The organism is Fibrobacter succinogenes (assembly GCF_902779965.1).
In the GTDB taxonomy this organism is placed as follows: domain Bacteria; phylum Fibrobacterota; class Fibrobacteria; order Fibrobacterales; family Fibrobacteraceae; genus Fibrobacter; species Fibrobacter succinogenes_F.
Genome location: NZ_CACZDK010000004.1, coordinates 57,672 through 173,014, shown reverse-complemented (window position 1 = coordinate 173,014; position 115,343 = coordinate 57,672). Strand labels below are relative to the sequence as shown.

Sequence of the window (115,343 nt, the reverse complement as noted above, 5' to 3'; positions counted from 1 at the left end):
TGCTAATTTAGTCAACATATTCTCATAATCTCCGCTAATAATTCTAAAGTTTTCGAAAGTTTGTTTTTGGGCTAAAGGAACAGAAGTTGATTTCATAATCGATGTAATCTGTTCTTTAATATTTTTTAAAGAGTCTTCGTTTAATTTAGGGGAGATTTTCTTTATTTGCATAAAGAAATAGTCTAAATATGCGGATGTCATTTTTTCAACATCAAAACGATTTACTAGAAAGAATACTTCTAATAAGTAGTGGATAGATTCATTCAATATCTTCCTTTCATCATTTTTCTTGTTTTTAAAATGAAGCCAAAGAGTTGTAATGGAGCCAATTGCTGCTCCTAAAAAGCCGGATAGAGCTGTTATTAAAATTGCATCGTATGACATTTTTATCCTTATCGAATTTTTTTCATCCACTAAAATACATCTTTTTCTTGATTTAAACATAATGCATTCGCAAAAGTCTAAAAATAACCTTTGCCTTTACCCCCGTCCCCCGCAAAAATCTATATTGCGCAAAGATACACAGGAACGATTATGACCGACGTTGAACTTAAGAACTTGAAAGACCGTCTTTGGCATTCTGCCGACATGCTCCGCGCGGGTGCGCACCTTGCCGCAAACAAGTACGGGCAGCCGATTCTTGGCCTCATCTTTTTGCGCTATGCCGATATTTTGTACAAACAGCACAAAGACGAAATCAACGCCGAGTTCGAAAAGCTCAAGGGCACGCGCCGCGCCCGCACCCTGAAAGACATTTCCATCGAAAAGTGCGGTTTCTACCTGCCGGAATGCGCCTACTTTGACGCAATCAACGACGCGCCGGACGATGCCAAGAAGGCGACCCTTGTAAAGGGTGCGATGAAGGCCATCGAAGAAGAAAACGAGAAGATGGACGGCGTTCTCCCCAAGGATGTCTATGCGCAGCTCGTTCCCGAAGAAGAACCGGAATTGCTCTCGAAAATCGTGCGCGTGTTCAAGGACATTCCCGAAGACATTAGCATTGACCTGTTCGGCGAAATCTACGAATACTTCCTGGGCAACTTTGCACTCGCCGAAGGCAAGGACGGCGGAACATTCTATACGCCCGCAACGGTCGTGCGCTACATGGTGAACGTGTTGCAGCCTCACGGCATCAACAAGAAGTTCCTGGACCCCGCTTGCGGTTCGGGCGGCATGTTCGTGCAGGCAGCCCGCTACATGCACCGCCACAATGCAAGTGCCGAAAACGACACGGCGATGAACTTCCGCTGCTACGGTGTAGAAAAAGAACCCGACACCGTAAAGCTCGCGAAGATGAACCTGCTTTTGAACAATGTGCGCGGCGAAATCACCGAGGCGAATTCCTTCTACAGCGACCCCTACAATGCGGTAGGGCAGTTCGATTACGTGATGGCGAATCCGCCGTTCAACGTCGATGAAGTCGTCGTCGAAAAAGTCCAGAAGGACGAACGTTTCTGCACTTACGGCGTGCCGCGCAACGCGACAAAGTCCGCAAAGAAGGGCTCCGACAAAAAGGAAACCGTGCCCAATGCGAACTACCTTTGGATTGGCTACTTTGCGACCGCGCTGAATGAAAACGGCAAGGCGGCACTCGTCATGGCGAATTCCGCAAGCGATGCAGGCAAGAGCGAATACGAAATCCGCAAGAAAATGGTCGAAGAAGGAATCATCAGCCAGATGGTGACGCTACCCTCGAACATGTTCAACTCGGTGACGCTCCCGGCAACGCTCTGGTTCTTCGACAAGCAAAAGGCGAACAGCAAAAAGAAAGACGAAATCCTCTTCATTGACGCACGCAACGTATTTACGCAGGTGGACAGGGCACACCGCAAGTTTAGCGACGAACAGATAAAGAACCTCGCCGTCATCAGCCGACTCTACGAAGGCGATACGCAATCGTTCAAGGACTTGCTCAAGGAATACAAGGAAAATCTCAAGAACGCGCCCGCAAGCAGCGACGACAAGGATGTCAAAACCAAAGATTATTGGCAAGCGCAACTGAATTGGCTCGCCGAACGTTTCCCCAACGGCAAATACCAGGACGTAATCGGACTCTGCAAGGTCGCAAAAATTGACGGCGAAGACGGAATCAAGGACCAGGATTATTCGCTGAACGCCGGCCGCTATGTGGGCGTGGTGATTGAAGATGACGGCATGACCGAAGATGAATTCAAGGAAACGATGCTCGGACTGAACGACGATTTCGCCAAGCTGAGCGCCGAAGCGAAGAAGCTAGAAAAACAGATTGCGGAAAACATGAATGCGTTATTTTAGGGACAAAGGGGAAAGCATTCCCCTCGCTACAGCCACTTGTCATTCCCGCAACCTTCGCTGTCATTCCCGCGAAGGCGGGAATCTCCAAGCGTCTTATGCTTCCCCTTCTGCGGGGACACCCCGCAACACCCCGAAAATGTCATTGCGAGCGTTGCGAAGAAATCTTAAGGAGTGATGTTAACAGCATGTCATCTTGAGCGAAGCGTTAGCGGAGCCGAAGGATCCAGGGAATCATATTATGGAATATACAACGTATAAATTGAGTGACATCTTGAAAATTGGGAATGGGAAAGACCATTCTTCCTTGGATGATGGCGAATATCCTGTTTTAGGCAGTGGCGGAGTAATGCGCTACGCAAATCAGTATTTGTATGATGGTGAAAGTGTTCTTTTGCCACGAAAAGGCACGCTTAATAACATTCAGTATATTAAGGGCAAATTTTGGACTGTTGACACGTGTTATTATACGATAATTAATCAAGAAAAAGTCGTTCCGTATTATTTATATAGAATGTTAAGATATCTTGATTTGAGTGGTTTAGATTCTGGTGCTAGTATTCCAAGTATGACATCAAAATGTTATTATGGAATAAAAATAAAGCTACCATCAATTTCGACTCAACGCCGCATCGCCTCCATTCTCTCCGCTTACGACAACCTGATAGAAAACAACAACAAGCGAATTAAGATTTTGCAACAGATGGCGGAGAACCTTTACAAGGAATGGTTCGTTCGCTTCCGCTTCCCCGGCCACGAAACCACCCCCATCGAAAACGGAATCCCTAAGGGATGGAGTATAAATCGTTTTGATACAGCAGCTATGTTGATTAATGGAAGAGCATATTTGATGCCTGAATTATTGTCAGAGGGAAAATATCGCATCGTTCGTGTAGGAAATTTTTCCGGAAAAGACGAATGGTTCTATTCGGATATGGAATTAGAAAGTGATAAATATTGCGAACAAGGGGATTTGTTGTATAAATGGGCTTGCAATTTTGGTCCCGAAATATGGAATGAAGAAAAAGTCATTTACCATTATCACATTTGGAAAGTCGTCCCTAAGAACAATGTCAACAAAGCATATCTGTATTTCTACTTAAAAACATCTACTCCATTATGGATGGGTGGAACTAACGGAACAGCAATGGTTCATATAACAAAGGAATCTATGGAAAAGAAAAAAATGGTTGTTCCGCCTAAATCTATTCTTGATCAATTTGACAATATCGTTGGTCCAATGATACGGAATAGACTTTCTTTACTAAAGCATAACGAAAACCTCATCAAACAGCGCGACCTGCTCTTGCCCCGCCTCATGAGCGGAAAACTTGCTGTATAGTAAAAGAGGCTCTTATGGCAAAGATGGTTTTAGATTTACAGCAAGCATGTTTAGATGATAAGATTTCTTGCTACTATCTGCTTCTGAAAGCGTACGCCATAGCCTCTAAACTGTCCATCACAGATATGGCGGATTTCTGTACTAGAGAAATAAATGGTTATGCAGGAGTTAAAAGATCGCTTATTCCCTCATATCGACGTATTCCTGTAAATACAGAAGCCTATAAAGAATCTTCTAAACGGTGGGAACCTGTATCGTTTCCTGCGGGAAATCCTTGGTCTATGCACTCTGTTGTTGGATCTATTGCTGAAATTGAAAAAATTGACGAGTCCAAAGAAAAAATGTTGCATATTCGGCTCAATTACGATGAACAAGTGGCTATTTACGAGATTATTGATATGCCAAAACCTCTGCCTATTCGCCAAATTTTTATGGCTGGACAAGTTACATCAATTCTTCATTTAGTCCGTAAACTTGTATTAGATTGGGCGCTAAAATTGGAAAAAGAAGGCATTTTAGGCGAAAACCTTACCTTTTCCAGCGAAGAACAAAATCGAGTAAAAAACATCCCTTCTATTCAAATCATCATTAACGGAAATGTTTCTAATTCAAATATAGCCGGTGAACTCAAAGACTCTATTTCAAATATCCAAACACAGGGATAGTTTATGGCTAAACTGGTTATAGAATTACAGAAGGAATGTTTAAATCCAGCTTTGTCCTATGCGAATCTTTTTCAGAAAGCATATTTCATTGCTCAAAAACTTGAGCAAAAAGAGATGGTTGATTTTCTGAAGAATGAAATAAATGGCTATAAAAACATTGATGAACTTCCCGATATTCGTTATGTTGATTTGACATATAAAGCCTTTAATCCTATGCGAGGTTGGATTCCTTTTCAAATTCCTTCGACAGGAATATATTCCAAATTGCTGAAGGGACCAATATTTTTATCTGTTGGGGAAATGCAGAAATTTCTTGATGCAGAAGACTCTGTATTAAATACCGTGGTCCCATTTGAATTACAACGAGAACTTATAAAAAATTCAAATATGTTTTTTGATACTGAGATCAAGGCTTTTTTCTCAAAAACTCAATTGGTAAGGATTCTTGACACTGTAAAAAATCAGATTTTGGATTGGTCTATTGATTTAGAGCGAAAGGGTATTCTTGGAGAAGATTGCATTTTTTCAGAAAAAGAAAAGGAAATTGCTAAAACTATGACTCTTATTGTCAACGGAAATGTTAATGGTGCTAATATAGTCGGAAGTATGACGAACTCGTCCGCTACAGTTAATAACAATGGCAAATTAGATTTCGAATCTTTAAGACTGCTTGTCGAACAAATCAAGAAAGAAATGGAAAAGACGCAAACAGCTGATTCTGAGGAAGTCGTTGTTTTGAAAGAAAAAATAGAGCAATTGGAACAATCTATAGATAATCGAGACGAAAGTTCTGTTGTTGAAACGTTAAAAGCCATTGCAGCAGGAGCGATATCCTCTGGCATTTGGTCTATTGGCTCAACGGTGTCAAGCTATATTTCATCGATAACGGGTTAGGCAGAATGAAACTAATCGAAGACTTTATCGCCGATAGTGCAAAATCGCAAACACCGCTCCCAGATTTATTGGAAGAGGCTCGTTCTGTCGCGAACGTGATTGGCGAATTTGAATTTGCTTCTTTTTGCGAAAAGGAACTAAACGGCTATGACGAAGACGATTTGCCCGATTATCGCTATGTTGAAAAGAAGGTGCAAGGTTGGTATGATAGTCCACTTGAACCCAATGCCAAACGTTACATGACGACAATGTCTAAATCGTATGAGATTAGAGATCCGATGAAAGTTGTTTGCGACATATCGAAAGAACAGAAAGACTATGAACGTTTTTTTGAAATACCAAACGACCCTTGGAAAGGTTTATATAAAAATAAAGAGATAATAAGACTCATTTCTTTCCAAAGAATTGAATTTTTTGTTAGGCAGAAAATCAATGACTGGAAAAATCAGATGCTTAAAAATGGGAAGTTGGCTTTAGACGGAAGCAATCCTAAAATGGAGATAAACAACATCAATATCAATGGCTCTGTAAATGGTTCCAATATTGTTGGAAATATGGATAATTCGTCTGCCTCAGTAAATAAATCGTAAGTTTTAAAAAATAGGTGTTTTTTTTTGTTGTCTTTGTCAAATTTAACAAATTTTTGACAAAAATTATTTTCATAATAGTGTTTTATATTTTTGCCACTTTTTAATTGAAAATGACTATATATTTGCAAAAATAAGCAATTTTAAATGTATAAAAATATGTTTAAAATGTCAAATTACTTGATTTTTTGACAAATACGAGCTATATTTATATCGATTATGAATGTTGACTTGGACATTAAGGATTTTGCGCTGAAAAACAATAGGAAATTCCGTTTAGAGGAACTTCTTGTTTCTTTGTTCAATTCAAAAGTTGAGTATTCGCTGATGTCGGTGCATAACGCCATCCAAAAAATGGTTGCTAAAAAGCAATTGGTAAAGGTGGGGGATGATGTGTACGAAATTGCCGAATCACAAAAAAATGGTTTCCGAACAGAAGACTCTCTTGCGGAAAAAAAACTGTATTCGTTTTTAAAGCAGAGTTTTCCTTTCGCTCAATTGTGTGCTTGGAATGTAAAGGAACTTGCGTATTTTACGCAGCATGTTCCGATGGTGAATTTCGTAATTATTGAAGCCGAAAAGGATGTGGTCGATGCTGTTGCAGATCGGCTTAATGAACCTGACAAAAGGATTGTCCTAAAGAATCCATCGCTAGAGACGATGGAATATTTTTCCTCGTCAAAAAAAATTATTGTCGTTAAAAATTTAGTCAGTCAGGGACCTTTAGATAAAACTGATGAACTCAATGCTCCGAGGCTCGAAAAAATTCTCGTTGATATTCTCTGCGATAATGAATTCTACTTTCTTCGCGGTATGGAAACTGTTTATGTGTATCAGAAAGCTTTTGATTTATACGATATAAATGTGAAGGCTCTAAAACGTTACGCTAGCAGAAGGAATAAGCTGAAAGAGGTTGAGTCTTTGCTTGCGAATATCGCTTAATCCCCTTTTGTGGCGAAAAGTTGCACCTATTGCGCGGGGAGAGATCATTATGTATATATCATATGGTTGTAAAAAGAGGTGCGTAAATGATTTCTCCAGAAAGTAGGACGAGGGAATGGATAACGTTTGTTTCAAAGAAGTATCGGGTTTCTGATGTAGCGTTACTTGAAAAGACTATCCGTGCGTTTTCTTTACTTGAGGCGTTAGCTCGTAGCGGTTGTCCGTTTGTTTTTAAGGGCGGTTCGTGTTTGATGCTGCATTTCAATACTGAAAAACGTCTATCGGTTGACATTGATATTATTTGTGCTCCTGGGACGGACGTTGAAAGGTATATAGGTATGTATGCCAATGATTATGGGTTTGAAAAGCCTGAGCTTGTGAATAGAAAATCGAGATTCAATGTTCCTAAGATGCACGCAAAGTATAATTACCAAGTCGCTTATAACGGGAGTCGGAGCGATTATGTATTGCTAGATGTTCTTTTGGAAGATTCTCCTTATAAACAAGTTGAGAATAAGGCTGTACAGAGTCCTTTTTTAAAGATCGAAGGCGAAAATGTTTGGGTCAATGTTCCCTCAAAATCCGATATTCTTGGCGATAAACTTGCTGCGTTTGCTCCAAATACAACCGGGATTCCCTATTTTAAAAAGGACAAGGCCGGAAACGATAGGGACTGTTCTTTGGAAATTATGAAGCAATTGTTTGATGTGGCTTGCTTGTTTGATTCTCTAGATAATTTTGAAAATGTTTTTGAAGTCTATAAGAAAAATGCTTCTGTAGAGTTGGATTATCGCAACTTAAAAATTGGTGTTGAGGATGTTCTGATGGATTCAATAAATACGGCTTTGTGCATAGGAACAAATGGATATTCTGATAAAGAACGTTTTTCGTTATTGAATCATGGGATTCCTAAGTTGCAGAGCTTTGTTTATGGGAATCGTTATGGATTAAGTAATGCGGTTGTTGATTCGTCTAAGATTGCGTATCTGTCGGCGTGCTTATTGAAAGGAATGTTTATTCCTGAAAAATACACCTCTGCCAATGCGAAAAATCTTGCAGAGGTGAAAATCGAGGCTTCTGTTGGTTCAGATTTGGCGGTATGGACTAAGCTAAATAAGCTAAAAAAGTCAAATCCCGAGGCTTTTTATTACTGGTTTCGTGTTTTTGAATTGCTAAAGAGTTAATTTTATGGCATGAAGTCCTTTATTTCCGAAGATGATATCGAACAAGCGATTCTCCAGATGCTGGAATCACCGGAGTTCGGTTACGAGGTGGTCCATTGCGACCCTTCTCCGGAAAAGATGGAAGTGCTGCCCGATGGCACGGGGCGTTCCAGCAAAAAGCAGTGCGTGTTGCCTGTTGTTTTGCGCGAGTCGCTCACGAGGCTCAATCCCGAAGTTCCCGCAAACAAGCTGGACGAGATTGCGCAGGATTTGGTTCGCGACTATTCCGGCACCGACATGACGGCGACCAACTACGCGCTCTATAAGAAAATTCGTGACGGTGTGCGCGTCACATTCCTCAAGGACGGCAAGCCGGATTTTGGCGATGTGTCGCTTATTGATTTCGCCAACCCCGAAAACAACACGTTTACTGCCGTTTCGCAAATGTGGATTCAGGGACACTATCATTTTCGCCGCCCCGATGTTCTGGTGTTTGTCAACGGGTTGCCGCTAGTTTTTATCGAACTCAAGAACAGCACCGTCAAGATTGAAGAAGCCTACAACAAGAACCTCCAGGATTACCGGAAAGAAATCCCGAATCTGTTCGCCCTGAACCAGGTGTGCGTTCTTTCGAACGGTTTTGAAACCAAGCTGGGCGCGTTCAACGCGAGCTACGATTACTTCTTCGAATGGCTCAAGAAAAGCGAAAGCGACAAGATTGACCGCAAGTATATTCGAGGCGAAGGCGTAAGTGCGCAGTACATGGTCAAAAGTTTGCTCGACAAGGCAACCCTTATTGACTACATCGAAAATTTTATTCTGTTCCAGAACGGTTCTATAAAGATTATCGCCAAGAACCACCAGTTTATGGGTGTCAACAACTTGTGCCGCGCCGTAGAGAACCGTAAGGAACTGGACGGCAAGTTGGGCGTATTCTGGCATACGCAAGGGAGCGGCAAGAGTTACTCGATGGCGATGTTTGCCCGTAAGGTCAAGCGTAAGTTCAGTGGCAACTTCATGTTCCTTATTATCACCGACCGCGAAGACCTTGATACGCAGATATACAAGAACTTCTTGCGGACAGAAATCATCGGCCCGCAAGATGAATGCCAGCCCAAGAATGGCGAACAGCTTCGCGAATACTTGCAAGGGAACAAGCCTTTTATATTCACGCTGATTCATAAGTTCGGTTACGACAAGGGTAAAAAATACCCTGTCCTTTCTACCCGCGATGATATTTTCGTGTTGGTGGATGAGGCACACCGCACGCAATACAAGACTCTTGCCGAAAATATGCGCACGGCGTTGCCGAATGCGAACTTCGTTGCCTTTACTGGCACTCCGTTATTGGGAAGCAAACGTCTGACGAACCAGTGGTTCGGCGACTATGTTTCGGAATACAACTTCGCGCAGTCTGTGGAAGATGGCTCGACGGTGCCGCTGTTCTATAGCCGTCGCGTTCCTGAAGTGGGTTTGCAAAACAACTTCCTTGATGACGATGTCGTGACGATTATCGAAGATGAAAATCTGAACGACGCCGAAGCCACTTTGCTTGAAAATTCTAGTTCTCGCATTCTAGAAGTCATCAAGCGCGAAGACCGCTTGGATAAAATTGCTCGGGATATTGCACACCATTTTCCGCGTCGCGGGTTCCTCGGCAAGGGAATGGTCGTTTCGGTAGATAAGTTCACCGCTGTAAAGATGTACGACAAGGTTCAGCACTACTGGAAAGAAGAAAAGAAAGCGCTGACCATTGAACGGAATAATGTCGCAACACAAGAAGAACGTGGTCGCCTGACCGCCATCTTGAACTACATGGATAAAGTCGAAATGGCGGTTATCGTTTCGGAAGAAGTGGACGAAAATGAAAAGTTCAAGGCACAGGGTCTTGATATTACAGCTCATCGCAAGAAAATGAACGAAATTACGCCCGAAGGCAAGGACATCGAGGATCGCTATAAGGACCCTGAAGACAAACTGCAGCTTGTGTTTGTGTGTGCCATGTGGCTTACGGGTTTCGACGTTCCGAACCTCTCTACGCTCTATCTTGACAAGCCGATGAAGAACCACACGCTTATGCAGGCAATCGCCAGAGCAAACCGCGTGTATCCGGGAAAACCATGCGGTATCATTGTTGATTATGTGAACGTGTTCAAGTTCATGAAACAGGCTTTGGCTGCATATGCCATTGGCGATGACGGTGCGGAATTCCCGGCTAAGAACATTGATGAATTGATTGGCTATATCGACGCTTGTATTGACGAAGCGGACAAGTTTTTGCTGGAACGGAATATCAATATTGAAAAGATTCTCGATGGAGTCTCCACGTTCGACAAACTGGACGAGTTCCGCAATGCTTATGACACCATTATTTCTGTTGATGAAGATGTCAACAAGTTCAAGGTGATTTTGAATACCTTGATGAATCTTTATGAATCTTCTAAGCCGGAAATTTTTGAACGCAACTGGAGTAATCCGAAATTCAGTCCGCTTATTTATTTGCACGGGCTTTTCTTCAGGCTTATTGACGATGAAAAAATCAACAAGGCCCGTAAGCGCATGGGCGATTTGCTGGATAGCAGTGTTTCATCGGAAAGAGTGAAGGCTGATGGAGCAACAGAACTCCGTGATGTATCGGGCGTTGGGTCGTATATGCGCGGATCCAAGCTGATTGACCTTTCTAAAATCGATGCCGACGGACTGCGCAAGGAAATCAAACAGGCAAAATACAAGGCCGTCGAAATTAATGATTTGAAAGAGTTTATCGAAAAGGCCTTACGGCAAATGATAAACCGCAACGTTACGCGTATCAAGTTCTCGGAACGGTTCCGCAATATTATCAACCGCTACAATGCGGGTGGCACCGAAAATGAGGATTACTACGAGCAGCTGGTAAAGCTCGTCGAAGAATTGAAAAAGGAAGATTCACGCTCGGCAACAATGGGTCTGAGCGACGAAGAACTTGAAATATTCGACCTTCTCGTGATGGGAAAAAAGCTGACGAAGGCGCAGGAACAGGAAGTCTTGCTGACATCTAAGGCTTTGTTCCACAAGTTGCATGACAATCGTCAAAAAATTCTTGTGGTGGATTGGTTCAAGGACGAACAGACCCGCGCGAAAGTCAAGAGTACGATCGAAGAAGTTCTCGATGCGCAGGATCCTCCGCATCTGCCCGATTGCTACGACATTGATTTATTCAACGTCAAAAGCAACCTGCTCCTGAGCCACTTCATTGATATGGCCGTGCAAGGCTATGGCTGGGCAAGAGGCGGAATATAATTGCCAGATTTTGATAGAGTCAATAGAGAACAATGTTAATTCTCTAACAGCACACCCTCTTGACTGCAACATTCCTGCGAATGTAGTTTATGGATAAAACTACAAAAAGGAGCTTTCAGTGGCGAAAGAATTAATTCATGATGTTTGCCTTTTCGTTGACGGAGTTGCAAGTGTTTGTGATGACCCGAATATAATTGCAGAAAAGGCTTTGGCTCGTTTCGGGAAAAAACAAAAGCGAGTGGTGCAGTACGTTTTATTAATGAAGACAAAGACTTTATCCGCAAAACAGTTTGCTGAGGTTCTAAGCCTTCGCGATTTCTCAGACGGCTTGTATGATGTCGAGGCGGAATGTGCGAAAAGGAACGGTTTGGTAATCGTTTATGGTTATTCTGATGATGTGATTCAAGTGGATGGTGCTGTTCGTACATTTGGTGATTGTTTTCAAGGTGGTAAATTTCACTTGGTAAAGAATAAGGGCTGTTGAAAATTGACGGATGGTGTCGGCAAATGCAATAATATTTCGGCTTTGTGGTATAGTTGCGATGCCGTGAATGATTGCGGCGAATGCATTCCGTGGTCGTACAAGACAGATATTCCGTGTGAACAATTTTATGTTACTAGAGAAGGCGATCCATTTTGCGAGGGATTTGTCTTTAATATAAATGATTTAGTTGACTGATTCAAAAGTCAACTTTTATCGCCGACGAATTCAGAAATCGGCGATAAATATGAAAAACGGCGATAAAAGTGGCGATAATTGCTTAAATCGACGATAAAATGGCGACAAATACCAAAAGTGGCGACAAAAAAACGGCGATAAATTTGAAAAATGGCGATAAAAAGACAGCTAAATAAGTTGAAAAAAATCCACGGATTTGACTCTGTGGATTTTTAAATGGAATTCTTAACGTTGTGCTCTACGTTTTTGGATTTCGTTTAGCGGAACGCCAGAAATGCTAGAGATGTCTTCATCCGTAAATTTGGGATTGGCAAACATAGCCTCAATCCAATCGCGATCACGTTGAGCCAGTTTTTCCGCCATTTCTTCTTCTTCGACTTCGGCGATGGACTTGTATCCATAAACTTCGCTGCATTAATAAGCGTGCAAGGCGAGCGTTGCAAAAATATGCTTGCATATTTTTATTACCGAGCCGCCGCCGCGGACGCCGTAGGCGTCAAATATATAAAAGTTTGGGTAAGAAAGTCTTCAGCCTCTTCGCGAGGGAGAGACTTGAGTCCTGCCATGGCTGGCTTCAAGTGTTTCTTTAGTTTTTCTCCGTTAAAAACGTACTTCAACGCAACTAATGCAAGCGCAATTTTAGGCGATATCTGCGGAATTTCAAAGTCTTCGAAGATTTCACTCACGTCAACGACTTCCAACAAGAACGGCAATCCAATCTTGTGGTAGTATTCAGGATAATTCGGATACATTACCTCTTTTTCTATGCGGAATGGATCTTTTCCATTGTACAAAACGATTGCAACAGTCATTTTGTCAACTATAGGTGTGGCGCGCCCTTTCCCCAAATCCGTAATCCCCACTACTCTCATTTAAAAAATTTTGGTATTTTACAAAGACTTCTAAGCCCAAACCCCAAAAATTAAGGATTAATTCTATGCTTCAAAAATTATGGAATACCTGCAAAAAATGCGGCTGCGATAAAGCCGCGGATTCCGAAAAACTTTGCGAATCGTGCAAAGAAAAACGTCGCGAATTTTGGAGCGATATCAAGAAAATTGTGGGTGTAGGCGGTGCCGCTTTTTTAGTGCTTATCGCGGGCGGCAAATTAACGAAAAAGTCCTAATTCGTTTCCCATGTCAGCACGTATCCGCGGATGGTTCTCAGTCGTTTTGTTTTGGAATCGATGGTTACGCCCCAGAATCCGGTGGATAGTTGCAAGGGAATATCGCGGTCAAGATATTTCCACTTTATCGTGATGTCGCTTTTGCCGATTGTAAAATCCTTATATTCGAGCGGCTCGACCCAGTCGGTGCGGTGTTGCCGAGAGGCTATGGAATCGGCCTCCATACGGGCTTTAAATGTCTTTTTCTGTTCTTCGGGCCATGATTCGAATACTTCGGCAATAAAGTCTTTATACATTTTGTATTCTCCCGTCTTGTCGATGTAGGGGAAAAATTTGGTTATCCAACCATTGATTTTAGGCTGCGTTCCGCTTCCTTTGCCACGAGGTACATCTTTGTAGATGCGTCTCCAAAATTTCATGTTGTATTTTTTGTCAAAAGTGTTGACAAACTCTTTGAGAATCGGATCGATTTGTTCAGCCCACCAAGGCATATCGAGAATGTTTGCCAAGTTGTCGAATGTACTTTTCAATTTTTCCCAGTCTTCTTTTGTGCCTTTGATAAAAATTTTCGGGATGCCGCACATTGTTACCGAAGTGTAGGTATAGAATTCTGAACTGATGGCCATGAGCATTGTTTTTGAAACGAATTTGTCTATAGCGGTCGAAGTGGAAAAATCGACATCAAATGCGGTCCTTGTCGTTTCAGGCAGCTTTTGATAGAGCGTGTCATAAATCTCGGTGATGTGCCTTTTCCACGCTGCTGGCGGGGCTTGCAAAGTTAAGGAATTGTCGATAATAACGATGTTTGTATCGGAACCGTCTTGAACAAATTTTTCTTTGAGTGCGTCGCGGTTGTTCTTGACATGCAAGCGAATCCCGTCCATCAGCAAAAGCCAAATGTCGTCAGGGTAAATTTCAATAGAGTGGTGGTTGGCAAATGCCATTCCGACCATGGCGACGAACGGGTGTGGAAATTTGAGGTACGCTCCGCTTATTAATTTTTGAATGTATGTTTTTTCTGTGCGTTCGTCCAGTAAAACTTTACTTCCACCAAAATTCATGATGTCGGTCTTGGCGTATTGGGGCGTTTTTTCTTTGATGTTCTTGTCCCTGACAATTGCATCCGCAAAAGCAGTTCCGAGTCCGACCGCAAAAAGTAGAGTGAAAATAAATTTATTCATGAGCTGAATATACAAAATGCGAGTCGATAAAAGCTAAGGGATTCTCGCACCATTCAACTTGTAATAGCGGATATCTTTATCGTGCGGATGGATGTGGTTTTGTGTGTTGCCTGTTGTGCGCTGTTTCGTGCCGCGACGATTCCCGTCTTGGCGAATTCTGCGAATCTCAAAAATCGATTCTGTCATCTGCGAACGATCTCGCGGAAACCAATTCTCAAGCGAGTCCAAACCCGAATTCCCGAGAACGGCCAAATCATATGCGATAACTTTTGATGCACCAGCCGCTCGTGCCGAATCCAATTGCGCGGAAAGTCTAGCGCTATCGGCAAGTGCGTGCGAATCATCGGTGCGGAACAGTTCTTGATCGACCCAAAATTCAATCCCGTATTGCGAACAAGCTTTGGCGACCGCCCGTTCGTAATTCCCGACGGTTGCAGTGCTGGCATGCGGCTTGCCTGTATCGCTAGCCCCAACGCCATCTTGCACCGCGATGACATCTGGCTTGAATCCAGCTGCAAAAAGTGATTCGAAAAACGTTTGCAATTTTTCGGGTGTTTCCAAGTTTTGGTTGTAAAACGGTGCCGCCATGACTTTCCAGCCTTTCGCTTGAGCGGACCGCGTAACAGGAATCAAAAAATGTGTTGCAAGCGCAGTTGTCGTTGCATCGACTCTGAGCCCATCCCAATAATAGCGCGCTATTTCCTGCGGTATATAAACCCCTTCAATTACGGTTTCGTTCCCGTAAAGCGCATACAGCTCGTCAAGTACCTGTAAATTTTGTGTTGCCAGTGTATCAAGTTGCGTAGCTGTTGGCGGTGTGTACCAATTTTCACCATCGTAATAAAGTCCAAGCCAAAGCTTGTTCCCGGCAGCCTTTGCCGCGTCGATGCTCTTTGGGAAAAGCTGCTTGTTTTTGTACTGCGTGTTTTGCAAAAAATCCAGCTGAGAAGGATAATACAAATGCGTCTTTTCTACCGCTGCATATTGCAACACGACTTGCTCCATGCCGAGAGCTTTCAGCCGTTTATGCATGTGGTTGATTGAATCCGCTGATTGGTAAGCCGTTGTCCAACCCGCGTCAAAAACTCCGTCAAAATTCGCTGCCGCGCACATCCCAAAACCGCCCAAAGCGAGCGCAAACCAAACATAGTAGGGGAGTTGTCGAATGGAGGACATAATAGAAATATAATCTGTTTTCTGTCTATTAAAAAAGTCCGCCAAGCTCGAAAAACGTCTATGATGGCCAGTTTGCTCGACTTCGGTAATGGTAAAAATGGCGATTGAACCCCAAAATGGTCAAAAAAGTGAAAAAGTATGTTAATAAACTGCTTGACTTTCAACGTTGTTGAAATTAAATTATAGCCTAACAAACATGGAGGAAAGGATGAAAAAGAAAATCCTATTTACGCTTTGTGCAACAGCAACTCTGGCTTCTGCAGCCGCAAACATTGATGACTTTGAAGATGGTAACGGCTTGGCAAGTACCGGTGGCAAGAATGATGCTTGGTACGCTTACAACGACAAAAATGACAAGGGTGCTTCGTCTTACACGAATACGGAAGATGAATACGGTCTTGTTGTCGTGATTCCTGAAGCTGCTGCGGGTGGCTCTGAATATGGTGCTGGTTTGACTGGAATTCAATTGGTTCAGGGTGATAATCCGTATGATCCGTATGTCGTTCTTGGTTTGAATGTCGCTGGTGGTCTTTCTGGCTGTACCACGATTTCTTACAAGTACAAGGGCGCAGGCCATAATCTTAAGGCCGTCATGGATGGTGACGAAACGGGCGGCTTGACTGAATATAACAGACATTACAAAGCTGTTGCCGGCAGCTCAAGCTGGTCCACGGCTAGTGTTAGCGTCTCGGCACTTAAACAAGATGCTGGCTGGGGTACTACGGTTGCTTTGAAGATGGCGAATGTGGTACAACTTGCATGGGAAGTCAAGGGCGAAGCTTCTGCCGATTATCTCTACATTGACGATGTGAACTGCGCCGGCTATGCTGGTGGTAGTAGCAATCCTGGTGGCGGTTCTACGAATCCGCCGAAAACGGGCACGACCACAGTTATTGACGACTTTGAAGATGGCAACACCACTGCTGAAAGTCTCGGCAAGGCTGCTTACTGGTACCTGTACGAAGCAGGTGGATCTTTCACCAATACGCAAGATGCAAACAAGTCTTGGGATATTGTTGTTAAGGAAGCTTCTAACAACTATGTCGAAATGAAGGGCATTTCTGGCATTACTCCGGGTGACACAACCTATCCGTCTGTAGGTATGGAAGTCGCTTTTGATGCCGGTACGCTTTCTGGTTGCACCGCTGTCCAGTACGATTACAAGGGCTCTGGTCACCACTTGCGTGGCTCTGTGACTGGTGTTAAGGCCGATGCAGGCTACGAACACGTTGCTGGCGATCAGAATGCCTCTACAGGCTGGAAGACCGTAACGGTTTCTACCATGGAACAGCCCGATTGGGTTGCCGAAGTTTCCCCGAGCAACATCGTCGCCTTCTCTTGGGCCAAGGTGTCCAAGCTGACTTGGGTCGTTGACGAAAAAGTTACTGCCTCGAACCTCGGAACATCTTTGGCTGTTGATAATGTGAAGTGCGTTGGAACATTGCCTACTAAGAGTGCTATTCAGGTTGGCGCAGCTCGTGCTAGCTTCAAGGCTTCTCTCCAAGGTCGCACGTTGCATGTGTCTGTTGCCAAGGCTGGCGTTGTGAAGGTAGAAGTGTTTGACATGATGGGCAATGCTGTTGAATCTCACAGCGAAAAGGTTGCTTCTGGCAGCTTCGCTCATACCTTCGGAATGCTCTCTAGCGGCTCTTACGTTGTCCGTGTGCAGCAAGGCTCTTCTGCCAAGACCTTGAAAATGCAAGTGCGCTAATGTAGTGCCGTAAGCATTAATATAATGTTGCTTTTTAAGTCACCCTCCGCGCTGGGGGTGACTTTTTTTGTGGGAGGGAGCAATAAAAAACACCGCCAATGAAAATTGGCAGTGCGCAGTCTCAATTGAGTTTTGCGATGTTATTAATAGTGGCGCTAAGGCGCCTTACTTTTCGCCTCGGTCATAGAAACAAGCGAGCTTGTTTTTGCGGCGTTCGGCTCTTAGTAATGGCGCTGAAGCGCCTTACTTTTCGCCTCGGTCATAGAAAAATGCAAGCATTTTTCTGCGACACTCGGCTCTTAGTAATTTTCTTCATGTACTTCGAAGTAGGCTTGCGGGTGGGCGCAGACGGGGCAGATTTCCGGGGCCTTCGTGCCCACGACGATGTGTCCGCAGTTGCGGCATTCCCAGACCTTGACTTCGCATTTTTCGAACACCTGGGCGGTTTCCACGTTCTTGAGGAGGGCGCGGTAGCGTTCTTCGTGCATCTTTTCGATGGCGGCGACGCGGCGGAATTTCTGGGCGAGTTCATTGAAACCTTCTGCTTCGGCGGTCTTAGCGAAGCTTTCGTACATGTCCGTCCATTCGTAGTTTTCACCGTCGGCCGCTGCCTTCAGATTCTGGGCGGTGTCGCCAATGCCTTCGAGTTCCTTGAACCAAAGCTTAGCGTGTTCTTTTTCGTTGTCGGCCGTCTTCTGGAACATAGCTGCGATCTGTTCGAATCCGTCCTTTTTGGCGCGGCTGGCGAAGTAGGTGTACTTGTTGCGAGCCTGCGATTCGCCGGCGAATGCGGCTTCAAGGTTCTTTTCGGTTTGTGTGCCTGCGTATTTATTTGCCATAAATCCCTCGTGTAATAGGTTGTTGTCATTAATATAATTTTTTTTGGAATAGTCTTCAAAAAGTTTTTCCGCTAAATGATACGATGTGTATCTTTTAGATTTTTAAATTGGAAATATATTTGAAAAATTGCGTAAATTTTGTAAAAATCTTTAATTTTGTATCATTTTTGTGTTGATTTTTATTTCGCGAATCTTTATATTTATTCATGCGAAACCCCTAAAACCCTAATATCTATAACCTATTTATCAATGCGTTCGATAACTGAATACAAAGATTATCGCCTTTACATGCAGGACTTTTACGATGAACGTAAAAGGACCGGTGCGTTTTCATGGCGAGAATTTTCAAAGCGGGCGGGTTTCAAGTCGCCGGTTTACTTGAAGCTTGTGTGTGAAAATAAGAGCAGTCTTAGTTTGGTCAAAATGGAACAGGTGGCGCATGCGATGGGTCTTGTGGGCTACGAGTTTGCGTATTTCCAAGAGATGGTTCGTTTTGGCAATGCCACAAAAGATGATGCGAAAAAAAAAGCTCTCCTGGAAATGCAAAAAATTGCTCGCGAGCACAAGGTGCGTGTCGTCGATGCAGAAGCGTTCCGCTTTTACGATTCGTGGAAAAACCCGACGATTCGTGAACTCGCTCCGATGATGCCGGGGGCAAAGCCGCTCGAAATGGCGAAAGCGTGCCTCCAAAATATTTCGGCCGAAGAGGTTCGCGATTCGCTTGCGTTCCTTGTAAAGACCGGTTTTCTCAAGCGTGAAGATGAGCATTTGTATGTACAGACTGAAAAAACAGTAATCGGTTCTAAGGAATCTGTGCCTATTGCGATTCGTGCGATGCATAAAGAAATGGCCTCGCTTGCAAAAATTGCTGTAGACAAGTTCCCTTCGGAAGAACGCCATATCACGGGGGTGACGCTAGGGCTTTGCGAAGAAGCTTACGCTCGCATCTCGCAGGAAATGGATGTGTTTATCCGCAAGGCGGTGAGTATTGCTGCGGAATACGAAAACATCAATCAAGTTTATCGACTGAATCTTCAGTTGTTCCCTTTGACGAAAAAAATGGAGGAGAAACGATGAATAAAGTAATAAAATTGGCTGTGGTGGTAGTTCTCGCTTTTATGGGCTGTTCCGATGATAAGTCTGCGGGGGCTGCGATTGAACCGAGTACGGTGGCGCAGAACAGCAGTTCGTCCGTTGCTGTAGATATCAGCAGTTCTACGGATGTGGTCAATAGCAGTTCGGATGCAATGCCATCCATAGAGTTCAAGACGGAACCGACGAAGGTGTTATCTGTTTCACGGGGCGAAGTCTCTGTCTATGCCGCAGAGCATGGTGCCGAAGCGTCGTGTTCTGTAGGCCAAAAGGTTTATACGTTGAGATTCATTATAAATGAAAATCGTTCGGTGCAAAAAATGCTGTACTTGGATAATTTCGGCAGTGATTGCGATAGTATTTTCAATTTGTTCAAACGTTCTTGCGCGCGTGGCATCTGGAATTTTGCCTCAGGAGCGGATTGTAGTGGAAATGGTCGATTGAAAGCTTCCTGCTATATAAACGAAATTGATTCTTTGAGGATGTGTATTACGCCGGGGTGCTCTGCGCTAAACTCGGATCCCGTGATGGACTTCGATGCGATAGTCAGTGATTTTGTACAAGAATCGGACGGCCTTTGCGGTGATATTCCTGTAGGCTCGGGAGCAGCGGATTCTGTGGATTATCGTCCCGAGTTGCCTTCGGGTTCTGTTGATGGTGTCGATACCATTGCAAAACGTTTATTTATTATAAAACCGAATGTTGATTCAATGGCGATGGTCATTTCAGAAAGCGAACAAGCTTTTATGGATAGTCTTGCGTGGTCATACCGCTCTAAAAATGTAAAAGATGAATATTCTGGCGTATCGCACATGGTGCATGACTATGCACAATATGAATGGACGACATCAAAAGAGAATTATTTTGTTGAAGGTACGTCGTCTCTTAATCGTTGCAATGTGGATTTGTATAGTGAAGAACGTGGTTTGGTGCGCTATTTTGATGTTTTCACGACGCTCATGTTTGATGGCGAAGCGAATCTTGAATCGACGATTCTTTATAGGGACTCCTTAATCGTGTACTTGGCTTATGGCAAAATTGGCTCTTCTGCACCTATGGTAAAGGATTTATTTCAAGCGGAGTGTGAATCATCGGCGGGGATGTATGTCGATAATTTTGTGTTCCTGTCTGAAATTCCAATAAGGGTGGCTTTAACGTGTGTTGTCAAAAACTTTTCTGGCATATCGTTCGAATCGATTGTTGGCCAACAGCGCAACCTGTGCAAAAATGAATATCAATTGTTTGCGGAGCCAAAATAAAATAAAAAATACTAGATTGTTCTCCGTATAGTACGGAGAACTTTTTTATGGCTATTTATAACAACATTCTCGAAACGATTGGCAATACGCCGCTGGTGCGCATCAACAAGCTCAACAAGGGCGAGGCTGAAGTCTATGTAAAGCTCGAAATGTTCAACCCGCTCGGTAGCGCAAAGGACCGCGTGGCGCTGAACATGATTAATCGTGCTGAACAAGAAGGCAAGCTCAAGCCGGGCGCGCTCATCATTGAGCCGACGAGCGGTAACACGGGTGTGGGCCTTGCTTATGTGGGGGCCGTCAAGGGCTACAAGGTCGTGCTCACGATGCCGGATTCCATGAGCATGGAACGCCGCATGCTTTTGAAATCGCTTGGCGCCGAAGTGGTGTTGACAGAAGGTGCAAAGGGCATGGCGGGCTGCATCGCAAAGGCGAACGAAATCGCTGCCGCTAATCCGGGGAGTTTTATTCCGCAGCAGTTCGACAATCCCGCAAATCCTGAAGCGCATTACCGCACGACCGGTCCTGAAATCTGGCGTGATACGGAAGGCAAGGTGGATGTGTTTATCGCTACCGCAGGCACGGGCGGAACCGTAAGCGGAACGGCAAAGTTCCTTAAGGAAAAGAATCCGAACATCTACGTGATTGCTATTGAACCGGACGATTCTCCGATGATTTCTAAGGGTGTTGCGGGCCCGCATAAAATCCAGGGCATCGGCGCAAACTTTGTTCCAAAGAACTACGACCCGAAGGTGGTTGACGAAGTTTATTTGACGAGCACGCAAAAAGCGGGAGATGCCGCTCGTGCTGCCGCTGCCGAAGAAGGAATCTTTGTCGGGATTTCGTCGGGGGCCGCTCTTGAATGCGCCCTCACCGTCGCCAAGCGCCCGGAATTCAAGGGCAAGCGCATTGTGGCGCTCTTGCCGGATACTGGCGAGCGTTACCTCAGCACCTGGCTCTGGAACACGTAATTATCATTACGGACGCAATGTCACCCCGGATTAAGGTTGGTGAGCCTGCCGAACCATTCCGGGATCACCTTACACACTCGTCATCCTGGAGCGTAGCGACGGGATCCATTATTTCTTGAAAGGAAAATGCCGACTCTCGGTGAGCCGGCATTTTTATTAAGTGAGGAACTCGTTCAGAAGCTTATTTAGAAAGCATCTTGCCGTTAAGCGTTGCAATCCAATGCTTGTCTCTAGCCTTGGCTGGAACTTCCAAAGTGGTCTTTCCCTTTTCGATTCGGGTCTTGTACAAGACGGCGCCGTTCAAATCGATAATGGCAAATGTTCCACCGATATCTGTATTGACTTCGAGGTAATTGCCAATGACGACAAAGAAGTTCGTCGGAGACAGTCTGCTCAAGTCATCAAAGCGGATACCCAACGGAATGGAATCTTTATTCTTTTCGTCTTGTTCCTTTTGCCAATCGGGTTCGTGAATAATGGGTTCGGTAACGATGGCTTGTGCCGGTTCCTTGAAACCAAGCTGTTCGTCCATCCACTGCATTCTTTCTTTCATCTTTTTGCGGAGATGTTCGACTTCGCCGTCCCAAGTTGTTGCATTGTAGCCACCCATGGCCATGCCAAAGCCACCACCACTGCTGTTGCAGAATTTCATCGGCTGTGGATCAGGATCGTTTTGACCGCTAGCCTTGCCCAAGTTCGGCCAACGCTTGAAGTTTCTGTCGGCAGCGCTCTTCAGGTACGTCTTCATGGAATCCAAGTAGAGGTCTAAAGTTTTGGTGTGCCAAACGCCACTGCGGAGTTCTGCCCAACGAGCCTTCAGTTCTTTCTGGTAATCGGCGTCTTTCCACATTTTCAAGAGCCAGTTCGGAGCCTTCAAGGAACTTCCCATCATGCCACCACCGCTCTTCATGCTGTTTTCAATTTGCCAGCCATTGCCTGAGCTGCTAAAGCCACCCATGCCGCCGCCAAAGCCGCCACCGAAGCCACCGCCCCAGCCGCCGCCACCCCACATGCCGCCGCCACCGCCGCCTTGGCCGCCACCATTTTCGGGCTGGCTGCCATTGCTCATAGCGAGGTTGAAGTCCCATGGAGGGCCAAGTGTAACTTTGCCTTCTTTGAGTTCTTTGCCATTCTTGCCACCCTTATCTTTGGGTTTGTACAAGAAGAAGCTGCACCAATAGGAGTCAGCGTTGTTGGTGACTTCCTGGTGCAAAACGTAGTCAACAGCAGAGCCAACATCGACATACTTGTCGTAGCCCTTTCCGCTACCACCATTCTTGAACAAGCCTTCAAGATTGTTCAAATATTGTTTCAGGTAGTTTTCCTGCTGTTTTTGAATGTTTTCTTTCTTGGGGTAGTGCAAAATGACGTTCAAGCCGTCAGAAGTGCTAAATCCTTCCTTTTCAATTGGGCCACTGCCTGCGCCACCGGTGTTGGTTCCGGTCTTGTCGAATGCCCAAATGTAACCGCCGGTAAGGCTATCGCCTGCAATGTCGGTTTCTTTTAGCTTGCTTACGTCAACGCGGTACTTGCCACGTTTGATTTTTTCGATGAGCACGTACACGCCGCGGTAAACGCCGTTGATGTACAAGTCAAAATGCTTGGTGCGCGGGCTGTAACGGCCTGCCTGTCTAAAAAGCCAATGAGCAAGAGCATTTCGGAGCATACTCTTGTCAACATAAGGACCGTGGAAAACCCAGTCGTCTGCAGGCGGAAGGTTGAACAAACTTACGTCCATGCCTTCACCCGTTGAATCGCGGACTTCTACGCCGTAACCCGGTTTGGGGAACATGGCGGAGGACTGGCCTCTGACCTTGATTCCAATGTTGTAGAACGTGCCTTTAGCACTGTCTGCCACATTGTTTGTTTTCCCGTCCAGTACTCGCATGGTTGCGGGAATTTTTTCGGTGACTTTATTATCGAGGCATTTACCCTTGGTGTCCACGAAGACTATGGGCAAATCGTAAGTTTGCGCTAGAGACATTCCTGCTGCAAAACAACATGGTAATATGATTTTTTTTAACATAAAGCTATCCACACTCCTTATCCATCCCACCTAAATATAAACGCACCTCTGTAAAAGAGGTGTGTTTAATTCTGTTTACGCGTTGTTTGTGTTTACAATCTTACAACGGCGATTTTGTCTCAAAAAAAGGACTTTTATGCCTTTATGCGCAAGCGGGCGTATTCGTAAAGGCCAAGGGATAGTGCTACGGAAGCATTGTAGGAATGAGCTTCGGGTTTCATCGGGATGCGGAGTACGGCATCGCACTGCTTTTTGATGAACGGGGGGAGGCCTACGTCTTCGCCGCCGACAGCAAGAACAACGTGGTCGGCAAAGTCAAAGCCGGCGAGGTTTGTTTCGGTGTCGGCATCGAGTCCCAAAATCTGGTAACCGGCCATCTTGAGTTCGCCAATGGCGCCTTCGAGATTGTCCGGACGGCAGATGCGGAGCTTTTCGAGGGCTCCTGCAGAGGTTCGGGCGACGCTCGGTGTGATGCCGCACATTCCTTTCGCGGGGAGGAGCAGAATATCGACACCCAGGGCAAGCGAGCTACGGATGCAGGCGCCAAGGTTACGCGGGTCTTCGATGTTGGTTGCAACGGCGATAAGTTTCTTTTCGCCAGTGTCGCGGGCCTTGAAAAATTCTTCGCGGACGTCCATCCAGTTGAGCAGTTCCTTCTCGTTCATGAGAGCCACAACGCCGTGGTTCGGGCGGGCATAGCTATCGAGAATCTTGGAATCGACCTGCTGAACGTGCACGTGGGCGCGTTTGGCAAGCTTCTGGAGTTCATAGAGCTTCGGGTTGCCGGACTTGTGCATGAAGAGCACGCGGTGGACCTGCAACGGGCTTTTGTTCAGAAGTTCTTCGACTTCCTTGATGCCACCGACGGCGACTTGCGGTGCTGCATCGGCATCGCCAACTGCGGGCACGAAGTTTTCTTGATTGGCGCGACTTTTGTCAAATTCGCGGCGCTCGCTGTTGAAATTGCGACGGTCGTCAAATGTGGGGCGGTCGCTTAAGCTATGATGTTCTGCGCGTTCTTCGAAACGGCTCGGACGGCTGGCGAAATTCTCGCGGTCGCGACGGAGATGAGCCTGGCTTCCGATGCCACCACGGCGTTCTGTAGCGCGTTCGCCAAAACTGCGGCGTTCTGGACGTTCTCCAAAGCCGCGATTTTCACGGTCACTGTGCGGTGCGGTGGCTTCGTCCGGGTGTTCGCGGTTGAACCTGTTTTCGTCAAAATTCGGGCGCGGGGAGCGGCCAAAATTGCGCTTGCGATCGTTGCCAAAACCGCGACGGCTGTCGTCATTGTTGAAACTCATTTTCGGAATCTCCGTGAAAAAATTTTAGTAACTAGTTAATAGAATTTAGTTACTAGTTAATAGTTAGTAGTTACTAGAGATTGCAATATAAACATTTCTAGTAACTAGTAACTTAAAACTCGCAACTGCTGCGAAGCGGTCTCAGTAACTAGTAACTCGGAACTTCAAACTCAACTTAAAATTTAGCATTCGCATGCTGTTCAAAATTTACATTCGTAGAATTTGCTCGTCTTGTTGCGTGCTAGTATCTTTCTCTACAAGCAATTACCGTGTGCATCTTCACGTCGGTTTCTTTTTGCTCAAGCGGTTCTTTGGAAAGCTGTGCCGGAGTCATGATGCCTGCTTTGAACGAATTTGGGTATTTGGCGAGGAACCTGTCGTAGTAACCCTTGCCGTGCCCTTGTCTGCTACCGTCCCAGTTGAACTTGACCCCGGGGACCAGGAACACAGGAATGGCGCCTTCGAACTTCTCGATACCTTCGCGGGGCTCCATGATCCCATAGTGCCCCTTGACCAAGTCCTTCTTGAGGTTGCTTATTTTGTAAAAATTCATGATGCCGTTGCCCTCGCATTTGGGGAGCAACAGGCGACCTTCGATTGCTAGTTCTTCAAGAATCGGCATGATGTTTGGCTCGCCCTTGAGAGGATAGAACGCGGCGATGTTCCTCGCATCGTGGTAGCCCGGAATGTCGTGGATTTCTTGCCACGGTTCTTTGATAATGTCGTCGCCTTTTTTCATGCGGCGCATTTTCAAAATCATCTCGACAATAGGACTGCTGCCGAAGATCAGCAGCACGAGGATTACGATTACTATGGACGCTGCCATTTAAAACCTTTATTCTTCTTCGCCAATGCGCTTTGCAGTGGGCAATTTGTCACGCAGAATTTCGTTCCAAATATTTTGTTGCCAGTGCATCAGGTGCGCATCTTCGTAGCGGGTCTGCCAAGGAATGTTGCCCGGAGCGGCAAGCCAAATCAATTGCGATTTGTTTGCAAGGAGCGCTGCATCGATTTTCAGCTCCTCGGCTTTCTCATCACGCCAAACTTTGAGTGCGCTGAGCAAATCCGAGTGCGGAATGACCGGCGGTGGTGGAGCCTTGGGGAGTCGCATGGGCCAATCACATTCAGGTTCGGCAACTGCTTCGCGGAGCATGTTGAGGAACGATTCCAAACGGTCTCCCTTAAAGTTGCGGGGGAGTTTTGGCAAGAATTTTTCGTTAACTTCCGGGAAATGCGAATTTTGTGCGTTAACAATCGCGAGCATAAGCTCTGCTTGCATTACCTTGTAAGGCGGGCGGTCGAGTTCCTCGGCCTGCTTTTCGCGCCATTCCCACAAGTGCTTGAGAATGTTCAATGCACACGGCCCGTAAATACTGGAGCCCGTAATGCGCCATGGATCTTTTTTGGGAACATTCGGTGCCTTCGCATGCTCGATGAGTGCGTTGCATTGTTCCGTAAGCCAGCACATGCGTCCGGCTTGTTGCAATTTTTCAGCTAATATCGCACAAAGTTCGTGTAGATAAAATGTGTCGTGGATGGCGTATTCGCACATGTCCAGCGAAAGCGGTCGAATCGTCCAGTCGGCTCTCTGGTTTTCCTTTTTGAGTTCGTCTCCAAAATATTCTTTGACCAAATCGGCAAGCCCGAGGTGCTGTTCTCCCAAAATCTTTGCGGCAAGCATCGTGTCGAAAATGCTCTTCGGTGAAAAACCGTACGTCTGCCACAAAAGTCTGAGGTCGTAATCTGCACCATGGAAAATCAGCGTCTGCATTGCACGTGCCTTGAACAGCGGTGCAAGGTCCAGCCCACAAAGCGGGTCCACAATATAATGGTGTTCGCCAATGGTAATCTGGATGAGGCAGAGACGAGCCGTGTAATGGTACATGGAATCCGCTTCGGTATCGACTGCGGCCATGTCGTATTGCTCCAAATCTGCAAGCAAATTTGCCAGCGATTCTTCGCTATCTACCAATATGTATTTCTCGTCTTTCATCATTTGGAAAAGAAATGTAATTAAAAGAAACGAAAAGTGTATCATACCGTTGCTGAATTGCCTAAAACATGACATATTTCAGCGGCAAAGGATGTTTTTCGTTAAAAAATTTGAGCTTTGAAATGTTATTCAATGTTTTTGGGCGATTTTTACGTAAAAAGAGTGTGGTTTCGTGGATTTATTACGTAAAATTTGTGATAAATTAATCGAATTTGCGCCAAAAATAGGGGATCCGTTGGTTTTGACGTGCGAAAATGGTAGGTCTTCGTCCTAAAAGTACTTTTGGGGGCTGATTTGGAGGCGTTTTTCGTAAAATTTTGAATTTTGTTACTAACAAACTAAGAATTTTACGTAAGATTTGGGATCTTGATGCGTTTTTTACGTAAAAAAACGGCGTTTTTTCAAATTCGGCTTTTTTTTGAATTGTTAATTTGTATATTAAAGTGGTTCCTATATCAGTTCTTATATCCCTTTTTAAATCGTTTCGTTTATGAAATTGCCGTTATAGTACGGCGAGGGTATTTAAATGAACATGATGAAAATAGATGGGTGCGCACTCTCTGTTGATTGTATTTTGTCTCAAGCTCAAAAAAGAATTGATGAACTTCAGCAGGTTATTGATTTTTTGCAGATGCAATTGGAAAAGGCTCCAGAGGGGACTCTTTACAGCACGAGCAGTCATTCTCAGGCGCAATGGCAACGTATTGTGGGGTCGAAGCGCTCTTATTTGTCTAAGGGCAAAACGAAATTGATTCGAGCTCTTGCTCAAAAGAAATACAATACTTTGCTTCTTGATGATTTTAAACGGCAAAGGAGCGTTTTGGACCAATTGGTGAATTCCTATGTTCCGCAAAATGGTGAAAAAATTTTTATGTCCATGGGGGATAGGTTGCGAGAACAAATTGTGCCGCTAAATATTCCTGATTCGGATTTTGCGGATCTATGGCAGAGCTTGCGCTATAAGGGGAAAACTATTGAAAATACTGGGCTTTTGACTGCAAAGGGGGAGTGCGTTCGCTCAAAATCAGAGATTATAATTGCTGATGTTTTAGCAAGCTTAGGCATTCCTTATCGCTATGAGTTTCCGCATGAGTTGAAATGCGTGGAATCATCGCGTTGCGTTAAAGTCTATTCTGATTTTACTTGTTTGAATGTTCGTACTCGAAAAGAGTTCGTGTGGGAACATTTTGGAATGATGGATGATGCTGAATATGCTCAAAATGCCGTTGTGAAAATTGAAATGTATCAGAATAGCGGGTATTTCCTTGGGGACAATTTCATATTTACGATGGAATCTCGTGATAAACCATTAAATTCCCAAATGGTGCAAAAGCTTGCAAAAAAGTACTTGGTGTAAATAAAGTAATTTTTGGCCTTGCAGAGCTGATTCTCATTTTTTGACGTTTTTTACGTAAAAAGTGTGCGATATCGTGCTTTTTTTACGTAAAATTTATAATAAGTTAAGTGAATTGAGCGTCACGAATAGGGTTTTCGTGGGTTTCGGCATGCGAAAATGGTAGGTCTTCGTCCTAAAAGTACTTTTGGGGGGCTGATTTGGAGGCGCTTTTCGTGAAATTTTGAATTTTGTTACTAACAAACTAAAAATTTTACGTAAGATTTGGGCTTCTGGGGCGATTTTTTACGTAAAAAACAGCGTTTTTTCAATTTCGGCTTTTTTTTGTGCTGTGAAAATGCGTTTTGAACCTGCTTTGTCGCAGATTTGCGGAGCTTTGCAATTGTATTACGATTGCGACTTTCTAAAATTTCCTAAATTGCACCCCATGAAAAAGATTTCTCTTACCGGTATCAAGCCGACGGGTACTCCCCATCTCGGCAATTATGTGGGCGCTATCCGCCCGGCTCTTGAACTTACAAAGACTTATGACACGGTCTATTTCATTGCGGACTATCACGCTTTGACGACAGTGCAGAACGGCGCCGAAATGCGCGCGAACATTTACAAGGTTGCAGCTACTTGGCTCGCTCTCGGCCTCAACCCGGAAGAATCCCTGTTCTACAAGCAGAGCGATATTCCTGAAATCTTTGAACTTAGCTGGGCTCTCAGCTGCTTCACGCCGAAGGGCTTCATGAACCGCGCCCACGCTTACAAGGCAAAGGTCGAAGCCAACACCGCTGCTGGCGTTGATGTGGATTCCAACGTGAACATGGGTCTTTACTGCTACCCGTGCCTCATGGATGCCGACATCCTCATGTTCAGCGCCGACATCGTGCCGGTGGGCAAGGACCAGAAACAGCACGTCGAATTTGCTCGCGATATCGCTATCAAGTTCAATAAGCACTTTGGCGAAGAAGTGTTCACCGTTCCGGAACCGGTTTTCCAGGAATCCACTGGCGTTATCCCGGGTCTTGACGGCCGCAAGATGAGCAAGTCCTACGACAACTATATTGACATCTTCCTCGAACCGAAGGCTCTCAAGAAGCGTCTCGGCAAGATCGTGACGAATTCCCAGGGCATCGAAGAACCGAAGGATCCGGATACTTGCAACGTGTTTAAGTTGTACAAGCTCTTTGCAACACCGGAACAGACCGAAGCTCTTGCAGCCCGCTATCGTGCAGGCGGCATGGGCTGGGGCCACGCCAAGCAGGAACTCCAGAATGTCCTCGAAGAACATCTCGGTGCCGCTCGCGAAAAGTACTTCTACTTGCTCGACCACACCGACGAAATCGAAAAGATTCTCGCTTACGGTAAGGAACGCGCTCGCGCCAAGGCAAAGGTCATGATGGACCGCGTGCGTCATTTGTTAGGAACTTACTAATAAGACCGCTCGCGCCTAGAATCATATAGAAATATGTGATTGGCGCTCGCTCTCGCCGACACACCTCGTTAAATAAACCTAAACCGAATACAGCAGAATAAAGCTTGCTTGATTCTATTGTTGAGGTGCCGGTCACGGACGACCGCTCGGTGCTTGTCATGCCCGGCGGAGCCTGTCCTGAGCGAAGTCGAAGGAACCGGGCTTCTCCCTTCTGAAAAATCATTTTACAAGGCTCTCGGCTTTTCCGCCGAGGGCTTTTGTGTATATTGAACTTTATGATAAATTTCTTTTGGCAAATGCATACGCTTGGTTTTTATGGTAGTCCTCAATTGTCGGAAATACTATTCTTCGTATTCTTGGTTGCTTTGCCGCATTTGCTGAGTTTCTTGCTTGCCTTATTTTATAAGGAGTTTCGCTTTAAAAAACTTTGGCTCGGGCTTTGGATTGTAATCTTTTGCGCTTTCGTTTGCTGCTATTTTTGGGCGGTTAATAAATTTAATGACATTGACGTTGATGACTTGTTTTCGCCAGCATTGCCCTTTGTGGCGATGTGGTCCTATATCTTCTCTTTTATGGCTTGTGGATTTTTTGGCCGGGCTTTCGATGCGAATAAAATCTGGCATCGGTTGTGCGTCCCCCTTGTTGTGATTGTCCCACTCTTTATTTTTATGCTCTTTGGTTGGAGCTGGTTAGCTCATCCTTACGGCGGAATTTCCGATGAACCTTTGGAACAAGACGACTTGGCGGCCTCCCAAGATGCGGATTATGAAATGTTTCTGTCTGAATCTGTTGCGTGGGGTGATGATTTCAAAACCGTCTCCTTCCGCGAAAAGAACGATTCCGTATTTTTTAAGTTTACCTATAATATGTGTGACGATACCGATTATGATTATGCTAAATGGAAATTAAAAAGTCAGCGCGGAGTTTCTTCAGATGGCAAGTGGATTTTGCTGGATTCGAAAAAATCAGCGGTCGTCCGCAAATTGAAAAAATCTGTTGAAAATTACAGCCAGGAACTTTCCACAGATGATGTTTTGGATGGCAATGCGTCTTCGGTCGTTCTCAAAGACTACAAACGCAAAACTCGTCGTTGGCTGTATTTCCCGAATGCAAAACGTTCTCGAGTATATGATGCTGTGACGATTGAAAAGACGTTCGAAAATTTTATGCCCCCTCGTGAAACTTATACCACGCTTTCTTACTTGGAAGTCGTAAAAAGGTGCAATGGACCTCGTGACGTTTTTGTCGATAGCACCGTTCGTAGTCAACAAAATAACACGGTTGCCGAACAAGTTAAAACTCCAAATCAAAAGGATTCCTTTGAATTAAATAAATCGGAGGAAAAATGAGTGAAATTCTCAAATACTTAACGACTTTTGCAACGGAGATTCTTCCCGTAATCCTCCCGGGAATTATTTTCTTTGCACTTCGCAAACGGACGTCTTGGAAAAAGCTTTGGCTAGTTCTTGGCTTGCTTCTTCCGGCATTTATCGTGTTCCGGAGTGTCCAATGGCTAGCTTGTAAGAATGATTTAGAAATGGCAATTGAGGGCTTGCTCTTTCTCGTGTTGTATGTCTCGGGAGCTCTTATCGGGAATTTCTTTAAGACGAAGAAAGTTTTGTTTGTAATAGCAGTTTCCGTCATTGCTCTGCTTCTGTTCTTGTTTTTTAAATGGATGGTTTATCATGATTCAGAAATGTTTCCGTTTGCAGAAATTGTCGATGAACCCTTGCAGAGTGTTGAATTGAAAGTGGCGCGGAATGCTGATTACGAAATAGAAATGATCCTGGAAGATGCTTGGGAAAATGATTCCCGCATCATGGCAATCAGGGAACGGAACGACTCTGTTTTTTATCGTGCCGCCTATCGTATGTGTAGCGCTGAAAATATTGACAATGAGGGCTATAAAAAATGGGTAAAGCCGAATATCGATTCTAGCCAGTGGGCGCTACTGAGTCCCGAAAAATCTTTAATTGCCAAATCGCTGAAAAATTCTATAGAAAAATACGAACAGGAATACCACTCGGATCTTGTTAATGATGGCTATTCCGTTAGAGTCTCGTTGAAGGACTATAAACGCAAAACCTACCGCCGATTGGGCTTGAACAATGCATCCATACTTGGAATGCAGGGCGCAATGGCAATTGAAAAAATGATGTTTGATCTAATGCCCTCTCGCGAAACTTTTATTACGCTTTCTTATGATGAAGTCTCTAAAAAATGTGGTGAAAAAGAAAATGCACTGATTCAACAGGTGGAGTCGGACAGTGATAGCGCAAACGAATGATTTTTATTAAATTACAATCGTGCGAATTCTTTTTTTAGTCCTTTTGCTGATTTTGAATGTCTATGCCGAAGCCAAGGGCACCGGTTCTGCTCGTTCTAGCTCCAAGGCGAAAAAAGCGAAGTCCGAGGTAGTCGCCAAAAAATCTACACCAAAGCCCGTGGATAAATCAAAGACGACAGCTAAGAACTCAGAGGTTTCGAGTTCATCAACTTCGGAACAAGTTCCTTCTAATTCTTCGACTTCTGTTTCGACATCGCCGATTTCCACAACATCGGTTGCGACGATTTCCGAAGTTGCAGAGGACGCAGAAAATGTAACTGTCGTTCGTGATACCATCGTCGATACCGTCTACGTGATCATGCCCGAATCGGCGCACTCGCAAGAAAAGCCCAAGGTCTACAATGTACCATTGCCGCATCAGTCAGCTTTTTTAGGTGAGGGCCTTTCCGCTGGTGTTGGTGCCGGGCTTTTCAATGCTTCCAAGGATTGCGATTGCCTGGGGGTGTGGCAAGGTCAGTTGGAATATCATTACAAAGATTATATCACGGGTGGTTTTGACGTTCGTTTCTTTGGCGGAACGCTGGACAGTGATGTTATGCTCATGTACCAGCGCTATCGTTTGAATGTTCGTTTCCATCGAGGCTTTACGGGCGCTGACTTTTATATTTCTCCTTTGTTCGGATTGGAAACGACTGATTTATCGGAATTTAGAAAAGAGCTGCACGATGGTGTTCAGACTGATGTCTCGGCTGGAGGCGCATCTGATGGGGCTTCTGATGATGACGATTCTGATTCTCTTAAAATTGAAAAAAATTGCGAAAAAATGTTTGCGCTAGATGGTTTTACGTTTGGAGTTGAAGCGGGCATGGGGCTTGTTGTGTTCCGTTATCTAGGACTTACTGCTAGTGCTTCTTATGAGTTTAATTTGTCTTGGGCACAATTGGTGTCGTTTAGTCCTGGTGTAGCTTTCAACTTGCGCGAGGTTTGGCCTTGGTCGAAAAAAAATCTTCGCTCGACGTGGGTCTCTTTTGAAATGGTTTTCCAGCGTTATTTTAACCGCCATGTGAAAGAATGGGCAGTGGCTGGTTTTCTCGGTTTGCAGTTTGGCATTTAAACCATCCAACTAAGCTTTCTGAATGGATGCTGAGCTATGGGGGCGCTCGTAAACTCGCTTTGAACATCGCCCATACCTGGCATTTACTTCCTACTCCCTCCCGACTGCCTCCTGAGGATTGACGTAAAAAACGTATTTTTCTATATTATCGCCACCGAATTATTCGGAACCCTCCCAGGGCCAATGGTGGTACCTGGGCGATAGACCAAAGGGACTCATTATGAGACAATACGAAACGATGGTGATCATCGACGCTATGATCTCTGACGACGCTATCAAGGCTGAAGTCGAGACCATCGGCAAGAACATCACTAGCGGTAACGGCGAAATTCTCCGCCGTGACGACTGGGGCAAGCGCAAGCTCGCTTACACAATCAACAAGCGCCAGCACGGCTACTATGTCATCTTCTACTACAAGGCAGAAGCTGCAACAGTCGCTGCTATGGAAGCCGCTCTCAAGCTTAACGAAAACGTTCTCCGTTGGATGACCCTCGCTGATTATCCGATGAGCGAAATCGTTTACGACCAGACTCAGGCACAGACAACCGAAGAAATCATTCCGGTTGACGCAGAAGAAGGGGAGGCTGAATAATGGCTTTTGAAGATAAGAAGCAGGCTACTCGTATTCGCCGCAAGAAGACTTGCTGGTTCACCGAGAACAACGTCAAGTTCATTGACTACAAGGACGAAAAGACTCTTCGTCGCTTTATCTCTGAACGTGGCAAGATCATCCCGCGCCGCATTTCTGGCACTTCCGCTAAGTATCAGCGTATGCTGAACGAAGCTATCAAGCGTGCCCGTCAGATGGCTATTCTCCCGTTCGTTTCGGACAGCATGCGCTAATAGGAGGAACTAGACTATGGAAATTATTCTTAAGGCTAACGTCCCCCACTTGGGCAAGATGCTCGACGTCGTGAAGGTTAAGGACGGTTACGCACGTAACTACCTCTTCCCGCGTAAGCTCGCTGTTCGTGCAACTAAGGAAGCCAAGCTCGAAATCGAAAACAACCGCGCTGCTGTTGAAGCTCAGTTCCAGAAGGAACTCGCTGCTGCTGGTGACGTGGCTGCAAAGCTTTCTCAGGTTTCTGTCAACCTCGAACGCCGCGTTGTTGAAGGCGAACGTCTCTACGGTTCTGTGACCGCAGGTGACATCGCTGAAGCAATCACCAAGGCTGGTGTCAAGGTTTCTCGTGCTCAGATCGACCTTGCTGAACCGATCAAGCAGCTCGGTGTTTACACCGTGACTGTCAAGGTCTTCAGCGACGTTGAAGCACAGGTCAAGGTTTGGGTGGTCGCTGAGAAGTAACAAACCGAGAGTCGCAAGGTCAAACTAGTTTGACCTTATGACCGAGGTGCAGTTACGGACGGGTGCGTAGCACCCAAAAGTAATTCTCAAACCACTTTAATTTTGAGGACCGTCCCTTTCGAGGGGCGGTTTTTTGTATAAATAAGCCCTTTTTTACAACGTTTTGTCTAAGCTCTAGTTGAAAAAGTAAGTAAAAAATTATATTTTTCTTAGGGTTTGATTAAAAGAGAGTGGTTTATGATTAAAAAAATTGCAATGCTAGCTCTTGCCGCTTCTGCGGCGTTTTCAAGTGTTTTTGCCGCCGATGAATGTTCTGTCACATTGACTGGCGACTTTATTTTTACGGGTAATCAGATAAAGCCCGCCGTAAAAAAGGTGGATTGCGGCGACGAAGAATATACCGATTTTGCGAAAATTGATTATGGAAAAAACATAAACGCTGGTACTGATGCCGGTTCTGTTACAATAACTTTGACTAACGGCGATGTAATTGAAAAAAAATTCGATATTAAACGAAAAGGTGTTCGTTTAATTGCGGATGATTGTGAAAAAGAACTAGGTGGCGAAGTTCCTAAATGCGGTGAGAACGAAAGCCCAACTCTTACGTGGACTATTGATAAAGTTAGCGATTTGTCGTCTCTCCAAGCGGATACCATGAGCAATTTTGTAAGCGAGTTGGAGCAAAAGGTGAAGTTGTCTGTTGCTGATGGTGTAGAAGAAGTCGGTGTCACTTTTGAAGTTGCTGTTGATCCTTCCGTTAACTTGACCACTCTTTTCCCGAACTACAATATTATTGTGAAAAGTGGTAAAATGAAAATCACCAAAACCATAATCACAATTGTTGTAAGGAGCACTGCAAAATTCTATGGCGAAGATGATCCGACATTCGAATACGATATTCGTGGAAATATCGTTGCCGCCGATTATGAGAAGCTTGGTAAAATTACATTGGCTAGAGCTGCTGGTGAAGATGCAACCTTCTATCCCATTGGGGTAAGCATTGATGGTAAAGAATATAAGGATAGACCTGCTAAGGTTGATGAATGTGAACTGCCTTACTGTAAAGAAACGTCTGATTACTACATATATGTAGTTTCTGGAACGTTTGTTATTCAACCAGCTACTGCTACGGTGATTGTAGATGACGTTTCGAAAACCTATGGCGATGCGACTCCAGAATTTACATACAAGGTTTCGGGCCTTTTGGGTGAGGACGTGCTGAAGGATGTTACGCTTGCTTGTGCTAAGTGCTCTGCGACGGGTCTTGAAAATGTTGACGAGTATGTTATTTCTGCAAGTGTGAACGTCTCGTCTAACCCCAACTACAAAGTGACGACTACGAACGGTACGCTTACGGTTAAACCGAAGGATGCTACTGTAACTCTTGCTAATGCTGAAAAGATTTATGGCGACCAGGACCCAGAGTTTAAGTACACTGTGGATGGCATTGTTGGAAATCAAAGTCTTAAAGGTGCTAAAATCACTCGTGACGAAGGTGAAGATGTTAATACATACAAAGTTAATATTGATTTCGCAGAAGGCTCTAATCCCAACTACACCTTGACTACGGTGCCGAGCTCTCTTACGATTACGCCCAAAGCTGTTACTTTGAACGTAACGGATATTACGAAAAAGTATGGCGAAAAAGATCCAGAACTGGCTTATACTGTCGATGGTATTGTTAAGTTTGGCAATGAAGAAGATGTATTGAAGGGCGTTTCCTTGATGCGTGAAGCTGGCGAAGATGCCGGTGAATATGCGATTACGGCAACAGTTGATGCTGAATCAAACCCGAATTACATTGTAAAAACCACTGATGGCAAGTTGACAATTACCGCTAATAACGACAAGATTGTGGTAACGATTAAGGGCCATACCGAGTCGCTTCAGTACGATGGTAATGAACATACAGTGCAGGGTTTCGATATTTCTACCAATAACGAAGCTTATTCTCTCAAGTTTGTCGAATATACCGGTGATTCCGTTGTTTCGGGCAAGGATGCTGGCAAGTACGCTATGGGACTTTCTGCAAGTCATTTCAAGAATACTTCTTTGAACTATCCCAATGTGACATTCAATATTACGGATGGTGTCTTGCAAATTGATCCGAAAAAGTTGGTGGTTACTGCTAATCCTGATACTATCACTTATGGTGATGAAATTCCGACTGACTTTACGTGGTCTGCTGATAGCCTTTTGGACGGTGATGAACTTGGTAACATTCATGTTACTCTTAATAAGACTGGCCGCCTTGATGCTGGTGATTATGCACTCACATTCGATCAGAGAAATCCGACCAATAAGAATTATACCGTAACCAAGTATGTTGCTAACATCCTTACTGTGCGTGAAAAGGTCGTGACGGTGACGGTTGCCGATACTTCTAAGGTCTATAGCGAAGCTGATCCAGAAAAGTACGAATATAAAGTTGAAGGTCTTCTTGATGGCGATGTACTTCCTGAACTTGTTCTGAAACGTCAGGCTGGTGAAGACGTGCTCCCGGATGATGAAACTTATGCCATTTCCGCTACTTTTGCTAAGGAAAAACCGAGCTCGAATTATTCTGTTAAAATCAATCAAGGTAACTTTACGATTAAGCCTTGCTCTCAAAAAATTACCGTTGCGATTTATGGGGAAACTGTTACCGCAAAGTATCAAGAAGGCGAAGAAATTACAATCCAGAAGAGCTTTGATGTAAGCCCGATGCGTATTCCTGGTGAACCTTGGTTGCCTGAAGAATTTGCATACAGAAAGGAATTTGTTACCTACAAGGGTGAAATGTCCATGACTGAAAAGGACCTTGGCGAATATTCTATGGGTCTTGTAGCTACGGACTTTGTCAATACTTCACTCAACTTTGACAATGTCAACTTCGTCGTTATTCTTGAGGGAACGTTTAAGATTACCGATAAGGAAACTTCTATTGCTCGCGTCAAGGATGTTAAGGCGTTTGGACTTTCTTCTATGAATCGTCAGATTCAGGTCAGCGGTGCTACGGCTGGAAAGCGTTTTGCCGTTATCGATATGAAGGGCAAGGTTGTTCGCCAGGGCGTTGTTGATTCCCCGAACTTTGAAATTCCGGTTTCGAATGCTGGCATTTACATGGTTCGTGTTGGCTCATCTACGCAACGTATCCGTATTAAATAGCTTTTTTATAGAATTTTGTTGTAGAAAGTCTCGGATTTGAGTCCGGGGCTTTTTGTTTTGATAACATTTTTTGCTATTTTAGAAGCATGCGCAAGTTTGTTCTTTTACCCTTGTTTTTTGGTTTATCTCTCGCTCAGGTCTCCTTTGCTCAAGTGCGAGACCTTTTCGATGAATTTGAAAAAGAAGCCGGTGTTCCTACGGCTCCAGCTGTGGAAACTCCAGCACCGGCAGCTCCCGCAAGTTCCGCTGCTGTTCAGACTCCAGCTCCGGTAACTCCGGCGAGCTCTGCTGCGATTGCTTTGAGCTCTTCCTCTGTGATAGTGAGTGTTCCGAGTTCATCGTCTGTGGCTGCGGTTGTCCCTGTGAGTTCCTCATCGCTTGCTCCGGTTGCGTCTAGCTCTTCTGTTGTGCCTTCTGCTGTAGAAGTTACTCCTGCTGTAGCAACGGCCGATACGGCGATTCTTGATTCTGCAACACGGGATTCCTTGATGCGCGAAGCCGCTATTGCCGAAGCCGAAAGTGTCCGTGCGCTTGCCGATTCTACCCGTAAGGCCGATTCTTTAGCCCAAGCACAGGCGGCAGGCCTTACGAACATGAGTAGCAGCTCTACTGCAGCTTCGTCTAACAGCATGAGCCGTCGTGAATTGCTTGGACCGGTAAAGGTTTCTAAGGTTAATGGTATTGACGAAATGAAGGGACGCTATAAGAATCCGCGTAAGGCTTTGTTCCTTTCGCTCTTGGTGCCGGGTGCTGGTCAAATGTATGTGGGCGGTAATACCTCGACTTATGTCCGTGGTGGTGTCTATATTGCTTTGGAAGTATTCTTGTGGAGTGCCTGGGCCTACAACTCTATTTACAAGTATAATCAGCAAGTTGACAAGTACAAAAAGTTTGCGAAGGAACACTACTCGATTGGTCGATATGAACGCGCTATGCGTGATCTTTACAATGCCGGTGGTTCGCTTTATCCTTCGACCTTCCGTAGCCGCTATATGGGCTCTCGCAAGTCGTTCTGCGAATCTATCTATGGCGATGCTACCTCGGCCAAGTGCTATCAAGAAAATGAATTGTTTGCTGGCGATGAACAGCACTACAACAAGTTTAATGACAAAAACAAAAAGCTTGCTGACGAAATGAAGGATTTCAAGAAATCCTTTGCCAACGAATCTGAATTGTTCCAGCTGATTTCAGAAGGTGTTTATGTGCGCGGTTGGGATGACGTTAAGGATGGTGGAACTGTAATCGATAATCTTAATCTCGAAGATGAAAATTCCGAAGTGGTTTCGCTGGGTGAATCCAAAAATTTGAACAAGTATCGTGACATGCGCAGTGACGCTAACGATTACGCTGACAGGCAGGTATTGTTCATTGGTGGACTCATCTTGAACCATATCGTTTCCGCTATTGATGCAGCCCTTACGGCTAACGCCCATAACAAGGTCCTTTACGAAGAAGACGTTTCTTGGTATGAACGCTTGCATTTCGATAGCGGCATGTCGTTCAAGGATTCCTTCGGTTGGTCGGTTCGTGCAAACTGGGGATTCTAATGCGCATCATTCTTGCCATACTGCTTGCGTCAGTCGCCGCTTTCTCGCAGATTGTGGTGAGCGTTGACCAAAACGTTTACAAGAACAGTGATAAAAACGTGTTCTTGGCCGTTGGTGCTTCGGCTCTTTTGCCGGGCATGGGCGAGCTTTATTTGGGCGAACAGAAGTTTGTGCGTCCGTTCGTGTGGACCGATCTAGCTCTGTGGGTTGCAGCTATTGGTTCTTATGTGGTGGGCGACCGCTATGTGACGTCTGCCCATAATTACGCCGTTCGCCATGCGGGATTTACTGGCGGCAAGGATGTCTCGCTTTTGAATACAGTGGGCTCTTACCGTAGTCGCTCTGGCGTGTTCGGTCAGAATTCTTCGCCGGATATGGACGAGGATTACAATCAGGCGATGATTCGTTCGGGCAAGAACATTGACGAGGAATTTTCGAAGGATATCTTGTGGGATTGGGGGAGCTCCGACAATCCGGAATCGACGGAGCATATCGAAGAATTCAAAAGTCGTATGCGCCATTTCCGTGTGAGCCGTATCGTGTTCCAGATTTCTGTTGGTGCGTTGATTTTGAACCGCGTGATTTCTATGCTCGATGCAGTGCGCATTTACCGCGCCACTTCGTCCAAGTCTTTCTCTAGTAGGGTGCAGTTTGAGCCGGAATTTTATCAGGACGGCGGCGCGCTCTTCATGAACGTGAAGTTTTAAGGTATGGGGTCGCTCCCGATGGTCGCTTTGGGGTATGAGGTTCTGAGCTAGTCATTCCTGCCGGCGAGCGGGAATCTCCTTTTTTATGCAACTCTTTTACAGCGCTAATCATCTAAATAACGAATTCTAAGTTCTGCCAACTAAGTTCTACTAACTGCGGCGCAGCCGCTAATTGATTATGAAACACCTTCTTCTAATAGCCTTATCTTCTCTCCTTCTTGTTGCTTGTGGTAGTAAAGACGATTCCGCCAAGGGTGCTCCTGGCGGCAAAGGTAATGGCGGTAAAAAAGCTGGCGCCCAGCGAATGCTCAATGTCGAAGGTTATGTGGCAGAGCTTTCTTCGCAAGGCAAAAATTTTCAGACAATGGCAACTCTCGTGCCGAGGAACAGCGTATCGCTCTCGGCGGCGATGTCTGGTCGCTTGGTTAGCCTTACTGCAAAGGATGGTGCTGTAGTCAAGAAGGGCGTGCTCCTTGCAAAGATTGATGATTCAGAACTCCGTGCGCAGCTCAAGCAAGCTGAATCGAACAGGATGCTTGCAGAGCAAAAAGAACAACGTGTTCGCGGTCTTTTTGAAAAGAATGGTGCCACAAAGCAGGACTTGGAATCTGCCGAGGCTTCGCTCAAATCGGCGCAGGCAAGTGTGGAACTGATTCGTGCTCAACTCGCAAAGACCGAAGTGCGTGCTCCGTTTAGCGGCAAACTTGGATTTGTCGATGTGTCCGTGGGCGCTTGGCTCAATTCCGGAACGCCGATTGCTGAACTCAGTGAAGTCGATCGCCTCAAGGCTAAGTTTGCTCTCCCGCAGCGTTACGCTTCTGTGATTAAGGTGGGCGACAAGATTTCGCTTAAGGATGCCGAGCGTAATGTCGAAAAGCAAGGCGTTGTGTCTGCGCTTGATGCCGTGATTTCCGAGAGCAGCCGCACTCGCCGCGTGATGGTCGATGTCGATAATGCGAAGGGCGAACTCATTGCAGGTAGCTTTGTGAGCGTGAATGTCGCGATGGAAGCTAGCAACGTGCAAAGCTTTACCATTCCGTCCGAAGCGATGATTCTCGACAGGGAAGGTGCTTACGTGTTCGTGAGCCAAGGCGGCAAAGCTAAAATCAAGCACATCACGACGGGGCTCCGCACGCCGATGTCTGTGCAGGTGCTTTCGGGTCTTGATGTTGGTGATACGGTTATCGTCTCTGGTATTGTGAGCCTTCGTCCGGGAGCCGATGTTAAGATTAAGGGACTCCGTCACTCGATTAATTACGAGGTGGAGTAATGAGCGTTAGCCAACTCTCTGTTCGCCGCCCAGTGCTTATGACAGTGATGGCGCTAGTCATCCTGTTGCTTGGCTTTTTTGGTTTGACTTCGCTTGGTATTCGTGAATACCCGAACGTCGACTATCCGTTGATTCAGGTGCGTACTTCTTACCCCGGTGCAAACGCTGCTGTCGTGGAAGCCGAAGTGACCGAAATTTTGGAAGCCTCCATCAACAGTGCGTCTGGTATCAAGGCGCTGACTTCGACGAGCCGCGATGGTTTCTCTTACATCAGTATTGAATTTGAAACGGGCATGGACCTGGAAGCGGCTGCGAACGAAATCCGTGACCGTGTGAGCCGCGTGCGCCGCCGCTTGCCCGATGACGTTGATGAACCGACTGTTTATAAGTCCGATAGCGATAACGATCCGATTTTGATGGTGAGCTTGGTGAGCGACAAGCTTGATCCGATGGACGTTTCTGAAATTGCGAATAACCATGTGAAGGAACGTTTGCAGACGATTAACGGTGTTTCTGAAGTGGCTATTTGGGGTGAAAAGCGTCCGGTGGTGCGTCTTTGGATAGACCCGATTCGCATGCAGGCCCTTGGTGTTTCGGGTGCGCAAATGGCAGCTGCTTTGAAACAAGGTAACTTGGAACTTCCGTCTGGTTCTATCGAAGGTAGCGAAACAACTCTTTCGATTAGAACGCTTGGCCGAATTCTCGATCCGAAGTCTTTTGGCAATATTGCTGTTAAGACAGCTGCCGATGGAAATGTTATCCGCATTTCGGATGTGGCGGACATCCATTACGAACCGAAAGATACGCGTACAGGTTTTAGACGTAACGGCAAGAATTCTATTACGCTTGCGCTTATGGCGCAGCCGGGCAGTAACCATGTGGAAATTGCAAACGAGTTTTACAAGCGTGTCGAAGATATCCGTCGTGAAATCCCGGAAGGCGTAGAATTGCTTTACGGTCGCGATACATCGATTAACATCCGCGCTTCTATCAAGGAAGTGGTGGAGACCATCTTTATTGCGTTTGTGCTCGTGATTGCAATTATCTTTGCATTCCTCCGCGAAGGCCGTACAACGTTTATCCCGATGGTTGTGGTGCCTGTATCTGTGATTGGTAGTTTCTTTGTGCTTTATCTCTGTGGGTTCAGTATCAATGTGCTTACGCTTTTGGCGATGGTACTTGCTATTGGGCTTGTGGTGGACGATGCTATTGTGATTGTGGAAAACATTTACCACAAGATTGAAAACGGCATGACGCCAAAACAGGCTGCTGTGGCTGGAACTAATGAGATCTTCTTTGCTGTGATTGCGACTTCGATTGTGCTTATGACCGTGTTTGTGCCTGTACTTGCGTTGGGGGGCACGACGGGGCTTTTGTTCCGCGAATTCGTGGCGGTGATGATTGGAACGGTGTTCCTTTCGACTTTGTGCGCTCTTACGCTTTCGCCGATGCTTTGTTCGAAATTTTTGAAACGCCAGAAACAGGGATGGTTTTTCCGCATTACAGAACCGTTCTTTGAAGGCTTCAACGGACTTTATTCCCGCTTGCTGGGTGGATTCCTTCGGTTGCGTTTTCTGTTGTTCCCGATTGTGGCGGCTCTGTTTGTGGCAGCGTATTTCTGCTTCAATAACATGAGTAGCGAAATGGCGCCGACTGAAGACTCTAACGCTGTGATGGTGAACATGAGCATGCCCGAAGGCGTGAACCTCTCGCGTACAAAGCGCATGGCTGACGAGTTTGTCGATGAAGTGACTTCGATTCTCGATTCCAATGAATATACGGAATTTCAGGCAGGTGCTTGGAATGCAGGCAACTCGAGAATGCGTTTGTTCCTGAATGACGATAAGAAAGCTCGTCGTCCGCAAAGTGAAATCGCAAGAGCGATCCAGGTGCTTGGTAATGAATATCCGGATTTGCGCGTGATGGTGTTTGAACCGCAGAGTATCAGTACGCAACGTGGTGGCCTTCCGGTGCAGTTTGTGTTGCAGGCTCCGAATATCGAAGTGTTGCGCGATCTTGTTCCGAAATTCGAAGAAGCGGCAAGCAAGAGCCCTGTGTTTAGCGTGGTGAACAGCAATTTGCGTTTCACGAAGCCGGAACTCCACATCGAGATTTTGCGTGACAAGGCGAACGAAGAAGGCGTTTCGGTGAATGATATTGCACAGGCGGTTCAGCTTGCGATAAGCGATCAGACGTATGGCGATTACTACAAGGACGGCCGCCAGTATGATATCATTGGCGCTGTCGGTTACCAGTACCGCGATACGCCTGAAAACTTCTCAATGCTTACGGTCAAGAACGGTAAGGGCGAGTTGGTGAGCTTGGATAACTTCATCACGTATAAGGAACAGTCGGCATCGCCGTCGCTCCCGCGTTACAACCGCTTTAGTGCGGCGACAATCCAGGCTGGGCTTGTACCCGGCAAGACGATTGGCGATGGTGTGGAAGAAATGCGCGCTATCGCAAAGAAGTTGTTGAAGGATTACCCGAGCGTGAGTACGACCTTGAGCGGTTCGTCCAAGGAATTTGAAGAAAGCTCTTCGGGCTTGTATGTGGTGTTCTTGCTTGCTTTGGCGCTAGTGTTCTTGGTGCTTGCCGGGCAGTTCGAAAGTTTCCGTGCGCCGTTCGTGATTTTCTTTACGGTGCCGCTTGCTCTCTCGGGGGCGTTGGTGAGCTTGTTTGTTACAGGCCAGACGCTTAATATCTTTAGCGAAATTGCTTTGATTTTGTTGATTGCTCTTGTGACGAAGAACGGCATTTTGATTGTGGAATTTGCTAACCAGATTGCCGAAAATACCGGATGCAGCAAGCTTGAGGCGGCTCGGATGGCGGCGGAACGCCGCTTCCGCCCAATTCTCATGACGAGCCTTTCGACGGTATTGGGCGCGGTGCCGCTCATCATGACCGGCACCCCGAGCCGCATTGCAATGGGTGTTGCTATTGTAGGCGGTCTTACGTTTGCAACGTTTATGACGCTCTTTATTGTGCCTGCCGCCTATAGCTTCTTTGCCGGAAAAGTCGAATCCGTCCGCAGTGACGCAAGTAAAATGGCTTAGTTTTAGACGAAAGAACGCCCGCTGTGGCGGGCTACAGACTAGAGACGAAAGATTTATAATGGCGCTTCGCGCTTTTATATTGGAGCGGCTTCGCTGCGATTATCCTTCTTTCGTCTTTCGTCTCTCGTCTTTCGTCTATTTCACCAGCTGAAATACTTTTTCGTTTTCGCGGCTCATGCCGTAGCGGGTGCGCAGAATTTCTTCTTTGTAGAGGGAGTCGGTCTTTAGCTTTTGGATGAGCTCGTCGCGTTCTTCGATAACTTTGCCGAGCGAGTCAATCTGCATCTGGTAGAGCTTGATTTCCCTCGCTATTCGACGTTGCTCCGGGATGCTGTTCTTGCCGAACAGCAAATGGAACACCAGGAACGCGAACGTAATCGAGGTGGCAATTCCAATAATAAGCCGAATGTGCAACTAATTATGCTCCGTTAAAATAGAATTGGAAGTTGTCCTTTGATGTGACCAGACCAGATATTTCTAGCTCCGTCAATATAGCTAAAAGTTCCGGTGCCTTAAAGCCAAAATCTTCTTGAAGTTCTGAAAATGTTTTGCGGAACCCGTTAAATCGGTCGAAAACCTTCTGCGCCCCGCTTGAAAGCTGGACTCCGCATGTTGTTAGCTGCTCGATTTTAGCTCCTTCGATGAGAGAAATGCCTGCTGCCGACCGCAAATTTTCGGGAATGAAGACGGGCTTTGCGTGCCCGCTGTCGAGGAGTGCGTTTGTGCCGCTATAGAGGTCGCAGTCGAAGTTCCCGGGGATGGCGAGGAGCAATTTGCCTTCGTCAATGCAATATTGTGCGGTGATGAGGGCGCCCCCTTTTTTGCGACTTTGTACTACGAGCGTTGCCTGGCTGAGTCCACTGATAATGCGGTTGCGGGCTACAAAGCAACCTTTGTAGGCGGGAGCGTCCCCTTCGTATTCGCTTAGGAGCGCGCCTCCGGCTTGCAAAATGCGTTCTGCAATAGTTGCGCGTTCTCCATCGATTTTGGCGTCTAGCCCTTGCGCGAGAACGGCTATCGTCGGAATTCCGGCGTCTAATGAGGCTTTGTGGCAAAAGCTATCGATGCCTTGGGCAAGCCCAGAAACCACAACCGCGTTCGTGCCTTTTAGCGATGCGACAAGCCGCCTGCAAAGCTCTTCGGCAGAGGCTGTCGGGCGGCGGGTGCCGACCATGGCGATTCCGATTTTATCCGCGGAGGGGAGGGCGCCTTTGCAAAAAAGACGCTTGGGACGGTATTTGGATTGCCCTAATAGCAGGGGATATGTTTCGGGGGCGAGTTCGCGGTACGGTTCGTTTAAAAGATTCGTTTCCATAAGTTCTTAATAAAGATTCCCGACGCACAAGTGGGGTGGGGTTGAATAAACGTAACGATAAAAGGAAACGATAAAATTAACGATATGTAATTTACTGATTTTGTTGAATAAAAACAAGGGCCACGTTATACTTTCTATCTTTTAAGGCATGAAATACTCGTTTAACGATTTGGTTGATATTATGGCGCGTCTCCGCTCGGAGAACGGTTGCCCGTGGGACCGCAAGCAAGATACGCATTCGCTGTTGCCTTATCTGGTCGAAGAAAGTTGTGAGTTTATCGATGCCGCACAAGAGGGCGACAAGGAGCACATGTGCGAGGAACTTGGCGATGTGCTTTTCCAAGTGATTTTTCATTCGCAAGTGTGCAAGGAACAAGGCGATTTTTCCATTGACGATGTGATTCAAGGACTTTGCGAAAAGATGGTGCGCAGGCATCCACATGTTTTTGGTGATGCTCAAGTTGATAATGCTAACGAAGTCAGCCGCCGTTGGGAACGCATCAAGGCACAAGAAAAGAACAACTTAAAGCATGCCGGTGAATCTATTATGGATAAAGTTAGCAAAAGCATGCCAACGCTTGCCCGTAGCCAAGATATTATCCGTCGTGTGGCCAAAGTCGGTTTTGACTGGGGCGAACCGGGGCCCGTATTCGACAAGGCTCAAGAGGAATTTGCGGAATTTCGCGCCGAGATGGAAAATGTTTCTCCTGAAAAAGATAATGTAGATCGCCTGGAAGATGAATTTGGCGATATCATGTTTAGCCTTGTGAATGTGGCGCGCCATTGCGGTTTTAATGCGAATATTGCCTTGCAACGTGCAAACAACAAATTCGAAAAGCGCTTCCGCGAAGTGGAGCGCCGTGTTAAGGAACAAGGTCAAGAAATCAAGGATGTTGGGCTAGAAGGCCTGCAAAAGCTCTGGAAAGAAGCTAAGGCAAAAAGCGTTTAATGCTATTCCTTGATTGTGATACTTTTTCTATTAAGGGATTCTATTTTCAAGATGCCCTTTGATTTCGAAAAATAGAGGTATGCTGGTTCCCCTAATTCGGAAGAGTCTTCGTTGTAGCTGCGGGCGTTGACGTGGCGTGAATCCAAGATGACAAATACACTGTCGTAGGAAACATCGTTGAATGTCACCGTATTTAGCATTGTGATGTGTCCTTCGATGCCTGATTCTACGGGCACTCCAGAAGAGTCTAGGTCTACATAAAAACTAGTATTTTCGAAGTTGATGTAAAACGGTGTGATGAAACTGGCTTGATTGTTTTCGTTAACGAATTCAATCCGTCCGTTGAATTGAACGTCTAAGCTTATGGCTTGTTCGTTTGATTTAAGTTGTATATCACGATTTTCGATGCTTATTTCAGAGCAAAAATCAGTCTTGTTTTCGGTGTAGATTGTGTCCTTGGTTACGGACAAATCGAATTCAAATCCATCAGAATGAACATAATGCACTTTGTTCCCAATCTTGAATAGATCGGCTGTTTTTGCATAATTTGTGAGAGGTTTTTGAAAATGGTTGATTTCGCTGCAAGAATCCTCGCAGTCTTCGCAAGCGCATGCCGCAAAACTCGCTGCAATTCCAATTGCGAATAGAGTAAGCAATTTAGCTGAAGTATTTTTTGCGAAAAATTGAAGAATCTTGTTTGTCATACAGCACCTTTTCTTTACCTCGATGAATTAAAGTAGCAAATAGCACAGATTGAGAAAAGTGAATTTTTTGAATAATTTGGGCAACTTTGTAAATTTTTCATTCCATTTTGGAGTATGCTTTGTGCGAAAAATTTTTCCATGCCAATATTTCGTGTGGTATATTATTCTTGTGGCACAAGTAAATTCTGGTTCTGAGACGGGAAGCCGAATCGAATCGCGGAGTAGAACTTACTAGTGTTACGTTATAAAGAGAGTCCCGTGAGCCCGCCTTGTGGGACTCTTCCTTTATAAGGGAAGTTTTATACGAGTTAAAAATGAGGATATGTGGCTCAGCTAGGGTGTTTGGGTCAATAAAAAAGGCCTGCAACCAAAGTTGCAGGCCTTTTTTGTAAGCTTTTCAAGAAGGCTTGGCTTTTAGAATTCGTGAGCAAAAAGAAACCCTCGGTATTATAACCGAGGGCTTTAAAGTATTTAGACTTTAGTCAATATTAAGCGCGAGCCTTGACCTTGTCGCCGTACTTCTTGATGAGTTCTTCCTGGATGTTCTTCGGAACCGGGAGGTACTTGCAGAATTCCATGGTGAATTCTGCCTTACCCTGGGTCATGGAACGGAGGTCCGTAGCATAACCGAACATTTCGGAAAGCGGAACTTCAGCATCGATTGTGGTCATGCCCTGTTCTTCGCTAGTGCCAGTGATAGCACCACGACGCTGGGACACGTTACCCACAACGCCGCCCTGGAATTCGGTCGGAGTCTGGATTTCGACCTTCATGATCGGTTCGAGGATCTGAGCACCAGCCTTGGCGAAAGCTTCGCGGAAGGCCATACGGGCTGCAACCTGGAACGCCATATCAGAGGAGTCGACCGGGTGGAATGCACCATCCTGAACTTCCATTTCGATACCCACAACCGGGAAGCCGATCAAAGAACCTGCTTCCATGCAGCTCTGGAAACCCTTGTCGCAAGACGGGATGTATTCCTTCGGAATACGGCCACCGACGACGGAGTTGACGAAGTTGTAGACCTTTTCCTGGTCGCCTTCGACAGCCATCGGACGCATTTCACCGACGACCTTAGCGTACTGACCGGAACCACCAGTCTGCTTCTTGTGGGTGTAGTCGAACTTGGCCGGGCGGGTGATGGTTTCGCGGTAAGCCACCTGCGGAGCACCAGTCGTCACGTCGCACTTGTATTCACGGCGCATACGTTCGATATAAACGTCAAGGTGAAGTTCGCCCATACCCTTGATGATGGTCTGACCAGATTCCTTGTCAACTTCGACCTGGAACGTCGGGTCTTCCTTCGTGAAGCGGTTGAGGGCCTTGGACATGTTGTCGAGGTCGTCACGGTTCTTGGCTTCAATAACAAGTTCGATAACCGGGTTAGGAACGTGCATAGAAGTCATGTTGTAGTGGTTCTTGCCATCCGTGAATGTCGTACCGGATGCGCAGTCGATACCGAACAGAGCAACGATGTCGCCTGCACCAGCTTCGGTGATGTCCACCATTTCGTCAGCGTGCATACGAACGAGACGGCCAACGGAAACCTTCTTGCCGGTTGCCATGTTGGTGATCATGTCGCCCTTCTTAAGGGTACCCTGGTAAACGCGGACGTAGGTGAGCTGGCCATAGCGATCGTTCACGAGCTTGAATGCGTAGCAAACGAGCGGTGCGTTGTCTTCGGACTTGAGGATAACTTCTGCTTCGTTGTTGTCGAGGTCGAGAGCCTTGTTTTCAACGTCGGTCGGGCACGGGAGGTAGTCGATGACACCGTCGAGGAGCTTCTGGACACCAACGTTCTTGTGAGCGGAGCCCATGAACACCGGAGTGATGTCGAGACGGATGGTAGCTTCGCGGATAACCTTCTTGAGGAGGGCCTTGTCGATCTGGTCAACGCCATACTGGCCTTCCATAGCCTTTTCCATGACTTCGTCGCTGTAGTCAGCGCAGCAGTCAACGAGCTTTTCACGGTATTCATTAGCCTGATCGACGAGTTCTTCCGGGATATCCTTTTCGATCATGTCGTCGCCGTTTTCGCCTTCGAAGTAGTAGGCCTTCATTTCGATAAGGTCAACCACGCCCTTAAGATTGGATTCCAAACCTATAGGAATCTGCATCACGCACGGCTTGTGGTTGAGCTTTTCCTTGAGCATGACAGCCACGCGGAGCGGGTTTGCACCAGAGCGGTCGCACTTGTTCACGAACACGACGCGCGGTACATGGTAGCGCTTCATCTGACGGTCAACAGTAATAGACTGGGACTGAACGCCTTCAACGCCAGTGAGGACGAGGATAGCACCGTCCAACACGCGGAGAGAACGTTCCACTTCGATCGTGAAGTCCACGTGCCCCGGGGTATCGATGATGTTGATGGAGTCGCGTTCACCGGAAGTTCCATGGAGTCCATCGTGGCACCGACGCCGTCTTTACCACGAACTTCGTGGATAGCGTGGATACGCTTTGTGAAGTAGAGGATACGTTCGGTAAGAGTTGTCTTACCGGAGTCGATGTGAGCAGAAATACCAATATTTCTGTGCAGCTGAATGTCTTTCATATTTTTATTCCACTAATGGAGTTGATGTTATTGAATGTTGCGCCCAAAAATAGAAAATTTTGGGGGGAACTCAAGGGCGGTTTTTCATTTGATAGTATAAAAGGGGGCGAAAATAGCTAAATCTTGCGTTTTTTGATGATTTGGCACACTAAAATTGCGGTGAAAACAGAAATCGCTGCCCATACAATATAAGTGTGGAATGACATCCACGGGCCAAAACTCATAAAATAACGTTGTGCGACCGTATAAAAGTTGTTGCTTTCGATAGCTTCGGCGAGCCCATCCGCGTTTATCGGGAGGTAAAAGTGGCTGAGGACAAGTTGCAGAACGATCAAGGCTGAGACGGATTTTACGTTCAAGTTCATTTTGTCGAGGAGGCTTGCGAGCGGGACGAGGGCCAATGGAATTTGCGGGAGTATGTGCCTGGCTTCGCTGTCCGTTGCAAAAAAGAGAAAAGCGACAAATGCAATGGTGTAGCCGACAGTGCGGTGGAATACGTCTTTTAAAAGATGGCGGAAGAGGATTAATACAAGCATCGGAAGAATCCCAAAGTAGGATATATGGCCGATAAGTGTGATAAGCGGATACTTGAGCGGTCGAAGAAGTATTTGAAGGGCGAATGCGGCTTCATTGAAGAAAAATTCGTTATTCGCGTACATGCGGAAGAAAATGTTTATTGCGAGGAACGGAATAGCGATACTTGTTATTTTTTTCCAGGGAATGCTAAGATTTTTTTTGTGCGGGCAGTAAATGTTGTAGTTGCAGTGGCGAAAAAGAATGTACAGGAAAACGCTCCAGGCACATGCATTTGTGATGAGGAACGGCAAGTATGCTTGCATACAGAGCATGCTTTCGAGAATAGCTTGCTTGTGCAACACGTAAAGCGTTACGACTGCTCCGATGGAAAGTAGGGGGAATACAATCGAAACTAATTTCCCGGTGATAAAATTTAGGCGAAGCCCGTCTTGCGGAAAGGGTTTATTAAAGATGTACAATAGCCATATTGTGTATGAGACTGTGGGCCAGGTGATAAGTCCCAAGAACGAAATGGATAATGCGAGAAAGATGTTTTTTTGCTGGAGATAATAGAATGAAACGAGAAAGATTGTGGTGGCGAAAGCATCGGTCTGGAATATCTCGTAACCGAAATTTTTAAGGGTGAAATAGTTGAAAAAGAAACATGCAAAGATGATAGACGTGGTTGTCTTTTTCCAGTTGTTTAGGCGTGCTAGCTTGAAAAAGAATGTTAGCTGGATCGCGAGATTCAAGTAATGGAGAACATACATCGAGTACATTAGGTTTGCATGACTTGGCTCGATGCTGAAAATGGAAAAAAACAAATTAATTAGGAAAAATGGGAAAATGCGGAAGATGCGGAAGCGGTCGTAGGCATTTTCAAAAAAGTCCGTCGAAAAATTCTGGGCGACGCTATAATAAAAGGTTCCGTCATAGCCCGCGCCATCGTTGAGTGGAATCTTTTCGCCAAAGAAGGAAAATGAAAAAAGAAATACAAGAACTAAAACAAGGAGTACAAAGACTCCTTGCTGATTGAGAATATTCTTGATGGTTTGTGAAATGGACACGGAAAGCTAAATGGATTTGTCCGTCTTGTTTTCGTCAGTGCTTTCGGTGTTTTCTGTTGATTCTGCATCGGATTCGCTGGAATCAGGATCTTTGTCGATGCTATTTTCGACGAGTTCCGGCTTTTCAACGCCTTCGAGTGCTTTGAAATATGCTGTGGCGGTCTTTCCGACTTCGGTGGTGTCAAAGTAAGTGTAAGCACCATTTCCGATAGCGCCAATAGCGGGGATGGCGCGGAGTGCGATGCGACCGAGGAAGTTTGCAGAAATCTTCACGCCGATTTTTTGGAGCAACTTCTGGAGTGCTGTGAGCGAGAGTTTCTGAACAACGATGCGGCTTCCGGTGCGGACTGCAACATCACGAAGGAGCGAGGCTGCACTGTGGCGGAAAAGACACCAGACCATGGCTTCGCGGCTGAGCATGGCGAACTTGCCATAGGTGCAGGCGATATCAGAAACGAGCTGTGCCTGGATGCGCCAAACCGCGGCAATATCCGGGATGGAGGTCAAGACACCTGTAAAACCGGCCGGGATGGAGAGCGATGTACTCACCGTGGCTGCCTTCAATGCGGCCTGCTTGATAAGTACTTCGGCGCGCTTGTCGGGATCGCTGTTGGGGCAAAGGAGCGAGTCTGGAATGTCCGTAATCAGATTGAAGACGATAGAGTTGAACAGTTCCTGAATGGATTCGCTTTTTTTGTCTTTGTATTCTTTAAAATTCAACATGGGCTTGCTCCTTTTAGATCTCCTGTTTCAAGAACATTTTAACAATTCTTGAGAGTTTTTGGGGAATCCTATATTGAAAATTACTTTTTTCTAGCCACAAGTGAACAATTTCATCGACCCAAATTCGATCTGAGGCTATTTTTTCGACGATTATTTCGGTTTCTTCGCCATTTTCTACGAGTTTGTAGTTCAAATGGAACGAAATGGGTGTGGTTTCGCCATGCGGGAGGACCGTGAGGTCCATCGTCTGTTTCTCGGCGTTGACACTAAAAGAAATGTTGTTGAAGACTTTTTGAAGTTGTTCGTCCATGATAAAATTCCTTCGGTGCCAGTTAGAACAAAATTTTGGCGAATAAGCCGGTGCCTTTTGGGAGCGCTTTCTTGATGGAATGGTCCTTGAACCACCACGCGGCGATTTCGTTGATCATCACTCTCGGACTATCGACTTTGTTTATGACAATCAAAGTTCCTTCATCTGTATCTTCAAAGCAATAGTGGGCGCAAAGAAGAGTCGGCTCGGTCTCGCCATGCAGAAGGATGGTGATGTTCGCTTGGTTTTCTTGTGAATCTATATCAACGTTTTGGATTTCTCCAAATTGCTTGAAGAAATCGTTACGCTGAAAAAAGAATTCAATCGCTTTGTCGCGGGCGTTACTGAGGAAGGACATGGCTATCTTGGCAACGTGAGAATGTCGATGCCATCCTTGGTCTTCACGACGGTGTGTTCCCACTGGGCACTGAGCGAGCCGTCGCGGGTCACTGCGGTCCAGCCGTCGGCGAGAGTCTTGGTGCCCGGGCGACCGACGTTGAGCATCGGTTCTACGGTGAACACGTTACCGACTTCGATGAACGGGCAACGTTCGTAGTTGCGGAAGTGGTAGACGGTCGGTTCTTCGTGGAAGCCGCGACCGATGCCGTGACCGCAGTAGTCTTCGACAACGCTAAAGCCATGTTCGTCGGCGATGTCCTGGATGGCGCAGCCGATGTCGTTCCAGTGGGCGCCTCTTTCGCCAGCAGCGCGGATGCCTTCTTCCATGCAGAACTTGGCGGTGTCCACGAGTTCACGGGCGATGTCGGAGACCTTACCAACGCAGAACATGGCGGAGGTATCGCCGTGATAGCCGGAGAGGATTGTCGTGATGTCGATGTTCACGATGTCGCCATCCTTGAGGATGGTGTTCGCGTTCGGGATGCCGTGGCAGACAACTTCGTTGATGCTGATGCAGGCGTAGCGCGGGTAGCCGTGGTAGCCCATGCAGGCGGAGATGCCCTTGTGCTGGCGAGTGTAGTCGCCGATGAATTCATCGATTTCGAGGGTGGAGACGCCGGGCTTGCACATTTCTCCCGCGCGGATCAGCGTTTCGGCGGCGAGAGCGCCGGCATCGCGAATCAGTTCGATTTCTTTTGCGGATTTTACTTTGATCTTAGCCATAATTAGTTAGAAGTAGGAAGTTATGCCATAATAAGCGTGAGCATCGAGTCTAATGATCTATAGCAAATGTAGGATATCGGAGTTTCTTTATAATTGACTTTATTGACAAGCAATACTGTCTACTTCCTACTTCCTACTGTCTACTATATCACTTCCTCCATGCAAATTTATCTAACAGATACGCAAGTAGCATCTGGTCGTCGGTGGTGCCGTTCGCGAGATCCTTAACGAGCGGGAGCATGCGGCTGATGCGTTCAGTTGCTTTTTGACCGCCGAAGTGCTTGCGGACTTCTTCGAGGCGGACTTTGGTACGTTCGCTCACCTTCTTCGCGATTTCTTCGTTTGTAAGCGGATCCATCTTGATGAAGTTGATGCCGAAGTCGACTGCCGTTTGGCGCAGGTCGATTTCTTCGACCGGCGTGATGAGCGAGATGCAAAGACCGCTACGGCCTGCTCTTGCGGTACGCCCGCTGCGGTGCACGTACACTTCGTGGTCGGCGGGGTGGTCGTAAACAATCACGTGCGTCACGTGGTCCACGTCGATACCGCGGGCTGCCACATCGGTGCAGATGAGGATCTTGAGTTTCTTGTCGCGGAAGGCGTTGAGCGTCTTTTCGCGGAGGCTCTGGGCCACATCGCCGCTGAGGGCGCCAACTTCAAAGCCGTAACCGGAAAGCACTTGTTCCAAGTAGCTCACGTCGCGCTTGTAGTTGCAGAAAATCATGCAGCTTTCAGGATTGTAGTATTCCAGAACCTTGATGGTCATGGAATCCTTTTCCATCACGTCGCAAGTGTAGTAGCGGTGTTCGAGGTTGTTCGCGATGACCTTGTCATAGCTGAGCGAAAGGAAATCGGCACCCGGGCGCTGGAATTCGCGGGCAAGGCTTTTGACCGTCTGCGGAATCGTAGCGCTGTACATCGTGCAAGAGATTGCCTTCGGCAAGTACTTGCGGATTTTCTGCATGTCGGGGTAGAAACCCATCGAGAGCATTTCATCGGCTTCGTCAAGCACGAGATCACGGATAGAAAGCAAATCAACATTGCCGCGCTGGATGTGGTCCATGAGTCGGCCCGGAGTAGCGACAATGACATGTACGCCGGAACGGAGCGCCTTGATTTGCGGTTCGTAGTTCACGCCGCCAAAAATAGCGACGGACTTGATGCCTGTACCCTTCGAGAGCTTTTCGAATTCTTCTTGCACCTGGATGCAGAGTTCTCGCGTTGGCACAAGGATAAGTGCCTGCGGATACGGATGGTCACGGACAATGACCTGCAAAAGCGGGAGGGCGTACGCGCCCGTCTTGCCCGAACCCGTCTTCGATTGCACGAGCATATCGCGGGCGGCGAGCATGTAAGGGATGGACTTGCGCTGGACGGGCATGAGTTCGGTCCAACCGTGTTCCCGGAGAATAGCCTTCTGTTCTTCGGGGAGCATGTCAAATGTATAATCGGGGAGCTTGTTCTTGGGCTCGATAATTTTAACAGGCGTTAAAAACGGATTTACTCTTTCTTTCGTTTCTTCTTTAATGTCTTCACTCATAGTGGTGGCAAAGATAGAAAAATTGCAAGTAGGAGGTCTTAGTTGAGAGTTCCAAGTTACTAGTTACTAGAGAATTCCATATTAAGAATTCTAGTAATTAAATTCTAGTAACTAGCCCATAGGGCGAAGTAACTATTAACTAGTAACTAATTACAGCGTCCAATGGTATTCAAACCCGAGGCTTATAAAGCAATCGATGGTGGATTTGCCGATTGTTGTGGGGGCGGCGCCTGCATCGGGGGAGGGGGCTTCATAGAGGTCGCGACCGCGGCTAGAAATGCCTGCGCGGAGGTCTACGCCATAATGCTTTTTGAATACGAACTGTCCGCCAATGCCTACGAGTGCGCCTTTATAAAGGTCCTCGAATTTAATGCGGTACTTGTAAGCTTTTGATGGGGTTTTGACTCCCTTCTTGAGCTCGATATCTTCGACGTAGAAGGTGTATTGGAAACCGAGGAAAAATAGCGGTGTAATGTTAAGCCATGGCGTGATGGGGTATGTCATGGATAAAAGCGCGTTGAGCCCGATATCGTGCTGTCCGAAATCCCAATGATCGAGTTCCTTGTAGACTGTATCGGAATGGTCGATTTTCATATCGCGATTGGAATAGCGGTACATGAATTCGATGCCGATAAAGCCATGCCACGTGAGGCCTGCGTAAAAGCTGAGGAACGGGTCTGCATCGTCGATAAAATTCCAAAGGCTTACGGAATCCTTTGTGGCGCGGTAGTTGCGCACTCGGCTTTTGGTATGGCTGCTCGTCCAGTTATCGGGAGTGAGCGGAAAATGGGCTTGTGAAAAACCAACACCTACGCCAGCCCAAATTTTTAAATTCGGAACTTCCTTGTAAAGGTCATCGGGTTCTGTTTGCATTTTGAGACGTTCTTCTTTGGTGAGGCGGCGCTTGGTGCGCTTGTCAAAGAATGTGGCAGCAATGTCATCACCGAGGGCTATTTTATCGCTGTTTGCTTTGACGATGCCTGCTGCTTTTGGCTCTTGTGCGGTCTCGTCAAAAATTGCTACTTGAATAAACTTTCCTTGAGGTGCGAGGAAAAGAACGATATTGTCTTCGAGAACTTGAATCTTTGCAGCCATGCCGGGGTGCCTTGCGCGCAAGTAACTTGATGGCAAACCTTTTTCTAAGTTGTTCGAAAGCCAGGAGCCATAGCGCATGGCGATGGTGTCGCGTTCCCATTCCCCAAATTCGCGGCATTTGGGTTCTCCGATTCCGGTATTGTTACGGCGGAGTGATAGGCAAAATTCGTTAGTGCTAATGGGCGAATTGCCGTCGAGTGACCAAATCAAGATGGTTGCGTCTTTCCACAACGTGAAACGCGAATCGAAGAAAACTTCGGAGGCATTTGCAAAAGCCGCAAGGAATAAAAGTATGGCGAGGAGTTTTTTCATTTGACCACTCCTTCGTAGATATTCTTGCGGATTTTTTGGACGGCAATCTGGATGAGGTTCGTCAAGTTTGCAAGCTTGTAGGTCGTGATGGGCTGCTGGATTTCGTCAACAGCGCTGAAAAGCGGGCGCTGCTTTAAATTGTCCCAAAGTGTGTACGAGAAAACGGCGCTCACGTTATCGGGCTTGCGGATATTGCCGCTTTCGTTGTGGATGAGCGCATAGTCAAAGAAATTTTCGCGCTTCAAGTCCGTACCGATAATGAATTCGTGCAGAATCAAGACAACTGGCGGAACATTGCCGGCGGTGTCCTTAATGGCGATACCTTGTTCTGGAATGTGTCCCTTGATAAAGATGCGTTCGTCAAGTTTTAGGCTTTCTTCGGGAAACTTGGTGTTTGCTGAATCCGGAATAACAATGAGGTTCCCGTATGCCTTGCGCAATTCTGTTTCAAATGTGTTGCGGCAGTGGGTTGTTCCTTTAATTTGAATGCTATCCGTGCCGATTTCGAGGCGCTTGGCAAACCAGTTTGAACGAGTAATGACAAATGCGTTCTCGATGCCTGTAACAGCAATGCCGCCATAAGGTGCCTTATGGTACGCGGGGTGGCTTGTTGTCCAATGATAAGAATCTGCACACCCGGTGAGCATGCAGATTGCAAATCCAATGGATAAAATTGACTTCTTAAACGTCATTTGCTCTCGTGGATTTCGCGGGAAGAACTTGCAGTTTTAAACTGCTCCCCACTTTTCGCGGTAGGCATAGACGCGGTCAAGGATTCCTTCGGGGGCGTTGATTGCCTTGCGGTTTTCTTCGTTTTCGAGGAATGCAATGATGTCATTGATGTTCACGATGGAATGGGCTTCGATGCCGTATTCATCTTGAACGGTCTGGAGTGCAGACTTGCCGTTATCGAGCTTTTCCTTGCGATCCACAGAAATCAAAAGACCGATGACATTTGCGTTTTCAATTTGAGAAAGCGCCTGCATTGTTTCGTTGACGGAAGTGCCTGCGGTAATCACGTCTTCGATGATGACGACGTTTGTCTTTTCGGCGTATTTGTAACCGACAAGAGAACCGCCTTCGCCATGGTCCTTGACTTCTTTTCTGTTATACGTAAAGGTAAGGTTTTGGGAATAAAGGTCAGAAAGCTTCATTGCCGTTGCGGCGCAGAGCGGGATGCCCTTGTAGGCCGGACCGTAGAGGTTCTGGGCCTTGCCGTCAAAATGAACCATGAATGCCGAAGCGTAGAATTCAGCGAGTTTCGAAAGAGAAGCTCCGGTGCGGAACTCTCCGGTGTTGATAAAGTAAGGTGTTTCGCGACCGCTCTTGGTCACGAAGTTGCCAAATTTAAGAGCGCCAGATTCTACGAGAAAGTGAACAAAATTATCTGTATTATTCATTTAAAATTCCTAGCCTTTAGCTCCGATGAGGAGCGCAACAACTTCTGAAATCACGTTGTAATCCGTAATAAACTGGATGGCAAACATTGCCACCAAGCATACTACGCAAAGTACTAAATAGCGATGGAAGGATTTTTCGAATCCCTTGATTTTTAGCTTGAAAATGAGCCAAACTCCGAAGCTCAGAATGGTGCTGAATACCCATGCCGCAGATGTGTTCAAGTCGACGAGACGGCTTACTGCGAATGTAATGGTAATGCCCGGCAAAAAGAAGAATGCAAAACTCAAGACAACGAGCAATGCAAAACCGACATAGTAGGCGAGTCCGCGGTCTTTTTTGATAATGACCTGGGGGCCACCAATTGTGGTCTGCTCTTCTTCGCCCGTCATCGGGTTTACAAACGTTTCCGGTTTGAACTGCTTGTACGGCGAGTTCGAAGATTCTTTCTGCTTTGCGGGACGAATCACTTCGCCTGTTAAAGGATTGACAATTTCTTTATCATCATCTACAGGTTCGACGCTAGTCTGTGTGACTTCGGCTGTAGCTTCAGTCTTGACTTCGCTGTCTGCGGAAACAGTCGGTTCCTGAGCGGGGACTTCATTCTGGTTTTCTTCGGACATTGGTGACTCCTAGAGAATAAACGTTCTGCCGGCGTGAACGAACACGCGGTGTTCAAGCCAGAGCTTGAGCGCTTGAGAAAGCGTACGCTTTTCGATATCCTTGCCGAGTTCAACAAGTTCGTCGATGCTTGCGGTTTCTGGAACGCGCTGGATGTCTTGGCAAATAATCGGACCTTGGTCGAGGTCTTCGGTGGCAAAGTGCGCCGTTGCACCGATAATCTTCACACCCTTGTGCCATGCCTGGTGGTAGGGCTTTGCCCCCTTGAATGCCGGGAGGAATCCGTGGTGGATGTTGATGATGCGGTACTTGAATTCTTCGGTAAAGTTCTCGCTCAAGATCTGCATGTAGCGGGCAAGGACAATCGTATCTGTTTTTGTTTCTTCGATGATTTCGCGGAAACGATTTTCGGGAATGGTCTTGTCCGGGTTAGACGGCACATAGTAGAACGGAACACCAAAGGAACCGCCTACAGGGCCCAAGTCCGGGTGGTTTCCGACGATGCAACTGAATTCGCAGGGGAGGTCGCCATCGCGATGCTTGAGGAGAAGGTCATAAAGGCAGTGGTCGGTCTTCGAAACAAAAATGGCAACGCGTTCAGTCTTAGATGTGTCAAAGAGTTTCCAGTTCAACTGCAAGTGCGGAGCGATGGTTTCGAGGTGTCTTTTGACTTCGGGAATGTCGTCCGATTCAATGTCGAATACGGCACGCAAGAAAAACGTTTCGATATCCTTGGCGGTGTGTTGCTGGAGGTCGATAATATTAGCTCCGGCTTTGGCGAGAACTTGCGTTGTGCCGGCGATAAGTCCCTTTTGGTCAGGGCAAAGAATTTGAAGAATATAACGAGTCATAGACATACTATAATATTAAAAAATTTAGGGCATTTTACCAAACAATTTACATTCAAGTAGATAAAAAATAACTAACATTGCAATAAGTAAATAGAATGGATTAAAAAATGGAGAGAATTAAATTGTTCAAACTAGGAATTTGCTCAGTGCTCATGCTGTCCGTTGCCCAGGTTTTTGCGGCTCCGCCGAAAACGTGGGATGCTATTTTTAATGCCGAAGGACAGGGCGATTATGCTGCTGCCAAAATTGACGGGGATATCCGTTTTGGTGAATACACGCATTACAAGAATGTCCAACCGGTTTCATTCCGCATTTTGGATGACAAGTTTGATTTTTCTGTTGCGGGTAACATGACAATTCCGGCAAAGTTGGTCGAAGATCCGAATTTCTACGACAACTGCCGCAACACCATGGAAGCGTGGGTTTCTTACTTTGACAAGCCGCGTCGCTTTGGTAATCAAGAACAAATTATCAATATTGCCGGTGTCGATTTTGCTTGCGGTAACGACTTGTTCAATATTTATGATTTGCGTATAAAGTTTACAAATCCGCAGGCCCAGAAGGCTTGGGTGGCTGAACTCGAAGGTCGTCAGAAATACAAGCGTGAACAGCTTTCGGCGTTCCGTAAGGCCGAGCAGGAACATCGCGCTATGATTCGTGACAAGTCTACGTCTTTTACGGACCCGCGCGATGGACAAGTTTATCGCATTATCAAGGTGGAAGGTCGTGAATGGTTTGCTCAGAACGTGAACTACAATGTCGAAGGTCATTCCTGGTGCTATGAAGACAAGGATTCTTACTGCGCTCGTAGTGGTCGCTTGTACGACTTGGAAGGCGCTCGCAAGGCTTGCCCTGAAGGCTGGCACTTGCCGCGTGACCGCGAATGGTCTGATATGCTCAAGGGCCTCACGGGTTGCTATGATGGCGTTGATAAGTGCGGTAACTTTGCTTCCAAGATGAAGGCTACGACTGGCTGGCAGGGCGGTGGCGGTACCGACGAATATGGCTTTACTGTTTTCTCTTCGGGCTATCGCAAGCTCCTTGGCAGGTCTACGGTACGTTACGAAGATATGGGCGAATATGCTGGTTTCTGGAGTGCTCAGAATGGCCGCAACGAAACGATTTGGCTTTGGGCTATGGGCCGCATGAGTGATCAGATGGTTCGCCAGCTTGTCCCTGCAACTGCAAGGAATAATGGTTATTCTGTGAGATGCATTAACGGTAATTAGTAGACAGTAGGAAGTAGTCGGTAGGAAGTTTTCCAAATGCAAAAAACGAGAGCTTAAAAAGCTCTCGTTTTTTTTTTACTGTCTACTAGTACTTTCGCTTTGCTCAAGTACCAAATGCTGGTCTCGGTCATGCCAAAACAAGTTTTGTCGCGACACTCGACCTACGCATTTGTCTAACTGTCTACTTCTTACTTCCTACTTCCTACTGCGCGAAGCGCGCTGCTACATCTGGCGGATGGGGAAGAGGCCGAGGAGGTCGAGCACGTTTTCGAGCACAATCTGCGTCGATTGTACAAGGAACAAGCGGGACTTTTCTTCGGCAGATCCGAGCACGCGGTCTTCGTGGATGAACTTGTGTGCGGCTTCGGCAATTTCCAGGGCGTATTGCGCGAGCACGCTCGGTTCATCGTCCTTGACGGCGGCGAGAATCTTTTCACCCTTCTTCGCGAGAATGTTGATGAGGCTGTAGGCGGCGTCATCGGTGAGCTGCGAGTAATCGACATCGGCAACGTTCACCGTGTAGCCGGCTTTGCGCATGATGCTGCAAAGGCGCACGTGGGCGTTCTGCACATACGGACCCGTATCACCTTCGAAGCTCATCACGGCATCCCAGTCAAAGCGAACATCCTTCAAGCGGCTGTTCTTGAGGTCGTTGAATGTGAGTGCGCTAATACCGATCTGGCGTGCGATGAGTTCCTTGTTTTCGAGAGTCGGATTCTTTTCGTCGATGAATTCGAGAATCTTCTTCTGGGCAGCTTCGATTACATCGCGGAGGAGACTTGCCGTTCCGGTACGCGTCTTTCCTTTTTCCCACTTGCCATCGACCATCTGGAGGATCACGCCGAACGGAATGTGGTACATGTCCTTGTACCATTCGCGGCCCATCTTCTTCAAAACGTGGAATACCTGCTTGAAGTGGAGCGCTTGTCCAAGGTCCACCACGTAAAGGCACTTGTCAAAGTTGTATTCCTTTTTGCGGTAAATGGCTGCGGCGAGGTCGCGGGTTGCGTACAACGTGGAACCGTCGCTTTTGCGGATAAGGCACGGGTTCAAGTCGAATTCGTCGAGCATCACCACATCGCGTTCCTGGCTGTTCACCAACAGGTTCTTTTCGCGGAGTTCGTCGAGAACGGCCGGAATCTTGTCTTCAAAGAAGGATTCGCCAGTGTAATGGTCAAAGCCAACGCCCATCATGTCGTAAATGCGCATGAGTTCCTTGAGCGTGGCGGCGCGGAATGCGGTCCACAGCTTGCGGTAGAAGGCGTCGCCCTGTTCGAGCTTTGTGAATGCGGCGCGTGCTTCGTCTTCGAGACCGGGCTCTTCCTTGGATGCTTTGGAGAAACTGGCGTAAAGGATGTTGAGTTCCTTCACGGTGAGGGCATCCAGCGTGGCATCGTCAGTCGGGAGCTTTTCGCGGAGGTACATCACGATGAGCTTACCGAAGGCTGTACCCCAGTCGCCCAAGTGGTTGATGCGTTCGACCTTGTAACCGGCAGCCTTGTAGATGCGGGCGAGCGAGTTACCGATCATTGTAGAACGTAGGTGGTGGAACGCGAGTTCCTTACCGATGTTCGGGGAACTGTAGTCGATGCAGACGACTTTGCCATTCGGAGCGGCATGGCCGTATTCCAAGCCCTTGGCGGCGATTTCGCCCAATGTTTCCTTGGCGAGGAAATTGCGGTCAATGAAAAAGTTCAAATAACCGTTAACGGCTTCGACTTTCGAAAGGCCTGCAGGGAGTTTCACTTGTGCAGCGAGGTCTTCGGCAATGAGCTTCGGAGCCTTGCGGAGTGTCTTTGCAAGAGAAAAACACGGGATAGTGAAGTTTCCGTGGCTTGTATCAGGCGGTACGGAAATAAGTTTCAATGCGGCATCTTCAGCAAATGCTCCAGTAGCGGCAAGAGCCTTTGCGATTTCTGCATTAAATGAGTTCATTGTCGTCTCCAGACTTCTTAGCGTCTTCGCGGATGAAGTCATGCTCATCAAGGTTTATAAGTTTGCCGTCTGCGTACAGGCGGTCGAAAGAAATTTCATTTCTCTTTTCTTCTTCGAACAGGTGGACCATCAGGTCAAGACCCGCATCAAAGATGGCCCAACGGACACCTTCCTTGTATTCAACGCCGATATAGTGGAGTTTGCGAGCCTTGAATTCCTTGGTGAGTTCGTTCAAGATGGCCTGCATCTGGGCTTCGCTTTCGCAAGTCGCGATGAGGAAGTAATCCGCTTCGTTCTTGACTCCACGGAGGTCGATGAGCTGCACGTTTTGGGCGCGAAGTTCAAAAAGGATACCTGCACCAAGCTTAACGGTTTCAGAAAAATCTTGGTTATTTGTTGCTGTCATGTTTATCTCCCTGATCGGGTTCTACTATTTGTTGAAAATCTCTTCCGGTGTGCACTACGGCATCGACCGTGGCATTCTTGTTCAACAGCACCAAGACGTTTTTAGTCTTGAGCGTGGCGGCAAGCGCCTGTGCGCCTTCCCATTCTGGGTTACGGAGTACGATGATGGTCTCGTCGTAGTTCTGGAGTCGTTCGTTATCGATATGGACGACATCAAATCCGTTGTTGCGTAAGAAAGAGCGCATTTTTACGGCGGCGCCTTTCATGCTGCAACTGTTCAGCACTTCCACTTCGCCTTTGATGCGGCGGACTTCGCGAACAACTGGGGCTTGCTTTTCTTCTTCGCAACCTGTAAAGAGGAATGCGGCAAAAACAGCCGAAGAAACCCCTACGGCAAAGTTTAGATGGAGTGCTTTAGAATAGTTTTGGAGCATTCTTTGCTGTAAAATTTAGAAAAAATAAAAAGACCCCGCGGCGTGCGCGAGGTGACAATGTAGAATAGATGTGTGATGAGACTGTATAGATTTCTTATGTGGTTATGCTTGCGAAAAAATTACTGGCAGAGTACGGTGCATCTTGAAGAACTGCGGTCATGAAAGAAGCTGCGTGGGCCGTAAGCCTTGACCGCGTCTCGTTCGTTGACGTATGCCACTTTCAACAAAACGTTTTCGCTAGGTCTGTATTCCAATGCAATATCTGGAATTATCACACTGACATTGCCTTGGCGCATGTCTTCTCTTGCAATGCGGGAGCCGTTGCTGAGGTTGGTGTAAAGCGGCATCCAAAGACCAACGTTTGCGTACAAGTGAAGGTCTGGTGTAAATTCGTAGGCGAAATGCCCCATAAAGCTTTGATTTGCAAATGACCCGAAACTTCCTGCTACGAAATTGAGCGAATAGGAATATGCCACTTTTAAGGCCGGATCGAATGTTTGGTGACGGACCATGCGGTCGGAATCAAATTCGCGGTTCCAAGGAATGCCGCCGTTTTGAATTTCGTAATTGGTGCCGACTTCAGTGTTTTGGGGGGCTGTAGCTTCGGCAATGACTTGAGATGCCATTCCGGTTGATTTAAGATTTGCGGGTGCATCCGCAAAGGCTAGCATTGTTATGCTAAGGGCAGATAAAATAATGTATTTCATATTCATGTCAATGAATATACAAAAGTGCGCAAGGCGAGAGTAGCAAAATCGTGCTTGCGCGAATTTATTACCGAGCCGCTGCCACGGACGCTGAAAGCGTCAAAAGTGCGCAAGGCGAGAGTAGCGAGAAAGCTAGCTTTCTCATTACCGAGCCGAAGCTACGGATGTCGAAGACATCAAAAAGTGCGCAAGGCGAGAGTAGTAGAATTTATCTGCAATAAAGAGGGCTGCTCCACGGACAATCGTCGTAGAAGTAACGGTGTGGGCCGTAAGCCCTGAATGCATCGCGTTCGTTGACGTACATGACTCTAAATGTCACTTTGTCGCTGGGCTTGTATTCTAGCGCGATGTCTGGAACTAGAACGCTTATGTTCCCTTGCCTTACATCTTCTCTAGCAATCGGAGCTCCAAAGCGAATGTTAGAATATAGCGGCATCCAGAGACCGACGTTTGCGTACAAGTGAAGATTAGGCGTGAATTCGTAAGCGAAATGCGCCATAAAACTTTGTTGTGCAAAAGAACCGAGCGAACCGCCGATAAAGCTCACGGAGTAAGTGTAAGCAACTTTCAATGCGGGGTCGAAAGTGTCGTGTCGCACCAAACGTTCTGGGTCAAAATGCTCGCGATTCCAAGGAATGCCGCTTGATTGAATGACGTAAATTGTGTCGACAATAGTATCTGTCGGTGCGGTTGTGGAAATTGTTGTTATATCGCGGGATTGGACCACAGACGAATCGGTCTTTGCAGGGGAGGCTGCAAAGGCTATCGTTGCAAGCAAAATGGTCAACAACAATACACGCATGATTTGAATATAAAAAAAGAAGAGATTACAGGCTATTCTGTAATCTCCTATTGTGTGAATTTTTAGAATTTATTACGAGTTTTCTTTCTTGGAATCGTCATTTTTCGTGACTCCGGCGAGTTTTGCACCGAACATGGATCCAAGAACCGTGCGGAGATCAATGCCGAGCGAGTCGGTAAGGCCGTTCGTGACCTGCGTGAGTGTTTTGGTGATGTCGCCCGTGAGCTTTGCCGTATTGCCTTCGCCGTACATGGTGATGTTGCCAATCTTTTCCATCGGCTTTGCGATAGCAGCTGCAATTTGTGGCATTTGCTCGAAGTATTTTTCAATCGTCTTGAGCTGCATTTCTTGACGAGCAGCATCGCCGTAAAGCTTCATGGCTTCGGCCTTCTTGTTGAGCGCTTCGGCTTCGGCAAGACCTTGAGCCTTGATCGCTTCAGCTTCGGCGAGACCCTTAGCCTTTGTCGCTTCTGCTTCTGCTAATGCTTTTGCCTTTGTGGCTTCAGCTTCGGCGAATGCCTTTTCCTTTTCGGCTTCTGCAATTTGCTTGATTGCCTTGGCGCGCTGTTCTTCTTTATAGCGGATGGCTTCGGCGTCTTTCTGTTGCTGGAAGAGTTCGGCTTCGGAACGCTGGATTTGTGCTTGGCGGTCGGCTTCGGCTTTCTTTTCGATTTGGGCCTTAAGTTCCTTTTCTGTCACCATGACCATGCGTTCGCGAATTTCAATTTCCTTTTCTTGCTTCGCGACTTCAGCCTCGGCCTGAGCCACGTTAATTTCTTTTTGCTGAGTCTGCTTCTGGATTTCGTAAGCGGCATCTGCAATTGCTTTTTCCGTGTCAGAAATCTTTTGCAGGTTCGCTTTCTTCACGGCAAGATCGTTTTGCTTCTGCGCAATTTCGAGTTCTGCGGCAACGGCGGCATCGTTAGCTTCTTTCTTGGCCTGCGATTGAGCAACGCTGATGTCTCTTTCGGCATTTGCCTTGGAAATCGCGGCGGCTTTGCGGATGGCAGAAGTCTTATCGACACCAAGATTTTCAATCACGCCGTTTGCATCTTCAAAATTCTGGATGTTGAACGTCTGCACCACGATACCGAGCTTTTCAAGGTCCGGAATGGCGTTCTCGAGCACGAGTTCAGAGACTTGCTTGCGGTCGCCCACGAGATCTACGAGCTGCATGCGGCCTACGATTTCACGCATGTTACCTTCGAGAATATCAACAATCATGGCGCGAATGTCTTCTGGCTTTTTGTTCAAGAAGTTCTGTGCAGAAGATTTGAGGCGGTCCGGATTGTCCGAAATCTTGGCGGTCACGACGGCGTCGACAGAAACGTTGATATAGTCCTTAGTCGGGACGGGGCTTCCTGTTTTCACATCGATCTGAATCAATTGCAATGAAAGATGGTCGGCGCGTTCGAAGAACGGAATTCTGAAACCGGCACGGCCGATGATAACCTTAGGTTCTTTGCGGATACCGGAAACAATGATGGCTTCGTCTGGAGCAGCTTTGATGTAAGACATCGTGAAGATGCAGATGAAAAAAAGTGCTGCGATGCCTACAGCGACATACATTAAGTCTATTTGCATTGAATAACCTCAATTTGTAGTTTGCTTTTAATATACAACATTTACATTGTTACAAAAAGCTAAATCGAATATTTTTTTGAAATTTATTGGGGGAGCGAATAGAGTTTTGATGCAGAAAAAAAGCCCGCGCACTAAGTTAGGTGGCGGGCAAAATACAGTGCTCAGCAGAGCTTAAATCTTTTCGATGATTTCGTTCTTTGCGTTGACGCGGATAACGGTTGGTTTCCAAGTCTTGGCTTCTTCCGGAGACATCGTTGCATAAGCTACGATAATCACAAGGTCGCCTGGCTGTACCAAACGTGCTGCTGCACCGTTCAAGCAGATTACGCCAGAACCGGCTTTACCTTCGATAACGTATGTATCGAGGCGAGAGCCATTGTTAACATCAAGTACGCCTACTTTTTCAAAGGGGAGAATGCCTGCTGCATCCATCAAATCGCGGGCGATGGTGATGGAACCTTCATAATTGAGGTTTGCATCGGTAACTGTAGCGCGATGTATTTTGCTTTTAAGTAATTCTAGCTGCATTGCTGCTTAGAACTTTACATTGAAGAAACTTGCTACGCCCTGGTCCGGTGTCGGAAGAACGCCAAAGCTGAAGCGGTTTGCGTCTGGATTGCTATCCCACTGGGTGCTGATGAATGCATCTGCGAATGACCAGAGGTGTGCTGCCAAAATTCCGCCGAAACCCCACCACCAGTTGCCCTTGTCTTGAACCTTAAGGACAACAGTCACTGCGATACTGCCAATTTCAAGAACATCCATAAAGGTTGCCTTGGCAGTTTGCTTTGTTTTCCACTGGTAGTAAGAAGGAATCAAAAGAGAAATGTAGGCGCTTTTCTGATCACCACTGCGATAGCGGTAAGAACGGTCGATGTCTGCATCTTCCATGCCTTCGGCACGCTGGCTGAGCCAATCTTCTTCGCTCACACCGAGTCTGTTCCAAGGTTTCTGGAGATATTCTGTCGGGCGGATGCCGAGCTCGACGAGCTTTGTCAATTTTTCACGAGATACGCCTTGTTCTTTTGCCTGCTGATATTCCCATTGGGTAAGACCCATATCTTCGTACTTAAAGCCTTCCCACTGGCCACCGGCAGCTTGAGCTGTACCAATGTTTGCCTGAGAAGCCTCAGCGTTAGCTTGTGCGATGGAATCTGCAGTTGCAGCGTCTTGGAAATCATCAGAAAAGAGGTCGTCAGACTGAGCAAACGCTAATGAGCCCGCGAATAATACAGCAGAAAGCATTTTGAACATGTTACTCATTTGGATCTCTTTCTTAAACGTTTAATGCCGGGGGAGGGAATCGAACCCTCACACTCTCGCGAGTACTGGATTTTGAGTCCAGCGCGTCTACCAATTTCACCACCCCGGCGGGGGAGCAACACAAATATAGCACTATTTTTGCTTTTTTTGTAGGTATAATGCGAAAAAACGCAAGTTTTCTGCGTTAAAAACTGTAAAAAATTTTTTCGAGTATAATTTTATTTGCTTAAAGAGCTTGTTTTACGAGTAACGGCCTGAATTCCACGTGGATTGGAGTGAGTTTTTTTGCTCCGTAGTCCACTGCGCTTTCCTTTGTATCAAAAGGACCGGTGCGCACGATATAGAGGACTTTACCGCTTTCAAGCGTGTTTTGGCTGATTGTGCAGGCGATGTTGCGTTTTTTCAAGTTGTCAACGAGCAAATCGGCATTGGATTTGACGCTGAATGCGCCCAGTTGCAGTTGCCATGTAGATTTTTCTTCGGCGTTTTTTGCTGCAGGGACTTTAGTCGTGTTTGGTTGCGTCGGTGGAACAGGTTGCGCAGATGCTGTTTGTGTTGCGTTTTGCGCGGGAGGTTGCTTAGCTGCTGCGGTTTGCATTGGCGCTGTTTTGGTGGACGCTTCGGTTTTTGCCTTGCGCGCTTCTGGGTTCCCTAGATTTTGGCAAGCTTCGTTCAGGTCTTCGTTGCGGGTGCGGCTTTGCACTGCAGAACAGACTTTTTGCAACACTGTAACTTGGTGCGGCTGTGAAGTTTCAATTGCATGGATGAGGGATTGTGCGGCTTTGTTGTAACGGCCAAGGTACAGCTGAAACTGAGCCTTAGTCATCATGAGGTCTGTATAAATAGTTTTTTGCGGATTGGTCTTGTCGATGAGGGAGTCTAGGCGCTTACCGGCTTTGGTGAAATCTGCGGTTACGCCTGTTTGAGAGAGGGCGAGGATATTCCACAAAAAACATTCAGTACGGCTGGAATCGGGTTGTGTGGGGCAAACGACTTCGTAAGCGGAGGCTGCTTCTTTCCAGTTGCCGTTGACATACGCTTTTTGTGCAGAAGCCAGTGTTGGTGCGGTTTCTGCGAAGGATGCTGTTGTGGAAAATGCGCTCAGGGCGCCAGAAATAACCAAATTACGAATAAAATATTTAGCCATATTGCCCTCTATTCCAAAAATATAAATTTTTGAGGGATTTTACAAATGTGAAAACGTGTAACTCGTTGAATATCTTTGAGTTACGTAAATGAACCGCAAGGCGGGGTCTGCGATATATACGAGCGTGTTTTATACGAGCGTGCCGCGGAGCGTCCAACCGCGGATGTCGTCGATTTTAACCTGCACGTAATCGCCCGGCTTGATGATGTGTCCTTCTTCGGGCTTGAAGATGACCTTCTTGAAATTGTCTGTTTTACCAACAAATTCAGTCTTGTCGCGAGTGGAGCTTGCTTCAACGAGGATTTCTTCGGTGCGGCCGATCATCATCTGGTTGCGCTTGAGCGTAATGGCGTTCTGGAGTTCCACGAGGCGCGTGTGGCGTGCGGACTTTTCTTCGGGCGTGAGAATTTCAGGCTCGTTGAACGATTCCGTTCCCTTGCGCGGGCTGTAAATGAACATGTAGGCGGTATCGAACTGGCATGCTTCAAATGCTTTGATAGTCTGTTCGAAATCTTCATCGGTTTCGCCCACGAATCCGCAAATGACATCTGTCGAAATGGCGTAATACGGGTCATGGCTACGCAGCTGCTCGATGACGGTCATGTATTGTTCCATGTTGTGCTGGCGGCGCATCTTCTTGAGAATGGCGTCGGAGCCGCTCTGGAGCGGAATGTGCGCGTAATGGCAAACTTTCGGGTTGTTCAAAAGAACGTCGATGAGTTCGTTCGTATAATGGCGCGGGTGCGGGCTTGTAAAGCGGATGCGCTTGATGCCGCCGATTTCGGAGACCTTTGTCAAAAGCGTGGCGAAGTCTTCGGTGGCGGTCTTGTAGGCGTTTACGGTTTGCCCGAGCAGCATGACTTCGGTAATGCCCTTGTCGGCGGCTCTGCGGACTTCGGCGAGGATGTCATCTGCTTCGCGATATTTCTCGGGACCGCGGAGGTATGGCACGATGCAGTAGCTGCAGCGCTTATTGCAACCGCGCTGGATGGCAACGAACGTGCTGAAGTTATTGCTCAACTTGGCGTAGTCGCCGAGGTAGTTTTCGTTGCGGTCCTCGTCGATGAACATCTTGTGGTGCGTCTTGTGCAGCGGGCTTTGGGCGTCGCCGAACAGAAGCTCCGGAATTTTGCGGTATTGGTCCGGGCCCACGATGTAGTTCACGTTCTTGAGGCGCTTCAACAGTTCCGGGCCGCGGTTCTTGGCCATGCAGCCGCAAACGACGACTTTCACGTCGGGATTCTTTTTGCGCAAGTACTTGAGCTTGCTGATGTTCGCAATGGCGGTTTCCTCGGCCTTTTCGCGTACGCTGCAGGTGTTCACGATGATGATGTCGGCGTCTTCCTGGTTGTTCGTCTCGACGCAGCCGCACATGTCTAGCTCTTGAGCTATCATCGCGGAGTCGTATTCATTCATCTGGCAGCCGTATGTGGCCAAGTGGTATTTCGTCATGCGGCCAAATTTAGTAAAAGTGCGCAAGGCGAGGAATGCGCGAAAGCTTGCTTTCGCATATTTGAGCTGCCGCTACGGACGCCGAAGGCGTCAAAAGCGAGCGACGCGCGAGTCAAGCTTGCTTGAACGAGCATGTCCGAGCCGTACTAAATGCACGCAAATCGAGTGCCGCAGACGATGTTTTTACATCGTCTATGGTCGAGATGCAGCTGCATGACATTGCAAATGTCAAATGCACGCGAAGCGTGCCAATTTAGTAAAAGCGTGCAAGGCGAGCGACGCGCGAGAAGTGCGAAAAACGCAAAAATCTCATCATCTCAATGGAAAGTTCTGAAAAGCCTTTGTGCCAAAATGATGTGAAAAAAAATTGTAAAAGAAATTTTTTTGCATTGATTGTTTATTTTGAATTTTGTTATTTATGGCCATGGCAAATTTCTTTAGCAAATATTTTAGTGAAATTGCATTGTTGGCTACAGCGGTGCTGTGGGCTGGTTGCGGTAATGTCGATGATGATTCGAAAAATGAAAAGTCGGTAAGCAACTCTTCGAACAGTTTCGGTGTGACTGAAATATCCAATTCCGTTGAATCGACTGAATCTGCAGCGTTACAGAATGTAACGGAAAAAGACGATTCTCTTGCGAACGAGATTTCTAAAGATTCTCTTGATGCGAACGCCCAAACGGTCGTATTGTTGGATTCTGCAAAACAGCTTGAAGTGCAACGGACTAGAGATAGCTTGATGAAAGTTTTTTTCCCTATTGAAAGATCCGGTAAAGATTGTCAACGTTTTGATACTCGTGGTATTTTGAAGTGTCTAGTGCAGATGCAGTTAAAAGAAATGAGGCGTGTTAGGAAAAATTTTGGAGAAAATGTTTTTCTTTATGGAGTTGTTACATCGCGAGATGATGTAATAAGATATCTAAACTCTGCTGCTAAAGGTCGTGTGCAAGAAATAAATGAATCGGATATTATTGTTGTCAATGATAGTGTCTCGGCTGTTTTAAATGTGGTTCGCCAACGATCATCTACTGTGCGTCTTATTTACAACATGTTTTTGAAAAAGAATCCAGAATTTAATGGAACTGTTGTTTTGAAAATTAAGATAAATTTGAACGGTTTCGTTGAAAATGTTGAAATTGATTCTTCGACAACGGGCTATGATGAATTTGACGAAGAACTTAAGAAAACTGTGAAATATTGGAATTTTGGCGAAAAAAATGTTCAGGGAACATTTAAGATCCCGTTTACGTTCTATAAGGATTGAATGCTTAGAACAGACTCTTAATTTTTTTTGATAACTTCCTGCAGTATTCTTCTAACTCCCTATTAAATTATGGCAAATTTCTTTAGCAAATATTTTAGTGAAATTGCATTGTTGGCTACAGCGGTGCTGTGGGCTGGTTGCAATGTCGATAATGATTCTAAAAATGAAAAGCCGGTAAGCAACGCTTCGAATAGTTTCGGTGTAACTGAAATATCCAATTCCGTTGAATCGTCTGATTCTGCGGCGTTGCCGCATGTATCGGGAAAAGACGATTCTCTTGCGATTGAGAATCCTAAAGATTCTCTTGATGCAAATTCCCAAACAGTCGTATTGCTGGATTCCGCGAAACTGCTTGAAAAACAGCGGACTAGAGATAGCTTGATGAAGGCTTTTTTCCCGATTGAATGGAATGATGTAGAAAAAAAGAAAGACGGATATCAATATGCTCTTATGCGGAGGTTTATTTTTGCAAAAAATCGTGATTCGATTTTGAAAGCTAGATCAGATTTAGGCTCTGTTATGTGTTATTATGGTGTTATTGCGGATAGGAATAGACTACGTCGTCTTGGCTTTAATGATGGTTCTGAAGGTCGATTTAATAATGGTCCTGGAAACGCTTCTGTAGATGATGGGTTATCGTTATTGGATTATTCGAATACGATTTCATCTAGATGGTTTGTGAAAGTTCTTTATCAAAATATTGAATTCGCAGACAAACAAACTATTAATCAAGATATGGTTTCTAGAGTTGAGCGTGTTCTTCGACAAAGAAGTCCGGGTTTAAGGCTTATATACAGAAAATTCATCAAGAAAAATTCTGCTAATACATTTCAGGGAAAAATCGTTTTAAAGTTGACGATTGCTGCTGATGGAACCGTAAAAAAATCTTCAATAAAGAAATCGACGACGGGTGTTAAAAGTTTTGATGAAGAGATAAGAAACGCAGCAAGTCGATGGACTTTCTCTAAGGTTGAATCTGAGACGACTGTTTATGTGCCTATTCGTTTTTATGAAGAAGACAAAACTTCGTCGCAGCCTAAATAATCGAAAAAATTTATTTTCCTGCTGATTTTTCTGATTTGAATTTTGTTATTTATAAAACATGGCAAAAAACTTTAGCAAATTTCTTGGCAAAGTGGCACTCATGACCGCGGCGGTATTGTGGGCTGGTTGCGGTGATGCTGAAAAAAAAGCTGAGGCTCCTAAAACAGATAATCCTAAAGCGGAGGATGTTAATAAACAGCAGTCTGATAGCCTCAAGGAAAAGTCGATTTTTTATCCGATAAAGTTGAAAAAGGTTGAAATCTCTAAAATTTATCGTGATAGTTTTCCTGTAAAAGCTGAAAAACCTAACTTGGATGGACTATTGCAAACAGTGGCTCTTTATGGCGTTCTTTCGGATGTTGTTTGTGATGGTTGTGCTCGTGAGTATGTTCGCCAGTGTCGTATAAAGCCATTGTCTGAAAAAAATGTTGTCATCAAAGGGCTTGATATTGATGTTCAAGCTTTTTTAAAGGTATATCGCCAACGAATTCTTGGCTTACGTTATGTCTGCTCCAAGAATATAAGGAATCGTTCGGATTCTGCAAATGAATTTGAAGGGAAAATTGTTTTGACGTTGAAAATTGCTTCAAGCGGCAAGGTTGAAAAAGTTGAGATTACATCGACTACAATCGCTGAAAATAGCCCCTTTAGCGCCATGAATGAAGAAATAAAAGAATCTGTCAGTCGTTGGGTGTTCCCGAAAACGCAGAAAGGCGCAACTTTTACATTTCCTGTTAATCTGTACGAAGTATCTCTTCGGCGTCCTCAAGTGCTTTAGAACAGCCTTTGTCGCCGACCAAATAATTTTGTATAATCATAGTTATGTCTAGGTTCTTTAGAGAAAATTTTCATAAAATTACGCTGTTGCTCACGGCCGTATTTTGGGCTAATTGCGGTGCTGCGGAAGAAAAACAAGATATCCCTCAAAAGGAGCTGTTAAGGATTCCATAAAAACGGCGGCAAAAAAAATAGAGATAGTGGAGTTTTATTATGGGGTTCCTGCGCCTTTTAATTATCAAACAAACTATATATCTATAGAAGTACGTCCATATGACATTGATGACGCTATTAGTGAAACGTCAAAACAATATTCAAGGGATTTATTAGTAAATCCGTCGATGAAAAAGTAAAGAAAATATGCAGAGCTTTTAAAAATGAGATTGGGTTTATTTCTATTGCTTGTTTTATCTACGGCCAGTCAAATATGGGCTCGAATAGTTGAGGTTATGCCTAAAAAAGAAGAGGTTCCGTTATTTCGGGATTCAAGTGCTAAAGAAGAGATATGCCGTTTACCTTTGAATGAAGAAGCTTTTCTTCTAAAAGATCGTGGTGAATTTGTGGTGTTGAAAACGCACTCGTGCATTGGATGGGCTAAGAAAGATTTGCTTGTGAAAGTAAGAGAAATTCCAGATGATGGATGTGACGATTGCGTTTTGGGAATGCCTCGAGAAAATTTTGAAGAGTTTATTCAAAATTTTAATCAAAATTCAGAAGAGAATAATTAGTTTAGAATTATCTTTGTCGCGATGATGGAATCATCTAATCAATAAACTTCGCGAAATCCTTGATATGGCCGGTGGTGTATCGTGGCGACAAGGGGAGTAGATTCTCTGCTTTGCCGAAGCCTTCGAAGAGCGTGATGCAGTCGATGCCTGCGTTCTTTGCGGCTAGAACATCAGGCGTGTCGTCTCCAATCATAATTGCTTTTTCGGGGACGATCCCTGTTTGGCGTAGGATCTCGAAAATCCCAGCGGGGCTTGGCTTGCGTTCGGGCGTAGTGTCGCCGCAGAGGTAAGTGGCGAACGATTTTTCGAGTCCGAATTTTTCGAGAATCTTTTGTGCGGGAGCGACCGGCTTGTTCGTGAGCATCGCCGCGCATTTAGTCCCGGCGCAGTACCCATTACCATTAGTGCAGTTCTCGTCACGATTGATGTTTGCGATTCGTTGAACGAGTTTTATAACCCCTTCGTACGGTTCCGTGTTTTCGGTGCAATGTTCCCAATAGTATTCAGAATAAACTTTATGAATTTCCTTGATGTTTTCTTCGCTGTAGCCATTGCTGCTTAGCACGGCGGCGACTTTATCGATATCACGGATGTTTTCCATGCCTACATAATTAGCGGCTACCGCTCGACGGATGAGGTTCATGGATCCGTTACCGATGAAAATTTTTACGTCTTCGTTGGGATGTGTTTTAAGCCCGAATTGCTTCATTGCATAATTCACTGCGGGCGCCAAATCGCCAAGAGTATTGAATAGCGTTCCGTCTAAATCGAAAATGAACAGTTCTTTTTTCGAAAGCAATGCTTTGAGTTCGTCGTGTGGAGTCATGGCGCCAAATGTAGAATTTTGTATATTCATTTTATGCCGAAGTCTTTGATTATTTCCATTCTGCTAAGCCCAATCTTTTGGGCATGCGCATGTGCATCTACTGATAGTTGTGCTGAAGAATGGTACGGACCGACGGATCGCGAAACAGTGGATCGAAAAAATGCGAAATGTCTGGATCAAGAAAAATACGATTCTTGCCTCAGCAGGCATTTTAATTCGCAGAACTCCGATGTTGTTGCGCAATGCCGCGAAGAGGCTATGTATTTGTGCAAGGATAGAAAGATGCGTTAGTTTTTGACATGTTTCGGATGAAGTTTTACTGGATTCTTCACTTCACTTCGTTAAGTTCAGAATGACGTGCTCTTAACCACTTCTTACTAAGTTCTACCAACTGCTATTTACTATATTCATATCATGATGTCTAGAATTTTCAAATCTCTTTTTGTGGTCGCTCTCGCATTTTCGGCGACAGCCATGGCTGACGATATTATCCGTTTTGTGCCGGATCCGTATCCAATTGGTTATGCGGACCAGGGCGATGTCAAGCATATTGTTATTAAAGGCGCTAACATTACAAATAAAGAAATTGTTCTTGAAACCGTGATGGGCCAAGGTATTGGCATGTCGAATTTCAAGTATCCGACTAAGATTGCTCCGAATGCTCCGGTGACAATTGAATTCGATATGGATTTTGCAGGCATGGATGGCCAAATCAACCCGGTCGTGGTGATGATTGACAATCAGGGTAAGTCATATGCGGCGCAGCTTGACGGCTATGTGAAAAATCCGATTTTCTTTGGCGAAAAGCTATTTGATACGGGTTACTATGCCCCGAATGAAAAGCGCGAATGGACATTCTACGTGTGGGGAACCGACAAGAAAACTCGTCCGGACCTGGCGCTTGACGAAAACGCCCAAAAGGAATTTAAGCTCAAGACAAAGAATGTGATGCTGAATGTCGATGACATCGGCAAAATTAAGGAAGGGGGCAAGGTTCCCGGACTTAAGCTGACGCTTTCGACGAGTGGGCTTTCCCGCACGGGCTGGGAACTCAAGCAAAAGAGCATCCGCAAAATTGTTGGCTTCAAGAGCAAAAAATTCCCGAAGGCAACTCCCGAAGTGCTTATCGTTGGTTATTGGAAGGACTAGCGCTGCCGGAATGGGCTAATTAATGCTTTTTTCAAGAGTTTGCCTTGAAAAAATACCGTGGTTTAACTAACTTTGGCATACTCTTGTAAGAGACCTCGGGATGTAGCTCAGCCTGGTAGAGCGCTTGAATGGGGTTCAAGAGGTCGCTGATTCGAATTCAGTCATCCCGACTAAAAAGACTCGTCATTGACGAGTCTTTTTTGCGTTAAAGTCTGTGGGCTTTTTATGCGGCCTTGAATTGCTTCGACGCATCTCGTTGGCCTTGACGCGTCTCGTAGATTAAAGTCCGTGTTCGAGCGAGTAATCCGAAATTTTGATGAGTGTGTCGAGCATAGCATGCATTTTTGCTGTGCGTTCGGCTTCTGTTTTGGCGAGGTCGTGCTCTTGACGTATATCGCTATCGGCAAAAAGGTAAATTTCGTCGTTGCTAGCGGTCTTTGAAACAACGCGGTAGTTGTCGAGTCCAAGTGCAGAGTAACCGGAATACGCACCCAGCGAAAGGCCTGCGCGTTCCTTTTGAACGATCGTGCTGTCTGCATTTTGAATGGTTTCTGTTTCTCGCAACAAGTTGTGCCCCATGAAAATGTTCGGGACTGCGAATCCGGCAAGTTCAAGAATTGTGGGCGCGATGTCGATTTGAGCGGCTGTTGTCGTGTCGTGAGTTGGTTCAAGCCCTTTGCCGTGGATTATAAACGGAATCCAACTGATGTTTGAGAATCCTCCGCCGTTCATGGTCGAAACGCCGTTTTCGCCCAGCGGGAATCCGTGATCTGCCATGATGATGACGTACGTGTTCTTGTACCATTCTTCGTTTTGAATGGAGCGGATGAAGTGGGCGAGCTGCCTGTCGGCGTAGTTCATAGTGACGTTGATGCGCTCTTGCAGGGGGCGTGCTTTTTGCTCGTCGGTCATGCCAGCGGCAAAGTTGAACGGGTAATGGTTGGAGCGCGTCATGAGTGTGGCGAGGAATGGCTTGCCTTGTTTGGAGAGCGTGTCGCGCACGTATTGGGCAGCATGGTCCATGAAGGTGGAATCGTCTTCGCGTTCGCGGCTGTAATGTTCTGCAGTGTACCATTTGGCCATCCAAACGCCAAGGTTATCCCAAGCGGGATCGGCGGCAGACATGTAGTGCGTGCTGTAGCCGTTCTCTGTTAGCACGGAAACAAAACTGGGGAGCGAAATGTGTGCTAGGTCGGTGGCTTGTGCAAGCCTTGAATGGTGCGGGATGCCGAGGTGTGTTGAGAGAACGCCGCCGGTTGTCGGGACGCCGCTGGTGTGCATGCGAATCCAAGCATGAGAGTTCGCTGCAATTGAATCGAGGAACGGCGTGGGCGAGGGCTGGATTTGCGGATTCATGTAGCCCGTGTTGAGCCCGCGATGCGATTCCATAAGTACTAAAATGAAGTTCGGCTTCATCTCGCGCTGGGCGGCAAGTTTTTCGCTTTTTAAAAGAGCTTCGGTCGGGATGCGGTAAAGCGGTAGGCCATGGCCTTCTTTTGCATCGGAAAATTTCCAAAGGCTATCGCCTTCAACGTGTTGCCATAAATTTTGGTAAGTGGTGCGGTAGGCGGCGAGATCTTTTTCGGTAAGCCCGGCTACTTTCTTTGAAACAAAAAGGTCGTTGTAGACAAGTGAAACGACCGGACGTAGCTTGGTCATGCGCGCATGACCGGTCCAGATAAAATAAACGAACAGGTAAGAAGCGATGTAGAAAACTATCATCGCGATGGCGGACTTCTTTAGACGAAAACCTTCCGGTGTACGGTAATGCTTGACCAACAATTTATATAAGCCGTAGGTCAGCGGGAGCATCGACACGAGGACTACGAATTGCAAATAAGGGACGGATAAATCGTTTGCCACGTAGTCATAGAACATGGCGATAGATGAAGTATCTTTGTAGGTGTCCATAAGGCCGAAGCTCAAATGCCCACCCAAGAATCGTTGAACTTCGTTGTCCAATAGCGTGAAAAGTAAGATAACGCTATGGAAAACGGTATAGAGAATCGTCGTGACCTTTGCGACTTTTGAGATTGAGGCTTCGTTTGAAACGCCCGCGTATTTTGAATCAGCATTTTTCGAACTTGCGATTTTTGCGACAATTCCGCCGAGCACCATAAACACCACGAGCGCATTGCAGATCCACATAAAGTCAATACAGACCGCGTGGAAAATAAACCAGTCCGGTTTTGAAACGAAGGGGAATCCGTAAGGATTGCTACGGAACAGTAGCATTATGCGGAGTAGAATATGCGTTATCCAAAAGGCGAGCGAAATCAAAACCAAGTTCTTGGATGGCTCAAAGAACTTGGCAATCTTTTGTATAAAGTTTTTCATTTTTTAAGTCCGGTAATTTCTTTGTAGAGCGCGAGCTGGCGCTTAAAGCAATCGTTCCAACTGAATTTCTCGGCGTACTTTCGTGCTTTGGCCTTTTTTTCGGTGAGGTCAGAATGATAGAGCTCGACAATGGCATCGGCAAGCGCTTCGGGCGTGCGTTCCTTGAGGATTGTACCTGCACCTGATTCCGTGACGTGCTCGAATGCGGCTCCTGCCGCGGCTCCGACGAGGGCGTTTCCGCTAGCCATGCTTTCGAGAATGGAAAGTCCGAACGTTTCCCAACCGGAGAGCGCAAGCCCCATATCGACGCTCGCGTAATAGCGGGCCATTTCGTCAATGGAGTTTACAAACCCGATGTAGCTTACATGCTTGTATTTTTCGGCAGCCGCTTGTACGAGCGGGAGGCTTGGACCTGTGCCGGCAAAGACTATTGCGGGTTCGTGCCCGAGCTTTTGCGTTAAAATATCGTAGGCTCCGAGAACAAGGTCAATCCCTTTTTCGTTGCAATGCCTATGCGGGAAAAATATCGTGAGGCGGTCGGGTTCACCGTCCTTAAGTTTGGCGACTAACGCTTCGTCACGACGCTCTGGGGAGAATGTGTCGATGTCGCAACCGAGCGGAATCCAGCGCGGGTCTGGGAGGCCGTTCTTTTTAAGGCGGGCCATCGCTTCTTTTGATGACGCTTGTACGCAATCGAATCCATCAAATTCTTTATGGGCGTACCAGAATGCAATTTTGCGGAAGAACTTTCCCGTGCCTGCTCCAAATTTTTTGGCGATGGGGCGACCCACGTAAGTCACTGGAAAATCGGCATGCCAAAAGCTGAACAATGCTGCATTTGGAACAACCTTCTTTGCTATGTTATGAACAACTGAAGGCAGAATGTATGGCGAACCTACTTCAATTGCATCAGGCTTGTATTTCTCGAGAATCGGGCGGATCTGGCTTTCTTTCCACATAAAGCGGTATTCCCAATTGCCTGGGAACCGGAATGCCTCGATATGCTCGATGATTAGTCCTTCGCTTCGCGTTTCCGTGTATGTACTTGCAGAAGGCATGACAAAGACCGAAAGCACATCGCTTTGCTTTTCGTAAAACGCCATTTTCTGCAAATGATAACGCCGGACTCCGCCTCCTGACGGACTCCAGAAGTTGTTAAAATCAACGATGGTAAACATTAAGCTTCTTGCATGCGGCTAGATTGAGGATTCATCAAAATCCTGTCTTCGTAAATGCGGCTCGTGCCCAAGCGCTTGGAATCAATGGCTAGGCTTAAAACTCCGTCTTTTTCGGTGAGCCAGTAGATGGCATCGGAATCGCGGAGGTAAGCGCGTGGCCCTAAAAGTCCCATGTTGGAATCGATGAGTTCACCACCGAGGAATATGGGAATGTCGAGCGCCTTGTACAAGTCAAGCATGATGGACGACCGCTTCTCGTGGATGTCCGGGAGTTCTGGACGGTCGGTAATCTTCAAGTGGTCGATGCCGTCAATCACGAGAATCAAATTCGGGTGATCCTTGAGCTCTGGTTGAAGCGTCTTGAGAAGGTCGTTGAAGTCGAGCGAAGGCATGTCGTCCCAAATTTCAAGACGATTGTTGCGCACATAACCCATCAAGTCGCGTGTGGCTTCCATGATTTTCTTGTTGATATCGTTGTCTGCATTTTGCTTGCGCACGGAGAGGATGGATTCACCGATGAGCATGGAAACGAAGCGGTCAAAGATTTGACGGCGCGGAGTTTCGTAGGCAACGTAAATGACCTTGAGGCTCGGGTTGCTTTCGATGAGGTCAAGCGTGATGCTAGAAAGCAAGAATGTCTTGAGCCCGAACGGATGCGAAGACACGAAGAAACATCCCGACTGAATACCGTCGATTTCCTTGGTGAGCTTTGGGAATGTACTGAGCGTATAGCCCACGCTTTGATCCGGCTGGCATGCCATGGCGTTATCAAAGTTTTCCTTGATGTCTTGCAACAGCATCGAGCGACGGTGGGAGTGGATTGTATCGACTTCGGTTTTTTCAATGAGGTCGATGAGCTGGTCTGCACCATTATGGCGGACAAACGTATCGACAGTCTCGTCTTTCGGGAGCACAATGGACTTGAGGCTCATGTGAAGTTGGTCGGCGAGCTTCAAGTACTTTTGAATTTTGAGTTCTTGATTGCGGCGGTCTTCTTCGCGGCGCAAGATGATCGTAAATGCTTCTGCTCCGCAGGCCTTCAACTTGTACAGGTGGTTGATGTTCAATTCTTGGAACATCGTGGAGACAACGCCTGGAATACCGGCGAGGTCAGCGGTGAGGGCGTCAAAGAATCCCTGTACGATAATCGGATTTTCGCTATCCGCTTGGATGTTAAACGGAATGGCGGTCGGACCAGAGGCGTAAGTGATGTACGTGTGGCTCTTTTCGTTATCGTCGATTAGCCTTCCGTAAACGGAATGAATGAATCCCTTGGAGTTACGTGCCGGAATCGTAATTCTCGGTTCGTGATAGGCTTCGAGGTTGTCGAGATAGAAACTGATCTGATGGCGTTCGATGCCGGAGAGCATGCAGTAACTGATGAACGGCTCCGGGTCACCGCTGTAATAGCCGAGTCCATAGAGCTGTGCTTGACCAATGCTCCAGCCGCGAGCTTCGAGGAATTTTGCCGAAGATGGGCTTTTGCAGGCTGCCCAGTGGCAATAGCGGACGAAACATTCCAAAACCTTGGATTTTTCGCCACCGACTTCCTTGACCCACGGATGTTCGCTGTCTTGGTTGTTTGCTATGTCCTTGTCGAGCGATCCAAGGAAGTCATAAGCTTCAGAGCGGGCGGCTTGTTCGTCCATCCCGTTAAAACGGCTTTTCATGAGAAAGTCAACTAGATCGCCTTCGCTCCCGCACTGCAAGCAGCGGTAGCGCCAATAACCCAACGCATCGTAGAAGAACAATGAAGTTTCTTCGGGTGCGTGGAACGGGCAGCAAGCTATAAGGTTTCTCCCCCAACGGCTCAGTGGAATTCCCAATTGTCTGGGGTGAGCTTTTGTTCTCATGTAATCTGCATGTTCCTGGTCTATCAGCATGGTCGCCTCCTATAAAGAAATCTAATAAAGAACGTCTTCAAAAATGCGGATTTTTTGAAAAAAAAGCAATTTTATCTATCTTTTTTGTTATGGTTATTCTTGGTATTGACCCTGGTTCCATTACAACTGGGTATGCTTTCCTAAAAAAAACGGGAAATCAAATACAGGTGCTGGAGTATGGCACGTTTCATGCGAACGCTTCGAAAAATCTTGAAGACCGCCTTGTGCACATTGTTTCGGAACTGGAAGAGCGCCTAGATCACTACCATCCCGATGCTTTGGCGATGGAAGGCGTGTTTTTTGCGAAGAATGTAAAGAGTGCCCTTGTGCTTGGACATATCCGCGGGGCTATCCTTGTGGCGTGCCACCGTCGCGGGATGACTTATGACGAATACCCACCGCGAGTCGTGAAGCAGGCGGTCACAGGGGATGGTGCGGCCTCGAAGGAACATGTGGCAAACATGGTCTTTGCGCGCCTTGGAATTGCGTCTTCGGAACTCCCGCTCGATGCGACCGATGCGCTTGCTATTGCATGGACGCATGCGAATCCGGCCTCTCCGGTGCAGTCGCTTGTCACGAAAAAGAAGACGACTACAAAGAAAAAGGCTACGGTACAGCAGTGGAAGGATTTGATTGAAAAGATGGGAGGGACGATTCAATGATGGATTTGTTGCCGTATGGGCTTGGAACGCCAGACTTGGTTGAATTCCAGCCGGGCTATTTTGTGGATAGGGAAATTGTGACTGATTTGCAGTTGCTTGCGCGAGATGCTACGGCGAATGGTTTTGAATTACGCCTGGAGTCGGCGTATCGCTCGTTTGAAAAGCAACTCTCGATTTGGAACCGCAAGGCTCGTGGGGAACTTCCGCTGTTGTCTGCTGCGGGGGTCCCGATGGAACGTCCGAAGGATGAAGAAGAGCTGATGTATGCAATTCTCACGTGGTCTGCACTTCCGGGGGCGAGCCGTCACCATTTGGGGACGGACATCGACGTGGTCGATGGAGCTGCGTGCCCGGAGGGCTACGAGGTTCAGCTTACGCCTGCGGAATGCGAAGGGATGTTTGCGAAGTTTCATGCATTCTTGACCGAACGGATGGTGGCGGATAAAGCGTTTGGCTTTAGTCGTGTGTTCATTCCTGGTCGTGGAAAAATTCGCCCGGAAGGCTGGCACATTGCGCACTTGCCCACGTCGCGCAAACGCTTGGAGCATTTTTCGCTTGACGTGTTGCGCCGTATTTATGAACGTAGCGAAATGGAATGCAAGCGTGCAGTGCTTGCGAACCTCCCGCAACTTGCGGAGGATTACATCTATCCTTACTTTGTATAGAATGCATTACGCTTTTACATATCAAAAGATCCTTCGACTTCACTGCGTTTCGCTCAGGATGACACTGTAAGCAGTTCTTGGCTGCAATGATATTAACTTCCTACCGTCTACTTCCTACTGTCTACTTGTCTTATGAAATTTTCTCCCGAATCTCGCGGTATTATCCGCTTGCCTTCTCTTGAATATGGGCGCTCTGTGTTGGGTGCTCCGCTGCTTTATTACCCGTGCAAGTGCAAATGCAAGTTGCTTGTGATTGCCGGTATTCATGGTGAAGAACCTGAAACGACATTCCTCTTGAGTCGTGTGCTTCGTGCTTTTGACGATAACTTTGATTCCGTTGCATTTATTTTGTGTGCTAATCCAGACGGCATGACTCTTGGAACGCGCGGGAATGCAAATGGTGTTGACTTGAACCGCAATTTCGGTACGCAGAATTTTTCGACGGAGATGGTTGGTTCGCGCTCTATTTTGGAAGCCCCACGAGATACGCTTTTATCGCCAGGGGGTACTGCTGGGAGCGAACTGGAAACGCAGGCTCTTGTTGCGTTGATAGAAAAGCTAAAGCCTTTGTCGATTCTTTCGATGCATGCGCCCATGGGTTGCGTCGATGCTCCGCAGAAAACAGAACTTGTCGAAAGGCTGATGGCGACGTTTAACTTGAAATGGGTTCCGGACATTGGGTACAAGACGCCGGGGAGCCTTGGGACGTGGTGCGGTGAACGAGGGCTTGATTGCGTGACGCTAGAACTCCCGCGCATGTCGTTGGAACACTTGTTCGACCGATATGGACGTGCGTTAGCGGATTTTCTGGAACGCATGGCGTTGCGCTAATGTGCTATAGCCTATAAAAAGAAAAGCCTGCTCGACAATCGGCAGGCGGAGAAATGCTTTGGGAAGTTGTATGAATCCTCCTTCGGAGGATGACTTCGCAATAACTAGTGACTAACGATTATTGACTAACCACTAACCACTGTCTACTTCTTACTTCTTACTCTTCATCGCTTCTTCGATGATTTGTTTGCGGTTGGCAAGGCCTACACCAAAACCGATTACCATGTAGCTTACGCCGAGGAGCAACAGATATTCAAGGATGTACGGCACCTTTTCGTTGTAGAAGAGGATTCCGGCAACGTAGGTAAGGAGAATCAATACAATCTGGAAAATGTTGAATGCCTTGTTCTTGCGCGGCTGGAGCTTCGGGAGGAACAACGGGCTTACCATCAAGAATCCTGTTACGGTGAAAACGATAATGGGTGCCCAGAAGAGGAAACTGCTCGGGTCTGCAAAAACGCCCTTGCTCTTGAGGTACACGATAAGCACGGCGTTAATCATGCCGGCAAAAGTGGACGGAAGCCCAGAAAAGTGATGATGATACGTGTCAGAATCGCAGGCGTTGTACTTGGCAAGGCGCATGGCGGCGCAGAGCACGTAAACTGCGAGGGCGAACGTCATCAGGAGGCCGTGGTTCTGGAACCATTCCGGTGCATAAATCTTGTAGGTAAAGAAAAAGCAGAAAGCCGGGGCGAGACCGAATGCAATCAAGTCTGCAAGGCTGTCAAATTGGGCTCCGAATTCAGAACTGGCGTTCACAAGACGTGCCGCAAATCCGTCAAGCTTGTCAAAAAGGGCACACAACATGACAAAGTATGCACCCATGCGGATTTGGTCTGCCGTACTAAAAGAACTGAACGCTCCGGTTGTCCAGCAAATGGAAAAAACTCCAAGCAAAAAGTTCAGGCTTGTAAAAGTATTTGGCAAAACAAAACGTAATTTTCCCACGTTATACTCCTTGAATTGATTTGCTAAAGATAATTTTTTTAAAGTGGAATAGAAACTTTTTTATTGATTATCCCGCTGTTCGACGGGGACAATTTCCCAAAGCGCACTCACTCCGGCTGCTACAATCAAATTGTTTGGTGGTGCATACGGATTTTCTTCTGTAGGGAAGTTTGTCCAATGCTTGGTTGAGAATTGATAGTAGGTTGTAGGCCTGTACATGACGGGAATAAGGGGGACCGTTTGCATAAACAGCTTGTTGAGTTCTCGATAGGCTTCTACCAGTGAATCTTCGGCTGTGATGGTCGGAATTTGCTTCAAAAGTTTGTTGATTTCTGCATTTTGGAAGCGTCCCGGGTTTGCAAAAGCTTCTTCGCCTATGGGTTTATAGTTGGCTGTGCTTAGCATTTGATAGAATCTGTTCCAGGGATTTGCTACAGAGTGTTCCGTGGGCGGTGTCTTGAAGGTGAGGTCGAATGTGCCACGGCGGAGGTTCGTGTCCCATATGCCATAATCGATAATTTTAGGAACGGCGGTAATGCCGATTTCTGCAAACGATTCGACGATGACGTTAATAGCGTCGATCCAGTCGGTCCAGCCTTGCGGACATTCTATTGAAATGGGGCGGACTAGCTTTTTCTTTTTATCAAGGAGCTTGCCTTCTTCGTTCCAGGAATAGCCTGCTTCTGCGAGAATTTCGCGGGCCTTGTTCGTGTTGTAACTATATCCGTAAGTTTCGATGTCTTCTTTGTTGAAATACTTTTTCTCGGAACCGAACGGGAGGATAAATCCAGGTTGCATGACGGGCGTATAGTTGGAGAGCGCTCGAACTTTGATTTTTTCAAAGTCGATGGCGTGGGCCAGGGCTCGTCTGAAATTAACGCTGTTGAACGGTTCCTTGGATGTAGCGATAACGAGAGCTGTGAGGGTTGAGGGAAGTTGATAGGGTTCTTCGCGGCTCCAGGCGCGGACGCTGTCCTTTGCTTTTTCCCAAATTCTTGGCAGGAAATTCGAAGAAACATCGAGGTTCCCGCGTGCCATCGCGCCATTGAAGTAATCGTTCTTGTCGTAGATGGGATGGATGATATACTTGGGTGCAGGCTTTTTTCCACCGTAATGATTTTGACGCCAGTAGTTTTCGACTCGTTCAAGAACAATCTGGTCCGGGGTGTAAGTCTTTAGGGTGTACGGCCCCGAGGCGATGGGGTGCTGGTCGTTCGTGAATTCGATAATCTTCTCCATGTTGTAAGTCTTTCCGGTTTTGGCTGATTTGATCAGCGGTTCAAAGACTGACTTGGGGAGAATCGATGTCTCGGCGATGGCGTTCAGAACCATGAGCGGGTTTCTGTTGCTTGCCAAATGGAACGTTATGTTGTTGTCGCCGTCATCCGTGATGGTTTTGATGCGCTTCCAGTTGTTGTGGTGCGCAGTCGGGAGGATTGAATCGATCTTGAATGAAAAAATGACATCTTCGGTGGTCATCTTTTCGCCATTATTCCACTTGGCCCGTGTATCGAGGTGTACTGTAATGCTGGAATCCGTCTGGGTATAGCCATCGGCAAGCATCGGGTCCAGATTCCCGGTAAGCTGGTTATAGGCTAAGAGTGACTCGTACATGAGCCTTATGTTGCCGTCTGCCGGAAAGTTTGGGTCGGGGTGGAGCGGGTTGAACGTGGTGGGCGGTGCCCATTCGAATCCGCCGATGTACAAAGTCTCGTTTCGCGGGTATTCCGAAATTTGTTGGGGCGTCTTGGATTCATCGTCCTTGCAACCAGTGGCCATGAACGCAATCGCTGTGGCGAGAGTGCAAATAGGGATGAATTTTTTGAAATGGACGCTCATTTAATTCCTATATAATTGATGTGCAAAATGTAGTGAGATTTTGCAAATATGACCACTAAAATTTAATTTACCAATACCCCTACGGTTATATTTTGATTCTAATTAAAGCGGAAAAGAGTAAAGAACACGTTTTGGGGAGGCACTGAACAATGTGTGGTTCATAATAAGTGGAGTACCTGCTCCGCCGGGTGTGTTAAACGTCATGACGACCTTTCCGGTTTTGAGTGAAATGGCTATGATTTCGTTCCCTTGGTCTATCCATGCTTTTCCGTCGTAAATGAATGGTTTTGAGAAAATCGATTTTTTCCCTTGGTATTTCCAGAGCGGAGTGCCAATGCTTGAATAGAGGTAAATCGACTGGTCCGAAAGCGAAATGATAATTTTGTTTTCGCCTTGATCTTTGAGCACTTGCATCGAAACGATGGGATTTTCCATAAGCACTTGCGTGGGGCTAAAGTCCTTGTGCTTGATGTTCTGTAAGAATAGTTTATTTGTGCTAGAAACAAGAACGAGCGTGGAGTCTACACCTTCCATAGCTGTGATATTCACTTGAACTTTATAGGTTGATTTTTCTAGGGTGAGCCCGTTGTCGTCGTTTAAGCGCATGAGTTCGCCATCGAGGTTGCACAGTTGCAAGAAACGGTTTAGCTTTACGATATGGAACGGCATCGAATAGACTTTGCGTGACCAGATTATGCTATTAGAGGTTCGTGAAATCTTTAGTAAAAAGCCGTTCCAAGTGGAGGCGTAAATGTAATCCCCGGTGAGTGTGAAGTTGAAAGCCTTGCCGGGAAGCTGAAGCGGCTTGTTGAACGAATCCTTGTTTATGTCATAGATACTCATCTGGTAGCCCGTCGAAATGAGTATCGTGTTTTCGTCAGATTGAATCACCGGGGCATTCCCGATTTTCCCGATATACTTGGTCCAGCGCTGTTTGCCCGTTTCTGCATTGATGCAAATGAGCTGCTCTGTGGCTGGGTCCACCATGTAAAGGTTCTTTTTGGAACCCAGTAATTGCGGGTACAATGTTTTCGGAGAAATGTTCAGCTGGCTTGCATAGTTGGCGCCGATGACTTTGCTGTAATACCTTAACACAATGCGCGCGATTTGCGGACTTCCGGTAGAAAGTCTCACGGCTTCGGCCCATGCTCTTTGACGGTCCTTTTCGGGGGCTTCCTTGAGTTCTAGGTTGAACGCTTTCAAGAAATGTGCTTCGGCATTGCCGGGCTCGTTTTCAAGAATCATTTCGAGATAGGGCGGAATTTTATCCCATTTTTTTTGCTTTGCCAAATGCACGGCTTGCGATGTTAGCTTGCTTGAATATAAAGGACGTTGTCCGTAATAGTGGGCGTCAATAGCAAAAATTTTTCGGTTGCTAAAGGGAACGTAAATATAGCGCTTCTTGATAATCGGGCGTGTCATGGGGGGCTTTGCTAAGTTGAACCCCCACAATGGACGGAGTAACGTATCGACGGTGATGACGGAACCTTCGTTGGAGAATAGTCCAAGTGTTCCTTGTGCAAGCGTATATATGTTCGATGCGTTTGCTCGGACTGTTGAAAGTACGGCGCCTGTAGCCTGATCGTACAATGTGATTTTTCCAGAAGCTTCAAGCGTGACGATATTATTTTCAAAAATTTGGATGCTTTCTACGTTCCCGACCTCAGCTCGCCAGAGCGTTTTTTTAGGGTCTTGCACATTGTAGCAGAACAGCATGTTTCCCGAAATTAGATAAATGTAATCTTTATAGATATAAGTTTTTTGGATAATATCGTATTGCGCGATGGTGAATGATTCCGTTGCTGAACTTGCCGAAATAAAGTGAAGTGCGTTGTCGGTGCAATTGATGATAAAGTTGTCGTTGATGAACTGGTTGTTTTGCAATTGGCAAGAGGTATAGTCGGTATTGTTCTTGAGAATTGTACCCTTGCGATCAAGAATGTAGAATCCTTTTTCGGATATTGCTATGGCGTTTCCGTTTATGGCGGTGAACTGGTTGATGTTTTTTACGACGTAAGAAATTTGTTGATTGGGCGAATTGTGCGGTTTGTAAAAGAGCGAGTCGCGTGTGGAATTTTGGTACCACATGCCGTCGGAATCGATTTGTAGCAAGTGGCTAGATTCGTCGAGCTTCGATGCTATTTCAACGATTTTCCCGTTTTCGATTTTGGCGATGTGGCCGTTTTCGAAAAGAATGTTGGCGTTTTTGCCATCGAAGAATTTGCGGATGGGGCTTTTCAGCGTAATGGTCTTTTGCAAAAGCCTTTCTGGAGAATAGCTTGTTGCTGCATCACGACCGGCAAGCCAGTAGGCTTTGCTTGTGGTTTTGGTAAAGGCTTGGCTGCGACCGTAGAAGTGGTTTGCTTGAGCCTTGTTGTTGGCGAGATCGTAAATTTTTCCGAGGTAGAAGAATGCGGATTCCTTGTCGTCGTCATCGCCTTGCCGCGTGATTTTTTCGAGCAATCGGACCGATTCATCGACTTCGCCTTTCATTTCGAAGAGGTAAATGGCTTCTTGGAGTTGCGAAGCCATTTTGCTAGCAAAAGCTTGGCTAGAGAACAGCGAACAGAGGGCGAGGACTGTAAAAATCCACGCCTTGAATGCGTTGTTTTTGTTTAGCCAAAGATTATGCATCGAACTTGTAGCCTGCTCCGCGGATGGAAAGGATGATTTTCGGATTTGCTTGGTCGTCTTCGAGTTTGCGCCTCAAGTTTACAATGTGGTTGTCGATTGTTCTTGTAGAGGGCATGTTGTCGGGAGTGTAACCCCAGAGGTCTTGCAACAAGTCTTCGCGCAAAATGACTTCGCCGCGGCGCTGCCAGAAATATTTGAGAATCTGGAATTCCCTCGTGGAAAGTTCCAACGGAACACCGCCCTTGGTGGCGACAAACTTCTTGAAATCCATGTGGATGTCGGCAAAGTCTATGGCGTCCACGGATGAAAGCTGCTTGGCGGGAGCTTTCTGGAGGTCGATTCGGCGGAGGAATGCCTTCACGCGAGCGAGCAATTCCAGAATCGAGAACGGCTTTGTCACGTAGTCATCGGCGCCCATGTCGAGACCTGCAACCTTGCTCGTTTCTTCCGTTTTGGCGGTGAGCATGATGATGATGCATTCCGGGTGCTTTTTGCGGATGAATCGGCAAACTTCAAAGCCGCTCTTCTTGGGAAGCATCACGTCCAGCAAAATCAAGTGCGGTTGGAACGAGTCCGTTTTGGCGATTGCTTCTTCGCCATCGCATGCCGTTTCGACTTCGTAATTTTCGAGCTCGAAGTTGTCCTGGAGCCCAAGCCGGATGATTTCTTCGTCTTCAACAATGAGGATTCTGTGTTGCATAATCATTCTGCCTTTTTGAATCGTACGGTAAAGGTGGAGCCCTTGCCGGGTTTGCTGGTGAGTGAAATGGTGGCCTTGTGCGTTTCGGCTACGCGCTTGACAATGGCAAGGCCAAGGCCAGAGCCTTTCGTGCTGCGTGTCATTTCGTCACCGACTCTATAAAAATCATTAAATATATTTTTTTGTTCCGAAGAAGGAATACCGATTCCTGTATCTGCAACGGAGAAAACGACCCTGTCCTCGGCGGGTACTACCGTGATGGTAATGTTGCCGGGTGCGTTTGTGTATTTAATCGCATTTTCGATAAGGTTTTGCACCAGGCTGTAGAGAGCCGTGTAATCACCGATTATATATAAACTGGGTTCAATCTTGGTGTGGAATAGGAGTCCTTTTTCGACACCGATATCTTCAACGCTATCAAAAACTTTTTGCACGCAAGCAGAAAAGTCAAGTTTTTCCCAATGGAATCCGCTCTTGCCGTGTTCCATGCGCGTATAGTTCAAAATGGCGCCAATCAAGTTCTCGAGTCGGGTCGCTTCCTTGCCGATAAGCCCTGAATATTCTTGCACTTTCTCTACTTTTTGCACGCGCCCGCGAGCCATCATTTCGGCAAACATCTTGATGGAGGTGAGCGGCGTCTTGAGTTCGTGAGAAATGCTCGAAAGGAAGTTTGCCTTCATGGCCAACAGCTTATGCTCTTGCGTGAGGAATCTGAACATCACGATAGAACCGAGTAGCACTGTAATGAGCGAGAACGATAAAAGCCCGTACATGAGGAACATGCGCTTGCGTGTTTCTTTCTTGATTTCGCTCAAACCTTTTTCGTATAAAGTGAGGTTCCAGGAAATAATCTTGTCGAGCTGGACCTGCGTCATGATGGCGGAACTGTCCGAAACATGGCCGAGGATTAAAGTCTTGTCCGACCCTTCGGTGATGGAATAGGGGATTCCTTTCCAGCCTTGAGCCGAAGTCTTTAGCTTGGAACGCATGCGTTCGCGATATTCTTCGATGTTTACCTTGGCAAGAACAACTTGGTCCCCGGAGAGTATGGGGTAGCTCATCTTGATGAACGTCGCCTTGCTGTTGCTCATGATATCAATGCCGCTTTTGGAGTTAGCTTCTTTATTCAAGAGGGCTTGGACTATTTCTTTGTTGTTAAAGAATACATCCATGTAGCCAAGCTGGCGGTTGAAATTTTCTCGCAAGTTCCAGAACGCTTCGCGTTTTTCTTGACTCAAGTTTTCGAAAGAGAGGATTTGCGTAAAGGCTGTTTCGAAAAAGAATTTTGCCGAGGGCAGATTCTCGATGTTCTTGCTCTGCAGAAACTGGTTCAATACCGCGAGGGTGTAGTCTTCGGCTTCTTTGTGCTTCTTTTGCGCCACGAGAATTTCGAAGTGCAGCAAGTTCACCGAACGCGTGAGGTCCGAATGCAGGTAGCCCTGCTGGTGCGGGTGCTCTTCAAGAACGTTGAGGAGGCGGAGCGCTTCGTCGTATTCCTTGGTTTTATAGGCGATGCGTACAAGTCCAAGGATGTTCTGGATGTGGTCGTCTTTTGATTCGAACGAGAACCGCAGCTGGCGAGCCGAACGCGAGAGATTTACAGGCTGCGGCATGGCCGAGGTGACTTCTTCGCGGAAAATCATCTTTTCAAACGGACTTGCGATACTGTTTGAAAAGTCCGAAGTCTTTGAAAAGTGCTTGGACGAAATATCGGGGTAAATCAGTGTCCCGTTGTTGTATAGGAACATGGCCTCGATGCCGCTTACCGTCTTGAACTGCGTAGCGTTGCCGAAATCTAGAAGGCTGTGCGGCTGTTCGTAAAGGTACAGAGATGCCGATTTGACTTCCTGAAAAATCTTGCTCTGTTCTTTGCTGATGGTCGATTCGCACTGCTCGCGGAAAGTCTCTGTGCTTTCGTTGTAGTTCTTCTGGGCGAGGTACGCTTCGTTCTGGATATTGCGTACACTCAAAAACGAGAGGATTGCTGTTGGTAAAACAATTCCTCCCGCAAAAAAGGAAAGAAAAAGAAGATTGCTACGAGATATCCGCATTGGAAGCTCACTTCCCTAGAATGGAATATGCGCTGACAATTCAGGATAATTGAGTATAAGGACACTCCCAGCCATGAGGATGGCTAGAATCGAAATCGCGACGCCAATGATAATCAATAAATTTTTTGTCACTGGGCGAGGTTTGCTTGATGGGTCACGGAGACCTTGTGTCCAATTTCAATGTGGCGGCTGTTCGAGTAAACTTCACGAACGAGAACTGTAGATTCTTTGTCGGTCGCTCTTGCTATCACGCCACGTCCAAGGAGTCTCGGCGGGAGACCTGCATCGGATTTGTCTTCTTCCCAAATGGCGATGGCATCTCCGGTGTTGTAGCCATGAACTGTACCCTTGTCTACTAAAATGTAGGCGTAAGAACCGATGAGGAGCATCGGGTCCATTGTATAGCGGATCATTGCCATTTCTTCGAGCTTTACTTCGGGAACGGCAGTGTAGCCGGACACGTTCAGCACATTGAGCGGTTGTTTCAGGCGAGCTTTAGAATGGTCAGTCTTGATTTCTCTAAAGCTTTGGACAATCTTTGCTCTGGAGAGCGTATCGCCAACTGCGGTAATTTTTGCATAGCCCGAAAGTCTGATCAATGCGAATCTGTCAAAACTCTTGTCTTTGTTGGTCGGGACTTCGATTGCGCGTGCATCCAGAATTTCGACCAAGTCGCCTTTCTTCACAGTTGCATCGGTTTTGCGACCAATACCAACGACGATTTCGGATTCAGGAATGTGGATAATCGGTTCCTTCTTTTCGCCGGAGCGGATAGAGAAGAATCGCTTGTCTTTCTTGAGAGAATCGATTGTGTAGATTTCGGGAGCGAGAATTTGGTAGTAACCGTTGAAAATCTTCGGTTCCGGACGCTTCTGGTAGAAATATGCGTCTGCGGCTTTTTTACGCTTTTGCTTTTTGTCCTTGTCGCGGAGATTCCCGAGCATGTTCTCGAAATCGCCTTTGCGGGCGTCTCGTTCATCGCAGCCTACGGCCTGGATGTTCTTGGGCAAGTTGGAATCGGCAACGGCAGCTTCGCAAGGTCTTGTTTTGGGCAGGCGGTTTCCGTCGTCCTTGATACCATCACCTAAATTGATGGAGTCGCCCGGATAAATCCAGTGCGGGTCTTGAATGTGCCTGTTGTTTTCCCAGAGGTCCGGCCAGGCAAACGGATCGTTTAAAAATTCACCACTGATGTCCCAGAGGGTATCGCCTTTTTTAACTACATAGGCAGATGCAATTAGAGCCGAAAGACCAAGGCAAATCGAAGCACATTTTAAAAATCGCATACACTTTTCCCTAATCAAATAATTTTTGTCTAATATTAATTTAATCTTTTCTTTGCTTAAAAGAGGGCGTTTTTTGCACAAAATGAGGAATATCCGACATTTTTGAGCTCTGGAGGCGTTCCTTAGGGCGTTGAATGTTGCGGGAACGGTGTGCAAGGGCTGGATTTTGACCCAAAATGCCCACTCTATCGGGTACAAAGAGGAATAGAATTTCAAAATTTCCGCGACCCGGTTCCAAGTAGAACGGGATGCTCTTGCGGAGCATGTAGCCTTCGTTTCTGAACGACTTGATAGCCTTGGATGCGGTTTCAAGGTTGCCGGTCTGCAAGAGAATTCTTTCGGGGCGCGATCCGGCGAGCGAGAGTACCATTTCCGAAGTGATTGTATCTTCGGTGCTCAGGTTGATGTAGAATGTCCAGCGGCCTTCGGCGTTTTCACTCTTGGAGAAAAATTTGGAGATGAAGTTTGCATCCAGGTGGCTGCGGTGGAAACGCATGTTCTGAGTCGCGATGTTACGGATGTTCAGCTTGGATGACTGCATGGCCGATTCGCGGCAGTCGAGGGCTTCGACTTGCTTAAAGAAAGGAGCGAGCGACGCGGAAACGTAAGACGAGCCTGAGCAGAATTCAAAGAATCGGTCTTCGCGGTTCGGGTGGATGGCATCCTTGATGCGCATGGGGAGGTTTAGCCAGGCGTCCTTGATGCGGGGGGTCCAGTCCAAAACATGCATGCAGAAACCGGTCGATGCGATCGGCATAAAGCTGTTTCCGAATGCACACTTGCATTCGACCTTCATGCCCTGTGCATTGATGGGGTCAAAAAGGCGGTCGGGGAGGCACTGGATTTGGTGGCAACTGATGACTTCGGGGCAACTGCGTTCAAGGAAATCGACGAACGTTTTGTAGCCGTGTGCCGAAATCTTGCCCTTCACGTTTACTTGTACGAGGAGCGCAAAACGTCCGTCGCCTGTGGCGCGGAACCAAATTTGGCGTAAAGCTTTCTTGAAGATGCGCAGATGGTCCTTGTGGAGCTGTTCCATGACGCGGTTCACAAGCTCTAATGGCTTCATGTCGCGGGAGGGGGCGTCAATGACTAGGTTTTCTTGAGCGCCTTTGTATTCCTTGACAATCCTCCAGTCGGAGTTTTCAGGAGTCGCGTCGGCTGTGAACCAAGCTTGCAATTTTCCTGGAATTCGGTCGTTTTCCATCCATGCAGAAACTTGCGCCTTGATGTCGTCGAACGAAAGAATTTTACGGACAACAGGCTTGTCGGCCTTTGCGGTTTTCTTTTCGAATTCATCGTCCTTGTGGACATCCGGTTTTCTGGAAGCGTGGAACTTGCCTCCGGTGAGGGGTTTGCCGATTCTGTTGCCTTCGGTACGGTGTGGAAAACGATTATTTTGTTTGTACATCTTTAAAATCGTGTTAAATGTTTAAACTATAAATCTCGGATAAATCCAGGAACATTCCTTGGCGAGCGTTTTCGGAAATTCGCGGAACGAACCGTTGATTTGGTACGTGTTGAGGCTACCTTCCACAGGCGAGAGCGACATGACGCTATCGGCACGAGCTTCGAGGTAAGGATATTCGTTGATGTTCGTGGAGGTTACGACCGCACAACCCGTGAGCGCGATAATCGAATCGATCATCTGCATAAGAATCTGGTGCGGGGAGCCGCTAAGTCTTGATGATTTCGGATTGTGCAGTACTGCTGAAATCGGATCTATGACGACAACCTTGTAATTGTGGTTTTCGAGCCTTTTGGCGCCTTGGATTCTTTTGGCAATAAGTTGTGCAATTTCAAGCGGAGTAAGGGCTGTTCCACGGAGGTTCAAGAAACCGAACTTGGATGTATTAGCCTGAAGCCTGCGTCTTTCGCCTAGCAAAAAGAGACGGTTCAGGAACACGGACTTGGTGAGTTCCAAGTTAATGAACAAAACGTCGTTTTCATTTGTCGTGTTGCCGAGCCAGTCTTCGCCATAGCAGATTGAAAGAGCCATGTCCATGAGGGCAAGCGATTTTCCGCTTTTGGGTGGTGCTGTGAACAAGAAAAATTCACCGGCGCGCAGTACGTTCTCGATAATGGTGGCGTCTTTCTTGGGGGCAACTTCTGAATCGCTAGCAAGTTCGATGAGGGGTTTTCCGTCAAGCGAGTATTCTGCCCATTCTTGCCATTCCGTGAAGTTTTTGGCACCTTGTTCCAAAGCGATAAGGTATTGCTGTTTCCCATTGCGGAGCACGCCTGGCATGCGAACCATTTGGTCTGGGTTGCGGTTGCCGTCATCGACCTTGAAGCCTTGCGATTCAAGCGTCTGGAAGAGGAAGTTCACGCGTTCGTTATATTCATCGAGGTCGTGTGCTTCGATTTTAATCCAGGCTTGAACGGAGTTTGCACCCGTGTTCACGAGGGCCGCGCAAGGAAGGTTCAATGCCTTGTAATAGGCGAGCTGCTTTGCAAGCGTCATTTTCGGGTTGTCTACGACAACGTAACGGTAGTGCCAACTTTCGTCGGTGGCATCTTCGCTGCTCTTGACGGCGTTGATGGTCAAAAGCGCTCCGTCCGGGCTGTCGAGCTGCTTCATGATCTTCTTGAGCGCTTCGTCTTGCCCGATAATATTTGAAACAAGTTCGCAGGAACTGTTCGGCGTGTTTGAAATTTTGAATTCTACAGTCTCGTCAGGCTTGAATGTGGCCGCAAGCAACTTCGCAAAGTCTTTACGCCAGTCTGGAGCTGGCCATGGAATCGAGAGTGCTTCGGGGTCAATCTTGAAGTTCTGCAACAATTCCAAAGACTGGTTGTCGAGCCCGAGCGCGATCATCTGCTGCATCATGCTTGCTGAAATCGGCGAGATGATGGTTTGTCCCATCGGGGCAACATTTGGCGCGCTCATCGTCTGGCTCATGGAGGAGCTTGGGGCTGCACTCGGTTGCGGTGCTGCAGGAGCTGGAGCCGATGCTGCCTGAGCTGCGGCCTTCTGTTCTTCTTCGCGCTCCGTTCTCCGCTTTTCTTCGGAGAATGCGTTTCGCAAAATTGTTTCAACTTCATCAGGAGAGAGACCTTCGTCTCTAGCCTTTCCGCCCAACTGGAATGAGGCGTCCATGAACGTCCAGCCTTCATCCAAGGCTGCAACGCCGGCCTTGAACAATTCTTTTTTCAGTTCGTTCGGGTCGGAGAACTTGGTCTTGATAAATTCATTGAGAATTTTTCTTGCGTTTTCCATAGACACCTCCAAATTGGACTTTTTTATTTATAAAGTTATTGTTATTTGAGTGGGTCGCTGTTCGGATCGAGCTTGCCTGTTTTTACATATTCCTGAATATCGCGGGAAATGCGCATCGAGCAGAACTTCGGGCCGCACATCGAGCAGAAGTGCGAGGACTTCGCGCCATTGCCCGGGAGCGTCTCGTCGTGGAATTCTACGGCGCGTTCCGGGTCCAGCGACAGTGCGAACTGGTCATTCCAGCGGAAGCTGAAACGGGCACGCGAAAGAGCATCGTCGCGGAAGTGGGCTGCAAAGTGGCCCTTGGCAAGGTCGGCTGCATGAGCGGCAAGTTTGTATGTCACCACGCCTTCACGCACGTCGTTCTTGTCCGGGAGGCCCAGGTGTTCCTTGGGTGTCACGTAGCAGAGCATGGCCGTACCGTACCAGCCAATCATGGCGGCACCGATGGCAGACGTGATGTGGTCGTAACCTGGTGCAATGTCTGTCGTGAGAGGACCAAGCGTGTAGAACGGCGCGTTGTGGCACATTTCAATCTGGCGGTCCATGTTTTCGCGAATCTTGTGCATCGGCACGTGACCCGGACCTTCGATAATAACTTGTACGCCCTTCTTCCAAGCGATTTCGGTGAGTTCACCGAGGGTATCCAGTTCGGAGAACTGTGCCATGTCGTTTGCATCCGCAATGGAACCCGGACGCAGCCCATCGCCCAAAGAAACGCAAACGTCATACTTTGCGAGAATGTCGCAGATTTCGTCGAAGTGCGTGTAAAGGAAGTTCTCTTGTTTGTGGACCATGCACCAGCGGGCGATGATAGAACCGCCACGGCTCACGATGCCCGTCGTGCGTTCGAGTGCAAACGGAATGTACTTGAGCAAAAGTCCTGCATGGATCGTAAAGTAGTCGACGCCCTGTTCGGCCTGCTCGATAAGCGTGTCGCGGAACACTTCCCACGTGAGGTCATCGGCAATGCCGTTCACCTTTTCGAGTGCCTGGTACATCGGCACCGTTCCTATAGGCACGGGGCTGTTGCGCAAAATCCATTCGCGCGTTTCGTGAATGTCCTTGCCGGTCGAAAGGTCCATCACCGTGTCTGCACCCCAGCGCACGGACCAGACCATCTTTTCGACTTCCTGTTCGATGGAAGAAGCGACAGAAGAATTACCGATGTTGGAATTGATCTTTGTGAGGAAGTTGCGGCCGATAATCATCGGTTCGCATTCCGGGTGGTTCACGTTGGCAGGGATGATGGCGCGGCCTTCGGCGAGTTCCTTGCGCACGAATTCCGGCGTGATGGCATCACCGCTGCTGCCAAAAATTTCGTCCATCTTCTGGTTTTCGCGGATGGCCACGTATTCCATTTCACGCGTGATAATGCCTTCGCGGGCGTACTGCATCTGTGTCTTGTGTCCGCCGTCCTTTTCTTGGCGTTCGCGGATCCATGGTTCACGGATGCGTTCAAGTCCTTTCTTTACATCGATCGTCTTGTCGGGGTCGCCATAAGCGCCACTCGTATCGTAAACAGGGAGTACAGGGCATTTCGGGTCGTCGAGCGAAATTTCGCGCATGGCGACTTTCAAATCCGGGAAAAGCTTACCGGGTACATAAATCTTGCGAGACTGCGGAAACGGCTTGAAAAAGCCATTGGTTTCAGACATAAACGTTCCTTTTGTTCAATTACGAACCAAGTTCAAGGGGTATAATCTCAGCCGACATGGGTACGGCACCCCGCCAATAATATAGAACATTTGCAACGTCATCCTGAGGGCGAATGCCCGAAGGATCCAGTGATTTCTCGGCAGTAGGAAGTAGACAGTAGGCAGTAGGAAGTGGTTGGTGGTTAGTAAACAGTAGGCAGTAGGCGGTGGGAAGTCGGAAGTTGGTTAGAACTTAGAGCTTAGGGTTGTCATCCTGGAGGGCGCAGCCCGATAGACAACCTCCAAAGGCGAGTGTCGCGGGCAAACTTGTTTGGGTATGACTGAGCCAAAGAGGTTGGGGCTAGTCCCATCCAGTGAATTTTTTGAATTTCCGAAAAATCTTTTTACCTAAAAAGAGAGGTAGTTTATTAGCTATTTTTGTATTTATTACCCTAAGTAAAGGATGGGTTTTATGCATAAACGAGTTGTTTTGATATCTGTTGTTAGCGCTTCGCTGCTTGCTGTTGTGAGTGCTTGCAGTTCCGCTAAAAATTTGCCGCAGAAAAGCGAAGAAAGCGGTTTTAATAAATCCCTAAATTATGAATCGTTCAAGGATTCCCGCGATGGTCAAATTTACAAGACCATTAAAATTGGCGAGCAAGTTTGGATGGCTGAGAACTTGAATTTCAAGGCCGATGAAAGTTATTGCCATGACGATAATGAAGATAACTGTTCGAATTTCGGGCGGCTTTATACGTGGAGCGCGGCAATGGAATCGTGCCCGGATGGTTGGCGTTTGCCAACAGATGAAGATTGGACTTTGTTGCTTATGACTGTGGGCGGCCAAATTTCGGGTGGAAAATTCCTTAAATCGGCAAGTGGCTGGCTTAGCCTTGGAAATGGTACCGATGATTATGGATTCTCGGCGATTCCGGCGGGAGTGCGTTTTGACAATGGCAATTACAATAGCGATAGCGCTTATGCATTTTTCTGGAGTTCTAAGGAGGACAATGCGGAAAATGCGTATGGCTTGTTTTTGCAATACTACAGCGAAAGGGCTGATTTAAATAGTGGTCTAAAAAAGAGTGGATTTTCGGTTCGTTGCGTTAAGGGGGATGTCAGACGAGAGGGTAGAGACGAAAGACGAGAGAGTAATCTCCTCATCGATGCACGAGATGGACAAACTTATAAAACCGTAACTATAGGTGCGCAAACTTGGATGGCGCAAAACCTTAATTTCAAAACGGATAGCAGTTCCTGTTACAACAATGCGGATAGTAATTGCGTCAAATATGGTCGCCTTTACAATTGGGAGGATGCTATGGATAGCGCGGCTGTCTTTTCTACAAATGGCAAGGGATGTGGCTATTCTAATGATAATCGTGGTATGTGCACTCCGAAATTTCCTGTGCGTGGTGTTTGCCCTCTTGGTTGGCACATTCCTTCGCTTGAGGAATGGAAAACTTTATTTGTTGCTGTGGGAGGGAAAAAGTGGTATCGCGATGGATTCTTGAGGGCCGGAAAATTTCTGAAAGCCAAGGAAAAATGGGCTCCTTCGAATAAAGTTGTTGATGTCGAAGAAGTGAAAAAGGGTGATTATGTTCATAGAGACAAATTAGATAAACCGATAAGTGTCGTAGGTTCCGATGATTACGGTTTTTCCGTTCTTCCGGGTGGGTATAAGGAAGGTGCTTGGGGATATAAAACGGAAGGTCGTTATGGCGGTTTTTGGACTACGGATCAATCGAACTCTTCGTTTGTGAAAGATGTGGATTTCTTGTATGATAGTTTTATTGCGTATTGGAATGTTTCGAGAATTGAGTATAGTCGCTCAGTTCGTTGTGTTAAGGATTAATTTTGTGGAGGTTTGAATGATGATTAAGCGTATTGTATTATCTTCTTTGTCTTGCGCGGTAATTTTTTCAATGCTTATGGCATGTGGCGATTCGATGAATGAATCGCTAAAAAAAAGTAAGGTTGTTGCTGTTGCCAAAGGAACGTTTACTGATTCCCGTGACGGACAGATTTATAAAACGGTGACAATTGGCGAACAGACTTGGATGGCCGAAAATATGAACTATGAAATGCCTGGTAGTTACTGCTATGGCGATAAGGCTCTTAACTGTGTTAAATATGGTCGCCTTTACTCATTGAAATCGGCAAAAGAGGCTTGTCCGGCTGATTGGCGTTTGCCGACGGCACTCGATTGGAGCGTTCTGATTTTTTCGATAGGTGGGGAATCTGTTGCCGGTAAATATCTTAAATCTGCGGAAGGCTGGATTGGCGGCGGAAATGGTACAGACGATTACGGGTTCGCTGCTCTCCCTGCAGGGGCTAAGTATGGAGAATCAAATTACGGTACTGAGGGTAAATCAGCGTTCTTTTGGAATGATGGGGGTACTATGTACCTTCAATATTATAGTGGCAAGGCCAATATTGAAAGTGTGGGTGATGATCGTTGGCTTTCTGTTCGTTGCGTCAAGGCTGAAACTCCAAATTCCAGCAGTTCTGCAGAGTTAAACAGTTCCGCAGAGTCTGTGAGTTCGTCTTCGAATGCGACAATTCCTGCTGCTCGGGGTTTTCGAATGGAAGGGGATTTTCTTGTCGATTTGCGCGACAATCAAGTGTACAAGACGGTAAAAATCGGTACGCAGACCTGGATGGCGGAAAATTTAAACTATAGCGTTGAAAAAAGTTCCTGTAATTTAGTGATATGTACTGAATCAGGACGTTATTACACATGGGATGCCGCTGTAAATGCTTGCCCGGATGGTTGGCATTTGCCGACACGAGCCGAATGGAAAACGCTGATTTCTTTTGCTGGAGGAAATTCTGTTGCTGGTAAGATGCTCAGGGGAAAAGCAAGTGGTTTTGGCGGAGAAAGAATGCGTGGCCCGGGTATTGAATTTTACCGAGTCGATGGCACGGATGAATTGGGTTTCTTGGCGTTGGAGCCAGATTATTGGAGCTCGACGGAGGACGATAAATATAACGCTTATCACATCGATATGCCCTCTAAGGATGGTTCTGCAAATTTAAAACGAAACGCCAAATCAGAGAGCATGCATGTTCGATGCCTTCTGGGAGAGGCTGAACGTGTGGAGAAAAAAAAGCACGATAAAATCGTAGTCGATTCCTCCAAGACTCAAATTCATGTTGATTCCGTTTTGAGTGCGAATATCTCTGCAAACCAAGGAACTTTCACGGATAAACGTGATGGAAAAATGTACAAGACCATAAAAATCGGCGCTCAGACATGGATGGCCGAGAATATGAATTACGAAACGGAACTCAGCTTCTGTTTTGCTCATGATTCGAGTAACTGCCCCAAATACGGTCGCCTTTATGGACGTGCTGCGGCAAAGAATGTTTGCCCTGTGGGATGGCACCTGCCATCGTTACAGGAATGGGATGAGTTGTTTGTTACGGTGGGCGGGCAATTTATTGCGGATTTGGTTCTTAAGTCCAAGACCGATTGGAAGGATGAAGAAAAAGGCTCTGATTTGTATGGCTTTTCTGTGCTCCCGGCGGGCTACAAATCATCATGGAAAAATCGTGAGTTCAAAAAGTTGGGCGAAGCCGCCGATTTCTGGACTTCTACGGAGTGTGATTCTAAAGAAAATTGCTTGAGAACTGTTTCCATGCTCGAAGGTAAAACCGATCGTACAAGCGGTTTAGATAGCAGTGCTTCTTCTATTCGTTGCCTTAAAGATGAAACGCGAGAGACATCGCCACGCACCAACCAAGATGTGAAGGAAAAGAGTAATGTTGTTCCTGATTCCGCTTTATTGATAGACTCTCGTGACGGACAAACTTACAGGACTGTGAAGATTGGTTCTCAAACGTGGATGGCCGAAAATCTCAGGTACAAGACAAAAGAAAGTTTTTGTTATAACGACAATCCGAACAACTGTACTCAATATGGTCGTCTTTATGAATGGTATGATGCCAAGGGGGCTTGCCCGGTTGGTTGGCACTTGCCTTCGCTAGAAGATTGGGAAGATCTTTTTGTTGCCGTTGGTAATCGCAGTGTTGCCGGTACAGCTCTTAAGTCTAGAACGGGTTGGAGGGATAGTATCGTTGGTACGGATGATTACGGCTTTTCGGCACTCCCTGCGGGTACCGGTTCTAAAAACAATAAGTACTACAGTGGAGGGTATGATACATATTGGTGGAGTACCGCAGAGTGCCGATACTATGCTGGTTGCAAACAAGCTATTTCTTTGAAATTGGATGATGTTGATTGGCGTCATGGAGGTAGTGAATCTAGGTATTCTGTCCGTTGCCTTAAAGATGATGCTCCTAAAGTTCTTAGCAAAGTTGGGGTGGTTAAGGCCGATCCTCTCAAAGATGCACGCGATGGTCATACCTATAAGACGGTAAAGATCGGTTCGCAGACCTGGATGGCCGAAAACTTGAACTATGAAACAAAGAATAGTTCCTGCCATGGCGATAGTGTTGCAAATTGCAAAAAATATGGGCGTTTCTATACGTGGTATGAATCCATTCAATGTGAAGACAAGTGGATTGATGAGGATGGTGATGGTTGGGGTCATACGCAACGGTGTAACCCGAAGCCTCCTGTTCAAGGCGTATGCCCTGATGGTTGGCATTTGCCGTCGTTAAGAGAATGGACGACTTTAATTTCTGAAGTGGGTGGCGAAAAAATAGCGGGAACAGTGCTTAAGTCGAAAAAAGGCTGGGCTGGTGAAAAGAATGGCTCTGATGGTTATGGATTTGCGGCTCTCCCTGTAGTTTATGATAAAAGTTATGAGGGCTCGTTTACCGAAAAAAATGATAAGGCTGAATTTTGGAGTTCTACGAAATTTGAAGGAGAGCATGAAGCTTATTACATGGGCTTGACAAACGAGGATGTTTATCATTTTGATCGTGTTGGGCATGGTCTTCACCTTGCTATGCGCGGTGAGTATGCAAATCTGTTGGAAAGTAATAAACAATATAAAAAGTCTGTTCGCTGTGTGAAGGACGGCTTGGACTTGAGTAATGCTAAAGATCAAAGACGAAAAACTAAAGATGAGAGTGTGCAACACAATGTTAGTGATAATCGTATTGTTGCTACGTCTGCGGTTCCGCCGAATCGTGTTGAAGGTGTTGTCGAAGGTATATTTACCGATTCTCGCGACGGTCATGTTTACAAGACCGTTACTATAGGCCAGCAGACTTGGATGGCGCAAAACCTTAATTACAACGTGGAAAAAAGCATTTGCAGAGGTGACTCTACAGGTGTCTGCGCTAAAAATGGTCGTCTCTATTCATGGAACTTGGCGAAAGAGGCTTGCCCTACGGGGTGGCGCTTGCCTATGCTTGTGGATTGGGATACCCTTTTTGCAGTCGTGGGCGGACAATCGGTTGCTGGTAAATCTCTTAAATCGTCAATGGCATGGTATGGTCATGGAAATGGTTCAGATGCATACGGATTTTCTGCATATCCTATCAACGTTTTTGGTCAGGACGACCGCTATTTTATAAGAGATTGGAATAGCAAAATGGGCCGAAGTGCATTTTTCTGGAGCTTTGATAATGACAAAGAAAAAGCGAATATTATGTACTTGCTTTATTACAGCGATAAGGCTTTCTTTGATACCTTATCTAAAGACTATGGTTTCCCTGTTCGCTGCATCAAAGGTGATTTGCCGGATGGCAGCAAGAAAAAGATGATAGAAGGTTCTCCGCTTACCGATGCCCGTGATGGTCGAACCTATAAGACCGTAAAAATTGGCAAGCAGGTTTGGATGGCGGAAAACTTGAACTTTGCGACTCCAAATAGCTACTGCAGCAAAGACAGCACAAAGAAGGATAGTGCAAGTTATTGCGATAAATACGGGCGTTATTACAAATGGAGCGATGCCATGGATAGTGCTGGAGTCTATTCTCAGGATGCCAAGGGTTGCGGTGCCGAAAAGAATTGCATTCCGAATTATCCGGTACAAGGTATTTGTCCGACAGGTTGGCATTTACCTTCGCTTATCGAATGGAATGTCCTGTTTGCTTCTGTAGGCGGGATGGACTCGGCAGGAAAGGCTCTTAAAACTGTAACAGGGTGGAATGGCACTGCTATTGGTACGGATGATTATGGCTTTTCGGCAATCCCTGGCGGTGGTTATTGGAGTTCTACGGAAAATGGATATCGTTTAGCGTATTCCGTAGGGGTATATGGTGATTCGGATAAGGCATATCGGAGCTCAAGCGAAAAACAGGGTGAAAGAAATAGGGTTCGCTGTGTGAAGGACGAAAATTTAGATGATAATCATTTAAAACAAGCGAATGTCGCCGCTTCAGGCTCAAAGCTTGATTCTAGCCTTCTCGTAGATTCCCGTGATGGACAAATTTACAAGACTGTCACCATCGGCAAACAAACTTGGATGGCAGAAAACTTGAACTATGAAACGGAATATAGCGAATGCGGTATTGATGACGTAATCACGTGTTCCAAGTTTGGCCGCCTTTATCCTTGGTCTCTCGCGATGGACAGCGCTGCCGTGTATTCCGAAAATGGCAAGGGATGCGGTTATAGAAAAGCATGCTTCCCGACGGAACCTGTACGGGGAATTTGCCCTGATGGTTGGCATTTGCCGACAAGCAAGGAATGGGGAACCCTTTTAGAAACCATTGGTGGTCCGTCTTTTGCCCATGTGGCACTCAAGACCGTTACGGGATGGAAAAACGGCAGTAATGGTATGGATAAATTTGGTTTTTCGGCACTTCCAATGAGTCTAAGACATGAACCTTATAAGTATAGTTATGATAGAAAGGACAATGCCGCATTTTTCTGGAGTTCTTCAAAATATGATGCGGATGAAGCGCTTGCTTTTGTTTTGCATGATAGACAGAAAGATAAACCTATTGAAGAAATCACTAAGAATTCATCGCTTAGCATTCGTTGTGTAAAGAATGATCCGCCGCAAGCACCGACGGAAACATCGGATTTCCTTTCGGGAAAATCGTCTGCATGGGGTGTTATGAAAGACCCTCGTGACGGACAAACTTACAAGACCGTTACTTTTGGCAAGTACACATGGATGGCCGAAAATATAAAGTACGAAACAGAACACAGTAATTGTTATGATGACGATTCTGCCAACTGCGCCCATAATGGTCGTCTTTATGAGTGGCAAGCTTTGAAGACGGTTTGTCCTGTGGGTTGGCATTTACCTACAGAAGCCGAATGGGATACTTTGTTCTTGGCTGTGGGCGGAGCATCAGTTGCTGGGAAAAAACTGAAATCCAAAAAAGGTTGGCTTGATTGCGAATCCAAAATTGGTTTGGATAAAGATGGCAATGGCTCAGATGAATTTGGTTTCACTGTGCGTCCTGTAGGTGTATTCCGTGGATTTGGATCTGTAACCGAAAAAGAGGGGTATAAAACGTGTTTCCATACGACTGAAAAAGATGATAAATCCATGGAAGTTGAAATGTGTTTCGACTATTGCAAAGATAGTGTTGTTCGCACGGATAGCTATACGTACTATGCGCTTAATGTCCGTTGCATCAAGGACTATTCGCAAAAAGACGGTGGCAAAAAAATAGAGCAGAAATCATCTTCTATAATACCCCCATCGAGTGTCGTAAAAGGTTCACTGGTCGATTCCCGTGACGGACAAACTTACAAGACCGTGAAAATCGGTTCGCAGACTTGGCTGGCTCAAAACTTAAACTTCAAAACGGAAAAGAGTTTGTGCTTAGATTTTGATTCTACAAATTGCGCTGAGTTCGGAAGTATCTATACTTGGGCGGATGCTATGAAAGCGTGCCCTGCGGGTTGGCATTTGCCGACGGAAAAGGATTGGAAAACCCTAATTAATGCAGTAGGGGATTCTACTACGGCCGCAAACGCTCTTAAATCATCGGAAGGCTGGGTTGGTTATAAAGATATAAATGGCGGTGGTCCTGATGAGTATGGCTTCTCGGTGCAGCCTGTTGGCTGTTGGAATCCTCCAGATGAAATGTTCCCTAAAGGAAGTTTCAGCATCAATGGTTTTAGCACGGATTTTTGGACGTCAAAGGAATTAGATGATGACAACGCTTTAATTGTAGGAATGGGTTACTTTTATGGCGATATCAGTATGGGCGAGGACCTTAAAGTTAATGGGAATTCCGTCCGCTGTGTGATGGACTAGTAAACATTAGCCACTATTTTCTGTCTACTTCCTACTTCCTACTTTTGACGCCTTCGGCGTCCGTGGCTGCGGTTCGCATATACGAAAACAAGTTTTCGTGCATGACTCACCTTGCGCACTTTTCTATATTTTCCCTTGTAAAAATCAAAGGATTGAAATATGGAAATCCCCGAATCTTCGAATTTTATTCAGGACATTATCGTTAACGACCTCCAGACCGGCAAGCGCGATCACGTGCTGACGCGTTTCCCGCCCGAACCGAACGGCTACATTCACATTGGACATGCCAAGTCCATCTGCTTGAACTTCGGCACCGCCAAAAAGTTCGGCGGCTTTACGAACCTCCGCTTCGATGACACGAACCCGACCAAGGAAGATGTGGAATACGTCGATTCCATCCGCGAAGACGTGAAGTGGCTCGGCTTTGAATGGAAAGAAGAATTTTTTGCAAGCGACTACTACGATCAGATTTACGCCTTTGCCGAAAAGATGATTGAAATGGGCAAGGCTTACGTCGAAGACTTGACTCGCGACGAAATGCAGGAATACCGTGGCAACGATGCTGGCAAGCCCAGCCGCCCGAGCCCGTACCGCGACCGCAGCGTCGAAGAGAACATGAAGCTCTTCCACGAAATGCGCGACGGCAAGTACGCTGACGGCGAAAAGTGCCTCCGTGCCAAGGTCGACCTTGCAAGCCCGAACATGAACATGCGCGACCCGGTCATCTACCGCATCAAGCATTGCACGCACCACCGCACGGGCGACAAGTGGTGCATCTACCCGATGTATGACTTTGCCCACCCGATCAGCGACTGGATCGAAGGCATCACGCACTCCATCTGTACGCTGGAGTTCGAAGCCCACCGTCCGCTTTACGACTGGTTCCTCATTGAACTTGGTTTGCAGAATCGCCCGCAGCAAATTGAATTTGCCCGCTTGAACCTCACTTACACAATGATGAGTAAGCGCAAGCTCCTTGAACTTGTGCAGACGAAGGCGGTGCTTGGCTGGAACGACCCGCGTATGCCGACAGTTTGCGGTTTCCGCCGCCGTGGCTTTACGCCGAGCTCTATCCGCGAGTTCTGCAGCCGCATCGGTGTTTCCAAGGCCGACTCCATGGTCGATGTGAACCTCCTTTACTTCTGCATTCGCGAAGAATTGAACCAGACCGCTAACCGCGTGATGGCTGTCATCGACCCGGTCAAACTCGTGATTGACAACTGGGAAGAAGGCAAGGTCGAGATGATTGAAGTCGAGAACAACCCGAACGATCCGAACGCCGGCAAGCGCGAAGTTCCGTTTGGCAAGGTGCTCTACATCGAAGCCGACGATTTCATGGAAGAACCGCCGAAGAAGTACTTCCGCTTGAAGCCGGAAGGCGAAGTCCGCCTCAAGGGCGCTTACTTTGTCACTTGCAAGAGCGTCGAAAAGGATGCAGACGGCAAGGTCAAGGTGATCCACTGCGTCTATGACCCGCTCAGCAAGGGTGGCGAATCTCCGGATGGTCGCAAGGTCAAGGGCACGATCCACTGGGTTTCTGCAGCTCACGCTGTGGATGCCGAAGTGCGCCTCATTGATAACTTGTTCACGCTCGAAGATCCTGCTCAGGTCCCGGAAGGTGAAGACTGGCACGATTACCTGAACCCGAACTCCATGGTTATTAAGCAGGCCAAGGTGGAACCCGCTCTCGCCGACGCGAAGCTCGAAGACCGTTTCCAGTTCATGCGTCAGGGCTACTTCTGCCTCGATAGCGAAGACAGTAAGCCGGGTCACCTCGTGTTCAACCGTACGGTTGGTTTGAAGGATAGTTTTAATCCTACAAAGTAAATTCGAATTATAACCTTCGCGATACGGCGTTGCTCAACCCCTCACGTACGCTTAGTACGCTACGGGGGCTCGCGCCTTGTCTCGCTCGGTTCTAATCCGAATTGTGTATAGCAATCGCAATACTGCGTCACGCGAGCTCTTGCTGTATGTCGATACAGCTTTGGCTTGCGTTTCTTGTTTTACAACGTCATGGCGGACGCTTGTCCTCGCTTGACGAGGATGATCCGCCATCTGTCTTGTCATTCTAAAACGAATTAAGCTAGCGGCTTATCATTTTGCCGTTGAGCGTTGCGATCCAGTGCTGGTTGCGGGTCGCTCGCGGAATATGGAACGACTGCATGCCTGCGTTGATTTGCTTTTCGAAGAGAACGTTGCCGTTGAAGTCCATGAGCCTGAACATGCCGCCTCTCTCGCTCTGGACGGTAATTCTGTTTTCGTTGAGAGTGTAGAAGTTCAGTCTTGTTATTTCCAGATGGTCTCTGATGGCGGCTATCCCAGGATTTGAACTGCTTGAAGATGTTGAAAACCTTGAACGGCTTGACGAACTCGTATTGCTGCTGGATGAACTCGGATTTGTCGAAGTAGTCGGGTTATCATCGTCATCCTTGTCGTAGTAATTCCAGTCGTCAATGATGAGGGCTTCGGTGACTACGGGGGAGGCGGGCTCGCTGAAACTCATCTGCTGGTCTATCCATGCAAAGCGTTGTTTCACGTACTTGCGCAGGTGCTCGATTTCGGCGTCCCACGTGGGCTCGTTATAGTAATTCATTTTCATGCCCATGCAGAAACCGCCCATGCCGCCGCCCCAGCCGCCCCACATGCCACCGTTGTTCCCGCCATTATTGTTGCCGGATTCCATCGGGTCGGCGTCGCAGGTGCCACTAGACTGGCCCAGGTTCGGCCAGCGCTCAAAGTTCCTGTTGGCTGCGTTCTTGAGTACTGTCTTGAGCGAGTCGATGAATTTGTCGATATTCTTGGTATGCCATACACCGCTGCGGAGTTCTGCCCAGCGTTCCTTGTATTTTTGCTGGAAGGTGTTGTTGCGCCACAAGTTCTGTATCCACTTTGCCACAAACCATTCGTTCATGCCAAAAGCGAAGCCTCCGTCATTTGCGCTCTGCGGAATACGCCAACCGTCTGCCTTTTCGCCACCAACGCGCTGGTATGCGCCGAATGCCAAGTTGAAGTCCCACGGTGCACCGAGTTGGAGCTTACCGCCCTTGCTGTCCTTGTTCTTGAACATGTAGAAGCTGCAGATGTAGGCGTCGGTGTTGTTGGTGACATCTTCGTGGATGACGTAGTCCACCGCGGCTTCGATATCCAGGATGTCGGAGCACCCGTTGCTCATTACATCGCCGTTGTCGCAGGTGGATTCAATCTTGTTGAAAAAGTTTTGGATATACTGCTGCTGTTGCTTGTTGGTGTTCTCTTTTTTCGGGGAACGCATCACGACAGGGGAACCGTCCTTACTCTTGAAACCTTCCTTGTCTAGCCCCTGTGTAGAGTTGTTGTCCACCTTGTCGATGCTCAGCACGTAGCCGCCGGTCACGTCGTCGCCGCTGATATCTTCGTCCTTGAGTTTCGCAATATGCACGCGGGCTTTGGCACGCTTGATTTTTTCAAGCAACAGATAAACGCCCTTGTATTGCCCGTTTAGGTAGAGCTCGAAGAACTTGAATCGGGAACTGTAGCGGCCCGTGCGCTGGTAGAGCCAGTAGGCGAGCGCGTTGCGGATGAGCGTCTTGTCGACATATGGTCCGTGGAACACCCAGTCGGCGTTCTTGGGCATGCCTAAAACCTTGAGGCTTGTGTCGTGGCAGGCCGTATCGGCGATGTTTGTGCAGGAGCGCGCCTTGAGTTCGATGCCGTAACCCTTTTTGGGGAAGTCTGCGGAAGTCTGCCCGCGGATCTTGATGCCGATGTTGTATTTTTCGCCCTTGGAACTGTCGGCAACGCTGTTCGTGCCGTTGTCCAGAATACGCATTGTCGCAGGAATCTTGTCGGCTCCCTTCTGGAGAGCTTGCCTATTTTGCGTGTTTACGATAACTAGCGGCAAATCGTAAGATTGCGCAAATATCGGTAATGCCATCGCTAGAACGATGCAAAAAAAGAAAATTTTTGATTTGTTGAACATATTATACTCCTTTACCAAACTCCATATAGTAATCTATATAATGAGGTCGGTGGAGTATGCGTTTATCACAGATTATGCATTATAAGTGTTGACAGTCTGACATCCGCAAATTTCTTTAAAAAATGTGGCAAAAATTCACAAAAAAGGACATCCCGCGGGGGAGGTCCTTCTGGTCTGCTCGAATCTAAGCTCGGCTATTTGTTCAACATTTTGCCGTTCAGCGTGGCAATCCAATGCTTGTTCCTTGCCTTGGCAGGAATCTCCATCGTTGTTACTCCGGTCTTGATGTGGGTCCTGTAAAGAACGGCTCCGTTCAGGTCAACAAGGGCGAATGTGCCTCCGATGCTCGTGCTGATTTCGAGATGGTCGCCGTTCACGACAAAGAAATTCGCCGGTGAAAGCCTGCTTAAATGATTGGCGTCAATGTGGGCTTTACTTGTATCGCCCATTTCCGCTTGCCAGTCGGGTTCATGGATGATGGGTTCGAAGACTACAGGTTTTTCCGGTTCCTTAAATCCGAGTAGTTCGTCTATCAATTTCATTCTTTCTTTTGTTTTGTTGCGGACGTGTTCGAATTCTCCATCCCAAGTTTCTGCGTTGTATCCGCCCATAATCATTCTCGCTTTTTGAGGCCTGTTTGTGTCGCAGTATTTCATAGGCTCCAGATCTTCGTCATTGGTTCCGCTTGCTTTCCCTAAATTTGGCCAGCGCTTGAAATTCCTTTCGGCGGCGCTCGTCAGGTACGTTTTCATGGAGTCCAGATAGGCATCTATGGTTTTGGTGTGCCAAACGCCACTGCGAAGTTCCGCCCAACGTTTTGACACCTCGATTTGGAAAACGCTATCCCTCCACATTTCAATTAGCCATCCTGCTAGTGTGTACGAACCTAAACCCGTTGAAACATTGAAGTTGTTGTAGTTATTTTCTATTATCCAGCTACTAGTGCTTCGGAAATCGAAGCCTATGGTGGAATTCGTATCCTTTTTATCATTATTGCCACTATCTGGCTTAAAACTGTTCTTAAAAGCTAGTTCGAAATCCCACGGTGGGCCTAGTGTTGTTTTGCCTACGGTCTTGTTGCCATGCTCGTCCGTTCTATCCTTGGGCTTGTACATGAAAAAATTATAGACATAGGCATCTGCATGGTTTGTGAGTTCTTGATGCAATATATAGTCCACTGTCGATGCTACATCCACGTAGTTTTCGTATCCGTTCCCGTTTTTACCGTCCTTGACTAAAGCTTCGAGATTGTTCAAATAATTTTTTAGGTATTCTTCCTGTTCTTTCGTAATTTTCTCTTTTTTGGGGTAGCGCAAAACGACGTTTACTCCATCAGAAGTTTGAAAGTCTGCTGGATTGTATGATGGAAGCCCTGCACCGTGCCTGTCTATGATATAGTCGAATTCCCAAATGTAGCCTCCGGTGAGTTCCTCGCCTTCGATGTCGGTTTTTTTGAGCTTGCTCACGTTGACGCGGTATTTACCTCGCTTGATTCTTTCGGTAAGTTCATAAACGCCGCGATAGACCCCGTTGATGTACAGATCGAAAAATTTGGTGCGCGGGCTGTAACGGCCTGTTTGCCGGAAGAGCCAGTGGGCAAAGGAGTTCCTTATCATGCTTTTATCGAGATAAGGCCCGTGCAAAACCCAGTCGTCAGAAGGCGGGAGGCCGAGCAGGCTCACGTTTATGTCTTTGCCCGTTGAATCGTGGAATTCGATGGTGTAGTTTGGTTTGGGGAAAGCTGCTGAATTAAATCCACGAACTTTGATGCCTATGTCGTATTGGATGCCTTTGGAACTGTCTGCGACGTTGTTTGTTTTCCCGTCCAAGACTTTTATGGTGGCGGGTATTTTTTCAAAGGTGTAAAAGTCAAGGCATTTTTGTTTGGAGTCTATGAATAAAATGGGCAAATCGTAGGTCTGTGCGTAACCTGAGCCAATGATGCAACCTGCAAGGGCTGTTGCTTTAACGAACATATTCATAATATGCATCCTCTAACATCTTGAATAAATTTATATGGAAGAAGCCAAAAGGATTTGTTAATTTCTGGTTACGCACTGTAAAATGTTGTAGTTGTTTTTGCACATGAGGCTTTTTTGGCCAAAAAATGGGACTGGACGAAACGGTATGCTGGTCTTGAGCATCCAATAGATGTATTTTAGGATAAGGAGGTTCCTATGAAAGAAAAAACCTTGAAATCAAGTTTTTCCGTGCGGTCGTTTCGTCTGTTTTTGGGACTGTTGTTTTTTTGGGGGGGATTTGTCTTTGCGCAAAACCGTTACACGCCTGCGGAATTGGATACGCTTGTTTCGACCATAGCGCTTTATCCTGACCCGCTGTTGGTGCATGTTCTTGACGCCACGACGCATGGCGATGACCTCCCGAGAGCATCTGCGTTTGCAACCGCAAACCGCCATTTGAAGGGGGACGATTTGGCTGCTGCGATTGAACGTGCCGAATTGGATTACGATGAATCGGTGATTGCGCTAATCCCGTTCCCAGATGTACTTCGCAAGTTGGCAAAATATGCGACTTGGTCTCATCAGCTTGGTGAAGCGGTTGAAATGCAAAAGGCCGATGTGATGGATGCGGTGCAGAGAATGCGTAAGGTTGCTCACAAGAATGGCTATTTGAATAGTGATGACAAGGTTTCTGTGACGGTGGATGAAAATGTTTCGATTCAGCCTGTCCGCGAAGAATATGTGTATGTTCCCGAATATGATCCGCGTGTCGTTTATTACGTCGTTTCTGACGGCAATATTCGCTTGCGCTATGTGAATGGGGTTTGGACTGGGGCTGGTCTTGTTTATTGGGGCTGGGATCCGTTCTATTATGATTGGGTGCATCGTCGCCCGCATTACCGCCATCCGCATCGCTATGCACCGCCTCTTCCGCGTCATCGTCAGAGACGTGTGCATCATATTCGTTTTGATAATCCTCCGCCTGCTCCTCCGCGTTTGCGAATAGACAATCCGCCTCCTTCGAATTATAGGCGTCCGTCAGCACCGCCGCCTCCACGTGCTAATTCTTGGGGTAATCGCCCGTTGGCGCCGGTTCCAGCATCGCAGGGCTTGAACAAATCGGCTGCGGAACCTCGCACAACTTCGGCACCACCTTCGTCGAATTATAGGCGCCCTTTCCCACCTCCGCCTCCTCCGGCATCAAGCTCGGACGATCAGGATTCTCGTAGAGCAGAACGCCGTTCTGGACCGCATAATCCACCGCCGCCACCACCATCGCGTAGAAGGTGATGAATTGCCACGATGATTATGGATAAATAAAAGAATCTTGTACCTTAAAAACTCTAGTAACTAATAACTAGTAACTACCAACTACAGAGCATATCGGGCATTCTTCGTTTTTGTGCCCGCGGGCCTTGCAGTAGGTGCGACCAAAATAAATGATTTGCAAATGACGCTTTTCCCATTCTTCCTTGGGAAAAGCTTTTTTTAAATCCTCTTCTGTTTTTTCGACGCTGGAACCATCGCTTAAACCCCAGCGTTCGGCAAGGCGGTGGATGTGTGTATCGACGGGGAAGGCCGGAATCTTGAAAATATGGCTCATGATAACGCTAGCCGTTTTATGGCCAACGCCGGGCAAGCTTTCAAGTTCTTCGAATGTTTGCGGGACTTCGCCCTTGAATTTTTCGACGAGCGTTTGCGAAAGCTTGTAGATGTTCACGCTTTTGGTGTTGAAAAATCCGCAGGGCTTGATGATTTCGGCAATGCGTTCCACGCCGAGCTTGATCATTTTTTGAGGCGTATCGGCAAGTTTGAAAAGAACTTCGGTAACCTGGTTCACACGGATGTCGGTGCATTGGGCGCTCAGAACGACCGCGACAAGCATCGTGAATGCGTTTGTGTAGTTTAACGGAATCGGCGGATCAGGAAACAGTTCGTCTAGCTTATCGCCTATGAATTTAATCTTGTCCGCCTTTCGCATGGATTCCCTCTCGCTTTGCTTAAGATCCTTCGATTTCTTCTAAGTTCTAAAAGCGAAGCGGTCTAAGTTCTGCCAACTATTACCCCTTGTCGCGCGTGAAGTCCTGCTGCATATTGAAGCTTGGCATTTCATCGTGCGGGTGGCCAACCTGAACTGCCGGGACTCCTGCGTAAGTCGTATGGGCGGGTACATCGCAAAGCACAACTGCACCTGCGCCAATCTTAGCGCCATCGCCGATGTGGATGTTGCCGAGCAACTGGGCATGCGCACCGAGCATTACGCCGTTTCCGATTTTGGGGTGACGGTCGCCGATTTCGTTACCGGTACCGCCCAAGGTCACGCCATGCAAAAAGCTCACGTTGTTCCCGACGGTTGCGGTTTCGCCAATGACAATGTTCGTTGCATGGTCAATCAAAAGCCCATGGCCGATTTTTGCAGCCGGGTGGATATCCATGCCGAACTTGCGGCTGATGATGTTCTGGATCATCTTGGCCGGAAAATGCCTGTGTTCTTCCCACAGTACGTGAGCAACGCGGTAAGCCTGCAATCCCTGAAATCCCTTGAATAGCAACAAAGGTTCCAAATAGCTTGTGCAAGCGGGGTCGCGCAAGACGGTTGCTCGCAAGTCTTTCGTTGCCGAAATGAGCAAATTCGGGTATTTCTCGTACATGGAACAGAAAATCTTCTCCAGTTCCGCGCGGTCGATGACTTCACCTGCGAGTTGACATGCTAGGGTTACGCAAAGCATATCCGCAAAATTTTTGCGGTTAAGGACTTGCTCTTCGAGCATCAACTTCGAAAGCGGCTCGGTTTTGACGAGCTCTGAGGCTTCCTTACGGAGTAACTGTTCCATTTCTTCTGGTGTCATGATGGCGCCAAATATAGAAAATGTTGATGGCTTCGCCTTAGAATGGATTTAGAATCAAAATGAAATTTATGCGGGCGGGGCGCTTGTTGTTTACAGTTCCAGCAGCGCTTTGGCGGGAATCCAGAACCAGTTGGGCCTAAATTCTAGTTCGTAGCATGCTTCGTAAATAGCTTTGGCCAAAATGTAGGGCTTGGATTCTTTTTCAATTGCATCGGTGGAAATCCCTGAAACCTTGGAGTAGCCGGTGATAAAGGCTTGTTGAGCTTCGCTCGGATCGACCTTTGCAACGGCGCCTGCGTAGGCAAAACTGCGCAACATTCCTGCGATATCGACAGCGGGGGAGCGGATGGTGCGCCTGTAATCGAGGCTGCGCGTGGGTTCACCTTCAAAGTCGATAATCTCGAAATGCTTGGTGCCGTTTGCGCTTTGTGTAATGAGCACTTGACCCAGATGGTAATCCCCGTGGATGCGCTGTTTTTTTATCGTCTTGTCGCTGAATGTTTCGCGGAGTAAATCGCTGTAGCGGATACGCAGTTCCGGAAGGCGTTTGCGGAGTTCTGGCGCGTATTCGGTGTCCGTTGAATTTTTTAGCAATTGTTCCAGCTTGTCAAAAGGCGGCTCGACGTTGCTGTACTTGGGGCCGCTTAGCGGTTTTAGGCTTTCGTGCATTTGTGCGGTGGACATGCCGAGCTGGAAAGCGTCTGTGCTATCCATGTTGTTACAGAACTCGTTCCAGGCATCCTTGGCTCCTGCAAAATGTTCTTCGAGGATACCCCAAGTATAAACTTCTCCACCTTTAGCTTTGTAATTGCAGACGGCGTAAAGTTTCGGAACGCGGCTACTGTCGGCTTTGTTCATGGCTTCGAGAATTTCTGCTTCGGGGTGTAATCCCGGTTCGAGCCTGCGATAAAGTTTAAAGAAAAATTTACCTGGTGCGCAAAAGGCTGAATTGCTTTGTTCTTTAGAAACAGGCTTGATGCTTGTCAGTGGCGCCTTGGGGAGCGGCGCTGTAATGCGGAACGAGAAAAATCCAGA

At 46.9% G+C, this 115,343-nt stretch carries 96 protein-coding genes, 2 tRNA genes and 1 pseudogene (2 of these 99 cut by a window edge); 44 read left to right on the top strand and 55 right to left on the bottom strand.

All coding sequences use genetic code 11. The features are described 5' to 3' along the window. A protein-coding gene (locus HUF13_RS03205; protein WP_173473782.1) for a hypothetical protein crosses the window boundary here: on the bottom strand, positions 1 to 384 show its 5' portion. It extends 363 nt beyond the left edge of the window; 384 of the gene's 747 nt are visible here — the first part of the coding sequence; its start codon is at positions 382 to 384; its stop codon lies beyond the left edge, outside the window. 150 nt (positions 385 to 534) lie between these two features. Between HUF13_RS03205 and HUF13_RS03200 the strand changes: the two genes are divergently transcribed. The 9 genes from HUF13_RS03200 to HUF13_RS03160 all read left to right on the top strand — a co-directional run bounded on the left by HUF13_RS03200 (position 535) and on the right by HUF13_RS03160 (position 11,627). Next, positions 535 to 2,274, top strand: a complete 1,740-nt coding sequence (locus HUF13_RS03200) for a class I SAM-dependent DNA methyltransferase (protein ID WP_173473781.1) — start codon at positions 535 to 537, stop codon at positions 2,272 to 2,274. A gap of 238 nt (positions 2,275 to 2,512) precedes the next feature. Next, entirely contained in the window at positions 2,513 to 3,613 is a 1,101-nt protein-coding gene (locus HUF13_RS03195) for a restriction endonuclease subunit S (RefSeq protein WP_173473780.1), read from the top strand. Positions 3,614 to 3,627: 14 nt separating this feature from the next. Continuing rightward, the gene (locus HUF13_RS03190) at positions 3,628 to 4,278 is read left to right on the top strand and encodes a hypothetical protein (protein ID WP_173473779.1); all 651 of its coding nucleotides are present in this window, start codon (positions 3,628 to 3,630) and stop codon (positions 4,276 to 4,278) included. A gap of 3 nt (positions 4,279 to 4,281) precedes the next feature. After that, a complete protein-coding gene (locus tag HUF13_RS03185) occupies positions 4,282 to 5,172 on the top strand; it encodes a hypothetical protein (protein ID WP_173473778.1) in 891 nt (296 codons plus the stop codon). Between the two features lie 5 nt (positions 5,173 to 5,177). Beyond that, the gene (locus tag HUF13_RS03180; protein ID WP_173473777.1) at positions 5,178 to 5,762 is read left to right on the top strand and encodes a hypothetical protein; all 585 of its coding nucleotides are present in this window, start codon (positions 5,178 to 5,180) and stop codon (positions 5,760 to 5,762) included. Between the two features lie 216 nt (positions 5,763 to 5,978). After that, positions 5,979 to 6,701 carry a DUF6577 family protein gene (locus tag HUF13_RS03175; RefSeq protein WP_369697072.1) on the top strand — a complete coding sequence of 241 codons (723 nt, stop codon included), beginning with the start codon at positions 5,979 to 5,981 and terminating at the stop codon, positions 6,699 to 6,701. Between the two features lie 86 nt (positions 6,702 to 6,787). Then, positions 6,788 to 7,885, top strand: coding sequence for a nucleotidyl transferase AbiEii/AbiGii toxin family protein (locus HUF13_RS03170; protein ID WP_173473775.1), 1,098 nt, complete (start codon positions 6,788 to 6,790; stop codon positions 7,883 to 7,885). 9 nt (positions 7,886 to 7,894) lie between these two features. Beyond that, positions 7,895 to 11,143, top strand: coding sequence for a type I restriction endonuclease subunit R (locus tag HUF13_RS03165; RefSeq protein WP_173473774.1), 3,249 nt, complete (start codon positions 7,895 to 7,897; stop codon positions 11,141 to 11,143). A 118-nt stretch (positions 11,144 to 11,261) separates the two neighbouring features. Further along, on the top strand, positions 11,262 to 11,627 hold the full coding sequence (locus HUF13_RS03160) for a hypothetical protein (protein ID WP_173473773.1): 366 nt from the start codon (positions 11,262 to 11,264) through the stop codon (positions 11,625 to 11,627). Positions 11,628 to 12,047: 420 nt separating this feature from the next. On the opposite strand, the gene HUF13_RS03155 is transcribed toward HUF13_RS03160, so the two are convergent. Both HUF13_RS03155 and HUF13_RS03150 read right to left on the bottom strand, forming a co-directional pair. After that, positions 12,048 to 12,185 carry a hypothetical protein gene (locus HUF13_RS03155; RefSeq protein ID WP_173473772.1) on the bottom strand — a complete coding sequence of 46 codons (138 nt, stop codon included), beginning with the start codon at positions 12,183 to 12,185 and terminating at the stop codon, positions 12,048 to 12,050. Between the two features lie 101 nt (positions 12,186 to 12,286). Further along, entirely contained in the window at positions 12,287 to 12,634 is a 348-nt protein-coding gene (locus HUF13_RS03150; RefSeq protein ID WP_173473771.1) for a hypothetical protein, read from the bottom strand. 125 nt (positions 12,635 to 12,759) lie between these two features. On the opposite strand from HUF13_RS03150, the gene HUF13_RS03145 reads away from it, so the two are divergent. Then, positions 12,760 to 12,948: a hypothetical protein gene (locus HUF13_RS03145; protein ID WP_173473770.1), complete on the top strand. Its 189-nt coding sequence runs from the start codon at positions 12,760 to 12,762 to the stop codon at positions 12,946 to 12,948. Here the strand turns inward: HUF13_RS03145 and HUF13_RS03140 are convergent. After that, positions 12,945 to 14,129 carry a DUF4419 domain-containing protein gene (locus tag HUF13_RS03140; protein ID WP_173473769.1) on the bottom strand — a complete coding sequence of 395 codons (1,185 nt, stop codon included), beginning with the start codon at positions 14,127 to 14,129 and terminating at the stop codon, positions 12,945 to 12,947. The two genes, HUF13_RS03145 and HUF13_RS03140, sit on opposite strands and share 4 nt — an antisense overlap. A 33-nt stretch (positions 14,130 to 14,162) precedes the next feature. Continuing rightward, on the bottom strand, positions 14,163 to 15,305 hold the full coding sequence (locus HUF13_RS03135; RefSeq protein WP_173473768.1) for a DUF4434 domain-containing protein: 1,143 nt from the start codon (positions 15,303 to 15,305) through the stop codon (positions 14,163 to 14,165). Between the two features lie 208 nt (positions 15,306 to 15,513). Between HUF13_RS03135 and HUF13_RS03130 the strand changes: the two genes are divergently transcribed. Next, positions 15,514 to 17,016 (top strand): T9SS type A sorting domain-containing protein, encoded by a 1,503-nt coding sequence (locus tag HUF13_RS03130; protein ID WP_173473767.1) that lies wholly within the window; start codon positions 15,514 to 15,516, stop codon positions 17,014 to 17,016. 299 nt (positions 17,017 to 17,315) lie between these two features. On the opposite strand, the gene rbr is transcribed toward HUF13_RS03130, so the two are convergent. Then, the gene (gene rbr, locus HUF13_RS03125) at positions 17,316 to 17,855 is read right to left on the bottom strand and encodes a rubrerythrin (RefSeq protein ID WP_173473766.1); all 540 of its coding nucleotides are present in this window, start codon (positions 17,853 to 17,855) and stop codon (positions 17,316 to 17,318) included. 249 nt (positions 17,856 to 18,104) lie between these two features. Between rbr and HUF13_RS03120 the strand changes: the two genes are divergently transcribed. Genes HUF13_RS03120 through cysK form a run of 3 tightly spaced genes read left to right on the top strand, consistent with a single transcriptional unit; the run spans position 18,105 to position 21,174 of the window. Then, a complete protein-coding gene (locus HUF13_RS03120) occupies positions 18,105 to 18,932 on the top strand; it encodes a TIGR02147 family protein (RefSeq protein WP_173473765.1) in 828 nt (275 codons plus the stop codon). Next, a complete protein-coding gene (locus tag HUF13_RS03115; RefSeq protein ID WP_173473764.1) occupies positions 18,929 to 20,206 on the top strand; it encodes a hypothetical protein in 1,278 nt (425 codons plus the stop codon). The genes HUF13_RS03120 and HUF13_RS03115 overlap by 4 nt, the downstream gene beginning before the upstream one ends. 47 nt (positions 20,207 to 20,253) lie before the next feature. Next, on the top strand, positions 20,254 to 21,174 hold the full coding sequence (gene cysK / locus HUF13_RS03110; RefSeq protein WP_173473763.1) for a cysteine synthase A: 921 nt from the start codon (positions 20,254 to 20,256) through the stop codon (positions 21,172 to 21,174). A gap of 181 nt (positions 21,175 to 21,355) precedes the next feature. Here the strand turns inward: cysK and HUF13_RS03105 are convergent, their stop codons facing one another. The 4 genes from HUF13_RS03105 to HUF13_RS03090 all read right to left on the bottom strand — a co-directional run bounded on the left by HUF13_RS03105 (position 21,356) and on the right by HUF13_RS03090 (position 26,497). Further along, positions 21,356 to 23,158: a CotH kinase family protein gene (locus HUF13_RS03105; RefSeq protein WP_173473762.1), complete on the bottom strand. Its 1,803-nt coding sequence runs from the start codon at positions 23,156 to 23,158 to the stop codon at positions 21,356 to 21,358. A gap of 176 nt (positions 23,159 to 23,334) precedes the next feature. Then, entirely contained in the window at positions 23,335 to 24,501 is a 1,167-nt protein-coding gene (locus tag HUF13_RS03100; protein WP_173473761.1) for an RNA methyltransferase, read from the bottom strand. A 241-nt stretch (positions 24,502 to 24,742) separates the two neighbouring features. After that, positions 24,743 to 25,327 carry a 5-formyltetrahydrofolate cyclo-ligase gene (locus tag HUF13_RS03095; protein WP_173473760.1) on the bottom strand — a complete coding sequence of 195 codons (585 nt, stop codon included), beginning with the start codon at positions 25,325 to 25,327 and terminating at the stop codon, positions 24,743 to 24,745. Between the two features lie 9 nt (positions 25,328 to 25,336). Then, a complete protein-coding gene (locus HUF13_RS03090; RefSeq protein ID WP_173473759.1) occupies positions 25,337 to 26,497 on the bottom strand; it encodes a ribonuclease D in 1,161 nt (386 codons plus the stop codon). Positions 26,498 to 27,020: 523 nt separating this feature from the next. Between HUF13_RS03090 and HUF13_RS03085 the strand changes: the two genes are divergently transcribed. After that, on the top strand, positions 27,021 to 27,851 hold the full coding sequence (locus HUF13_RS03085; protein WP_173473758.1) for a hypothetical protein: 831 nt from the start codon (positions 27,021 to 27,023) through the stop codon (positions 27,849 to 27,851). A 424-nt stretch (positions 27,852 to 28,275) separates the two neighbouring features. After that, entirely contained in the window at positions 28,276 to 29,271 is a 996-nt protein-coding gene (locus HUF13_RS03080) for a tryptophan--tRNA ligase (RefSeq protein WP_173387572.1), read from the top strand. Between the two features lie 395 nt (positions 29,272 to 29,666). On the opposite strand, the gene HUF13_RS03075 is transcribed toward HUF13_RS03080, so the two are convergent. Next, positions 29,667 to 29,894: a hypothetical protein gene (locus HUF13_RS03075; protein ID WP_173473757.1), complete on the bottom strand. Its 228-nt coding sequence runs from the start codon at positions 29,892 to 29,894 to the stop codon at positions 29,667 to 29,669. Positions 29,895 to 29,939: 45 nt separating this feature from the next. Between HUF13_RS03075 and HUF13_RS03070 the strand changes: the two genes are divergently transcribed. From HUF13_RS03070 to HUF13_RS03020, 11 genes are all read left to right on the top strand, one after another. After that, a complete protein-coding gene (locus HUF13_RS03070) occupies positions 29,940 to 30,620 on the top strand; it encodes a hypothetical protein (protein WP_173473756.1) in 681 nt (226 codons plus the stop codon). Further along, positions 30,617 to 31,558: a tryptophan-rich sensory protein gene (locus HUF13_RS03065; RefSeq protein WP_173473755.1), complete on the top strand. Its 942-nt coding sequence runs from the start codon at positions 30,617 to 30,619 to the stop codon at positions 31,556 to 31,558. Before HUF13_RS03070 ends, HUF13_RS03065 begins: the two co-directional genes overlap by 4 nt. 43 nt (positions 31,559 to 31,601) lie before the next feature. Then, entirely contained in the window at positions 31,602 to 32,672 is a 1,071-nt protein-coding gene (locus HUF13_RS03060; protein ID WP_304038759.1) for a hypothetical protein, read from the top strand. 220 nt (positions 32,673 to 32,892) lie between these two features. After that, on the top strand, positions 32,893 to 33,264 hold the full coding sequence (gene rpsF / locus HUF13_RS03055) for a 30S ribosomal protein S6 (protein WP_173387569.1): 372 nt from the start codon (positions 32,893 to 32,895) through the stop codon (positions 33,262 to 33,264). After that, positions 33,264 to 33,515 carry a 30S ribosomal protein S18 gene (gene rpsR / locus HUF13_RS03050; RefSeq protein WP_012820327.1) on the top strand — a complete coding sequence of 84 codons (252 nt, stop codon included), beginning with the start codon at positions 33,264 to 33,266 and terminating at the stop codon, positions 33,513 to 33,515. The genes rpsF and rpsR overlap by 1 nt, the downstream gene beginning before the upstream one ends. Positions 33,516 to 33,531: 16 nt before the next feature. Continuing rightward, complete coding sequence (gene rplI, locus HUF13_RS03045) at positions 33,532 to 33,978, top strand: 50S ribosomal protein L9 (RefSeq protein WP_173387568.1); 447 nt, start codon at positions 33,532 to 33,534, stop codon at positions 33,976 to 33,978. A gap of 237 nt (positions 33,979 to 34,215) precedes the next feature. Continuing rightward, positions 34,216 to 37,125 (top strand): MBG domain-containing protein, encoded by a 2,910-nt coding sequence (locus HUF13_RS03040; protein ID WP_173473753.1) that lies wholly within the window; start codon positions 34,216 to 34,218, stop codon positions 37,123 to 37,125. Positions 37,126 to 37,211: 86 nt separating this feature from the next. Next, positions 37,212 to 38,672 (top strand): hypothetical protein, encoded by a 1,461-nt coding sequence (locus tag HUF13_RS03035; protein WP_173473752.1) that lies wholly within the window; start codon positions 37,212 to 37,214, stop codon positions 38,670 to 38,672. After that, a complete protein-coding gene (locus tag HUF13_RS03030; RefSeq protein WP_173473751.1) occupies positions 38,672 to 39,379 on the top strand; it encodes a hypothetical protein in 708 nt (235 codons plus the stop codon). Before HUF13_RS03035 ends, HUF13_RS03030 begins: the two co-directional genes overlap by 1 nt. 178 nt (positions 39,380 to 39,557) lie before the next feature. Further along, positions 39,558 to 40,649, top strand: a complete 1,092-nt coding sequence (locus HUF13_RS03025) for an efflux RND transporter periplasmic adaptor subunit (RefSeq protein WP_173473750.1) — start codon at positions 39,558 to 39,560, stop codon at positions 40,647 to 40,649. Continuing rightward, positions 40,649 to 43,705: an efflux RND transporter permease subunit gene (locus HUF13_RS03020; RefSeq protein WP_173473749.1), complete on the top strand. Its 3,057-nt coding sequence runs from the start codon at positions 40,649 to 40,651 to the stop codon at positions 43,703 to 43,705. The genes HUF13_RS03025 and HUF13_RS03020 overlap by 1 nt, the downstream gene beginning before the upstream one ends. 135 nt (positions 43,706 to 43,840) lie before the next feature. On the opposite strand, the gene HUF13_RS03015 is transcribed toward HUF13_RS03020, so the two are convergent. After that, entirely contained in the window at positions 43,841 to 44,119 is a 279-nt protein-coding gene (locus HUF13_RS03015) for a septum formation initiator family protein (protein WP_173473748.1), read from the bottom strand. 4 nt (positions 44,120 to 44,123) lie between these two features. Beyond that, positions 44,124 to 45,020 carry a DNA-processing protein DprA gene (locus HUF13_RS03010; RefSeq protein ID WP_173473747.1) on the bottom strand — a complete coding sequence of 299 codons (897 nt, stop codon included), beginning with the start codon at positions 45,018 to 45,020 and terminating at the stop codon, positions 44,124 to 44,126. A 148-nt stretch (positions 45,021 to 45,168) separates the two neighbouring features. Here HUF13_RS03010 and mazG point away from each other — a divergent pair, with 148 nt between their 5' ends. Beyond that, positions 45,169 to 45,969 (top strand): nucleoside triphosphate pyrophosphohydrolase, encoded by an 801-nt coding sequence (gene mazG / locus HUF13_RS03005; RefSeq protein ID WP_173473746.1) that lies wholly within the window; start codon positions 45,169 to 45,171, stop codon positions 45,967 to 45,969. Between the two features lie 2 nt (positions 45,970 to 45,971). Here the strand turns inward: mazG and HUF13_RS03000 are convergent, their stop codons facing one another. Beyond that, positions 45,972 to 46,673: a hypothetical protein gene (locus HUF13_RS03000; RefSeq protein WP_173473745.1), complete on the bottom strand. Its 702-nt coding sequence runs from the start codon at positions 46,671 to 46,673 to the stop codon at positions 45,972 to 45,974. Between the two features lie 488 nt (positions 46,674 to 47,161). Continuing rightward, a pseudogene (gene fusA / locus HUF13_RS02995) lies at positions 47,162 to 49,227 on the bottom strand (elongation factor G). Here fusA and HUF13_RS02990 point away from each other — a divergent pair. Then, positions 49,183 to 49,347 carry a hypothetical protein gene (locus HUF13_RS02990; RefSeq protein ID WP_173473668.1) on the top strand — a complete coding sequence of 55 codons (165 nt, stop codon included), beginning with the start codon at positions 49,183 to 49,185 and terminating at the stop codon, positions 49,345 to 49,347. The pseudogene fusA and the gene HUF13_RS02990 overlap by 45 nt on opposite strands. Here the strand turns inward: HUF13_RS02990 and HUF13_RS02985 are convergent. The 11 genes from HUF13_RS02985 to purU form a co-directional block, all read right to left on the bottom strand. Next, positions 49,344 to 50,810, bottom strand: a complete 1,467-nt coding sequence (locus HUF13_RS02985; RefSeq protein ID WP_173473744.1) for a hypothetical protein — start codon at positions 50,808 to 50,810, stop codon at positions 49,344 to 49,346. The genes HUF13_RS02990 and HUF13_RS02985 overlap by 4 nt on opposite strands. A 6-nt stretch (positions 50,811 to 50,816) precedes the next feature. Then, on the bottom strand, positions 50,817 to 51,533 hold the full coding sequence (locus HUF13_RS02980; protein ID WP_173473743.1) for an EcsC family protein: 717 nt from the start codon (positions 51,531 to 51,533) through the stop codon (positions 50,817 to 50,819). A 13-nt stretch (positions 51,534 to 51,546) separates the two neighbouring features. Then, entirely contained in the window at positions 51,547 to 51,843 is a 297-nt protein-coding gene (locus HUF13_RS02975; RefSeq protein WP_173473742.1) for a hypothetical protein, read from the bottom strand. Positions 51,844 to 51,865: 22 nt separating this feature from the next. Continuing rightward, a complete protein-coding gene (locus HUF13_RS02970) occupies positions 51,866 to 52,201 on the bottom strand; it encodes a hypothetical protein (protein ID WP_173473741.1) in 336 nt (111 codons plus the stop codon). Between the two features lie 2 nt (positions 52,202 to 52,203). Next, complete coding sequence (map, locus tag HUF13_RS02965; protein ID WP_072826825.1) at positions 52,204 to 52,965, bottom strand: type I methionyl aminopeptidase; 762 nt, start codon at positions 52,963 to 52,965, stop codon at positions 52,204 to 52,206. 148 nt (positions 52,966 to 53,113) lie between these two features. Beyond that, complete coding sequence (locus tag HUF13_RS02960) at positions 53,114 to 54,505, bottom strand: DEAD/DEAH box helicase (RefSeq protein ID WP_173473740.1); 1,392 nt, start codon at positions 54,503 to 54,505, stop codon at positions 53,114 to 53,116. Positions 54,506 to 54,655: 150 nt separating this feature from the next. Continuing rightward, positions 54,656 to 55,912: a hypothetical protein gene (locus HUF13_RS02955; protein WP_173473739.1), complete on the bottom strand. Its 1,257-nt coding sequence runs from the start codon at positions 55,910 to 55,912 to the stop codon at positions 54,656 to 54,658. After that, positions 55,909 to 56,604: a hypothetical protein gene (locus HUF13_RS02950; protein ID WP_173473738.1), complete on the bottom strand. Its 696-nt coding sequence runs from the start codon at positions 56,602 to 56,604 to the stop codon at positions 55,909 to 55,911. Before HUF13_RS02950 ends, HUF13_RS02955 begins: the two co-directional genes overlap by 4 nt. A gap of 36 nt (positions 56,605 to 56,640) precedes the next feature. After that, on the bottom strand, positions 56,641 to 57,312 hold the full coding sequence (gene pyrE / locus HUF13_RS02945; protein ID WP_173473737.1) for an orotate phosphoribosyltransferase: 672 nt from the start codon (positions 57,310 to 57,312) through the stop codon (positions 56,641 to 56,643). A 9-nt stretch (positions 57,313 to 57,321) separates the two neighbouring features. After that, positions 57,322 to 57,933: a hypothetical protein gene (locus HUF13_RS02940; RefSeq protein WP_173473736.1), complete on the bottom strand. Its 612-nt coding sequence runs from the start codon at positions 57,931 to 57,933 to the stop codon at positions 57,322 to 57,324. A gap of 9 nt (positions 57,934 to 57,942) precedes the next feature. Then, entirely contained in the window at positions 57,943 to 58,782 is an 840-nt protein-coding gene (gene purU, locus HUF13_RS02935; protein WP_304038753.1) for a formyltetrahydrofolate deformylase, read from the bottom strand. Positions 58,783 to 58,889: 107 nt separating this feature from the next. Between purU and HUF13_RS02930 the strand changes: the two genes are divergently transcribed. After that, positions 58,890 to 60,011 (top strand): fibrobacter succinogenes major paralogous domain-containing protein, encoded by a 1,122-nt coding sequence (locus tag HUF13_RS02930; RefSeq protein WP_173473734.1) that lies wholly within the window; start codon positions 58,890 to 58,892, stop codon positions 60,009 to 60,011. A 222-nt stretch (positions 60,012 to 60,233) separates the two neighbouring features. On the opposite strand, the gene argS is transcribed toward HUF13_RS02930, so the two are convergent. The 11 genes from argS to miaB form a co-directional block, all read right to left on the bottom strand. Further along, positions 60,234 to 61,946: an arginine--tRNA ligase gene (gene argS / locus HUF13_RS02925; protein WP_173473733.1), complete on the bottom strand. Its 1,713-nt coding sequence runs from the start codon at positions 61,944 to 61,946 to the stop codon at positions 60,234 to 60,236. Further along, the gene (gene rsfS / locus HUF13_RS02920; protein WP_173389639.1) at positions 61,933 to 62,352 is read right to left on the bottom strand and encodes a ribosome silencing factor; all 420 of its coding nucleotides are present in this window, start codon (positions 62,350 to 62,352) and stop codon (positions 61,933 to 61,935) included. The genes argS and rsfS overlap by 14 nt, the downstream gene beginning before the upstream one ends. Next, positions 62,336 to 62,785, bottom strand: coding sequence for a LytR C-terminal domain-containing protein (locus HUF13_RS02915; RefSeq protein WP_173473732.1), 450 nt, complete (start codon positions 62,783 to 62,785; stop codon positions 62,336 to 62,338). The genes rsfS and HUF13_RS02915 overlap by 17 nt, the downstream gene beginning before the upstream one ends. A gap of 119 nt (positions 62,786 to 62,904) precedes the next feature. After that, a complete protein-coding gene (locus HUF13_RS02910) occupies positions 62,905 to 63,492 on the bottom strand; it encodes a hypothetical protein (RefSeq protein ID WP_173473731.1) in 588 nt (195 codons plus the stop codon). A 208-nt stretch (positions 63,493 to 63,700) separates the two neighbouring features. Beyond that, complete coding sequence (locus HUF13_RS02905; RefSeq protein ID WP_173473730.1) at positions 63,701 to 64,294, bottom strand: hypothetical protein; 594 nt, start codon at positions 64,292 to 64,294, stop codon at positions 63,701 to 63,703. Positions 64,295 to 64,366: 72 nt separating this feature from the next. Further along, positions 64,367 to 65,878: a flotillin family protein gene (locus HUF13_RS02900; RefSeq protein WP_173473729.1), complete on the bottom strand. Its 1,512-nt coding sequence runs from the start codon at positions 65,876 to 65,878 to the stop codon at positions 64,367 to 64,369. A 171-nt stretch (positions 65,879 to 66,049) separates the two neighbouring features. Continuing rightward, entirely contained in the window at positions 66,050 to 66,406 is a 357-nt protein-coding gene (gene panD / locus HUF13_RS02895; protein WP_173473728.1) for an aspartate 1-decarboxylase, read from the bottom strand. Between the two features lie 6 nt (positions 66,407 to 66,412). Next, positions 66,413 to 67,141: a hypothetical protein gene (locus HUF13_RS02890; RefSeq protein ID WP_173473727.1), complete on the bottom strand. Its 729-nt coding sequence runs from the start codon at positions 67,139 to 67,141 to the stop codon at positions 66,413 to 66,415. 25 nt (positions 67,142 to 67,166) lie between these two features. Further along, positions 67,167 to 67,250, bottom strand: a tRNA-Leu gene (locus HUF13_RS02885). Between the two features lie 117 nt (positions 67,251 to 67,367). Next, positions 67,368 to 68,288, bottom strand: a complete 921-nt coding sequence (locus tag HUF13_RS02880; RefSeq protein ID WP_173473726.1) for an SPOR domain-containing protein — start codon at positions 68,286 to 68,288, stop codon at positions 67,368 to 67,370. A gap of 129 nt (positions 68,289 to 68,417) precedes the next feature. Further along, positions 68,418 to 69,740 (bottom strand): tRNA (N6-isopentenyl adenosine(37)-C2)-methylthiotransferase MiaB, encoded by a 1,323-nt coding sequence (miaB, locus tag HUF13_RS02875; RefSeq protein WP_173473725.1) that lies wholly within the window; start codon positions 69,738 to 69,740, stop codon positions 68,418 to 68,420. A 424-nt stretch (positions 69,741 to 70,164) separates the two neighbouring features. Between miaB and HUF13_RS02870 the strand changes: the two genes are divergently transcribed. The 4 genes from HUF13_RS02870 to HUF13_RS02855 all read left to right on the top strand — a co-directional run bounded on the left by HUF13_RS02870 (position 70,165) and on the right by HUF13_RS02855 (position 73,553). Beyond that, the gene (locus tag HUF13_RS02870; protein ID WP_173473724.1) at positions 70,165 to 71,004 is read left to right on the top strand and encodes a TonB family protein; all 840 of its coding nucleotides are present in this window, start codon (positions 70,165 to 70,167) and stop codon (positions 71,002 to 71,004) included. Positions 71,005 to 71,073: 69 nt separating this feature from the next. Next, positions 71,074 to 72,048, top strand: a complete 975-nt coding sequence (locus HUF13_RS02865) for a TonB family protein (protein WP_173473723.1) — start codon at positions 71,074 to 71,076, stop codon at positions 72,046 to 72,048. Positions 72,049 to 72,106: 58 nt separating this feature from the next. Beyond that, the gene (locus HUF13_RS02860; protein WP_173473722.1) at positions 72,107 to 72,826 is read left to right on the top strand and encodes an AgmX/PglI C-terminal domain-containing protein; all 720 of its coding nucleotides are present in this window, start codon (positions 72,107 to 72,109) and stop codon (positions 72,824 to 72,826) included. Between the two features lie 448 nt (positions 72,827 to 73,274). Beyond that, entirely contained in the window at positions 73,275 to 73,553 is a 279-nt protein-coding gene (locus HUF13_RS02855) for a hypothetical protein (protein WP_173473721.1), read from the top strand. A gap of 34 nt (positions 73,554 to 73,587) precedes the next feature. Here the strand turns inward: HUF13_RS02855 and HUF13_RS02850 are convergent, their stop codons facing one another. Next, a complete protein-coding gene (locus HUF13_RS02850) occupies positions 73,588 to 74,409 on the bottom strand; it encodes an HAD family hydrolase (protein WP_304038751.1) in 822 nt (273 codons plus the stop codon). A 3-nt stretch (positions 74,410 to 74,412) separates the two neighbouring features. On the opposite strand from HUF13_RS02850, the gene HUF13_RS02845 reads away from it, so the two are divergent. The 3 genes from HUF13_RS02845 (at position 74,413) to HUF13_RS02835 (ending at position 75,698) form a co-directional block, all read left to right on the top strand. After that, positions 74,413 to 74,670 (top strand): hypothetical protein, encoded by a 258-nt coding sequence (locus HUF13_RS02845; protein WP_173473720.1) that lies wholly within the window; start codon positions 74,413 to 74,415, stop codon positions 74,668 to 74,670. A gap of 123 nt (positions 74,671 to 74,793) precedes the next feature. Further along, on the top strand, positions 74,794 to 75,528 hold the full coding sequence (locus tag HUF13_RS02840; protein ID WP_173473719.1) for a hypothetical protein: 735 nt from the start codon (positions 74,794 to 74,796) through the stop codon (positions 75,526 to 75,528). 96 nt (positions 75,529 to 75,624) lie between these two features. Beyond that, positions 75,625 to 75,698 (top strand) — tRNA-Pro (locus HUF13_RS02835). Positions 75,699 to 75,807: 109 nt separating this feature from the next. Here HUF13_RS02835 and HUF13_RS02830 read toward each other — a convergent pair. From HUF13_RS02830 to HUF13_RS02820, 3 genes are read right to left on the bottom strand one after another with little or no spacing between them, the layout of a single operon-like run. Then, the gene (locus tag HUF13_RS02830; RefSeq protein ID WP_173473718.1) at positions 75,808 to 77,865 is read right to left on the bottom strand and encodes an LTA synthase family protein; all 2,058 of its coding nucleotides are present in this window, start codon (positions 77,863 to 77,865) and stop codon (positions 75,808 to 75,810) included. Continuing rightward, a complete protein-coding gene (locus HUF13_RS02825) occupies positions 77,862 to 79,043 on the bottom strand; it encodes a glycosyltransferase (protein ID WP_173473717.1) in 1,182 nt (393 codons plus the stop codon). The genes HUF13_RS02830 and HUF13_RS02825 overlap by 4 nt, the downstream gene beginning before the upstream one ends. Further along, positions 79,043 to 80,926: a CHC2 zinc finger domain-containing protein gene (locus tag HUF13_RS02820; RefSeq protein ID WP_173473716.1), complete on the bottom strand. Its 1,884-nt coding sequence runs from the start codon at positions 80,924 to 80,926 to the stop codon at positions 79,043 to 79,045. Before HUF13_RS02820 ends, HUF13_RS02825 begins: the two co-directional genes overlap by 1 nt. Before the next feature lie 89 nt (positions 80,927 to 81,015). Between HUF13_RS02820 and ruvC the strand changes: the two genes are divergently transcribed. The 3 genes from ruvC (at position 81,016) to mpaA (ending at position 83,084) form a co-directional block, all read left to right on the top strand. Then, positions 81,016 to 81,588 (top strand): crossover junction endodeoxyribonuclease RuvC, encoded by a 573-nt coding sequence (gene ruvC / locus HUF13_RS02815; RefSeq protein WP_173473715.1) that lies wholly within the window; start codon positions 81,016 to 81,018, stop codon positions 81,586 to 81,588. Further along, complete coding sequence (locus HUF13_RS02810) at positions 81,585 to 82,253, top strand: M15 family metallopeptidase (RefSeq protein WP_173473714.1); 669 nt, start codon at positions 81,585 to 81,587, stop codon at positions 82,251 to 82,253. Before ruvC ends, HUF13_RS02810 begins: the two co-directional genes overlap by 4 nt. A gap of 132 nt (positions 82,254 to 82,385) precedes the next feature. Next, positions 82,386 to 83,084 (top strand): murein tripeptide amidase MpaA, encoded by a 699-nt coding sequence (mpaA, locus tag HUF13_RS02805; RefSeq protein WP_173473713.1) that lies wholly within the window; start codon positions 82,386 to 82,388, stop codon positions 83,082 to 83,084. A gap of 150 nt (positions 83,085 to 83,234) precedes the next feature. Here the strand turns inward: mpaA and HUF13_RS02800 are convergent, their stop codons facing one another. The 9 genes from HUF13_RS02800 to thiC form a co-directional block, all read right to left on the bottom strand. After that, on the bottom strand, positions 83,235 to 84,032 hold the full coding sequence (locus HUF13_RS02800; protein WP_173473712.1) for a phosphatidylcholine/phosphatidylserine synthase: 798 nt from the start codon (positions 84,030 to 84,032) through the stop codon (positions 83,235 to 83,237). A gap of 60 nt (positions 84,033 to 84,092) precedes the next feature. Then, positions 84,093 to 85,871: an ABC transporter substrate-binding protein gene (locus tag HUF13_RS02795; protein WP_173473711.1), complete on the bottom strand. Its 1,779-nt coding sequence runs from the start codon at positions 85,869 to 85,871 to the stop codon at positions 84,093 to 84,095. Between the two features lie 102 nt (positions 85,872 to 85,973). Then, positions 85,974 to 88,505 carry a PQQ-binding-like beta-propeller repeat protein gene (locus tag HUF13_RS02790; protein ID WP_173473710.1) on the bottom strand — a complete coding sequence of 844 codons (2,532 nt, stop codon included), beginning with the start codon at positions 88,503 to 88,505 and terminating at the stop codon, positions 85,974 to 85,976. Then, positions 88,498 to 89,211, bottom strand: coding sequence for a response regulator transcription factor (locus tag HUF13_RS02785; RefSeq protein WP_304038750.1), 714 nt, complete (start codon positions 89,209 to 89,211; stop codon positions 88,498 to 88,500). Before HUF13_RS02785 ends, HUF13_RS02790 begins: the two co-directional genes overlap by 8 nt. Next, the gene (locus tag HUF13_RS02780; protein WP_304038748.1) at positions 89,208 to 91,175 is read right to left on the bottom strand and encodes a cell wall metabolism sensor histidine kinase WalK; all 1,968 of its coding nucleotides are present in this window, start codon (positions 91,173 to 91,175) and stop codon (positions 89,208 to 89,210) included. The genes HUF13_RS02785 and HUF13_RS02780 overlap by 4 nt, the downstream gene beginning before the upstream one ends. A gap of 209 nt (positions 91,176 to 91,384) precedes the next feature. Continuing rightward, a complete protein-coding gene (locus HUF13_RS02775) occupies positions 91,385 to 92,542 on the bottom strand; it encodes a LysM peptidoglycan-binding domain-containing protein (protein ID WP_173473708.1) in 1,158 nt (385 codons plus the stop codon). Positions 92,543 to 92,582: 40 nt separating this feature from the next. After that, complete coding sequence (locus tag HUF13_RS02770; protein WP_173473707.1) at positions 92,583 to 93,953, bottom strand: hypothetical protein; 1,371 nt, start codon at positions 93,951 to 93,953, stop codon at positions 92,583 to 92,585. Between the two features lie 21 nt (positions 93,954 to 93,974). Next, a complete protein-coding gene (locus tag HUF13_RS02765; RefSeq protein WP_173473706.1) occupies positions 93,975 to 95,762 on the bottom strand; it encodes an AAA family ATPase in 1,788 nt (595 codons plus the stop codon). 41 nt (positions 95,763 to 95,803) lie between these two features. After that, the gene (thiC, locus tag HUF13_RS02760; RefSeq protein WP_173473705.1) at positions 95,804 to 97,420 is read right to left on the bottom strand and encodes a phosphomethylpyrimidine synthase ThiC; all 1,617 of its coding nucleotides are present in this window, start codon (positions 97,418 to 97,420) and stop codon (positions 95,804 to 95,806) included. Between the two features lie 451 nt (positions 97,421 to 97,871). Here thiC and HUF13_RS02755 point away from each other — a divergent pair, with 451 nt between their 5' ends. From HUF13_RS02755 to HUF13_RS02705, 3 genes are all read left to right on the top strand, one after another. After that, a complete protein-coding gene (locus HUF13_RS02755) occupies positions 97,872 to 99,254 on the top strand; it encodes a fibrobacter succinogenes major paralogous domain-containing protein (RefSeq protein ID WP_173473704.1) in 1,383 nt (460 codons plus the stop codon). Between the two features lie 16 nt (positions 99,255 to 99,270). Then, on the top strand, positions 99,271 to 105,537 hold the full coding sequence (locus tag HUF13_RS17215) for an FISUMP domain-containing protein (RefSeq protein ID WP_304038746.1): 6,267 nt from the start codon (positions 99,271 to 99,273) through the stop codon (positions 105,535 to 105,537). Positions 105,538 to 105,696: 159 nt separating this feature from the next. Continuing rightward, entirely contained in the window at positions 105,697 to 107,364 is a 1,668-nt protein-coding gene (locus HUF13_RS02705) for a glutamine--tRNA ligase/YqeY domain fusion protein (RefSeq protein ID WP_173473703.1), read from the top strand. Between the two features lie 259 nt (positions 107,365 to 107,623). On the opposite strand, the gene HUF13_RS02700 is transcribed toward HUF13_RS02705, so the two are convergent. Further along, complete coding sequence (locus HUF13_RS02700; protein WP_173473702.1) at positions 107,624 to 109,498, bottom strand: CotH kinase family protein; 1,875 nt, start codon at positions 109,496 to 109,498, stop codon at positions 107,624 to 107,626. 194 nt (positions 109,499 to 109,692) lie between these two features. Next, a complete protein-coding gene (locus tag HUF13_RS02695; RefSeq protein WP_304038745.1) occupies positions 109,693 to 111,480 on the bottom strand; it encodes a CotH kinase family protein in 1,788 nt (595 codons plus the stop codon). 195 nt (positions 111,481 to 111,675) lie between these two features. Here HUF13_RS02695 and HUF13_RS02690 point away from each other — a divergent pair, with 195 nt between their 5' ends. Continuing rightward, positions 111,676 to 112,749 (top strand): DUF3300 domain-containing protein, encoded by a 1,074-nt coding sequence (locus HUF13_RS02690; protein WP_173473700.1) that lies wholly within the window; start codon positions 111,676 to 111,678, stop codon positions 112,747 to 112,749. Positions 112,750 to 112,816: 67 nt separating this feature from the next. On the opposite strand, the gene nth is transcribed toward HUF13_RS02690, so the two are convergent. The 3 genes from nth to HUF13_RS02675 form a co-directional block, all read right to left on the bottom strand. Next, on the bottom strand, positions 112,817 to 113,440 hold the full coding sequence (nth, locus tag HUF13_RS02685; protein ID WP_173473699.1) for an endonuclease III: 624 nt from the start codon (positions 113,438 to 113,440) through the stop codon (positions 112,817 to 112,819). 79 nt (positions 113,441 to 113,519) lie between these two features. After that, positions 113,520 to 114,308, bottom strand: coding sequence for a serine O-acetyltransferase (gene cysE / locus HUF13_RS02680; RefSeq protein WP_173473698.1), 789 nt, complete (start codon positions 114,306 to 114,308; stop codon positions 113,520 to 113,522). 90 nt (positions 114,309 to 114,398) lie between these two features. After that, on the bottom strand, positions 114,399 to 115,343 hold the 3' portion of the coding sequence (locus HUF13_RS02675; RefSeq protein ID WP_173473697.1) for a phosphotransferase. It continues 240 nt past the right edge of the window; the window shows 945 of its 1,185 coding nt (coding positions 241-1,185); its start codon lies off the right edge, out of view; the stop codon is at positions 114,399 to 114,401.

Excerpts from the sequence above, each read along its gene's own strand:
- HUF13_RS03200 (WP_173473781.1), top strand. The coding sequence starts at position 535 with ATGACCGACGTTGAACTTAAGAACTTGAAAGACCGTCTTTGGCATTCT.
- HUF13_RS03195 (WP_173473780.1), top strand. The coding sequence starts at position 2,513 with ATGGAATATACAACGTATAAATTGAGTGACATCTTGAAAATTGGGAAT.
- HUF13_RS03190 (WP_173473779.1), top strand. The coding sequence starts at position 3,628 with ATGGCAAAGATGGTTTTAGATTTACAGCAAGCATGTTTAGATGATAAG.
- HUF13_RS03185 (WP_173473778.1), top strand. The coding sequence starts at position 4,282 with ATGGCTAAACTGGTTATAGAATTACAGAAGGAATGTTTAAATCCAGCT.
- HUF13_RS03180 (WP_173473777.1), top strand. The coding sequence starts at position 5,178 with ATGAAACTAATCGAAGACTTTATCGCCGATAGTGCAAAATCGCAAACA.
- HUF13_RS03175 (WP_369697072.1), top strand. The coding sequence starts at position 5,979 with ATGAATGTTGACTTGGACATTAAGGATTTTGCGCTGAAAAACAATAGG.
- HUF13_RS03170 (WP_173473775.1), top strand. The coding sequence starts at position 6,788 with ATGATTTCTCCAGAAAGTAGGACGAGGGAATGGATAACGTTTGTTTCA.
- HUF13_RS03165 (WP_173473774.1), top strand. The coding sequence starts at position 7,895 with ATGAAGTCCTTTATTTCCGAAGATGATATCGAACAAGCGATTCTCCAG.
- HUF13_RS03155 (WP_173473772.1), bottom strand. The coding sequence starts at position 12,185 with ATGGCGGAAAAACTGGCTCAACGTGATCGCGATTGGATTGAGGCTATG.
- HUF13_RS03150 (WP_173473771.1), bottom strand. The coding sequence starts at position 12,634 with ATGACTGTTGCAATCGTTTTGTACAATGGAAAAGATCCATTCCGCATA.
- HUF13_RS03145 (WP_173473770.1), top strand. The coding sequence starts at position 12,760 with ATGCTTCAAAAATTATGGAATACCTGCAAAAAATGCGGCTGCGATAAA.
- HUF13_RS03140 (WP_173473769.1), bottom strand. The coding sequence starts at position 14,129 with ATGAATAAATTTATTTTCACTCTACTTTTTGCGGTCGGACTCGGAACT.
- HUF13_RS03135 (WP_173473768.1), bottom strand. The coding sequence starts at position 15,305 with ATGTCCTCCATTCGACAACTCCCCTACTATGTTTGGTTTGCGCTCGCT.
- HUF13_RS03130 (WP_173473767.1), top strand. The coding sequence starts at position 15,514 with ATGAAAAAGAAAATCCTATTTACGCTTTGTGCAACAGCAACTCTGGCT.
- rbr (WP_173473766.1), bottom strand. The coding sequence starts at position 17,855 with ATGGCAAATAAATACGCAGGCACACAAACCGAAAAGAACCTTGAAGCC.
- HUF13_RS03120 (WP_173473765.1), top strand. The coding sequence starts at position 18,105 with ATGCGTTCGATAACTGAATACAAAGATTATCGCCTTTACATGCAGGAC.
- HUF13_RS03115 (WP_173473764.1), top strand. The coding sequence starts at position 18,929 with ATGAATAAAGTAATAAAATTGGCTGTGGTGGTAGTTCTCGCTTTTATG.
- cysK (WP_173473763.1), top strand. The coding sequence starts at position 20,254 with ATGGCTATTTATAACAACATTCTCGAAACGATTGGCAATACGCCGCTG.
- HUF13_RS03105 (WP_173473762.1), bottom strand. The coding sequence starts at position 23,158 with ATGTCTCTAGCGCAAACTTACGATTTGCCCATAGTCTTCGTGGACACC.
- HUF13_RS03100 (WP_173473761.1), bottom strand. The coding sequence starts at position 24,501 with ATGAGTTTCAACAATGACGACAGCCGTCGCGGTTTTGGCAACGATCGC.
- HUF13_RS03095 (WP_173473760.1), bottom strand. The coding sequence starts at position 25,327 with ATGGCAGCGTCCATAGTAATCGTAATCCTCGTGCTGCTGATCTTCGGC.
- HUF13_RS03090 (WP_173473759.1), bottom strand. The coding sequence starts at position 26,497 with ATGATGAAAGACGAGAAATACATATTGGTAGATAGCGAAGAATCGCTG.
- HUF13_RS03085 (WP_173473758.1), top strand. The coding sequence starts at position 27,021 with ATGAACATGATGAAAATAGATGGGTGCGCACTCTCTGTTGATTGTATT.
- HUF13_RS03080 (WP_173387572.1), top strand. The coding sequence starts at position 28,276 with ATGAAAAAGATTTCTCTTACCGGTATCAAGCCGACGGGTACTCCCCAT.
- HUF13_RS03075 (WP_173473757.1), bottom strand. The coding sequence starts at position 29,894 with ATGCCAGATTTTATTCGCATCGAAAGCCCGGCCAAAAAATCCACAAGC.
- HUF13_RS03070 (WP_173473756.1), top strand. The coding sequence starts at position 29,940 with ATGCTCTTTGGTTGGAGCTGGTTAGCTCATCCTTACGGCGGAATTTCC.
- HUF13_RS03065 (WP_173473755.1), top strand. The coding sequence starts at position 30,617 with ATGAGTGAAATTCTCAAATACTTAACGACTTTTGCAACGGAGATTCTT.
- rpsF (WP_173387569.1), top strand. The coding sequence starts at position 32,893 with ATGAGACAATACGAAACGATGGTGATCATCGACGCTATGATCTCTGAC.
- rpsR (WP_012820327.1), top strand. The coding sequence starts at position 33,264 with ATGGCTTTTGAAGATAAGAAGCAGGCTACTCGTATTCGCCGCAAGAAG.
- rplI (WP_173387568.1), top strand. The coding sequence starts at position 33,532 with ATGGAAATTATTCTTAAGGCTAACGTCCCCCACTTGGGCAAGATGCTC.
- HUF13_RS03040 (WP_173473753.1), top strand. The coding sequence starts at position 34,216 with ATGATTAAAAAAATTGCAATGCTAGCTCTTGCCGCTTCTGCGGCGTTT.
- HUF13_RS03035 (WP_173473752.1), top strand. The coding sequence starts at position 37,212 with ATGCGCAAGTTTGTTCTTTTACCCTTGTTTTTTGGTTTATCTCTCGCT.
- HUF13_RS03030 (WP_173473751.1), top strand. The coding sequence starts at position 38,672 with ATGCGCATCATTCTTGCCATACTGCTTGCGTCAGTCGCCGCTTTCTCG.
- HUF13_RS03025 (WP_173473750.1), top strand. The coding sequence starts at position 39,558 with ATGAAACACCTTCTTCTAATAGCCTTATCTTCTCTCCTTCTTGTTGCT.
- HUF13_RS03020 (WP_173473749.1), top strand. The coding sequence starts at position 40,649 with ATGAGCGTTAGCCAACTCTCTGTTCGCCGCCCAGTGCTTATGACAGTG.
- HUF13_RS03010 (WP_173473747.1), bottom strand. The coding sequence starts at position 45,020 with ATGGAAACGAATCTTTTAAACGAACCGTACCGCGAACTCGCCCCCGAA.
- mazG (WP_173473746.1), top strand. The coding sequence starts at position 45,169 with ATGAAATACTCGTTTAACGATTTGGTTGATATTATGGCGCGTCTCCGC.
- HUF13_RS03000 (WP_173473745.1), bottom strand. The coding sequence starts at position 46,673 with ATGACAAACAAGATTCTTCAATTTTTCGCAAAAAATACTTCAGCTAAA.
- HUF13_RS02980 (WP_173473743.1), bottom strand. The coding sequence starts at position 51,533 with ATGTTGAATTTTAAAGAATACAAAGACAAAAAAAGCGAATCCATTCAG.
- HUF13_RS02975 (WP_173473742.1), bottom strand. The coding sequence starts at position 51,843 with ATGGACGAACAACTTCAAAAAGTCTTCAACAACATTTCTTTTAGTGTC.
- HUF13_RS02970 (WP_173473741.1), bottom strand. The coding sequence starts at position 52,201 with ATGTCCTTCCTCAGTAACGCCCGCGACAAAGCGATTGAATTCTTTTTT.
- map (WP_072826825.1), bottom strand. The coding sequence starts at position 52,965 with ATGGCTAAGATCAAAGTAAAATCCGCAAAAGAAATCGAACTGATTCGC.
- HUF13_RS02960 (WP_173473740.1), bottom strand. The coding sequence starts at position 54,505 with ATGAGTGAAGACATTAAAGAAGAAACGAAAGAAAGAGTAAATCCGTTT.
- HUF13_RS02955 (WP_173473739.1), bottom strand. The coding sequence starts at position 55,912 with ATGAAAAAACTCCTCGCCATACTTTTATTCCTTGCGGCTTTTGCAAAT.
- HUF13_RS02950 (WP_173473738.1), bottom strand. The coding sequence starts at position 56,604 with ATGACGTTTAAGAAGTCAATTTTATCCATTGGATTTGCAATCTGCATG.
- pyrE (WP_173473737.1), bottom strand. The coding sequence starts at position 57,312 with ATGAATAATACAGATAATTTTGTTCACTTTCTCGTAGAATCTGGCGCT.
- HUF13_RS02940 (WP_173473736.1), bottom strand. The coding sequence starts at position 57,933 with ATGTCCGAAGAAAACCAGAATGAAGTCCCCGCTCAGGAACCGACTGTT.
- purU (WP_304038753.1), bottom strand. The coding sequence starts at position 58,782 with ATGACTCGTTATATTCTTCAAATTCTTTGCCCTGACCAAAAGGGACTT.
- HUF13_RS02930 (WP_173473734.1), top strand. The coding sequence starts at position 58,890 with ATGGAGAGAATTAAATTGTTCAAACTAGGAATTTGCTCAGTGCTCATG.
- argS (WP_173473733.1), bottom strand. The coding sequence starts at position 61,946 with ATGAACTCATTTAATGCAGAAATCGCAAAGGCTCTTGCCGCTACTGGA.
- rsfS (WP_173389639.1), bottom strand. The coding sequence starts at position 62,352 with ATGACAGCAACAAATAACCAAGATTTTTCTGAAACCGTTAAGCTTGGT.
- HUF13_RS02915 (WP_173473732.1), bottom strand. The coding sequence starts at position 62,785 with ATGCTCCAAAACTATTCTAAAGCACTCCATCTAAACTTTGCCGTAGGG.
- HUF13_RS02910 (WP_173473731.1), bottom strand. The coding sequence starts at position 63,492 with ATGAAATACATTATTTTATCTGCCCTTAGCATAACAATGCTAGCCTTT.
- HUF13_RS02905 (WP_173473730.1), bottom strand. The coding sequence starts at position 64,294 with ATGCGTGTATTGTTGTTGACCATTTTGCTTGCAACGATAGCCTTTGCA.
- HUF13_RS02900 (WP_173473729.1), bottom strand. The coding sequence starts at position 65,878 with ATGCAAATAGACTTAATGTATGTCGCTGTAGGCATCGCAGCACTTTTT.
- panD (WP_173473728.1), bottom strand. The coding sequence starts at position 66,406 with ATGCAGCTAGAATTACTTAAAAGCAAAATACATCGCGCTACAGTTACC.
- HUF13_RS02890 (WP_173473727.1), bottom strand. The coding sequence starts at position 67,141 with ATGAGTAACATGTTCAAAATGCTTTCTGCTGTATTATTCGCGGGCTCA.
- HUF13_RS02880 (WP_173473726.1), bottom strand. The coding sequence starts at position 68,288 with ATGGCTAAATATTTTATTCGTAATTTGGTTATTTCTGGCGCCCTGAGC.
- miaB (WP_173473725.1), bottom strand. The coding sequence starts at position 69,740 with ATGACGAAATACCACTTGGCCACATACGGCTGCCAGATGAATGAATAC.
- HUF13_RS02870 (WP_173473724.1), top strand. The coding sequence starts at position 70,165 with ATGGCAAATTTCTTTAGCAAATATTTTAGTGAAATTGCATTGTTGGCT.
- HUF13_RS02865 (WP_173473723.1), top strand. The coding sequence starts at position 71,074 with ATGGCAAATTTCTTTAGCAAATATTTTAGTGAAATTGCATTGTTGGCT.
- HUF13_RS02860 (WP_173473722.1), top strand. The coding sequence starts at position 72,107 with ATGGCAAAAAACTTTAGCAAATTTCTTGGCAAAGTGGCACTCATGACC.
- HUF13_RS02855 (WP_173473721.1), top strand. The coding sequence starts at position 73,275 with ATGCCTAAAAAAGAAGAGGTTCCGTTATTTCGGGATTCAAGTGCTAAA.
- HUF13_RS02850 (WP_304038751.1), bottom strand. The coding sequence starts at position 74,409 with ATGAATATACAAAATTCTACATTTGGCGCCATGACTCCACACGACGAA.
- HUF13_RS02845 (WP_173473720.1), top strand. The coding sequence starts at position 74,413 with ATGCCGAAGTCTTTGATTATTTCCATTCTGCTAAGCCCAATCTTTTGG.
- HUF13_RS02840 (WP_173473719.1), top strand. The coding sequence starts at position 74,794 with ATGATGTCTAGAATTTTCAAATCTCTTTTTGTGGTCGCTCTCGCATTT.
- HUF13_RS02830 (WP_173473718.1), bottom strand. The coding sequence starts at position 77,865 with ATGAAAAACTTTATACAAAAGATTGCCAAGTTCTTTGAGCCATCCAAG.
- HUF13_RS02825 (WP_173473717.1), bottom strand. The coding sequence starts at position 79,043 with ATGTTTACCATCGTTGATTTTAACAACTTCTGGAGTCCGTCAGGAGGC.
- HUF13_RS02820 (WP_173473716.1), bottom strand. The coding sequence starts at position 80,926 with ATGCTGATAGACCAGGAACATGCAGATTACATGAGAACAAAAGCTCAC.
- ruvC (WP_173473715.1), top strand. The coding sequence starts at position 81,016 with ATGGTTATTCTTGGTATTGACCCTGGTTCCATTACAACTGGGTATGCT.
- HUF13_RS02810 (WP_173473714.1), top strand. The coding sequence starts at position 81,585 with ATGATGGATTTGTTGCCGTATGGGCTTGGAACGCCAGACTTGGTTGAA.
- mpaA (WP_173473713.1), top strand. The coding sequence starts at position 82,386 with ATGAAATTTTCTCCCGAATCTCGCGGTATTATCCGCTTGCCTTCTCTT.
- HUF13_RS02795 (WP_173473711.1), bottom strand. The coding sequence starts at position 85,871 with ATGAGCGTCCATTTCAAAAAATTCATCCCTATTTGCACTCTCGCCACA.
- HUF13_RS02790 (WP_173473710.1), bottom strand. The coding sequence starts at position 88,505 with ATGCATAATCTTTGGCTAAACAAAAACAACGCATTCAAGGCGTGGATT.
- HUF13_RS02785 (WP_304038750.1), bottom strand. The coding sequence starts at position 89,211 with ATGATTATGCAACACAGAATCCTCATTGTTGAAGACGAAGAAATCATC.
- HUF13_RS02775 (WP_173473708.1), bottom strand. The coding sequence starts at position 92,542 with ATGCGATTTTTAAAATGTGCTTCGATTTGCCTTGGTCTTTCGGCTCTA.
- HUF13_RS02770 (WP_173473707.1), bottom strand. The coding sequence starts at position 93,953 with ATGTACAAACAAAATAATCGTTTTCCACACCGTACCGAAGGCAACAGA.
- HUF13_RS02765 (WP_173473706.1), bottom strand. The coding sequence starts at position 95,762 with ATGGAAAACGCAAGAAAAATTCTCAATGAATTTATCAAGACCAAGTTC.
- thiC (WP_173473705.1), bottom strand. The coding sequence starts at position 97,420 with ATGTCTGAAACCAATGGCTTTTTCAAGCCGTTTCCGCAGTCTCGCAAG.
- HUF13_RS02755 (WP_173473704.1), top strand. The coding sequence starts at position 97,872 with ATGCATAAACGAGTTGTTTTGATATCTGTTGTTAGCGCTTCGCTGCTT.
- HUF13_RS17215 (WP_304038746.1), top strand. The coding sequence starts at position 99,271 with ATGATGATTAAGCGTATTGTATTATCTTCTTTGTCTTGCGCGGTAATT.
- HUF13_RS02705 (WP_173473703.1), top strand. The coding sequence starts at position 105,697 with ATGGAAATCCCCGAATCTTCGAATTTTATTCAGGACATTATCGTTAAC.
- HUF13_RS02700 (WP_173473702.1), bottom strand. The coding sequence starts at position 109,498 with ATGTTCAACAAATCAAAAATTTTCTTTTTTTGCATCGTTCTAGCGATG.
- HUF13_RS02695 (WP_304038745.1), bottom strand. The coding sequence starts at position 111,480 with ATGAATATGTTCGTTAAAGCAACAGCCCTTGCAGGTTGCATCATTGGC.
- HUF13_RS02690 (WP_173473700.1), top strand. The coding sequence starts at position 111,676 with ATGAAAGAAAAAACCTTGAAATCAAGTTTTTCCGTGCGGTCGTTTCGT.
- nth (WP_173473699.1), bottom strand. The coding sequence starts at position 113,440 with ATGCGAAAGGCGGACAAGATTAAATTCATAGGCGATAAGCTAGACGAA.
- cysE (WP_173473698.1), bottom strand. The coding sequence starts at position 114,308 with ATGACACCAGAAGAAATGGAACAGTTACTCCGTAAGGAAGCCTCAGAG.